At 73.3% G+C, this 108,279-nt stretch carries 98 protein-coding genes and 1 tRNA gene; 49 read left to right on the top strand and 50 right to left on the bottom strand.

The window, feature by feature from the left end; genetic code table 11:
* Both ABLM29_RS04290 and ABLM29_RS04285 read right to left on the bottom strand, forming a co-directional pair.
* Positions 1-719: YdeI/OmpD-associated family protein (locus ABLM29_RS04290; RefSeq protein ID WP_349712611.1), on the bottom strand; the 719-nt coding region annotated here is incomplete at its 3' end.
* Positions 716-1,330 carry a TetR/AcrR family transcriptional regulator gene (locus tag ABLM29_RS04285; protein ID WP_349712610.1) on the bottom strand — a complete coding sequence of 205 codons (615 nt, stop codon included), beginning with the start codon at positions 1,328-1,330 and terminating at the stop codon, positions 716-718. The genes ABLM29_RS04285 and ABLM29_RS04290, both read right to left, overlap by 4 nt.
* A gap of 82 nt (positions 1,331-1,412) precedes the next feature.
* On the opposite strand from ABLM29_RS04285, the gene ABLM29_RS04280 reads away from it, so the two are divergent.
* Positions 1,413-2,330 carry a homocysteine S-methyltransferase family protein gene (locus ABLM29_RS04280; RefSeq protein WP_349712609.1) on the top strand — a complete coding sequence of 306 codons (918 nt, stop codon included), beginning with the start codon at positions 1,413-1,415 and terminating at the stop codon, positions 2,328-2,330.
* An 89-nt stretch (positions 2,331-2,419) separates the two neighbouring features.
* Here ABLM29_RS04280 and ABLM29_RS04275 read toward each other — a convergent pair whose 3' ends face one another.
* Positions 2,420-2,902 (bottom strand): NUDIX domain-containing protein, encoded by a 483-nt coding sequence (locus ABLM29_RS04275; RefSeq protein ID WP_349712607.1) that lies wholly within the window; start codon positions 2,900-2,902, stop codon positions 2,420-2,422.
* 91 nt (positions 2,903-2,993) lie between these two features.
* Between ABLM29_RS04275 and miaA the strand changes: the two genes are divergently transcribed.
* Genes miaA through dapF form a run of 4 tightly spaced genes read left to right on the top strand, consistent with a single transcriptional unit; the run spans position 2,994 to position 6,080 of the window.
* Positions 2,994-3,926: a tRNA (adenosine(37)-N6)-dimethylallyltransferase MiaA gene (miaA, locus tag ABLM29_RS04270; RefSeq protein ID WP_349712606.1), complete on the top strand. Its 933-nt coding sequence runs from the start codon at positions 2,994-2,996 to the stop codon at positions 3,924-3,926.
* 17 nt (positions 3,927-3,943) lie between these two features.
* Positions 3,944-4,504, top strand: a complete 561-nt coding sequence (locus tag ABLM29_RS04265) for a dihydrofolate reductase family protein (protein WP_349712604.1) — start codon at positions 3,944-3,946, stop codon at positions 4,502-4,504.
* A gap of 36 nt (positions 4,505-4,540) precedes the next feature.
* Positions 4,541-5,176 (top strand): pyridoxamine 5'-phosphate oxidase family protein, encoded by a 636-nt coding sequence (locus ABLM29_RS04260; RefSeq protein WP_349712603.1) that lies wholly within the window; start codon positions 4,541-4,543, stop codon positions 5,174-5,176.
* A complete protein-coding gene (gene dapF / locus ABLM29_RS04255; RefSeq protein ID WP_349712602.1) occupies positions 5,163-6,080 on the top strand; it encodes a diaminopimelate epimerase in 918 nt (305 codons plus the stop codon). Before ABLM29_RS04260 ends, dapF begins: the two co-directional genes overlap by 14 nt.
* A gap of 227 nt (positions 6,081-6,307) precedes the next feature.
* Here the strand turns inward: dapF and ABLM29_RS04250 are convergent, their stop codons facing one another.
* On the bottom strand, positions 6,308-7,240 hold the full coding sequence (locus ABLM29_RS04250; protein ID WP_349712600.1) for a DUF4349 domain-containing protein: 933 nt from the start codon (positions 7,238-7,240) through the stop codon (positions 6,308-6,310).
* A gap of 93 nt (positions 7,241-7,333) precedes the next feature.
* On the opposite strand from ABLM29_RS04250, the gene ABLM29_RS04245 reads away from it, so the two are divergent.
* From ABLM29_RS04245 to ABLM29_RS04235, 3 genes are all read left to right on the top strand, one after another.
* Positions 7,334-8,110: an SDR family NAD(P)-dependent oxidoreductase gene (locus tag ABLM29_RS04245; protein ID WP_349712599.1), complete on the top strand. Its 777-nt coding sequence runs from the start codon at positions 7,334-7,336 to the stop codon at positions 8,108-8,110.
* A gap of 87 nt (positions 8,111-8,197) precedes the next feature.
* Entirely contained in the window at positions 8,198-9,811 is a 1,614-nt protein-coding gene (locus ABLM29_RS04240) for a substrate-binding domain-containing protein (RefSeq protein ID WP_349712598.1), read from the top strand.
* A 165-nt stretch (positions 9,812-9,976) separates the two neighbouring features.
* Positions 9,977-11,590 carry an alkaline phosphatase D family protein gene (locus tag ABLM29_RS04235; RefSeq protein ID WP_349712597.1) on the top strand — a complete coding sequence of 538 codons (1,614 nt, stop codon included), beginning with the start codon at positions 9,977-9,979 and terminating at the stop codon, positions 11,588-11,590.
* Positions 11,591-11,732: 142 nt separating this feature from the next.
* On the opposite strand, the gene ABLM29_RS04230 is transcribed toward ABLM29_RS04235, so the two are convergent.
* On the bottom strand, positions 11,733-13,016 hold the full coding sequence (locus ABLM29_RS04230; protein WP_349712596.1) for an MFS transporter: 1,284 nt from the start codon (positions 13,014-13,016) through the stop codon (positions 11,733-11,735).
* 81 nt (positions 13,017-13,097) lie between these two features.
* Here ABLM29_RS04230 and hflX point away from each other — a divergent pair, with 81 nt between their 5' ends.
* A complete protein-coding gene (gene hflX / locus ABLM29_RS04225; RefSeq protein WP_349712595.1) occupies positions 13,098-14,600 on the top strand; it encodes a GTPase HflX in 1,503 nt (500 codons plus the stop codon).
* Positions 14,601-14,685: 85 nt separating this feature from the next.
* Positions 14,686-16,698, top strand: coding sequence for an ATP-dependent DNA helicase (locus ABLM29_RS04220; RefSeq protein ID WP_349712594.1), 2,013 nt, complete (start codon positions 14,686-14,688; stop codon positions 16,696-16,698).
* Between the two features lie 64 nt (positions 16,699-16,762).
* On the opposite strand, the gene ABLM29_RS04215 is transcribed toward ABLM29_RS04220, so the two are convergent.
* Together ABLM29_RS04215 and lexA are read right to left on the bottom strand one after the other, a co-directional pair.
* Positions 16,763-18,460, bottom strand: coding sequence for an MXAN_6640 family putative metalloprotease (locus ABLM29_RS04215; RefSeq protein WP_349712593.1), 1,698 nt, complete (start codon positions 18,458-18,460; stop codon positions 16,763-16,765).
* A gap of 155 nt (positions 18,461-18,615) precedes the next feature.
* The gene (lexA, locus tag ABLM29_RS04210) at positions 18,616-19,347 is read right to left on the bottom strand and encodes a transcriptional repressor LexA (protein ID WP_349712592.1); all 732 of its coding nucleotides are present in this window, start codon (positions 19,345-19,347) and stop codon (positions 18,616-18,618) included.
* A 413-nt stretch (positions 19,348-19,760) separates the two neighbouring features.
* On the opposite strand from lexA, the gene ABLM29_RS04205 reads away from it, so the two are divergent.
* Positions 19,761-20,138: a LysM peptidoglycan-binding domain-containing protein gene (locus ABLM29_RS04205; protein ID WP_349712591.1), complete on the top strand. Its 378-nt coding sequence runs from the start codon at positions 19,761-19,763 to the stop codon at positions 20,136-20,138.
* Positions 20,139-20,288: 150 nt separating this feature from the next.
* Here the strand turns inward: ABLM29_RS04205 and ABLM29_RS04200 are convergent, their stop codons facing one another.
* The 6 genes from ABLM29_RS04200 to ABLM29_RS04175 all read right to left on the bottom strand — a co-directional run bounded on the left by ABLM29_RS04200 (position 20,289) and on the right by ABLM29_RS04175 (position 24,781).
* Positions 20,289-21,104 carry a PKD domain-containing protein gene (locus tag ABLM29_RS04200; protein WP_349712590.1) on the bottom strand — a complete coding sequence of 272 codons (816 nt, stop codon included), beginning with the start codon at positions 21,102-21,104 and terminating at the stop codon, positions 20,289-20,291.
* Positions 21,101-21,667, bottom strand: a complete 567-nt coding sequence (locus ABLM29_RS04195) for a DUF6318 family protein (RefSeq protein ID WP_349712589.1) — start codon at positions 21,665-21,667, stop codon at positions 21,101-21,103. Before ABLM29_RS04195 ends, ABLM29_RS04200 begins: the two co-directional genes overlap by 4 nt.
* 157 nt (positions 21,668-21,824) lie before the next feature.
* Positions 21,825-22,499 (bottom strand): collagen-like triple helix repeat-containing protein, encoded by a 675-nt coding sequence (locus ABLM29_RS04190; protein ID WP_349712588.1) that lies wholly within the window; start codon positions 22,497-22,499, stop codon positions 21,825-21,827.
* Between the two features lie 90 nt (positions 22,500-22,589).
* Positions 22,590-23,387 carry a collagen-like triple helix repeat-containing protein gene (locus tag ABLM29_RS04185; RefSeq protein ID WP_349712587.1) on the bottom strand — a complete coding sequence of 266 codons (798 nt, stop codon included), beginning with the start codon at positions 23,385-23,387 and terminating at the stop codon, positions 22,590-22,592.
* 306 nt (positions 23,388-23,693) lie between these two features.
* Entirely contained in the window at positions 23,694-24,335 is a 642-nt protein-coding gene (locus ABLM29_RS04180; RefSeq protein WP_349712586.1) for a hypothetical protein, read from the bottom strand.
* A 158-nt stretch (positions 24,336-24,493) separates the two neighbouring features.
* Positions 24,494-24,781: a hypothetical protein gene (locus ABLM29_RS04175; protein WP_349712585.1), complete on the bottom strand. Its 288-nt coding sequence runs from the start codon at positions 24,779-24,781 to the stop codon at positions 24,494-24,496.
* A 435-nt stretch (positions 24,782-25,216) separates the two neighbouring features.
* Here ABLM29_RS04175 and nrdR point away from each other — a divergent pair, with 435 nt between their 5' ends.
* Together nrdR and ABLM29_RS04165 are read left to right on the top strand one after the other, a co-directional pair.
* Positions 25,217-25,687: a transcriptional regulator NrdR gene (gene nrdR / locus ABLM29_RS04170; protein WP_349712584.1), complete on the top strand. Its 471-nt coding sequence runs from the start codon at positions 25,217-25,219 to the stop codon at positions 25,685-25,687.
* 162 nt (positions 25,688-25,849) lie between these two features.
* Positions 25,850-28,735 (top strand): vitamin B12-dependent ribonucleotide reductase, encoded by a 2,886-nt coding sequence (locus ABLM29_RS04165; protein WP_349712583.1) that lies wholly within the window; start codon positions 25,850-25,852, stop codon positions 28,733-28,735.
* 264 nt (positions 28,736-28,999) lie between these two features.
* On the opposite strand, the gene ABLM29_RS04160 is transcribed toward ABLM29_RS04165, so the two are convergent.
* The 5 genes from ABLM29_RS04160 to ABLM29_RS04140 form a co-directional block, all read right to left on the bottom strand.
* On the bottom strand, positions 29,000-30,430 hold the full coding sequence (locus ABLM29_RS04160) for a sugar porter family MFS transporter (RefSeq protein WP_349712582.1): 1,431 nt from the start codon (positions 30,428-30,430) through the stop codon (positions 29,000-29,002).
* A gap of 102 nt (positions 30,431-30,532) precedes the next feature.
* Positions 30,533-31,147: a calcium-binding protein gene (locus ABLM29_RS04155; protein WP_349712581.1), complete on the bottom strand. Its 615-nt coding sequence runs from the start codon at positions 31,145-31,147 to the stop codon at positions 30,533-30,535.
* A gap of 15 nt (positions 31,148-31,162) precedes the next feature.
* Complete coding sequence (locus tag ABLM29_RS04150; RefSeq protein ID WP_349712580.1) at positions 31,163-32,221, bottom strand: hypothetical protein; 1,059 nt, start codon at positions 32,219-32,221, stop codon at positions 31,163-31,165.
* A 94-nt stretch (positions 32,222-32,315) separates the two neighbouring features.
* Entirely contained in the window at positions 32,316-33,362 is a 1,047-nt protein-coding gene (locus tag ABLM29_RS04145) for a hypothetical protein (protein ID WP_349712579.1), read from the bottom strand.
* Between the two features lie 290 nt (positions 33,363-33,652).
* Positions 33,653-34,363 (bottom strand): hypothetical protein, encoded by a 711-nt coding sequence (locus tag ABLM29_RS04140; protein ID WP_349712578.1) that lies wholly within the window; start codon positions 34,361-34,363, stop codon positions 33,653-33,655.
* Between the two features lie 471 nt (positions 34,364-34,834).
* Between ABLM29_RS04140 and ABLM29_RS04135 the strand changes: the two genes are divergently transcribed.
* Positions 34,835-35,728: a resuscitation-promoting factor gene (locus ABLM29_RS04135; protein ID WP_349712576.1), complete on the top strand. Its 894-nt coding sequence runs from the start codon at positions 34,835-34,837 to the stop codon at positions 35,726-35,728.
* Positions 35,729-35,741: 13 nt separating this feature from the next.
* On the opposite strand, the gene ABLM29_RS04130 is transcribed toward ABLM29_RS04135, so the two are convergent.
* A complete protein-coding gene (locus ABLM29_RS04130) occupies positions 35,742-37,007 on the bottom strand; it encodes a cation:proton antiporter (protein WP_349712575.1) in 1,266 nt (421 codons plus the stop codon).
* Between the two features lie 227 nt (positions 37,008-37,234).
* Between ABLM29_RS04130 and ABLM29_RS04125 the strand changes: the two genes are divergently transcribed.
* Positions 37,235-38,635, top strand: a complete 1,401-nt coding sequence (locus ABLM29_RS04125; protein WP_349712573.1) for a methyl-accepting chemotaxis protein — start codon at positions 37,235-37,237, stop codon at positions 38,633-38,635.
* Positions 38,636-38,684: 49 nt separating this feature from the next.
* On the opposite strand, the gene ABLM29_RS04120 is transcribed toward ABLM29_RS04125, so the two are convergent.
* From ABLM29_RS04120 to ABLM29_RS04105, 4 genes are read right to left on the bottom strand one after another with little or no spacing between them, the layout of a single operon-like run.
* Positions 38,685-41,777 (bottom strand): DEAD/DEAH box helicase, encoded by a 3,093-nt coding sequence (locus ABLM29_RS04120; protein WP_502889162.1) that lies wholly within the window; start codon positions 41,775-41,777, stop codon positions 38,685-38,687.
* A gap of 42 nt (positions 41,778-41,819) precedes the next feature.
* Positions 41,820-42,215: a DUF2237 family protein gene (locus ABLM29_RS04115; protein ID WP_349712572.1), complete on the bottom strand. Its 396-nt coding sequence runs from the start codon at positions 42,213-42,215 to the stop codon at positions 41,820-41,822.
* Positions 42,212-44,107 carry a hypothetical protein gene (locus ABLM29_RS04110; RefSeq protein ID WP_349712570.1) on the bottom strand — a complete coding sequence of 632 codons (1,896 nt, stop codon included), beginning with the start codon at positions 44,105-44,107 and terminating at the stop codon, positions 42,212-42,214. The genes ABLM29_RS04115 and ABLM29_RS04110 overlap by 4 nt, the downstream gene beginning before the upstream one ends.
* Before the next feature lie 51 nt (positions 44,108-44,158).
* Positions 44,159-44,590 carry a (deoxy)nucleoside triphosphate pyrophosphohydrolase gene (locus ABLM29_RS04105; protein ID WP_349712569.1) on the bottom strand — a complete coding sequence of 144 codons (432 nt, stop codon included), beginning with the start codon at positions 44,588-44,590 and terminating at the stop codon, positions 44,159-44,161.
* A gap of 113 nt (positions 44,591-44,703) precedes the next feature.
* Between ABLM29_RS04105 and ABLM29_RS04100 the strand changes: the two genes are divergently transcribed.
* On the top strand, positions 44,704-45,360 hold the full coding sequence (locus tag ABLM29_RS04100) for a YitT family protein (protein ID WP_349712567.1): 657 nt from the start codon (positions 44,704-44,706) through the stop codon (positions 45,358-45,360).
* 22 nt (positions 45,361-45,382) lie between these two features.
* Here the strand turns inward: ABLM29_RS04100 and ABLM29_RS04095 are convergent, their stop codons facing one another.
* Positions 45,383-46,018, bottom strand: a complete 636-nt coding sequence (locus ABLM29_RS04095) for a hypothetical protein (RefSeq protein ID WP_349712566.1) — start codon at positions 46,016-46,018, stop codon at positions 45,383-45,385.
* A gap of 65 nt (positions 46,019-46,083) precedes the next feature.
* Here ABLM29_RS04095 and ABLM29_RS04090 point away from each other — a divergent pair, with 65 nt between their 5' ends.
* Positions 46,084-46,692 (top strand): DNA-3-methyladenine glycosylase, encoded by a 609-nt coding sequence (locus ABLM29_RS04090; RefSeq protein ID WP_349712564.1) that lies wholly within the window; start codon positions 46,084-46,086, stop codon positions 46,690-46,692.
* Positions 46,693-46,706: 14 nt separating this feature from the next.
* Here ABLM29_RS04090 and ABLM29_RS04085 read toward each other — a convergent pair whose 3' ends face one another.
* Together ABLM29_RS04085 and ABLM29_RS04080 are read right to left on the bottom strand one after the other, a co-directional pair.
* Entirely contained in the window at positions 46,707-47,597 is an 891-nt protein-coding gene (locus ABLM29_RS04085) for an alpha/beta hydrolase fold domain-containing protein (RefSeq protein WP_349712563.1), read from the bottom strand.
* Between the two features lie 60 nt (positions 47,598-47,657).
* A complete protein-coding gene (locus ABLM29_RS04080) occupies positions 47,658-48,953 on the bottom strand; it encodes an MFS transporter (protein ID WP_349712562.1) in 1,296 nt (431 codons plus the stop codon).
* 115 nt (positions 48,954-49,068) lie between these two features.
* Between ABLM29_RS04080 and ABLM29_RS04075 the strand changes: the two genes are divergently transcribed.
* From ABLM29_RS04075 to ABLM29_RS04065, 3 genes are read left to right on the top strand one after another with little or no spacing between them, the layout of a single operon-like run.
* Complete coding sequence (locus ABLM29_RS04075) at positions 49,069-49,503, top strand: hypothetical protein (RefSeq protein WP_349712560.1); 435 nt, start codon at positions 49,069-49,071, stop codon at positions 49,501-49,503.
* Positions 49,504-49,525: 22 nt separating this feature from the next.
* Positions 49,526-50,068: a gluconokinase gene (locus ABLM29_RS04070; RefSeq protein WP_349712559.1), complete on the top strand. Its 543-nt coding sequence runs from the start codon at positions 49,526-49,528 to the stop codon at positions 50,066-50,068.
* Between the two features lie 7 nt (positions 50,069-50,075).
* The gene (locus ABLM29_RS04065; protein ID WP_349712558.1) at positions 50,076-50,717 is read left to right on the top strand and encodes a class I SAM-dependent methyltransferase; all 642 of its coding nucleotides are present in this window, start codon (positions 50,076-50,078) and stop codon (positions 50,715-50,717) included.
* On the opposite strand, the gene ABLM29_RS04060 is transcribed toward ABLM29_RS04065, so the two are convergent.
* A complete protein-coding gene (locus ABLM29_RS04060; RefSeq protein ID WP_349712557.1) occupies positions 50,714-51,301 on the bottom strand; it encodes a mismatch-specific DNA-glycosylase in 588 nt (195 codons plus the stop codon). The two genes, ABLM29_RS04065 and ABLM29_RS04060, sit on opposite strands and share 4 nt — an antisense overlap.
* 68 nt (positions 51,302-51,369) lie before the next feature.
* On the opposite strand from ABLM29_RS04060, the gene ABLM29_RS04055 reads away from it, so the two are divergent.
* Positions 51,370-51,930: a hypothetical protein gene (locus ABLM29_RS04055; protein WP_349712556.1), complete on the top strand. Its 561-nt coding sequence runs from the start codon at positions 51,370-51,372 to the stop codon at positions 51,928-51,930.
* Between the two features lie 30 nt (positions 51,931-51,960).
* Here the strand turns inward: ABLM29_RS04055 and ABLM29_RS04050 are convergent, their stop codons facing one another.
* A complete protein-coding gene (locus ABLM29_RS04050) occupies positions 51,961-53,253 on the bottom strand; it encodes a phosphodiester glycosidase family protein (RefSeq protein WP_349712555.1) in 1,293 nt (430 codons plus the stop codon).
* A 94-nt stretch (positions 53,254-53,347) separates the two neighbouring features.
* Between ABLM29_RS04050 and ABLM29_RS04045 the strand changes: the two genes are divergently transcribed.
* The 3 genes from ABLM29_RS04045 to ABLM29_RS04035 all read left to right on the top strand — a co-directional run bounded on the left by ABLM29_RS04045 (position 53,348) and on the right by ABLM29_RS04035 (position 57,168).
* The gene (locus ABLM29_RS04045; protein WP_349712554.1) at positions 53,348-54,559 is read left to right on the top strand and encodes a site-specific DNA-methyltransferase; all 1,212 of its coding nucleotides are present in this window, start codon (positions 53,348-53,350) and stop codon (positions 54,557-54,559) included.
* A gap of 127 nt (positions 54,560-54,686) precedes the next feature.
* On the top strand, positions 54,687-56,009 hold the full coding sequence (locus tag ABLM29_RS04040) for an FG-GAP-like repeat-containing protein (RefSeq protein ID WP_349712552.1): 1,323 nt from the start codon (positions 54,687-54,689) through the stop codon (positions 56,007-56,009).
* Between the two features lie 52 nt (positions 56,010-56,061).
* A complete protein-coding gene (locus tag ABLM29_RS04035; RefSeq protein WP_349712551.1) occupies positions 56,062-57,168 on the top strand; it encodes a DNA polymerase IV in 1,107 nt (368 codons plus the stop codon).
* Between the two features lie 199 nt (positions 57,169-57,367).
* Here ABLM29_RS04035 and ABLM29_RS04030 read toward each other — a convergent pair whose 3' ends face one another.
* Positions 57,368-58,498 (bottom strand): glutamate--cysteine ligase, encoded by a 1,131-nt coding sequence (locus tag ABLM29_RS04030; RefSeq protein WP_349712549.1) that lies wholly within the window; start codon positions 58,496-58,498, stop codon positions 57,368-57,370.
* Between the two features lie 68 nt (positions 58,499-58,566).
* Between ABLM29_RS04030 and ABLM29_RS04025 the strand changes: the two genes are divergently transcribed.
* The 3 genes from ABLM29_RS04025 (at position 58,567) to ABLM29_RS04015 (ending at position 61,819) form a co-directional block, all read left to right on the top strand.
* The gene (locus ABLM29_RS04025; RefSeq protein WP_349712548.1) at positions 58,567-59,664 is read left to right on the top strand and encodes an FUSC family protein; all 1,098 of its coding nucleotides are present in this window, start codon (positions 58,567-58,569) and stop codon (positions 59,662-59,664) included.
* A gap of 88 nt (positions 59,665-59,752) precedes the next feature.
* A complete protein-coding gene (locus tag ABLM29_RS04020; RefSeq protein WP_349712547.1) occupies positions 59,753-61,381 on the top strand; it encodes a threonine/serine exporter family protein in 1,629 nt (542 codons plus the stop codon).
* 276 nt (positions 61,382-61,657) lie between these two features.
* Positions 61,658-61,819 (top strand): hypothetical protein, encoded by a 162-nt coding sequence (locus ABLM29_RS04015; RefSeq protein ID WP_349712546.1) that lies wholly within the window; start codon positions 61,658-61,660, stop codon positions 61,817-61,819.
* Between the two features lie 234 nt (positions 61,820-62,053).
* On the opposite strand, the gene ABLM29_RS04010 is transcribed toward ABLM29_RS04015, so the two are convergent.
* The gene (locus ABLM29_RS04010; protein ID WP_349712544.1) at positions 62,054-62,896 is read right to left on the bottom strand and encodes an SDR family NAD(P)-dependent oxidoreductase; all 843 of its coding nucleotides are present in this window, start codon (positions 62,894-62,896) and stop codon (positions 62,054-62,056) included.
* Positions 62,893-64,401, bottom strand: a complete 1,509-nt coding sequence (locus tag ABLM29_RS04005) for a flavin-containing monooxygenase (RefSeq protein ID WP_349712543.1) — start codon at positions 64,399-64,401, stop codon at positions 62,893-62,895. Before ABLM29_RS04005 ends, ABLM29_RS04010 begins: the two co-directional genes overlap by 4 nt.
* A 50-nt stretch (positions 64,402-64,451) precedes the next feature.
* On the opposite strand from ABLM29_RS04005, the gene ABLM29_RS04000 reads away from it, so the two are divergent.
* On the top strand, positions 64,452-65,057 hold the full coding sequence (locus ABLM29_RS04000) for a TetR/AcrR family transcriptional regulator (RefSeq protein ID WP_349712542.1): 606 nt from the start codon (positions 64,452-64,454) through the stop codon (positions 65,055-65,057).
* Here the strand turns inward: ABLM29_RS04000 and rocD are convergent.
* Positions 65,041-66,264, bottom strand: coding sequence for an ornithine--oxo-acid transaminase (gene rocD / locus ABLM29_RS03995; RefSeq protein ID WP_349712614.1), 1,224 nt, complete (start codon positions 66,262-66,264; stop codon positions 65,041-65,043). The two genes, ABLM29_RS04000 and rocD, sit on opposite strands and share 17 nt — an antisense overlap.
* A 124-nt stretch (positions 66,265-66,388) precedes the next feature.
* On the opposite strand from rocD, the gene hrpA reads away from it, so the two are divergent.
* The 3 genes from hrpA to ABLM29_RS03980 all read left to right on the top strand — a co-directional run bounded on the left by hrpA (position 66,389) and on the right by ABLM29_RS03980 (position 72,635).
* The gene (hrpA, locus tag ABLM29_RS03990; protein ID WP_349712541.1) at positions 66,389-70,297 is read left to right on the top strand and encodes an ATP-dependent RNA helicase HrpA; all 3,909 of its coding nucleotides are present in this window, start codon (positions 66,389-66,391) and stop codon (positions 70,295-70,297) included.
* Positions 70,298-70,352: 55 nt separating this feature from the next.
* Positions 70,353-70,976: a hypothetical protein gene (locus tag ABLM29_RS03985; protein ID WP_349712540.1), complete on the top strand. Its 624-nt coding sequence runs from the start codon at positions 70,353-70,355 to the stop codon at positions 70,974-70,976.
* A gap of 201 nt (positions 70,977-71,177) precedes the next feature.
* Positions 71,178-72,635, top strand: coding sequence for an ABC transporter substrate-binding protein (locus tag ABLM29_RS03980; RefSeq protein WP_349712539.1), 1,458 nt, complete (start codon positions 71,178-71,180; stop codon positions 72,633-72,635).
* A gap of 16 nt (positions 72,636-72,651) precedes the next feature.
* Here the strand turns inward: ABLM29_RS03980 and ABLM29_RS03975 are convergent, their stop codons facing one another.
* Together ABLM29_RS03975 and ABLM29_RS03970 are read right to left on the bottom strand one after the other, a co-directional pair.
* Entirely contained in the window at positions 72,652-73,923 is a 1,272-nt protein-coding gene (locus ABLM29_RS03975) for an HRDC domain-containing protein (protein ID WP_349712538.1), read from the bottom strand.
* The gene (locus ABLM29_RS03970) at positions 73,923-74,534 is read right to left on the bottom strand and encodes a DUF3000 domain-containing protein (protein ID WP_349712537.1); all 612 of its coding nucleotides are present in this window, start codon (positions 74,532-74,534) and stop codon (positions 73,923-73,925) included. The genes ABLM29_RS03975 and ABLM29_RS03970 overlap by 1 nt, the downstream gene beginning before the upstream one ends.
* A 32-nt stretch (positions 74,535-74,566) precedes the next feature.
* Between ABLM29_RS03970 and hemE the strand changes: the two genes are divergently transcribed.
* Positions 74,567-75,646, top strand: a complete 1,080-nt coding sequence (gene hemE, locus ABLM29_RS03965; RefSeq protein WP_349712536.1) for a uroporphyrinogen decarboxylase — start codon at positions 74,567-74,569, stop codon at positions 75,644-75,646.
* 7 nt (positions 75,647-75,653) lie between these two features.
* Here the strand turns inward: hemE and ABLM29_RS03960 are convergent, their stop codons facing one another.
* Positions 75,654-76,466, bottom strand: a complete 813-nt coding sequence (locus tag ABLM29_RS03960; protein ID WP_349712535.1) for an NYN domain-containing protein — start codon at positions 76,464-76,466, stop codon at positions 75,654-75,656.
* A 50-nt stretch (positions 76,467-76,516) separates the two neighbouring features.
* Between ABLM29_RS03960 and hemG the strand changes: the two genes are divergently transcribed.
* The 4 genes from hemG to msrB are packed head-to-tail and all read left to right on the top strand — an operon-like array spanning position 76,517 to position 80,029.
* Positions 76,517-77,938: a protoporphyrinogen oxidase gene (gene hemG, locus ABLM29_RS03955; protein ID WP_349712534.1), complete on the top strand. Its 1,422-nt coding sequence runs from the start codon at positions 76,517-76,519 to the stop codon at positions 77,936-77,938.
* 56 nt (positions 77,939-77,994) lie between these two features.
* Positions 77,995-78,750: a hydrogen peroxide-dependent heme synthase gene (gene hemQ / locus ABLM29_RS03950; protein WP_349712533.1), complete on the top strand. Its 756-nt coding sequence runs from the start codon at positions 77,995-77,997 to the stop codon at positions 78,748-78,750.
* A 44-nt stretch (positions 78,751-78,794) separates the two neighbouring features.
* The gene (locus ABLM29_RS03945) at positions 78,795-79,586 is read left to right on the top strand and encodes a hypothetical protein (protein ID WP_349712532.1); all 792 of its coding nucleotides are present in this window, start codon (positions 78,795-78,797) and stop codon (positions 79,584-79,586) included.
* Positions 79,587-79,627: 41 nt separating this feature from the next.
* Positions 79,628-80,029, top strand: a complete 402-nt coding sequence (gene msrB, locus ABLM29_RS03940) for a peptide-methionine (R)-S-oxide reductase MsrB (RefSeq protein WP_349712531.1) — start codon at positions 79,628-79,630, stop codon at positions 80,027-80,029.
* A gap of 16 nt (positions 80,030-80,045) precedes the next feature.
* Here msrB and ABLM29_RS03935 read toward each other — a convergent pair whose 3' ends face one another.
* On the bottom strand, positions 80,046-80,597 hold the full coding sequence (locus tag ABLM29_RS03935) for a hypothetical protein (protein ID WP_349712530.1): 552 nt from the start codon (positions 80,595-80,597) through the stop codon (positions 80,046-80,048).
* A gap of 179 nt (positions 80,598-80,776) precedes the next feature.
* Between ABLM29_RS03935 and ABLM29_RS03930 the strand changes: the two genes are divergently transcribed.
* The gene (locus ABLM29_RS03930) at positions 80,777-81,883 is read left to right on the top strand and encodes a DNA polymerase domain-containing protein (RefSeq protein ID WP_349712529.1); all 1,107 of its coding nucleotides are present in this window, start codon (positions 80,777-80,779) and stop codon (positions 81,881-81,883) included.
* A gap of 12 nt (positions 81,884-81,895) precedes the next feature.
* Here the strand turns inward: ABLM29_RS03930 and ABLM29_RS03925 are convergent, their stop codons facing one another.
* Positions 81,896-83,680 carry an AMP-dependent synthetase/ligase gene (locus tag ABLM29_RS03925; RefSeq protein WP_349712528.1) on the bottom strand — a complete coding sequence of 595 codons (1,785 nt, stop codon included), beginning with the start codon at positions 83,678-83,680 and terminating at the stop codon, positions 81,896-81,898.
* A gap of 110 nt (positions 83,681-83,790) precedes the next feature.
* On the opposite strand from ABLM29_RS03925, the gene ABLM29_RS03920 reads away from it, so the two are divergent.
* On the top strand, positions 83,791-84,339 hold the full coding sequence (locus ABLM29_RS03920; protein WP_349712526.1) for a mycothiol transferase: 549 nt from the start codon (positions 83,791-83,793) through the stop codon (positions 84,337-84,339).
* Between the two features lie 166 nt (positions 84,340-84,505).
* Here the strand turns inward: ABLM29_RS03920 and ABLM29_RS03915 are convergent, their stop codons facing one another.
* From ABLM29_RS03915 to pdxY, 5 genes are all read right to left on the bottom strand, one after another.
* Positions 84,506-85,093, bottom strand: coding sequence for a hypothetical protein (locus ABLM29_RS03915; RefSeq protein ID WP_349712525.1), 588 nt, complete (start codon positions 85,091-85,093; stop codon positions 84,506-84,508).
* Positions 85,094-85,154: 61 nt separating this feature from the next.
* Positions 85,155-86,264 carry an ATP-dependent DNA ligase gene (locus tag ABLM29_RS03910; protein ID WP_349712524.1) on the bottom strand — a complete coding sequence of 370 codons (1,110 nt, stop codon included), beginning with the start codon at positions 86,262-86,264 and terminating at the stop codon, positions 85,155-85,157.
* Positions 86,265-86,309: 45 nt separating this feature from the next.
* Positions 86,310-86,714 (bottom strand): HNH endonuclease signature motif containing protein, encoded by a 405-nt coding sequence (locus tag ABLM29_RS03905; RefSeq protein ID WP_349712522.1) that lies wholly within the window; start codon positions 86,712-86,714, stop codon positions 86,310-86,312.
* A 43-nt stretch (positions 86,715-86,757) separates the two neighbouring features.
* A tRNA-Thr gene (locus tag ABLM29_RS03900) sits at positions 86,758-86,833 on the bottom strand.
* A 63-nt stretch (positions 86,834-86,896) separates the two neighbouring features.
* Positions 86,897-87,760, bottom strand: coding sequence for a pyridoxal kinase PdxY (gene pdxY, locus ABLM29_RS03895; RefSeq protein ID WP_349712521.1), 864 nt, complete (start codon positions 87,758-87,760; stop codon positions 86,897-86,899).
* Between the two features lie 123 nt (positions 87,761-87,883).
* On the opposite strand from pdxY, the gene ABLM29_RS03890 reads away from it, so the two are divergent.
* The 5 genes from ABLM29_RS03890 (at position 87,884) to ABLM29_RS03870 (ending at position 94,502) form a co-directional block, all read left to right on the top strand.
* Positions 87,884-88,507, top strand: coding sequence for a TetR/AcrR family transcriptional regulator (locus ABLM29_RS03890; RefSeq protein ID WP_349712519.1), 624 nt, complete (start codon positions 87,884-87,886; stop codon positions 88,505-88,507).
* A gap of 35 nt (positions 88,508-88,542) precedes the next feature.
* The gene (locus ABLM29_RS03885) at positions 88,543-89,481 is read left to right on the top strand and encodes an ABC transporter ATP-binding protein (protein WP_349712518.1); all 939 of its coding nucleotides are present in this window, start codon (positions 88,543-88,545) and stop codon (positions 89,479-89,481) included.
* Complete coding sequence (locus tag ABLM29_RS03880) at positions 89,478-91,121, top strand: ABC transporter permease (protein WP_349712516.1); 1,644 nt, start codon at positions 89,478-89,480, stop codon at positions 91,119-91,121. Before ABLM29_RS03885 ends, ABLM29_RS03880 begins: the two co-directional genes overlap by 4 nt.
* A 172-nt stretch (positions 91,122-91,293) precedes the next feature.
* Complete coding sequence (locus tag ABLM29_RS03875; RefSeq protein ID WP_349712515.1) at positions 91,294-92,943, top strand: GMC family oxidoreductase; 1,650 nt, start codon at positions 91,294-91,296, stop codon at positions 92,941-92,943.
* The gene (locus ABLM29_RS03870) at positions 92,940-94,502 is read left to right on the top strand and encodes a succinic semialdehyde dehydrogenase (protein WP_349712513.1); all 1,563 of its coding nucleotides are present in this window, start codon (positions 92,940-92,942) and stop codon (positions 94,500-94,502) included. Before ABLM29_RS03875 ends, ABLM29_RS03870 begins: the two co-directional genes overlap by 4 nt.
* A gap of 64 nt (positions 94,503-94,566) precedes the next feature.
* Here ABLM29_RS03870 and ABLM29_RS03865 read toward each other — a convergent pair whose 3' ends face one another.
* A complete protein-coding gene (locus ABLM29_RS03865; protein ID WP_349712512.1) occupies positions 94,567-95,010 on the bottom strand; it encodes an Hsp20/alpha crystallin family protein in 444 nt (147 codons plus the stop codon).
* Positions 95,011-95,140: 130 nt separating this feature from the next.
* On the opposite strand from ABLM29_RS03865, the gene ABLM29_RS03860 reads away from it, so the two are divergent.
* Positions 95,141-95,428, top strand: coding sequence for a MerR family transcriptional regulator (locus ABLM29_RS03860; RefSeq protein ID WP_349712511.1), 288 nt, complete (start codon positions 95,141-95,143; stop codon positions 95,426-95,428).
* A gap of 67 nt (positions 95,429-95,495) precedes the next feature.
* Complete coding sequence (locus ABLM29_RS03855; RefSeq protein WP_349712510.1) at positions 95,496-96,824, top strand: serine hydrolase domain-containing protein; 1,329 nt, start codon at positions 95,496-95,498, stop codon at positions 96,822-96,824.
* A 93-nt stretch (positions 96,825-96,917) separates the two neighbouring features.
* Here ABLM29_RS03855 and ABLM29_RS03850 read toward each other — a convergent pair whose 3' ends face one another.
* A complete protein-coding gene (locus ABLM29_RS03850; RefSeq protein ID WP_349712509.1) occupies positions 96,918-97,679 on the bottom strand; it encodes a dioxygenase family protein in 762 nt (253 codons plus the stop codon).
* 104 nt (positions 97,680-97,783) lie between these two features.
* Between ABLM29_RS03850 and ABLM29_RS03845 the strand changes: the two genes are divergently transcribed.
* Positions 97,784-99,046 carry an NHL repeat-containing protein gene (locus tag ABLM29_RS03845; RefSeq protein WP_349712508.1) on the top strand — a complete coding sequence of 421 codons (1,263 nt, stop codon included), beginning with the start codon at positions 97,784-97,786 and terminating at the stop codon, positions 99,044-99,046.
* Positions 99,043-99,549 carry a hypothetical protein gene (locus ABLM29_RS03840; protein WP_349712506.1) on the top strand — a complete coding sequence of 169 codons (507 nt, stop codon included), beginning with the start codon at positions 99,043-99,045 and terminating at the stop codon, positions 99,547-99,549. The genes ABLM29_RS03845 and ABLM29_RS03840 overlap by 4 nt, the downstream gene beginning before the upstream one ends.
* A gap of 13 nt (positions 99,550-99,562) precedes the next feature.
* On the opposite strand, the gene ABLM29_RS03835 is transcribed toward ABLM29_RS03840, so the two are convergent.
* The 6 genes from ABLM29_RS03835 to ABLM29_RS03810 all read right to left on the bottom strand — a co-directional run bounded on the left by ABLM29_RS03835 (position 99,563) and on the right by ABLM29_RS03810 (position 107,056).
* Positions 99,563-100,225 (bottom strand): uracil-DNA glycosylase, encoded by a 663-nt coding sequence (locus ABLM29_RS03835; protein ID WP_349712613.1) that lies wholly within the window; start codon positions 100,223-100,225, stop codon positions 99,563-99,565.
* A 236-nt stretch (positions 100,226-100,461) separates the two neighbouring features.
* Complete coding sequence (locus ABLM29_RS03830) at positions 100,462-101,937, bottom strand: pyridoxal phosphate-dependent decarboxylase family protein (protein WP_349712505.1); 1,476 nt, start codon at positions 101,935-101,937, stop codon at positions 100,462-100,464.
* On the bottom strand, positions 101,934-103,331 hold the full coding sequence (locus ABLM29_RS03825; RefSeq protein ID WP_349712503.1) for an MFS transporter: 1,398 nt from the start codon (positions 103,329-103,331) through the stop codon (positions 101,934-101,936). Before ABLM29_RS03825 ends, ABLM29_RS03830 begins: the two co-directional genes overlap by 4 nt.
* Positions 103,328-104,476 (bottom strand): polyhydroxyalkanoate synthase family protein, encoded by a 1,149-nt coding sequence (locus tag ABLM29_RS03820; protein ID WP_349712501.1) that lies wholly within the window; start codon positions 104,474-104,476, stop codon positions 103,328-103,330. Before ABLM29_RS03820 ends, ABLM29_RS03825 begins: the two co-directional genes overlap by 4 nt.
* A 141-nt stretch (positions 104,477-104,617) precedes the next feature.
* Positions 104,618-106,012, bottom strand: coding sequence for an alpha,alpha-trehalose-phosphate synthase (UDP-forming) (locus ABLM29_RS03815; RefSeq protein WP_349712500.1), 1,395 nt, complete (start codon positions 106,010-106,012; stop codon positions 104,618-104,620).
* A 9-nt stretch (positions 106,013-106,021) separates the two neighbouring features.
* A complete protein-coding gene (locus ABLM29_RS03810; RefSeq protein WP_349712498.1) occupies positions 106,022-107,056 on the bottom strand; it encodes a Gfo/Idh/MocA family protein in 1,035 nt (344 codons plus the stop codon).
* A gap of 135 nt (positions 107,057-107,191) precedes the next feature.
* Between ABLM29_RS03810 and napA the strand changes: the two genes are divergently transcribed.
* Both napA and ABLM29_RS03800 read left to right on the top strand, forming a co-directional pair.
* Positions 107,192-107,506, top strand: coding sequence for a nucleoid-associated protein NapA (gene napA, locus ABLM29_RS03805; protein ID WP_349712497.1), 315 nt, complete (start codon positions 107,192-107,194; stop codon positions 107,504-107,506).
* A gap of 37 nt (positions 107,507-107,543) precedes the next feature.
* Complete coding sequence (locus ABLM29_RS03800) at positions 107,544-108,164, top strand: LytR C-terminal domain-containing protein (protein ID WP_349712496.1); 621 nt, start codon at positions 107,544-107,546, stop codon at positions 108,162-108,164.
* Positions 108,165-108,279: the final 115 nt, after the last annotated feature.

Below are 108,279 nucleotides of genomic sequence, written 5' to 3'. Positions count from 1 at the left end.
GCGGCGCAAGGCGGGCCGTGAGGAGTCGGCGGTCGAGGAGACCGGGACCACCGGCGCCGCGGATCCGGCGACGAGCGAGGACGGCGCGGGCGACGCGACCGGCGACGCCACTCCCGAGGGTGGCCCCTTCGACATCGACGACGTCGACCCCGCCGACCCCCGCGCAGCTTGCGGACCTCCCGCTCGACGGCGCGCACCCGCGCCTCGTCGTCCCGCGCCCGCAGCACGGGCAGCATGACGCCGTACTGGTCGCTGCGGCCGAGCGCGTCGAAGGCGGCGGCCGCCGCGGGGTCGGCGTCGAGGGCGGCGCGCAGGTCGTCGGGGACGGTCGCGGTCGCCTGGCGCTCGTAGGCCGCGTCCCACCGGCCGTCCGCCCGTGCGGCCTCCACCTGGGCGAGCCCGGCCGGACGCATCCGGCCGTCGGCGGTGAGCGCGACGACCTTCTCGACGTTGATCTGCGACCAGGTGCTGCGCCGCCGTCGCGGGCAGTAGCGCTGGATGAACGAGACCTCGTCGAGGCCGCGCCGCATGCCGTCGATCCAGCCGAAGCAGAGCGCGCCCTCGAGCGCCTCCGGGAACGTGACGGTGGTCAGGCCCGAGTTCTTCTTGCCGATCCGCAGCCATGCCTCGTCGGCGGTGGCGTGGTGGCGCTCCAGCCAGTCCTCCCACGCGGCGGCGTCGGGCAGGTCGAGGATCTCGGTGGGGCGCGCGGGACTCATCCCTCGGTCACCCCGAGGTGCGAGGCGAGCAGGCGCCGCAGCACGCCGAGCTGGGCCCGCATGTGGGCCGGGACGCCGGTCGAGCGGCAGAGCAGGAACGCGCCCTCGAAGGTGACGAAGATGTGGTCGGCCAGCGCGTCGACGTCCTCCAGGTCCAGGCCGCCGGCGGTCGAGGCCTCGGCGAGCAGCTCCGCGATCTCCTTGCGCCAGGCGGTGACGGCGTTGTTGATCAGGTCCCCGGTGCCGGCGTCGGTGAGCTGCCGCTCGGTCAGCACCGCGACGTAGAGGCAGCTGCTCTGCGCCGACATGATCTCGTCGCCCAGGTCCTCGAAGTAGCGGACGAACGCCACCACGCGCGCCGCCGGGTCGGCGACGTCGGCGGTCGCGTCGAGGGCGGCGTGCAGGTTCGCGATGTCGGCGGTGACGTACCGCTCGGTGAGCGCGCGGGCCAGGTCCAGCTTGGAGTCGAAGTGGTGGAAGAAGGCGCCCTTGGAGGTGCCGGCGGCGCGCAGCACGTGGTCCAGGGACGTGGCCGCGTAGCCGTTCTCGATCACCAGGCCTTCGGCGGCGTCGAGGATCCGTTCGCGGTTCAGGCTTCCATCTCGTGGCACAAAACATCTTGTACCAGACCGCATGGTCTGATACAAACAGACCAGACAGTCTGTTACCTACCTCACACTCTCGGAGCAATCCATGTCCCAGCACGACCTCTCCTGGCTCGCCGCCCACCGCTACGTCAGCGACGGCGGCCTCGAGACCGACCTGATCTTCAACCACGGCGTCGACCTCCCCGAGTTCGCCTCGTTCCCGCTCGTGGAGGACCCGGACGGGCGCCGACTGCTGCACGACTACTACGACGGCTACGCCGCCGTCGCCCGCAAGGCCGGCGTCGGCATGACCCTGGAGTCGCCGACCTGGCGCGCCAACCCCGACTGGGGCGCCCGGGTCGGGTACGACGCCGCCGGGCTCGCCCGCGCCAACGCCGCCGCCATCGACTTCCTCCGCGGGCTGCGCGAGGAGTACGCCGACCTCGACGACGTCCGCATCATCGGCGCCGTCGGCCCGCGCGGCGACGGCTACGTGGCCGGCGACAAGGCCGACCCCGACGAGGCCGCCGACTACCACCGCGCCCAGGTCGCCGCCATGGCCGAGGCCGGTGCCGACGTGGTCGCCTCCTACACCTTCACCGGCCCCGAGGAGGGCATCGGGCTCACCCGCGCGGCCCGCCAGGTCGGCGTACCGGTGCTGGTCGGGTTCACCGTCGAGACCGACGGCCGCCTCCCCGACGGCACCACGCTGCGTTCGGCGATCGAGCAGGTCGACGCCGCCGACGCCCCCGACGGGTTCATCGTCAACTGCGCCCACCCCACCCACATCGCGCCGGGCCTGGACGGGGAGGGGGACTGGCTCGCGCGGATCGTGCAGGTCAACCCGAACGCCTCGACGATGAGCCACGAGGAGCTGGACGCCGCCGAGGAGCTCGACGCGGGCGACCTCGGCCTGCTCGCCAGCTCGTACGACGCGCTGCGGCCCTCGCTGCCGAACCTGGCGGTCGTGGGCGGTTGCTGCGGCACCGACGCGCGGCACGTCGCGGCGCTGTGGGGCGTCTGACCGCGTCGATCGTCGTCACATCCAGAATGGCCCCGAAAATGCGAGAAAAGGGGCCAATCGGGATGTGACGACGCGGCTCGGCAGCACCCTCAGAAGCCGAAGTGCGAGAGCGGCGCCATGCTGTGGTCGCGGATGCCGCGCAGCACCGCCGCCTCGTGCGGCACCACCGGGTCCGGCAGCGCGGAGAGCGGCCACCACCGCAGGTCGGCGCTCTTGTCGGGCTCGACGATGTGCGGGTCGCCGATCCAGGACCGCGCCACGAAGAAGAAGTCGACGCGCTCGTCGATCGCCAGGTCGCGACCGGTGCGCTGCATCGCGGTGACGAACTCCAGCGCCAGGTCGTGGACGCCGATCTCCTCCGCGGCCTCCCGCGCGGCGGCCGCCTCGGCGGTCTCCCCGGCCTCGATGTGGCCGGCCGCGGCGGCGGCCCAGTGGCCGTCCATGTAGCCGGTGCCCTGCCGCAGCTGCAGCAGCACCTCGGGCCCGTGCACGCAGTCCCGGAGCAGGAAGACGTACGCCGCCGGCACGATCGCGAACCGCACCTTGCCGGTCGCGGGGTCGGTCACGCTCATCGGTCCTCCTGGCTCTGAACGGGGCTGGCGGCGGGGTGGAACAGCCTACGGCGACTGGGCGGGCGGGCCGTCGGCCGGGGAGACTGGGCCCATGCAGTCGAGCCAGCCGCGTCGCCCCCCGATCGTCGCGATCGTCGGGCCGACCGCCAGCGGCAAGACCGCGCTCTCCCTCGACCTCGCCGAGCGCCTCGGCGGGGAGATCGTCAACACCGACGCCATGCAGGTCTACCGCGGCATGGACGTCGGCACGGCGAAGCTGCCCGTCGCGGAGCGTCGCGGCATCCCGCACCACCTGCTCGACACCCTCGAGGTGCGCGACCCCGCGACGGTCGCTGAGTTCCAGCGGTGGGCCCGCGCGGAGATCGCCGCGCTGCGCGACCGCGGCCGCACCCCGGTGCTCGTCGGCGGGTCCGCGCTCTACACCCGCGCGATCCTCGACCGGTTCGAGTTCCCCGGCACCGACCCCGCGGTGCGCGCCCGGCTGGAGGGGGAGCTGGCCGCGGTCGGGAGCCCCGCGCTGCACCGCCGGCTCGCCGAAGCCGACCCCGCCGCCGCCGAGCGGATCGAGGTGGAGAACGGCCGCCGCGTCGTCCGCGCGCTGGAGGTCATCGAGATCACCGGCCGGCCGTTCAGCGCCTCGCTGCCGGTGCTGGAGTACGTCGACCCCGCGACCGTCCAGGTCGGCGTGGCGATCGACCGCGACGTACTGGAGGAGCGGATCCGGCTGCGCGTGGACCTCATGTTCGAGCAGGGGCTCGTCGCCGAGGTCGAGCGGCTCCTCGAGCACGGGCTGGCGGAGAGCCGCACCGCGGCGGCGGCGATCGGCTACCGGCAGGTCATGGACCACCTCGCCGGCGAGATCGACCTCGCCGAGGCCAAGGAGCGGACCGTGATCGCGACCCGGAAGTTCGCGCGCCGGCAGATGGCGTGGTGGAAGAACGACCCGCGCATCCACTGGGTCGGGTACGACGACCCCGACCGCCTCGAGAGCGCGCTCGCGCTGGTCGGCTCGGTGTCGGCGTAGCGGTCTACGTTGGCCCCATGAGTCGCGTCGTCTTCTACACCGCCACCACGCTCGACGGCTTCCTCGCCGACCCGGACGACTCCCTGGACTGGCTGATGCGCCAGGAGCAGGACCACCAGGGCGCGCTGAACTACGAGGAGTTCATCGCCGAGGTGGGGGCGATCGTGATGGGCTCGACGACGTACGAGTGGGTGCGCGAGGAGCTCGCCCGGGTCGGCGAGGCGTGGCCCTACGCGATGCCCGCCTGGGTGATGACCTCGCGTGACCTGCCCGGGATCGACGGCGCCGACGTCCGGTTCGCCCGCGGGTCGGTGCGCGAGGTCCACGACGCGATGCGCGAGGTTGCCGGCGGCAAGGACCTGTGGGTGGTCGGCGGAGGCGACCTGGCCGGCCAGTTCGCCGACGCGGGGCTGCTGGACGAGCTGATCACCTACATCGCGCCGGTGGCGCTCGGTGCCGGCCGGCCCCTGCTGCCCCGACGCCTGGACCTCGAGCTGCTGGAGGCGACGCGGAACAAGGCGTTCATCGCGGCGCGCTACCGGGTGGTCGGCCCGCTGGCTGAGGACCGCCCGGCCTGAGCCGGCCGCCCCGCCCGGGCCCGTACCCTTGTCCGCGTGAGCGACTGGACCGAGATCACCGACGCGGCGGCGCTCGTCGAGGTCCTCGGCGAGCCGAACGAGCGCGCCCGCGCCAAGGAGCGGACGGCCCTGACCGGTATCGACCGGGCCTGGCTGGCCGCCTCGCCGTTCTGCCTGCTCTCGACCGCGGCCGCCGACGGCACCTGCGACGTCTCGCCGAAGGGGGACCCGGCCGGCGGGCTGGTTCACGTCCTGGACGAGACCACGATCGCGATCGCCGAGCGCCCCGGCAACCGGCGGGCCGACGGCTATCGGAACATCCTGACCAACCCGCACGTCGGGCTGATCTTCCTGATCCCGGGACGCGGCGACACGCTCCGCGTCAACGGCCGGGCGCGGCTGGCCAGCGACGCCCCGTTCTTCGACGAGCTCGTGGTCAAGGGTCACCGGCCCCAGCTCGCGGTGGTGGTGGAGATCGAGCAGGTCTTCTTCCACTGCTCCAAGGCGTTCCTGCGGTCGCGGCTGTGGGAGCCGGAGGCGTGGGACCCCGACGGCGGCGTGCCGAGGCGCGCGGTGATCGCCGCCGAGCTGGAGCCGTCGGGCAGGACGGTCGCCGAGCTGGACGAGTACTACGGACCCGGATATGCGGAGGGCCTCTATGCGCAGTGCTGATCCCGCCACCGAGGGCGGCTACCCGTTCCTCAAGGGGCACGGCACCGAGAACGACTTCGTCCTGCTGCCGGACCCCGACGGCACCGTCCACGGCGAGCTCGCCGGGGACCGGGTGCGAGCGCTCTGCGACCGCCGCGCCGGCATCGGCGGCGACGGCGTGCTGCGGGTGATCCGCACGGCCGCGCTGCAGGACCTCTGCGGGGTGGGGCGCGGCCAGGACGCCGAGTGGTTCATGGACTACCGCAACAGCGACGGCTCGGTCTCCGAGATGTGCGGCAACGGGGTGCGGGTCTTCGGCCGGTACCTGGCGCTCGCCGGCCTCGTCGACCCCGCCGGGCCGGTGCCGGTCGGCACCCGCGACGGGGTCAAGGTGCTCACCTTCGCCGGGGGCGCGGCTGACGGCGCGATCACCGTCGACATGGGCACGCCGAAGGTGCTCGGCGAGACCGTGGTCTCGATCGGCGAGCGGTCCTGGCCCGCGGTGCACGTCGACATGGGCAACCCGCACGCCGTCGCCTTCCTCGGCACGGAGGGCGAGGGCGCCGACCTGGCCGAGGTCGGGCCGCTGCTCGACGCCCCGGTGCACGACCCCGAGGTCTACCCGCACGGGGTGAACGTGGAGTTCGTCGTACGCCGCGGGCCGGCCCACGTCGCGATGCGGGTCCACGAGCGCGGCTCCGGCGAGACCCGCTCCTGCGGCACCGGCGCCTGCGCCGTGGCGGCCGCCACCGCCCTGGCCGACGCCGGCGCCGGCGGTGCTGGCGGTGCTGGCGGGGACGGCCGCGAGGTGGACTACCGCGTCGACCTCCCGGGCGGCACGCTGGTCATCCGCTGGACCGCCGACGACCGGATCCTGATGACCGGCCCGGCGCTCCTCGTCGCCACCGGCACCACCACCCTCTAGCGAGCCGAACCGGGGCTCGGGGCGCGCCGAACCGGCAGTCGGGGCGAGCCGAACCGGGGCTCAGGGCACGCCGAACCGGCAGTCGGGCCGCGCCGAACCGGCAGTCGGGCCGCGCGCTGCCCTGAGCCCCGGTTCGGGCTGCCCTGAGCCCCGGTTCGGGCTGCCGGGAGCCCCGGTTCGGGCTGCCGGGAGCCCCGGTTCGGGCTGCCTCAAGCCCCGGTTCGCGGTCAGGGGGTGGCGGGGCGGCGGCGCGAGCGGGAGCGCCAGACGAGCCAGGCCGGCACCCCCACCAGGAGCAGTACGACGGCGAAGGGCAGCGCCCACCCGGTCACCGTCGCCACACCGGTGGCGAACGCGACCAGCGCGTGCCAGCCGTCCTTCAGACCGCCCAGGAAGCCGCCCGCGTCGTCGACCGGCGCCTCGTCGGAGGACCGCTCGACGGTCAGGGTGATGGTCGACATCGAGGTCTGGTCGGCGAGGTAGGCCTGCTGCTGCTCGAGGGAGTCGAGGTGGGCCTGTCGGCGGGTCAGCTCCGACTCGATCCGGACGATGTCGCGGATGCTGGTGGCGCGGTCCAGCAGCTCCTCGATCCGCTGCAGGCTGCGGCGCTGGGCCCGGATCCGGACGCGGACGTCGATCACCTGGGTGGTCACGTCCTCGGTGCTGGTGCTGGAGCGGACCAGGTCCGCGACCTCCTGGAGCTCGGCGAACGCGTCCTCGAAGCTCCCGGCCGGCACCCGGATCACCATCCGCACCGACCGGACCTCGCCCTCCTTGTCGGTGCGGGTGTCCTGGTCGGTCACCTGGCCCCGGTACTCGTCGACGACCTGCTGGGCGTCGAAGCCCGCCTGGTCGACGTCCTCGCTCGTCAGCGCCACGTTCCCGGTCGCGATGATCGCCTTCTCGGTGACCTCGCCGGAGCCGTCGTCGCCCGACTCCTCCTGCGTCGCGAATGCGCCGTCGATGGCGGCCCGGTCCATCGCGTCGGCGTCGCCGAGGTCCTCGGCCATTCCCATCTCGCCGGCCATCTCGTCACCGTCCGGAGCGATCGCCGGCTCGGGGGCCGACGACATGTCCATGGTGTCCTCGCCACCGGCGCAGGCGCCCAGGGCGAGGAGCGGCACGAGCAGCAGCGGGGCGACGTTCCGGAGCGCGATCATGGTGGATGGACGGCCGCTGCTCGGGATCGGTTCCCGGACGAGTTCTCCGGACAGGTGTTCGGATGTGACCTGCGACTCGCTACCCTCACGCGCATGGAACTCACCGGATCCTCCGCTATCGTCACCGGCGGCGCCTCGGGAATCGGCGCCGCAGCCGCCCGCCAGCTCGCCGCGAAGGGCGCCACCGTGGTGGTCGCTGACCTGCAGGCAGACAAGGGCGAGGCCCTCGCCGCCGAGATCAACGGCGTCTTCGCCCAGGTCGACGTGACGAACACCGAGCAGATCGCCGCCGCGGTCAAGGCGGCCGCCGAGATCGCGCCGCTGCGCGCCGTGGTCAACTCCGCCGGAATCGGTTGGGCGCAGCGCACGATCGGCCGCGACGGCACGGTCGAGTCCGCGCACTCGCTGGAGGCCTTCACCAAGGTGATCGCGATCAACCTGATCGGCACCTTCGACGTGGTCCGCCAGGCCGCCACCGCGATGAGTCTCAACGAGCCCGACGAGGACGGCTGCCGCGGCGCCATCGTCAACCTCGCCTCCGTGGCGGCCTTCGACGGCCAGATCGGCCAGGCGTCGTACTCGGCGTCCAAGGGCGGCGTGGTCGGCATGACCCTCCCGGTGGCGCGCGACCTCGCGGCCGCCGGCATCCGCCTCAACACCGTCGCCCCGGGCCTGATCGACACCCCGATCTACGGCGAGGGCGAGCAGGCCGAGGCGTTCAAGGCGAAGCTGGGCGAGAGCGTCCTCTTCCCCAAGCGGCTCGGATCCGGCGCGGAGCTGGCCAGCATGGTCGTGGAGTGCCTGACCAACTCCTACATGAACGGGGAGGTCATCCGGGTCGACGGCGGTATCCGGATGCCCCCGAAGTAGCAGCGGCGAAGAGCCCGCAGGGAAGCGGGCCCCACCCCGCCCTCCCGCGTCCGCGGTGAGGCGGGGAACTGACAGGGAGGAGACAGCGTGGAGCGCGACGACGTGGCGCGGCACCGGAAGGTGCGCGAGCGGAGGTCGGTCGGTCCCGTGGCGCTGACCGCGATGGTGCTGGTCGCCGGGGTCGGCGGCGCGGGTGCGATGTGGCTGATCGGCGGCGACGAGGACGGCGTGGGCGGGGCCAACGCCGCCACCGTGTCCTGCTCGGGGCCGAGCATCACCGTGGCCGCCGCGCCCGAGATCGCGCCCACGCTGCGTGACGTCGTCGTCGCGGAGGGGTGCTCCCAGATCGCCGTCGAGGAGGCCGCCCCGGCGCTGGTCAGCGCTCAGGTCGCCGCGGGCAAGGACGTTCCGGACGTGTGGATCCCGGACTCCTCCAGCTGGGTGGCCCGCGCCGCCGGCTCCGCGCCCACCGCGCCCGAGCCGCTGGTGGAGTCCCTGGCGATCTCTCCGGTCGTGCTGGTCTCCGGCGCGGGGAAGCCGCCCACGACCTGGCTCGCCGCCCTCGCCTCCGACGACCTCGTCCCCGGTGACCCGCTGACCTCCGCGACGGCCTCGGTGCCGCTGGTCGCGGGCGCGGCCGAGGCCACCCGCGACGGCGTCGACCTGGCGCCCACGCTGGTCCCGCTCGCCCAGTCGCAGGTGGACGAGCGGCGCGACGCCCCCGACGACGTCGGCCGGTTGGACGAGCTGGCCAACGACGGGGTCGGCGTCACCGCCGTCAGCGAGCAGGCCTACCTGGCCGCCGCACCGGACCTGAAGGCATCGGTGCCGAAGTCCGGCACGGTGGTGCTCGACTACCCGGTGCTGCTCACCACGGCCGAGGAGCGCCGCGGCGACATCGACGAGACCACGCAGGCGCTGATGCGGATCCTCGGCGATGCCTCGGTGCACGACGCGCTCACCGCCGCCGGCTTCCGGTCGCCGGACGGCTCCGCCGTGGAGGGCGGCGTCGGCGCGTTCTCGGTGCTCAAGACCAACGCCAAGCAGGTCCGCGCCGTCCTCCAGACGTGGGGCACCCTGGTGCTGCCCACGCGGGCGCTCTCCGTGGTCGACGTCTCCGGCTCGATGGACTTCGAGGCCGCCGGCGGGCAGACCCGGATCCAGCTGCTGACCGCGGCGACCACGCAGGGCCTCACCCTGTTCCCCGACGCGGCCGCGATCGGCCTCTGGGCGTTCTCGGAGCGGCTCGACGGCGACACCGACTACCGCGAGCTGGTGCCGATCCGCGCGCTGGGCTCCCGGGTCGGAGGCCAGACGCAGCGCGCCGCGATCCAGGCCGGTACGGCGTCGCTGGCGAGCCTGACGGGCGGCGGCACCGGCCTGTACGACACCACGCTGGCGGCGTACAAGACCGTCCTGGACGCCTACGACCCGAACGCGGCGAACGCGGTGATGCTCTTCACCGACGGCGCGAACGACGACCCCGGCAGCATCAGCCTCTCCCAGCTGCTCCAGCAGCTGCGCGACCTCGCCGACCCGACGCGGCCCGTGCGGATCATCGCGATCGGCATCTCCGGCGACGCCGACGAGAGCGCACTGCGCCAGATCGCACAGTCGACCGGCGGCCAGGCGTACGTCGCCGAGGACCCCGCCGACATCCCGACCGTGTTCCTGGAGGCGATGGGCGCCCGCACGGGCTGAGCGCGGGCTTCCACGTCACATGGATCCTGGTCGGGCTCCGGCGCCGAACCCGACCACGATCCATGTGACGGGCCGTCGGCACCCGCGCACTGCTCGGCCACTGTTCACCGCCGCGTCCCCCACGAATCCCGGTCCGGACTCCCGGAGCCGGTTCCGTGCGGGGACGTGGCGCTTCCGAGCATCGCGGGCGAACCCGCACCGGACCTGCACCTGGGCAGGCGGGCCACCATCGTCGCGGGCCTGTCCACCGGCGCCATCCCCGTCGCCGCGGCGCTGGCCCCCGGGCTGCTGGGCGGCGGCGGTGACCGGGTGGAGGCGGTCCGCACCGGCGAGGTGACCACCGACAGCGCGGTCGTCTGGGCGCGCGCGCCGGGCCCGGGCCGGATGGTCGTCCGGCTCGCCAGCGGCGGTCGGCGCAGCCTGGTGCGCGGGCCGGCCGCGACCGACGCCACCGACCTCACCGCCCGGGTGCACCTGCGCGGCCTGCGGCCGGGGCGCCGCTACGACCTGCTGGTCTGGTTCGAGAGCCCCGACGGCGAGCGCAGCCCCCGGCTGCCGGCGGCGTTCAGCACCGCGCCGATCCACGCCGCGCGGCAGTCGATCGTGTGGTCCGGCGACACCTGCGGCCAGGGCTGGGGGATCGACCGCTCCCGCGGCGGGCTGGCGACGTACTCGGCCATGCGGTCGCTGGAGCCGGACCTGTTCCTGCACCTGGGCGACACCATCTACGCCGACGAGCCGATGGACGAGACGGTCCGCATCGACGACGGGACGCTGTGGCGCAACGACCTCACCGAGGAGGTCACCCGGGTCGCCGAGACGCTCGCCGACTTCCGCGGCCGGCACCGCTACCCGCTGCGCGACGAGAACGTCCGCGCGTTCTACGCCGAGGTGCCGACGGTCGCGCTGTGGGACGACCACGAGACCTGCAACAACTGGTGGCCGGGCGAGATCGTCGACGACTCCCGCTACCGGGAGCGGCGGGCCGACGTGCTGGCGGTGCGGGGGCGGCGGGCGTGGCAGGAGTACCAGCCCGTCCCCGTACGGCGCCTGGTGCCGCCCGACGGCGACGGCTGGGTGGCCACGAGGCTCTACCGGCGGGTGCCGCGCGGGCAGCACCTCGACCTGTTCTGCCTCGACATGCGGTCGTGGCGCGGCCCGAACCCCGACACCGACCCGGCCGTCGTACGGGACCGCGTCGCCGCCGGCATCCTCGGACGCGAGCAGGAGGAGTGGCTGGTCGAGGCGCTGCGCGACTCTCGGGCGACGTGGAAGGTGATCTGCGCCGACATGCCGCTCTCCGCGCCGACCACGCGGGTGACGGACCTGGACACCTACGCCAACCGCGACGACGGCCGCCCGATGGGCCGGGAGCCTGAGCTGGCGCGGATCCTCTCGGCGATCCGGCGGCACCGGGTGCGCAACGTGGTCTGGCTGACCGCCGACGTGCACTACACGGCGGCGCACCGGTACTCCCCGGAGCAGGCCGCCTTCACCGACTTCGACCCGTTCTGGGAGTTCGTCTCGGGGCCGGTCGCCTCCTCGCCGTTCTGGACCAAGGACGACGAGCTGGACGGCACGTTCGGCCCGCGGGTCGTCTTCTCGCAGGGCGAGGTGATCAGGGGCAAGCTCGACACCGCGCCGCGGCCGGAGAACCAGTACTTCGGGCACCTGGACCTCGCGGGCTCCGGGGAGCTGACCGTGACGCTGTACGACGGCGCGGGCACCGCGCTGTGGCGGCGGACCCTGGAGCCGGAGCCCGTGCTGCCGGCGTACTGAGGCCGGTCGGGCCCGCCCGCTCGGGTGGCGGGTCGTGTGCCCGAGGCATCGCCATACCGGGGTGTGAGGCACACGAGCCGGCGCCGATCGTGGTCGTGTGCCCCAGGACCCGGAATGCGGGTGCGTCAGGCACACGACCCGCCTACGCCGCCCGCGCGAGCGCCTCCTCGATCGACCCGCCGCGCGCGATCGCCGCGCCGAACACCCCGATCAGCACGGCGAGCGCCGCCATCACCACCACCGGCGCCGTCCAGGACCCGGTGGCGTCGTGCAGCAGCCCGGCGCCGAAGGTGGCGGCGCTGGCGCCGAGGTACCCGACGCCCTGGGTGAGCGCGGAGAGCTGGGAGGTGCCCTGGGGCGTCCGGCTGTGCCGGGCGACCATCGCCAGGGACCAGGTGAACGCCCCGCCGCCGAAGCCGAGCAGCGCGGCCCACGCGACTCCGCCGAGCGCCAGCGGGGCGGCCAGGATGCCCGCCCAGCCCGCGATCGTGGCGGCGGCGAACAGGACGGGCAGCGCCGCCGAGCCGCGGGTCAGGCGGATCAGCGCCGGCAGCGCCAGCGTGACCGGGATGCCGACCCCGGTGATGATGCCGAGCAGCAGCCCGGCCCGGGAGGCCTCGGCCCCGGCTTCGGCGAGGATCGAGCCCCACCAGCCGAACTGCACGTAGGCCTGCCCCGCCTGGACCGCGAAGCAGGCGGCGAAGGCCCAGCCGAGCGGCGTGCGGGCCACCGCCGTCAGCGTGATCCCGGCAGCCTCCGGCGTGGAGCCGGCCACCGGCGGCACCGCCACCGGTGCGTCGCCGGCCCGGTCGGCCCGGTCGGCCCGCAGCGTCGGCAACCACAGCAGCGCCCCGAGGGCGGGCACGAGCGCCCAGGCGGCCAGCCCGACCCGCCACCCGCCGAGCGCCTCGCCCAGCGGCACGGTGGCCGTCGCGGCCAGGGTGGCGCCGCCGACGATGGTGGCGCCGTACAGGGAGCTCACGGTCGTCGCGCTGATCCGCGAGCCGGGGTGCCCGAAGTGCCGGTTGGCCAGCGGCGGCAGCACCACGTTCCCGACGGCGACCGCCGCCATCGCGACCACGGTCGCGACCAGGAAGACCGTGGGGCTGCCGGTGAGCGCGCGCCCGACGAGGCCGGCGGCGAGGACGGCGAGCAGCGCGACGGTGACCCGGTGCACGCCGTGCCTCAGCACGAGGCGCCCGGCGCCGAGCCCGACGACGGCGAAGCACAGAGGAGCCAGCGTCGTCAGCAGGCTGATCCCGGCCGCCGAGAAGCCCAGCTCGTCGCGGACGGTGGGCAGCAGGACGCTCAGGCTGCCGATGCCGGTGCGCAGCGAGAGCGCCAGCAGCAGCACGGCCAGCAGCACGGCCACCCCCGCGCCGGTACGACGGGTACGGGCCGGACCGGGCGCGGCGGGAGTGGGCACCCGGCGATTCTTCCGAGGCCTCCCCGGCGGCGGATAATCGGGAAGTAATCGGCATCGCCCGTGGTTACCCTTGACAGACTCATGACGAACGCACAGAACTTCTCCCTTCAGGCCGAGCTCGACGCCACCGAGGCGTGGGACGACAACGACGAGCTCGACCTCGCCGACATCGACTCCGACCTCGTGGACGACGGCTCGGGCACCGACCCCGAGGACGACCCCACCCTCGGGGCGATGGACCTCGCCGAGCGCCACCAGCTGCGCCGCGTCGCCGGCCTGCGCACCGAGCTCGAGGACATCACCGAGGTCGAGTACCGCCAGCTCCGCCTGGAGCGCGTGGTGCTCGTGGGCGTCTGGACCGAGGGCACCATCGAGGACGCCGAGAACTCGATGGCCGAGCTTGCCCTGCTCGCCGAGACCGCCGGCTCCGAGGTGCTCGAGGCGATCTACCAGCGCCGTCAGAACCCCGACCCGGCCACCTACGTCGGCCGCGGCAAGGTCGAGGCGATCCGCGAGATCGTGCAGGCCACCGGCGCCGACACCGTCATCTGCGACGGCGAGCTCGCCCCCTCCCAGCTGCGCAACCTGGAGGACCGGGTCAAGGTCAAGGTCGTCGACCGGACCGCGCTGATCCTCGACATCTTCGCCCAGCACGCGAAGTCCAAGGAGGGCAAGGCCCAGGTCGAGCTGGCGCAGCTCAACTACATGAAGCAGCGGCTGCGCGGTTGGGGTGGCAACCTCTCCCGGCAGGCCGGTGGCCGCGCGGCCGGCGGCGAGGGCATCGGTGGCCGCGGCCCCGGTGAGACCAAGATCGAGACCGACCGGCGTCGGATCAACGACCGGATCGCCAAGCTGCGCCGCGAGCTGAAGGCCCTGGAGGGCACCCGCGCCACGATGCGCCAGGAGCGGCGCCGCAACGAGGTGCCGTCGGTGGCGATCGCCGGCTACACCAACGCCGGCAAGTCCTCCCTGCTGAACCGCCTCACCGGCGCCGGCGTGCTGGTCGAGGACGCCCTGTTCGCGACGCTCGACCCGACCACCCGCCGTACGACGACCGCCGACGGCCGCGTCTACACGATGAGCGACACGGTCGGCTTCGTCCGGCACCTGCCGCACCAGCTGGTCGAGGCGTTCCGTTCGACGCTGGAGGAGGTCGCCGAGTCCGACCTGATCGTGCACGTGGTCGACGGCTCCCACCCCGACCCGGAGGGCCAGCTCTCCGCGGTGCGCGAGGTGCTCGCCGAGATCGGCGCCGGCGACCTGCCGGAGCTGGTCATGATCAACAAGATCGACGCCGCCGACCCGCTGACGGTCACCCGGCTGCTGCGCAACGAGCCGCACTCGGTCGCCGTCTCGGCCCACACCGGTGAGGGGATCGACGAGGCGATCAAGGCCGTCGAGGCCGACCTGCCCCGCCCCGGGGTGGCGTTCGACGCGCTGGTGCCCTACGCCCGCGGCGACCTGATCGACCGGATCCACAAGGACGGCGAGATCCGCAGCATGGAGCACACGGCCGACGGCACCCGCGTCGCCGGCCTGGCCACCGAGGCGCTGGCGAGCGACCTGGCGGCGTACGCCGTCTGAGGCCGGACCCGGCGCCGGCCGGGCGGGATCGTCGCCTGTGGAGCGTCGATGCGGCGCGGTCGGCCCCCACGGCTAGGGTTCTCGGGTGTCCGCCGAGCCCTCCGACAGCCGCGCCGCGAGCCCGGTCGCCGAGACCCTCTCCGCCGCCGTGGCCGCGCTCGGCGGTCAGCAGCGCGACGGCCAGGTCGCCATGGCCGAGGCGGTGGGCTCCGCGATGTCGGACCGGCGCCACCTGCTGGTCCAGGCCGGCACCGGCACCGGCAAGTCGCTCGGCTACCTGGTGCCCGCGCTGCTCCACGACGAGCGGGTCGTGGTGGCCACCGCGACCCTGGCGCTGCAGCACCAGCTCGTCGAGCGGGACCTGCCGCGGCTGATCGACGCCGTGGGCACCGCGCCCGGCGTGGACTCCTCGTTCGCCGTGCTGAAGGGCCGGTCCAACTACGCCTGCCTGCACCGGATCCGCGAGGGCGCCCCGGACGACCAGGGCGAGCTGATCCAGCTCCCCGAGGGGTCGATGGGCAAGAAGGTGCTCGAGCTGCGCGCCTGGGCCGAGGAGCAGGCCGAGGACGGCGGCTCGGGCGAGAAGGACACCGCCCCGCGGCACACCGAGAAGGAGTGGCGCCAGGTCAGCGTCACCCACCGCGAGTGCCTCAGCGCCGCCAAGTGCCCGTTCGGCGAGGAGTGCTTCGTCGAGCGCGCCCGGGAGAAGGCGCACCGCTCGCACCTGATCGTCACCAACCACTCGCTGCTGGCCATCGACGCCATCGAGGGCGTGCCGATGATCCCCGAGTACGACACCGTCGTGATCGACGAGGCCCACGAGCTCACCGCGCGGGTCACCCAGGCGGCCACCGACGAGCTCTGGGTCGCCGAGGTCGAGCGCACCGCCAAGCGCGCCATGCGGCACGCCGACGGCGACGCCCCCAACGACCTCGCGGACGCCGGGGACGCGCTGCGCGACGCGATGGCCGAGGCCTCGCCGGGACGCTTCGAGCGGGTGCCCGAGGACCTCGCGGACGCGCTGGTCCTGGTCCGCGACGCCGCGCGCGCCTGCGTCTCGGCCTTCCCGAAGCAGAAGGACGGCGAGGCCGACGCGGCGTTCACCCAGGCCAAGGGCGCCGTCCAGGAGCTGTTCGCGACGGCCGAGCGGATGGCGGCCGGCTCCGAGGCGGACGTGCTGTGGCTGACCGAGGGCACCGACCGGATGCCGCCGCGGCTGTGCGTCGCGCCCCTGCAGGTCTGGGGTCCGATGCGCGACAAGCTGCTCGCCGACAAGACCGTGGTGATGACGTCGGCGACGCTGATGCTCGGCGGCGACTTCTCCTCGGTCGCGACCGGCGTGGGGCTGAAGCCGACCGAGCGGGTCGAGGCCGGCGCGCCGGCGAAGCGCGCGCCCGAGGGCGTCGAGCCGTGGGTGGGCCTGGACGTCGGCAGCCCGTTCGACTACGGCCGCCAGGGCATCCTGTACGTCGCCCGCCACCTCCCGCCGCCGGGCCGTGACGGCCTGGCGAAGGCCCACCTGGACGAGATCGCGGAGCTCATCGACGCCGCGGACGGCCGCACGCTGGGCCTCTTCTCCAGCCGGCGCGCCGCCGAGACCGCGGCGGAGGAGATGCGCCGTCGGCTGCCGCACCTGACCACGCTCGCCCAGGGCGACGCGCAGCTGCCCGAGCTGGCCCGCCAGTTCGTCGACGACCCGCACACCTGCCTGTTCGGCACCCTGGGGCTGTGGCAGGGCCTCGACGTGCCGGGAGACACCTGCCAGCTGGTGATCATCGACCGGATCCCGTTCCCGCGGCCCGACGACCCGCTGATGAGCGCCCGGCAGCGCGCCGCCGACCGGGCGGGCGGCAACGGCTTCATGCAGGTCGCGGCGACGCACGCCGCGCTGCTGCTCGCCCAGGGCGCGGGCCGGCTGATCCGGACCCACGCCGACAAGGGCGTCGTCGCGGTGCTCGACCCGCGGCTGGCCACGGCGCGGTACGGCAGCTTCCTCAAGGCGAGCCTGCCGCCGATGTGGCCGACCACCGACCCGGCTGTGGTGCGCAAGGCGCTGGGGCGGCTCGCCGGCGCTGCGCCGGCCGAGCAGGCCGGCTGACCCCGAGCGCTGCCGGTGGTTGAGGTGCGAGCGGAGCGAGCCTCGAAACCACCCGCCCGGACCCTCAGCGGATCAGCGTGGCGCGCACCTTCTGCGGCGCCTTGTTGTCGCGGGGCTTGCCCTGGCACGTGTAGTTCCAGCCGCGCCCGAGGTCGCACCAGTAGCGGGTGCTGGCGTTCACCATGCTGACCTCGATCCACTTCACCTCGCCCTTGGTGAAGGGGAGCCGCTTCACCCGGCGGCCCTCGGAGTTGAGGGTCAGCCGCACCCGCTGGGGAGACTTGCCCGCGCGCTTGATGACGACCGCCGCGGAGCCGCCGATCGCGGGCGGGTTGCCCTTGACGACGAGCTTGAGCCGGCGCTGTCCCTTCGAGGCGGGCTTGAACCGCAGGGTCCGGGCGGCGAGGTGGTTGAGCTTGAAGGTGGTCGCGCTCTTCGGGTGGGCCGCGGTCGGCTTGATGCGCTTGTACAGCGGTGCCACCGGGTAGTACTTCTGCGCCCCCTCGTCGCTGTAGCTGGCGCGGGCGCGCCGGTTGGCGACCACGAAGTCGGTGAACACCTCGGTCATGTCGGTGCCGCGGGCCTCCAGGGCCTTGCGGATCGCCTGGACCGAGTAGCGCGACTTCGCGCCGGCACCGCTGTGCGCCATGGACTCCCAGAGCTCGCGGAGCAGGACGGGCATGCCTCCGTGCTGGGCGGGGAACCGGTCCGTGAGGTACTGGAAGAAGATCCAGGCCCCGTACGCGTAGGAGCCGTTGAAGGTGTCCAGCGGGGTCTGGGGGTGCCGGATCGGCCCGTACGGCAGGTAGGCGATGTTGTCGTTGACGTCGTCGTAGAGCTGGTCCTCGGCCCAGGTGGCGGTCGCCTCCAGGATCCAGGAGTCCTCGTCGACGTCGTAGCCGTACTGGACCGCGTGGAAGTACTCGTGGGCGGCGGTCACCTGGAGGTTCTCCAGCGGCGTACGACGGTTGAAGATGGCGTCGGTGTAGTTGTTGTCGAGGACGCAGTAGGCCCACGTGCGCAGGTGCAGGTCGCCGTAGGGGTCGCCGTCGATCACGTCGGGGTCGTCGGTGGTGCAGTAGCCGTACAGCGCCAGGGTGGCGGACACCAGCTGAGCGAGGTAGATGTCGGGCAGGTCGGCCTCGGTGGCGGTCATGCCGTCCGCGCCGCGCCCGTCGTCGCTGAGCACCGGCCGGTAGCCGGCGCCGGTGTAGGCGCCCGCCACGTGGTCCATCTCGCGCAGCACCGTGTCGACGTAGTCGGGGATGCCGTTGACCTCGCCCGAGAAGTTGCCGCCCGGGCCGTCGTCCTCGGCCGGCACCCTGTCCGCCGTGGTGGTGACCCAGTGCACGCAGACCTGGTCGCTGCACTCGTAGTACTGCGTGGCGGAGGCGTCGTAGCAGGCGTACTCGTGGTCGCACGTCGCGGGCCCGGTGGTGTCGGTGGGCCGGGCGAGCAGGCGTTGCGCCTGCTCGCGTTCGGCGGCCGGCAGCGCGGCGGCCTGGGCGGCCAGGTCGTGCAGCGCGATCGTGAGCTCGGCCGGCTCGTCCTCGGGCCCCTCGCCGTCGCCGTCCAGGATCTCCTGCACGGTCTCGAGCGCCTCCAGGGCGTGCTCCTGCGCCTGCTCCGCGGCCTGCTCGGGCAGGGTCGGCGCGACCGGTGCGGTGGGATCCGCCGTCGCTGCGGGGCCGACCGGGGCGAAGGCCAGGGTCCCGCTGAGGGCGAGGATCAGTCCGCCGAGGGCGGTTCGTCGGAGGCGCACGCGGGTGCTCGCATTTCGAAGGGGGGAGCGGATGGACGGGCTCGACCCTATGCCTCGACCCCGGGTGACGAGCAACGGCACCGCCATCCCCGCCCCGGTTCTCGGGGTGTCGTGGGGAGGGCGGTGCCGTCCGGGCGTGCTGTGGGGCCGAGGGGTCAGACGCGTCGGAGGACCGCGGTGACCTTGCCGAGGATCGTCGCGTCGGTGCCGTCGATCGGCTCGAACGCGGGGTTGTGCGGCAGCAGCCAGACCTTGCCGTCCTTGCGCTGGAACGTCTTGACCGTGGCCTCGCCGTCGATCATGGCGGCGACGATCTCGCCGTTCTCGGCGGTGCTCTGCTGCCGGATGACGACGTAGTCGCCGTTGCAGATCGCGGCCTCGATCATCGACTCACCGCTGACCTCGAGCAGGAACAGCTGGCCGTCGCCGACGAGCTGACGGGGGAGCGGGAAGACGTCCTCGACCCGCTCCTCGGCGAGGATCGGGCCGCCGGCCGCGATGCGGCCGACCACGGGCACGTTCGTCGCGGTCGGGGCGACGTCGCCGATCCCGGTCTCGTCCACCGGGCTCCCCTCGGTGCTGGAGATGGAGCGGCGCGCGGCCATCACCTCCGGGAGGAAGACCTCGATCGCGCGGGGGCGGTTGGGGTCGCGCTTGAGGTAGCCCTTCTCCTCCAGCACGCGCAGCTGGTGGGCGACGCTGGAGGTGCTGGTCAGGCCCACCGACGAGCCGATCTCGCGCATGCTCGGCGGGTAGCCGCGCTGCTCGATGGAGTCCTTGATGGTGGCGAGGATCCGCTGCTGCCGTGGGGTGAGGCCGGTGGCGTCGGGTGGGCCGTCCGGGAACTCGCGGACCGCGCCCCTGCCGCCCGTTCTCTTGTCGGTCATCGGGTCCTCCTCGGAACCTGCTGGCCTGCGCTGGCAGTGCTGCGCGGTGCCGTACGTCGTGGGCGTCCTGCTCCGTGTCGTGCCATGTCGTGCGAAGTCGTGCCAAGTCGTGCCAAGTCGTGCTGGTTCCCTGACGGTAGCGCGAGCGGCGCCGTCGATCAAACACGTGTTCGAAGTCGCGTGTCGCGTTTCGGGGGTCCCTGGCGTACTCGAACAATCGAACACGCATTCGAACAGGTCCTTGACCTGTTCGAACACCTGCTCTAACCTCGTACACGTGTTCGATCGAACAGATGATCGACGGACCGCCGGCAGAGACGCAACGGATCTGTCGGAGGGTCCGAGCAGAGTCTGATTCGCACCCGACAGCCCCGAGGCTCCGAACGACGGAGCCACTTCCCCCGGAGGTCACGATGAGCACCACCGTCAGCAGCATCAGCACCGCCCGTCCCGCCCGCACGGTCGCCCGCTCCCGCGGCAAGGCTGACCGATCCGGCGTGCGCCTGACCCGGCGCGGCCGCGTCGTGGTGTTCGTGCTCGGACTGCTGGTGGCCTTCGGCCTCGGCATCCTGCTGGCCTCCGGCTCGCTGGCGTCCGAGGAGAAGGGCGCCGCGCCGGTCGAGGTGGTGACGGTGGTTCCGGGCGACACCCTGTGGGACATCGCGAGCGACGCCGCCGCGGAGACCGGTACGTCCGACGTGCGGGCGATGATCCGCCGGATCCAGGAGCTCAACTCGCTGGACACCAGCTCGGTCTACGCCGGCCAGGACCTCCGGGTTCCGACCGCCTGACCCGCGCGCCGCACGGCGCGCCCACCGACACGTCCGTCGCCTCGACCCCGGCGGACGGGGCCCCTCAGGCCCAGGGGAAGACGAGGGGCGGGATCTCTGCAGAGATCCCGCCCCTCGCGCCATTTCCGTATGGCGGCCCCGCCGGCGCTGTCAGTCGCCGTAGCCGACGAGGGTGGGGTGGGCTTCGACGGCGGTGAGTGTGGTGGGGGCACCGGAGATGGTGACGGTGCCGTCGACGGGTTGCCAGGGGCCGCCGTTGACGCGGTAGTCGGCGGTGTAGGTGGCGTCGAGGCGGGGGTGGTACCGGCCGGTGTGCCGGTAGTTGTGGGTCAGGGCGAGCGCGGGGTAGGGGGCGCCGGCGGTGGTGGTGTCGCGGGTGGTGCCGTCACCGAAGTCCCAGTGGTACGTGGCGATGGTGATGTGCAGGTCCACGCGTTGGCCGAGGATGACGACGGTGCGCTCCAGGGGTGCGGCGGGGGAGTAGAAGTTGGTCTCGAAGTTGACCAGGGTCCGGCCGTCGGGTGGTTCGATCGCGAGCTCGGCGGCGTGGAGCGGGATGCGGCGGAAGGCTTCGAGGACCATGCCGAGGGTGATGGTGGCTGGCTCGGCGGCCTCGTCCTCGCCGGGGCAGTAGGTCCCCTCGGACAGGATGTTCCCCGTCTCGGGATCGGTGTACCAGAACGCGACCTCGTTCTGTCCATCCGGGCATACGGCGGGTTCGTAGCAGAGCGCCGCGCTCTCGAGGGCGCACGCGTTGTACTCGTGGTAGATCGGCGCTGTCGCGCCGGTTGTATTGTCGGATTCCGGCGGTGCGGAATCGTCCGGTATCTCTTCACTGGCGCCGATGGTGATTCCACTGTTGTCGGTCCCACCGTCGACGTCGGCGGTCGCGGGCGCGGTGGCAATGACGAGCGAGAGACTTCCCGTGGCGGCGACCAAGCCCAATCGCGCCAGTGTCCTACTCATCGATTGCTCCAGGAATGGACACGCCAGGACGTGCCCGTATGTTCCAGGATCTGGGTGACGGCCATGTCGGCCTTGTCGTACCGACCGTTCCGACCTGGTGCGCCGGCGACCCGTGTCGCGGTGGCGTGGATCTCGCTCGCTACCACCCACCTGCCGCTCCCGCTCGGGCTTGGTGTGGCTGAGGCCGTCAGAACGGTGTGCTTGCCGCCGTTGATGTGTCCGCCGCTTCCGTAGATGCGGTCGATCCACTGGACCGCGCCAGTGCAGAGCGAACACGCCTCCGCGTGCAGATCCTCCAGGCGAGTCGTGTCGCCGCTCGCTTGTGCGTAGCTGACGACCTCCCAGTAGTACTCGACGAACGCCTCGGCCCCGGCCTTCCCGTTCCGCGTCGCGGCGGCGGGCAGCGTGGGCTCGACGGGGCCGGGGTCGGGGGTCGCCGTGCTGGGTGGCGGCGCCGCGCTCGCGGACGGTGGTGTGGGCGCGGGGTCGGCCTCGGCGGCGCAGGCGCCGACCAGGAGTGTCGCGGCGGCGACGAGTGCCGCGGTCGTGGGTCGTCTGGGCACAGGTCCTCCTGGGGACTAGCCAGGTCGGAGGGAGCGTGCGGGAAGTATGGCGTGACCCCGGGCGCCGGCGCGGGCCAATGGAAGGACCTGTGGAAATCGCCGCGGCCCCGGCAGGCACGAGGCCTGCCGGGGCCGCGATGCGGTCCGTGGGAACGGGTCAGGACGACTGGCGGTAGGTCTCGACGACCGGGATCTCCGCGCCGGGGACGCACAGCGCCCAGACCTTGACCTTCTCCGGCGACTTGTCGCTGCTGCCGGAGGTCTGCGCGTTGCCACCGAACTGGACGATCCACCCGTCGAGGCGGTCGGCCTTCGGCGTGTTGGTGCTCCAGTCCATGCGGCCCGGGAAGGACGAGGAGACGGGGGTGTTGCGGCTGTTCGCGCCGGCCTCGATCCCGGTCACCTGGACGCCGCCGGAGATCGCGACGTCGGTCTGCTCCTGGCAGGCGACGGTGGCGATGGCGCCGGCGTTGGTGTTGCCCACGTCGTAGTACGCCACCGAGTAATAGGCGTCGACGAGGTTGTCGTCGCCCTTGGGGCCGCGGGGGCCGGTCTCGCCCTGCGGGCCGGTCTCGCCGGCGTCGCCCTTCTCGCCCTTCTCGCCGGGGGCGCCGGGGGCGGCCTCGGCCTGGAGCGACGTCAGGGTGCTCTTGGCGAGGTCCTGCGGCTTGATGGTGGAGTCCTTGATGTCGATCGAGCGGATCGAGCCGTTGGCGATGTCGCGCGAGCCGATCTGGTTGGCGGCGACGGCGCCGCCGACGCCGCTGAGCGTGGCGAGCAGGACGGCGCTGCCGGTGACGGTCAGGACGGCGGTGCGGTTGAGCTTCTTCATGACTGGTTCCCCCCAGTGGTGATCTGACGTGGCCGCGGGCACGGCTGCCCGCGGTGTGGTGTCGGTGTGCGGTGCCGGTGTGCGGAGCGGTCAGCCGACGCGGAGCGCGGTGACGTAGGAGGCGACGCTGACCTTGCCGGACTCGCTGGCGCCCTGGTCGTCCTGGTAGCCGAAGGCGAGGACCTGGACGGTCGTCGGCTCGGTGACCTCGACGACGCGGGTGGTGGAGCAGGTCGCCTCGCGGTTGGCGAGCGTGGACACGGTCCCCGTGAAGCAGGTGCCGAAGTCCTGGCCCCAGCTGGAGCCGTCGTCGACGCGGAGGGCGAGCTGCATCCGCACCTTGCCGGCGGTGGACTGGTTGGTGATGAAGAACCCGTCGGCGGTCAGCGCGTAGGTGCCGGCGTCGAGGCCGACGGTGTCGACCAGCGTGGCGTTGACCGACTCGGTGAACTTGCCGAACGAGCCGCCGACCTTGGTCACGGTCGTCAGCCCGGAGGCCTCGTATGCCGCCAGGCCGCCCTTGACGTCGCTGGCCGGGTCGCCCTGGGCGCCCTGCGGGCCGGCCGGCCCGGTCGCGCCGTCGTCGCCCTTGGGGCCGCGGGGGCCGGTCTCGCCCTGCGGGCCGATCTCGCCGTCGTCGCCCTTCTCGCCCTTCTCGCCGGGGGCGCCGGGGGCGGCCTCGGCCTGGAGGGACGTCAGGGTGCTCTTGGCGAGGTCCTGCGGCTTGATGGTGGAGTCCTTGATGTCGATCGAGCGGATCGAGCCGTTGGCGATGTCGCGCGAGCCGATCTGGTTGGCGGCGACGGCGCCGCCGACGCCGCTGAGCGTGGCGAGCAGGACGGCGCTGCCGGTGACGGTCAGGACGGCGGTGCGGTTGAGCTTCTTCATGACTGGTTCCCCCCAGTGTCGGTGTGTCTGGTCCCGCGGGCACGGCTGTCCGCGGTCCCGGCCGGCGTCGGAAACCCTCCCCCGGACGCCGGGCGGCCGGTGCCCCCGAGCACCCCGACCTTCCTGTCTAGACCAACGCCCGTCCCCGGGCGGGGTCACGCGATCGCGACCGGGACTTAGTCCCGATTCCTGGGGGTCGGTGGCGCGCTCCGGCCGTCAGAAGGCCGCAGCCCCGCCGGGGAGGTGCCCGGCGGGGCTGCGGTACGACGTACCGGTGGCGCGCCCGGTCGGGCGGCGCCGAGCCGATCAGCTCGTCGGCTCGTCCTCCACGGCGTCGATGCAGACGACGTAGGTGCGGACGTTGTTCACGGGCTTGTCGAGGTGGTTGGTGAACCCGACGATCCAGCCCTTGGCGTACCCGGCCGTGCCCGGGGCGTCCGCGGTGTTCTTGTTCAGCGTGGCGACGACGCCGCCCTTGTACTGACCGGTCGAGTAGCCGCCGCCGACCGCCAGCTTGTCGCCGGGGCAGGTCGCGACGACCTCGACGTAGCCCGGCAGGTAGGTCGGGTCGGTCGGGTCGGCCTGGGTGAACGGCTTGTTGGCGGCGGGGACGGTGGTGGCCGCCGACCAGTGCGCGATGCCGGCCGATGCGGGGTCGCCGGGGTCGCCCTTCTCGCCCTGGGGTCCCTGCGGTCCCGCCGGGCCCGGGGCGCCGTCCTCGCCGTCCTTGATGTCGAGCGCGTCGCGCAGCGACTGGATGGCCTTCTCGCTGAGGTTCGCGAAGGGGTTGGTGATGTCGTAGGTGAGGCCGACGGCCTCGAGGGTGTCGGAGGCCACCGGCGCCTCGACCTGGCCGGCCAGGACGGCGCCGCCGGCGCCTCCGACCATGGTGAGCGCGATCCCGGCGCCGACGAGCGACAGGCCGGTGGCGAGCGTGGTCTTCTTCATGGGAGTCCCCCCTAGAGGTGATGGGTGCTGCGGCGGGCACGGCTACCCGCCGCGACCCTCAACCGCGCCGGACCCGGCCGGGTCACGAACGTCACCTCAGGGAAAAGAACCCGAAAGAAAGGGGCCCGGGCGGGGCCTGAGGCGCTACCGGGTGCCGGTCAGCGCGAGGCGCGGCGCCCGCCCTTGGGGGCGTCGGGATCCCGCTTCGGGCGTGGCTCGGGCGAGTGCGTGATCCCGAGCTCGCGGGAGAGGCGGACGATCAGCATGAAGCCGAGGAAGAGGCAGGCCATCGCGCCGACGGAGGCCAGGACGAGGAAGGCCCAGGCCGCGCCGTCGCCCTCCTGGCGCGCGGTGGCGCCGAAGTCGATCGCGGCGTAGACGAGGTAGCCCCAGGCGACGACGCTGAGGGTGATGCCGGCCGCGAGGGCGAGGTGGACAGGGCGCACGCCTCGCTTCTGCCGCGCCCCCGCCCGCTTTCCTCCCACGTCCGCCATTGTTCCCGATGGCTGTTCGCCGGCCATCGCCGACCCGCGGCCCACGGTCGGCCGACCGGTCCGCGCGACTCGGGACCTTGGCCCCGGGGATCCGGGTCGCGGCGCGGATTGTTTCAGGACGTCGGCGGCTCGGCCGCCTTCCGCGTGTCGCGCCCGGAATGCGTTGTGACCTGCGCAAACGTGGCCCCCGGACGCCGTACCGAATCCTGGCGATGCCGAAACCTTGCACGCCTAGTGCCACCGGCGTACGGTTGCCACTACATCTAGTAGTTACACCGCTGTAGTTCTCCACATCTAGTTCACAGACCGGGCGTGGAGGGTGCACAGGTCGCCACGAGATGTCCACAAGAAGGCCGTCGATATCCACAGGCAAGGGGAGGAGGAACCATGCACTGTCCGTACTGCAAGCACTGCGACACCAAGGTCCTCGACTCCCGCGTGGCCGAGGACGGCGGCTCGATCCGTCGCCGGCGGATGTGCCAGGACTGCGAGAAGCGGTTCACCACGGTCGAGGCGATGCAGCTGACCGTGCTCAAGCGCTCCGGGGCCTCCGAGCCGTTCAACCGCGACAAGGCCGTCTCCGGCGTCCGCAAGGCCTGCAAGGGCCGCCCGGTCTCCGAGGACGCTCTGGCCCGGCTCGGCCAGGAGGTCGAGCACCACCTGCGCCTCGCCGGCAGCCCCGAGATCGCCGCCCACGAGGTGGGCCTCGCGATCCTCGCGCCGCTGCGCGCCCTCGACGAGGTCGCCTACCTGCGCTTCGCCAGCGTCTACCGGGGCTTCGACTCCGCCGACGACTTCGAGTCGGAGATCGCCCTGCTGCGCGCCGAGCGCGCCCTTCAACCAGCCCCTCCGGGCTGACCACAGACTGCCCGGCAGGTAGTGGGGAAGCTGCCTGCCGGGTAACCAATCTCGCGCTCCGACGTCTCTGTCGGAGCCCACCGCAACACTGATTCACGGGGACGCATGCGGCACCGACAGTCCAAGCGCCAGTCGCACACAACCAGGGGAGAGCGAAGGAACATGACCGAGACGGTGAACAGCGCCGCGGAGACCGGCGCGACCAAGGGCCTGAAGATCGAGCGGGTCTTCAGCACCGAGGGCGTGCACCCGTACGACGAGATCACCTGGGAGCGGCGCGACGTCGTCCAGACCAACTGGAAGACCGGCGAGACCGTCTTCGAGCAGCTCGGCGTGGAGTTCCCCGACTTCTGGTCGGTCAACGCCTCGACGATCGTCACCACCAAGTACTTCCGTGGCGCCGTCGGCACCCCCGCCCGCGAGCGCAGCCTGCGCGACCTGGTCGACCGGGTCGTCAAGACCTACACCAAGGCGGGCCTCGAGCACGGTTACTTCGAGACCGAGGCCGACGCTGAGGTCTTCGAGCACGAGCTCACCTGGCTGCTGGTCCACCAGTACTTCTCGTTCAACTCCCCGGTCTGGTTCAACGTCGGCACCCAGTCGCCGCAGCAGGTCAGCGCCTGCTTCATCCTCTCGGTCGACGACTCGATGGACTCGATCCTGAACTGGTACAAGGAGGAGGGCTTCATCTTCAAGGGCGGCTCCGGCGCCGGCCTGAACCTCTCCCGCATCCGCTCCTCCAAGGAGCTGCTGACCTCCGGCGGTACGGCGTCCGGCCCGGTCTCCTTCATGCGCGGTGCCGACGCCTCGGCCGGCACCATCAAGTCCGGCGGCGCCACGCGGCGCGCGGCGAAGATGGTCGTGCTCGACGTCGACCACCCCGACATCGAGGAGTTCGTGGCGACCAAGGCGCGCGAGGAGGACAAGATCCGCGCCCTGCGCGACGCCGGCTTCGACATGGACCTGGGCGGCGCCGACATCACCTCGGTCCAGTACCAGAACGCCAACAACTCCGTCCGCGTCAGCGACGAGTTCATGCGCGCCGTCGAGGAGGGCACCGACTTCGGTCTCCGCTCGCGCACCACCGGCGAGATCATCGAGCGCGTCGACGCCCGCGACCTGTTCAAGAAGATCAGCCAGGCCGCGTGGGAGTGCGCCGACCCGGGCCTGCAGTACGACGACACGATCAACGCCTGGCACACCAACCCCGAGACCGGCCGGATCACCGCATCCAACCCGTGCTCGGAGTACATGTCGCTCGACAACTCCTCGTGCAACCTGGCGTCGCTGAACCTGCTCAAGTTCCTGAAGGACGACGACACCTTCGACGCCCCGCTGTTCGCGAAGGCCGTCGAGCTGATCATCACCGCGATGGACATCTCGATCTGCTTCGCGGACTTCCCGACCGAGCCGATCGGCGAGACCACCCGCAACTACCGCCAGCTCGGCATCGGCTACGCCAACCTCGGCGCCCTGCTGATGGCGATGGGCCTCGGCTACGACTCCGAGGGCGGTCGCACGATGGCGGCCACCATCACCTCGCTGATGACCGGCACGTCGTACCGCCGCTCCTCCGAGCTCGCCTCGATCGTCGGCCCCTACAACGGCTACGCCCGCAACGCCGAGGCCCACCAGCGCGTGATGCGCAAGCACCAGGCGGCCAACGACGCGGTGCGCCCGCTGCACGTCGCCGACGCGCAGGTGCACAAGCTGGCCACCGAGGAGTGGGGCAAGGTCGTCGAGCTCGGCAAGAGCAACGGCTTCCGCAACGCCCAGGCGTCGGTGCTCGCGCCGACCGGCACCATCGGCTTCATGATGGACTGCGACACCACCGGCATCGAGCCCGACTTCTCGCTGGTGAAGTTCAAGAAGCTCGTCGGCGGCGGCTCGCTGCAGATCGTCAACCAGACCATCCCGCGGGCGCTGGCCAAGCTCGGCTACCAGACCGAGCAGGTCGAGGCGATCGTCGACTACATCGCCGAGCACGGCCACGTGGTGGACGCGCCCGGCCTCAAGACCGAGCACTACGAGGTCTTCGACACCGCGATGGGCGAGCGGTCGCTCAAGCCCATGGGCCACGTGAAGATGATGGCCGCCTGCCAGCCGTTCCTCTCCGGTGCCATCTCCAAGACGGTGAACCTGCCGGAGTCGGCGACGGTGGAGGAGATCGAGCACGTCTACCTGGAGTCGTGGAAGCTCGGCCTCAAGGCCACCGCGATCTACCGCGACAACTGCAAGGTCGGCCAGCCGCTGGCCGACGGAGGCGGCAAGGCCAAGAAGGACGCCGCCGACAAGGCCGCGGCCGGCGAGGCCGTCGTCGAGAAGGTCGTGGAGAAGGTCGTCTACGCCCCGACCCGCAAGCGCCTGCCGAAGTCGCGCCAGGCCCGGACCACCTCGTTCACCGTCGCCGGTGCCGAGGGCTACATGATCTCCGGCGCCCACGACGACAGCAGCCTCGGCGAGATCTTCCTCAAGCTCGGCAAGCAGGGCTCGACCCTGGCCGGCGTGATGGACGCCTTCTCGATCGCGGTCAGCATCGGCCTGCAGTACGGCGTCCCGCTGGAGACCTACGTCGCCAAGTTCACCAACCTGCGGTTCGAGCCGGCCGGCCTGACCGACGACCCGGACGTCCGCATGGCGCAGTCGATCATGGACTACGTCTTCCGCCGCCTGGCGCTGGACTACCTGCCCTTCGACGAGCGTGCCGCCCTCGGCATCTACTCGGCCGAGGAGCGCCAGCGCCACCTCGAGACCGGCTCCTACGAGCCTGTCGAGGAGACCGGCTCCGCCGCCGAGCTCGTCGAGGCCACCCCGAAGGCGCCCAAGGCCACGGTCGCCCCGGTGACGGTCGAGATCGTCTCCGACGACGACGACGAGGACCCCCTCGCCGACGCCCCGCAGGTCGCCCGTACCACCGCCGAGCTCCTGGAGAAGATCAGCGGCCACGCCGTCGACTCCCCGCTCTGCATGACCTGCGGCACCAAGATGCGCCCCGCCGGCTCCTGCTACGTCTGCGAGGGCTGCGGCAGCACCAGCGGCTGCAGCTGATCCGAGCACCTGGAAGGCCCGGTCCCGCTTCGGCGGGACCGGGCCTTCCGCTTTCCGGTGCCGGCCCGCTCGACCGCTCGACCGCTGGCCCGCTCGACCGCTCGACCGCTCGACCGCTCGACGGGGCCGGCGTCGATCGTGGCGGCGGTCGGCTGGCGGGAGTTGACGCCGGACCGGGACCGGGTCGTGTGCCTGACCCATCGGAATAGCGGGGTGCTGGGCACACGACCCACCCCTCAGCGGGCTGCCGGGGCCCCGAACGACTCAGTCGCGATTGCGGATCGCCCGCGCCAGCTCCTCGGGGTCCTCCCACATCCGCTGCACCTCTTCCAGGGTCCGCCCCTTCGTCTCCGGGATGAAGCGGGCGTTGAACCACAGCGTGACGCCGCAGAAGCCGGCGAACATGAGGAACGCGGTCGAGGTGCTGGTGAACTCCACGACGCTCAGGAAGAACTGCGTGACCAGCCAGGCCGCCATCCAGTTGAGGGCGGTCGCGGTCGCGACGCCCTTGCCGCGCACCTGGGCCGGGAAGACCTCGTTGATCACCGTCCACACGATCGGGCCGAGCGAGAAGGCGAAGCTGGCGATGAAGACGACCATGCCCACCAGCGCGAGGTGGCCGGCGTTGCCCGGCTGACCGGTGGCGGCGTCGGAGGCGGTGACCTTGTCGAGGCGGAAGAAGGCGCCGGCGACCAGCAGCAGGCTCAGCAGCATGCCCCAGGAGCCGATCGTGAGCAGCGGCTTGCGGCCGAATCGGTCGACCCAGAAGACCGCGACGAGGGTGGCGACCACGTTAACGCCGCCGACCGCCCACAGCGTGGCCAGGCTCTGCTGGGTGGGGGAGTCGAAGCCGGCGGCGGCGAAGATGACGTTGGCGTAGTAGATGATCGCGTTGATGCCGCTGAGCTGCTGGAGCACGGCCAGGCCGGCGGCCACGACGAGCGGCTTGCGCCACCGCGCCGAGAAGACCTCGCCCCAGTCGGCCTGCTCGTCGGCCGCGAGCGCCTCGGAGATCTCGCGGACGCGGGTCCCGGCATCGACCTCGGGCTCCGCCCGGCGCAGGACGTCCTCGGCCTCGGCGATCCGGCCGACCTTCACGTACCAGGTCGCCGAGTCGCGAAGGGGCACGATCGCCAGCACCAGCAGCACCGCGGGCAGGGCGGCGATGGCCAGCATCACCCGCCACGTCGAGCTCTCGATGAGCAGGTAGTTGGCCCAGTAGGCGAGGAAGATGCCGACCGTCACGGCCATCTGGTAGAGCGAGACCATCCGGCCGCGGTCCCGGGCGGCGGCGTTCTCGGACCCGTACAGCGGACCGGCGACCGACGCGATGCCGACGCCGGCGCCGAGCACCAGGCGGCCGATGGTCAGTACGACGGTCCCGGGCGCGAGCGCCTCCAGCAGGGTGCCGATCACGAAGATCGCCGCGGCGAGCATCAGGGCCCACCGGCGGCCGAGCCGATCGGCGATGACGCCGGCGACCAGGGCGCCGATCATCGCGCCGAGGGTGACCCAGCTGGTGATGATCTCGATGACCAGCGTGCTCGGGTCGAAGTCCTCCTTGATCCCGCCCAGCGCCCCGGAGATCACGCCCTGGTCGTAGCCGAACAGCAGGCCGCACAGCAGGAGGACCAGCCCTACGGCGTACACGTAGCGGCTGGTCCGTGCCGGCCGGTCCATCTCCGTTGACGTCACCTGCGCCTCCTGCCCTCAGCCAGGATCGTGGCACAGGCGCCCGGTGCGCGGAACCCGTGAACACGCCCGAGCGCTCCGGGAGTCCCGGGTGGGCGGCCGGCGCTACGGGCCGGCCGAGAACCTCTCGCAGCCGAAGAACCGGTCGCGGGGGTCGCGGGCGGCGCCCCGGTAGACGCGGTCGCGGCCGGGCCCGCACCAGATGACGTCGCGCTTGCCGTCCACGCCCACGAACACGGTGTCGGAGCCGGCGCCCAGCCGCAGGGTGTCGGCGCCGTTCCCGAGGTAGACGACGTCACCGCCGGGCCCGCCGAGGACGACGTCGCGGCCCGCCCGGTCCTCGTAGGTGTTGGTGCCCGGCCCGCCGACCAGCGTGTCGTCGCCGGGACCGCCGACGAGGACGTCGAACCCCGGTCCGCCGGAGACCAGGTCGTCGCCGGCGCCGCCGAACCCGATGTCCCCGCGGGGGCCCTCGAGCAGCGGGTTCGGGCCGAGGAACAGGGTGTCGTCGCCGGGCCCGCCTCGCACCCGGTCGGCGCCCCGGAGGGAGTCGACCACGTCGTCGCCGGCGAGCGCGCGGATCCGGTCGCCGGCACTCGTGCCGCGGATCAGGTCGTCCCCCGGCGTACCGTCGAGGGTGGCCAGGGCGGCGGTCGCGGCGGGCGCGCCGAGCAGCAGCCCGGCCATGCCGGCGACGACCGCGGGACGGATCGAGAACATGGCTCCTCCTTCATCTCATCGGTCGACCAGCACCACGGGTGGTGGCGCGTAGTAGAGCGAGGGCTCGGACGGCAGCGGCACCCGCCAGATCCTGCTCGCCCGCTCGCAGGCCCCCGCGAGGTCGCAGCGCAGGATCGCCGCGCGACCGGCGTCGCTCTGCGCCAGGGTCAGGAAGTGGGCGTCGTCCTCCCAGACCGCGTGCCAGTCGAGGCGGCCGGCGACCCGGGCCTGTCGCTTCGCGGTCCGGCCGTCGGCCACCCACCACCGGTCGGTGCCGGCGGCGTCGAAGTAGGCCCGGGTCGTCAGGACGTGCTCGCCGTCGGCGGACCACCGGTGCGGTGCTACCCGGCAGCTGCGCCACAGGGTCCGCCTCGGGTGGGAGAGGACCGCCACCCGGTTGCAGAACTCGCCGCGCGCGGGGGCCGAGAAGACGACCGTGTCCTGGCGGGTGTCGGCGCCCAGCGCGGCCTGCCCGTGGATCCGGCGGAGCGTGCCCCGCTCGTAGTTCCACCACTGGGTGGCCGGGTCGTGCCAGTGGGCCCGCCGGCCGAGCAGGACCCGGGAGTGGGTCACCGCCGCCAGGGTGGCGAGCCGCAGCTCGGTCCGCGCGACGACCCGACCGGACCGTGGCCGGGTGACGGTGATGACGGAGCGCTGCTCGAGCGGGCGGCGCCAGGTCTGGACCGCCAACCGCCGCCCGCCCGGCGAGACCTGCGCCTCGATCCAGCCCCGCGACCGCGCCACCCGGCGCCGGTTCCCGTCGGGGTCGACGAAGGTGAGGACGGTGCGGCGCTCGGGGCCGACGTTGTAGTCCCGGACCAGGTAGCCGCCGGCGACCACCCACAGGGCGTGGTGGCGGCCGCGCGTGGTGGCCTTGATGCGGAGGTCGCCGTCCCGGATGGTGTCGCGCACGAGGTGGGGCACGTCCGGGTCGGCGCCTCGGCTCAGCGCGGCCGGGTCGATGTGCGCGACGTCGCGCTGCGCCGTCGCCTGGGGGAGCACGGCGGCGAGCGCGGTCGCGATGCCGAGCACCGCGGTCGCCGCACGGATCCCGCTACGACCCGGGTACCTCATACGACGACCACTACGCCGTCTCGGCGCCGCCCGACAGGGGCGTCCGACCGTGCTGTCGGGACCAAGGGCACGGCCCCGGCGACTCGGCCCCGGCTCAGCTCCGTTCCGCGCGGCTGACCCAGCCCCGCTCCGCCGCGACCACCCCGAGCTGGAGGCGCGTCTCCACGCCGGCGACCTCCATCAGGCCCCGCAACCGACGCTGGACGGTCCGGACGGAGACCCTCAGGTCCTTCGCCACCTGCTGGTCGGTGAGCCCGGCGAGCTGGAGCGTCAGGACCTGCAGGTCCTCGGCGGCGGGGAGCGCGTCGACGTCGCGGTCGCCCGCGGCGGTCGGTGCGACGGGGAAGGCGGCGTTCCAGACGAACTGCCACAGCGCGACCAGGGCCTCGAGCAGCCCGCTCTTGCGGACCAGGAGGGCGCCCTCGACGGGCGAGTCGCCGAGCGCGAGCGGGACCAGGGCGACCTCCCGGTCGATGACGAACAACTTCATCGGCACCGACGGCGCGAGCCGGATCTCCTCGCCGAAGGCCTGGACACGGCGGATCTCGTCGTACAGGTGGGGCTCCTCGGCGAGCATCGAGCGCTCCAGCACGGCCCGGTACTGCACGCCGCGGGCCACCGCACGGTCCTCCGCGGTGTTCTCCAGGCTGCCGACGACCGCGACCGGCGCCTTCACCAGTGAGAGGACCTCGTGCCGTGCCGTCGACTGGATCTGCTCCAGGCGCGCGGCGAGCGCCTGGTGCCCGAGTACGACGTCGATGATCTCCACCGGGCTCTGCCCGTGCCGGACAGCGTTGAACCCGTCCTCGAGCCGCGCCACGGCCGCCTCCGCCTCCTTGAGCGCGACCTGCCGCTGCGCGAGGAGGCTCCCCAGCGCCACCGAGGGCCGGGCCGCCACGAACGAGTCGGCGTCGTCCACGCGCCGTGCCGCCAGGCCCTGTCCCTCGAGCTGCGTGAGCACCGTCGTGGCGGCGGCGGTGGTGGTGCCGAGGGCGTGGGCGAGCGTCGCGGGGTCCATCTCCGCGGCCGCCGTCAGCGCCCGGTAGGCGTCGCTCTCGTCGGCCGTCAGGCCGAGGATGTCCAGGTCCACCGTGTTCCTCCCGGTGTCGGGTACGTCGATGAGCTGGCACGAACATGCCATGTCACCTAAGTGCCTCTCCAGCCCCTTGAGTCCCTCATGTTTGTGCGACAACCTTGCTCGCGGTCGGTGTCCTCAGCAATCCCCGATGCAGTCCCAGCATCCCGTAGCTGACCCGGGCGCCGACCGTCCCGAGCCCACATCCGGGACCCGATCCGGACCGTGGGCACCCCGAGCGCGGAGGCTCGGGCCCGCCCCCCAGCGGCCCGGGCCTCCGTGTCGTCATGAGGTCGACGGTACGCCGATCGGGCCGGTCGGCCGCCGGACCTTCGAGGCCGAGCCTCGTCGAGGGCTCAGGGCGACCGCTGTCGGCGTCCTCGGCAGCCGTCGTGGTCCTGGATGCGGTCGCCGCACGCGACGTACTGCCAGGCGGTCACCAGGTAGTACTTCCGCAGGCCGGCCTCGTAGTCGAACCTGACGGACTCCAGCGACGCGCCACCGTCGACCTTCATCGAGACCAGGAGCTCAGTGAACGGCCCGGCGGCCCGTCCCTCCGCCATCTGGTCATGGAGTGCGTCGAGCTCCTCGCAGGTGTCGGTGATCGTCAGGGGGAGCTCGGCCCTGGTGAAGGTGCCGGGGTACGGGCCGTCGGCGTAGGGCTCGTCGAACCGCGGCGGGGAGCCGAGCGGGTTGGTGAGGACGCCGCTGTTGATGGCCCGCTTCGGGTTCTGCGCCGGAACGTCGAACGTGCGCACCCACAGCTCGGTCCTCCTGGCCGGGACCGAGTAGTCGTAGGTGACGTCGGTGATCTCGATCGACCCGCCCTTCTCCACGCAGGGGATGATCGAGCCGAAGGTCGCGCGGTAGCGCGCCCGCTCCGGTCCGTAGATGGAGATGCCGCCGGCGCCGGTGTGCGTGTCCAGCGGGCCGTTCGGGGACCGTCGGAGCAGCGTGTACCCGCTGCCGAGCACGCCGATCGCGACCGCCAGCGCGAGGCCGACCAGCAGCGCCCGGCGGCGTGGCTTGCGACCGGCTCCCTCCGTGCCGTCGATGGACGTCTCCACGTGCCTCACCCCCATGAGGGCCCGGCAGCCGGTCGGCCGGGCTCGTGAGGGTGGAACGGTAGCCGTGACCGCGGGCGTCAGCGCCCCGGTTGCGACCCTTCCTCCGGGACAAAACTGTGGCCTTTCTCACAGGATCCGGCCTCCGTGGCCTGGGATTTCGCAGCCGAACGCCGCGATTTCCCCGATTTTGACCGTACGGCTGATTTCGAAGTGGTAACGGGCTCGCTTATGGTCGAGGCCGCGTACGTGATCCACCGGGCATAGCCGGTGGCTCGTCCCGCCGCCGGCTCGCGGTGGCCCCCACGGTGGTGGCCCCGATGGCGGTGGTCCCACCGACGGGGCCGGTTGGGCGAGGAGCGTGACGCGAGCCGCGAGGCGAGGTGCCGGGTGCGCACCCCACCGGCCTCGGGCGTCCCGAGTCACCCCCGGCGGTGAGTGCTGCCCGGACATCCTTCGAGTGAGGGGAGACGCATGCCCATGCGTACCATCACCCGCGCCGTGCGAGGCGGCGCCAGTGCAATCGTGGCGGGCGCGCTCGTCGTGGGCGTCGGCGTCAGCGCCGCGCAGGCCGACACCGGGACCTCCCCGGCCGCCGCCGAGTCGACCACCGAGCCGACCGCCGACCCGACGACCGACCCGACGACCGACCCGACCGACCCGGCCGCCGAGCCCGTCGTCCCGGCGACCACCCGGGTCCGGCTCAAGGTCGGCAACAGGGACGTACGCCGGGTGCGGACCGAGGCCTCGCGGCCGAAGGGCCTGCTCACCCGGGAGGGCGTCAAGGTCGACCGCGACGACGAGGTCCTCGTCGTCCGCAACGGCAAGAAGGTGACCGACCACGACCGCCGCGTGCTCCGCGACGGCGACAAGGTCCGGGTGGTCCGCGTCGGGCACCGGATCCGGATCCACCGGGTCAAGGTCGACCGCGCCACCCACCAGCGCGCCGTCACGTCCCTCGCGCCCGGCAAGCGCAAGCTCGCCCAGCGCGGCCGCGACGGCGTCCGGAAGGTCCGGGTGCGCATCGACCTGCGCAACGGCAACCGGGTGGACCGCACGGTCCGCAAGAGCTGGATCCGCAAGCCGAAGCCGCGCGTGGTCCTGGTCGGCAAGGCGCAGACCGGCGTCCCGGGCACCGCGGGCCTCAACTGGGCCGCCCTGGCCCGCTGCGAGTCCGGCGGCAACCCGCGCGCGGTGAACCCGGCGGGCTACTACGGCCTCTACCAGTTCAACGTCGCGACCTGGCGCAGCGTCGGCGGCGCCGGCATGCCGCACCTGGCCTCGCCGGCCGAGCAGACCTTCCGCGCCAAGAAGCTGTACGCCTCCCGCGGCCGCTCCCCGTGGCCGTACTGCGGTCGCTTCCTCTGAGCGAGCCGCGCCGCTAGGACGAGTCGTCCAGGGCGCCCCCGGCCAGCAACGGGCCGGGGGTGTCCTGGACGCCGTCGTCTCCGGGGTCCGGGCCGCCGCCCGACCCGTCGCCCGATCCGTTGCCAGGGCCACGCTCGGCGAACCACCGGGCGATCACCACGTCGGTCGAGGAGTGCGCGACGATCGAGACCGCAATCGTCGCCGCCACGAGCTCGAAGATCTCCTCCGCGTGCGGCGAGGTCGAGGTGAGCACCAGCAGGCCGTAGGTGACCGACGCGAACCCCTTCGGGCCGAACCAGGCCGCCGCGATGAACTCGCGGGTGCTGAGCTTGCCCGGGAGCGCCAGTCCGAGCGAGACCGGCCGCACCACGAGCAGCAGCACGACCACCAGCGCCCAGCCGGCCGCGCCGATCCCGGTGAACAACGACACCGACAGCAGCGCACCGAAGACGAGGATCGCGGCCAGCTTGACGAGCTCGGCGACCAGCTCGCCGAACTGCTCGAAGGAGCGCTGCACCCCGGGTGCCACGGCGGCCACGGTGGCGCCGGCGGTGAACGCGGCCAGGAACGCGTTGGCGTGCGTGACCTCGCACGCGGCGTACAGCACCAGCCCGATCGCGAAGACGTTGAGCGGCTCGTAGCGACCGTGCGCGCTGAACCAGCGTGAGGCCTCCAGCTTCAGCAGCAGCCACGGGATCACGAACCCGAACAGCACGCCCAGGGCGATCTCACCGAGGATCACGGCCAGGTGCGGGCTGTCGTGCTCGGCGAGGGCGATCAGCACGATCACGACCGGCAGCGCCAGGCCGTCGTTGAGCCCCGACTCGACGTTGAGCAGCGTCCGCAGCCGGGCGGGGATCTCCTTGCGTCCCACGATCGCCTCGGCGAACACGGGGTCGGTCGGCGCCAGGACCGCGGAGAGCAGCATCGCCTCCACCCAGCCCAGCCCGACCAGCCAGTGCGCGGCGAGGGCGCCGAGTGCGAAGGTCAGCGGCAGGCCGATGGTCAGCGCCCGCCCGGGGAGGTGCCACACGTTCGCCAGCCGCGACCGCGTCGCGTGCATGCCGTCGGTGAACAGCACCGCGAACAGGGCCACCTCGGCCAGGTCGATCACCAGCGGGTCGGTGGGGCTGATGTCCACCCAGCCGAACCCGCCCTCGCCGACCAGGAAGCCGGCGGCCAGGAACACCACGGCCGTCGAGAGGATCGACCGGTGCGCCTTGCCGGAGAAGAGCACGGCGATCATCAGGGTCACCGCGAAGACGACGAACAGCTCCACCGGTCAGCTCCCCTCGGGTGGTCGGCGCCGCGGCGCGGTCGCGGGCGGCGTACTCCATGCCTACGGTGCCCCGGCGGCGCGGCACAACCGCCCGGCGACACGCGCGAGACCCCCGACCGCGCGTCCGGCGGGCTCAGGTCGCGCGGGCACGGACCGATGAGAGGGGTGTCACCCCCACGCTGCACGCTCGGACGCGGCTGGCCGATGCCTCCCGAGGAGCCACCACGATGACCCTGACGATCGATCCCCCGACCGCGGACGCCGATCGCGCGACGGCGGGGTACGCCGCCCCGGCAGCGTCCCGCGAGGCGTGGTCCTGGGTCCCGCGGGGCGTCACCCTGAGCGAGGAGAGCTTCCTCGCCCGGCACCGGATGATCTCCCTGGTGGCGTGGCTGCACATCCCGCTGGTGGCCTTCCTGGCGTTCGTGTGGAACCCGCTGAGCCTGGTCACCGACGAGCACCTGCACCACGCCGGCGGCGGCTGGACGATCGGCGCCGGGCTGGCGCTGATGGCCGCGCTGCTGCGGGTCGGCCAGCGCGCGAGCAGCCAGTCGCTGCGGGCCGCGGCCGTCTCCAGCGCCCTGGTCCTCTCCTCGGTGCTGCTGGTGCACGTCTCCGGCGGCATGACCGACATGCACCTGCACTTCTTCGTCACCGTCGCGCTGGTCGCGCTCTACCAGATGTGGACGCCGTTCGTGCTCGCGATCGCGATCGTCGCGGTCCACCACGTCGGCATGGGGCTGGCGGCCGCCGACATGGTCTTCTCCGACCCGCGCGCCCGGGCACACCCGGTGATGTTCGCGCTGCTGCACGCCGTCCTCCTGCTGGGGGAGTGCGCCGCCCTGGCCGCCTCCTGGCGGGCGACCGAGCAGGCCGACGACGCCCGCCGCGCCGAGCAGCTGCGCGCCGAGGAGACCGCCGCCTCCCAGATGGCGACCCAGCGGGAGCTCGCGGCGGAGCAGGCCCGGGCCTCCGAGGCCGCGCAGGAGGAGCTCGCCGCGCGTCGTGAGCGCGCCGAGGTGCTGGCCCAGCGGATCGTCGTGCTCAACGCCGCGGGCGAGTCGCTGCGCGCCGGCGTCGCGGAGTCGGAGTCGGTGATGGCCGGCCTGGTCTCGGCGGCCGCCGAGATCGAGGGTGCCGCCGGTGGCGTCGCCCAGGCGGTGGGCTCGGCGCACGCCAGCATCGCCAACTCCCGCGAGGTGGTGGCCCGGCTGGAGGAGTCGGTGGCGCAGATCGCGAACATCTCCCAGACCATCGCCGGCATCGCCGCGCAGACCAACCTGCTCGCCCTCAACGCCTCGATCGAGGCCGCCCGCGCCGGCGACGCCGGCCGCGGGTTCGCCGTGGTCGCGGGCGAGGTGAAGGACCTCGCGGCGGAGACCGCACGGGCCACCGAGGCGATCGAGTCGATGCTCGCGCAGGTGCGCGGCGGCACGCAGGACGTGCTCTCCTCCGCGGGCGAGATCGCCGAGGTCTTCGCCTCGGTGGCCGGCGCGCAGGAGGCGATCGCGCAGCTCGCCACCAACCAGCTCTCCGCCGCCGACGTGGCCCGCACCGCGATCGGTGGCGTCGCCGCGACCACGCAGGAGGTCACCGCCGAGGTCGAGGAGCTCGCCGCCGGCGCCTGAGGCTGCGGGCCGCGGGCGCTGCTGACGGCCCCATCCTGCGAGTAGCCGCCTACTGCGCCGCGACCGAGGCGGACGTATAGAAGTCCATCGGCATGGGGTGCTCGAGGCGCCAGGTGATCGCGATCGGCTTCTCGCCCTCGTGGCTGACATAGCTCGCAGGCCCTAGGAACAGGTACGGCGCGGTGCCGAAGTCGTCTTGACGTGTTTCCCGGACGAACAGCAGGACTGAGCTGGTCCCCTCGACATAGCGCCGCCCGGTGGGCGAAGCGGTCGTCGTACCCGACTGCGACTCCCAGTGGAACAGGGTCGGACTGATCGGGTAGTCGCGGTACATCGTGGTTGGAGAGAAGTCGGCTTCGGACTTCTTGAGATTGACGAAGAAGGCGTCGACGTTCAGCTCAGGGACGTACAGGACCCCCTCTCGGAACGAATTCGGTCGGCGCTGCAGCGAGGCGTAGCCCAGCGCTGCGAGGACCTCCTCGCGCTGGTATCGGGCATGCACGCGGAGTGGCACTCCAGCGAGGTCCGCGGTCAGTTCTAGCGCTTGGTGGCGCGCCGCTTCGAAGGAGATCTCGATAACGCTGCTCAACTCAGAACGCAACGCGGCCTCACGCCGAAGTTGGTCGAGCCCCGCCTCGACGCTCTCGTGCTTACCGCCGTCGGGCCAGAGAGAGAAGAACAGCATCTGTGCCGCTCGCTGTTCGCTCGGCTGCAGGTCCGCGTAGCGAGGCGCGTCATCCGAGAGAAGCTTCGCGTAGCTCTCCGCGCGCAGCCGGTCATCGACATGTGCGAAGGCTCGGATGCGCCGCAGCAGGCGCTCCTCGGCATCGCTACTCGGTGGCGTGGGCATGCCGGCCTCGCGCCGTGCTCGTGTCCACGAGTGCGACCCCTTGCGGAGGATGTCGGACAACTCGACTCCTGACTCGTCGAGAAAGGCGCCGAGTTCGACATCGCCCTGAGCTCGAAGCTCGTTGACGATGCTCTTCCACCGGGTGCCGATCTGGCTGCGGAGGTTGTCCAAGATGATCGCCTGCGACTGCCGGTCGAGCTGAATCTGGCAGCCGGAGGGCAGGAAGGGGAAGCCTCGGTGCACCTCCCGCTGCAGGCGGCCCCGCGAATACCCGGTGAGGGCCCGCAGCTTGCGGTCCCACTGGAACTGCTGGTGCTGGAAGCCGACGAAGTCCAGCACCGTCAGCACTGCCTTCTCTGAGGTGCGGCGGAGCCCGCGTCCGAGCTGTTGGAGGAAGATCGTGGCGCTCTCAGTGGGGCGCAGCAGCAGAACGGTGTCGACATCGGGGATGTCGAGCCCCTCGTTGAACACGTCGGCCGAGAAGAGGATGTTGACCTTCTTGGTCCGCAGGTCATCCAGGGCCTGCTTGCGTGCGGCCGATGGCGTCGCGCCGGAGACAGCTGCCGCGGGGATGCCGGCTGCGGTGAAGGCGCGCGCCATGTATTCGGCGTGCGCCACCCCCACGCAGAAGCCGAGCGCGCGCATGCCGCGGAGGTCGATCACCTTGTCCTGGAGCTCGCGCAGCACGATCCGGGTGCGGGCGTCGTTGCCGGTGTACAGGTTCGACAACTCACCGTCGTCGTACCGGCCCCGCGACCACGTGAGTGTGCGTAGGTCCGTGCCATCCGCGACGCCGAAATAGTGGAACGGGCAGAGCAGGTCGGCGCCGAGCGCGTCCCAGAGCCGCAGCTCGACCGCGGTGCGCCCCTCGAAATAGCTGCGGACATCGATGCCGTCGGCTCGTTCCGGGGTGGCGGTCATGCCGAGGAGTTCGGCGGGCGCGAGGTGACCAAGAATCGCGCGATAGGTAGCGGCGGCCGCGTGGTGGAACTCGTCCACGACGACGACATCGAATGCGTCCGGTGGGATGGAACCGATGCCGTAGGAGGACAGCGACTGGACACTCGCGAAGACATGCTGCCATCGCTCGGGGCGGGCCCCGTCTACATAGCGCTCACCGAAGCTGGGGTCTCCCAGGACCTCGCGGTAGGTCCTCAGCGACTGGTCGAGGATCTCCCGTCGGTGGGCGATGAAGAGAAGCCGAGGCCGATCCCCGCGCCGGGGGTCGCACAAGCGGCGATAGTCAAGGGCGGCGACGACCGTCTTTCCCGTACCGGTCGCTGCGACGACCAGGTTTCGGTGGCGGTCGTGGACGGTGCGCTCGGCATCGAGGGCGTCGAGCATCTCCTGCTGGTACGGATACGGGCGTACCTCTAGTCCGGAAAGAGAGATCGTGACGCGGTCGGGTCGCAACCTCCCGGACGCCTCTGCGAGCGCGTCGTCCAATCGGTCGCGATCCTGGTCGGGGTCGTACTGCTCGTAGGTCCGGTCGTTCCAATAGGAGTCGAACGTCGCCTGGAACTTGTCGAAGAGCGGTGGTGTGCCTACCCGCGACAGCCGCACGTTCCACTCCACGCCGTCGAGCAGCGCTGCGCGGGATAGATTCGACGAACCGACGTAGGCCGTGTCGAAGCCGCTGGCGCGGTGGAACATCCACGCCTTGGCGTGGAGACGGGTGCGGTGGGCGTCGTACTGGATCCGCACCTCGGCATCGAACTCGCGCACCAGCCGATCGAGCGCGGCGGCCTCGGTGGCGCCCATGTAGGTGGTGGTAATGACCCGGAAGCGGACGCCGCGCGGTCGCAGCCGGCGGAGTTCGTCTTCGATCAGGCGCAGGCCGTGCCACTTGACGAAGGCGCACAGCAGGTCGACTTGATCGGCAGTGTCGATTTCGGCCCTGAGTTCGGCACCCAGGCTGGGTTCGCCGGGCGAATTCGTGAGGAGGGCGGCTTCGGACAGAGGTGTCGACGGCCGGGTGTCGCCGTAGGTCATCGCGCCCGGTTCGATCGGCCGATCCACGCGCAGCAGGCGGCGGGGAGGCGCCAGTACCGACTGGCTGGGCGCGAGGGCCTCGACCAATCGATTCGCCAGTTCGACTCGATCGGCCTGGTTGCGGGTCGCGGCCAGGGCCTCCAGAGCAACGGAGTAGAGATGCCGGGCAAGGACGTGCGGCTGGTCCGCCTCATCGACGTCCGCGGCGCTGGCGAGGTCACCCAACCGGGTCACATCGTGGCGTAGCCGCTCGGTCAGCAGCGACTCGTGGAGGCCGGGACTGAGGTCATCGGTTGGCACTCCCCAAGCTTCAGGGACGGGGCCGACTGATTCGAGGAAATGTCAGAGAGCGTCGAGGCTGCCCGGGTCGTCGGGTACGTCGACGGAGTGCTCCCGCAGCGCCTCCAGCGGCACCACCTCCAGCGCCCGTTCGCTGGTCGCGGCCAGCACGACGGGGGCGGCGACGCCCGCGTCGTACGCCTGCAGCCAGCGGGCCGCGACGACGCACCACCGGTCACCGGGCACCAGGCCCGGGAACGACCACTCGGGCCGGGGCGTCACCAGGTCGTTGCCGACCGCCCGCTGGTGGGCGAGGAAGTCCTCGGTCATCACCGCGCAGACCGCGTGCAGCCCGATGTCCTGCTCACCGCAGGAGCAGCTGCCGTCGCGGTGGAAGCCGGTCATCGGATCGGTTCCGCACTGCTCCAGGTCGCCACCGAGGACGTTGCGCTCGCTCATGACTCCGATCCTGCCCCGAGCGTCGCGGCTTCGGGGGAGATCGTGTCCCGCGCCACGCCGTCGTAGTAGGCGTAGTTCAGCGCGAGGCCGGTGAACGGGACCAGCAGCCCGGCGACGACGCCGGGGATCAGGTTGACCAGGACGAACGGCGCCTGCGCCAGCACCAGCACGAAGGACCCGAGCAGCCCCCCGAGCAGCGTGGACAGCGCCGCGCCGAGGAGGAGCAGCAGCGCCACCTTCACGAACTGGCCGCGCACGAGGTGCCAGCTCCGGCGCAGCGCGGGCAGACCCGAGCGGCCCTCCAGCTGCACCACCATCACGAACAGGCTCCACGCGGCGAAGAACAGGAACGCCAGCACCGCGAGCCAGAGGGTGGCCAGCGTCAGGAGCAGCGCCGTGGCCCACAGCGCGGCGGTGCCGAGCAGGGCCCCGGCGCGGGCCGAGGCCCGGCCGTAGGAGTGCCGGACGCTGGTCGGACGGCCCGCGTCGAGGTCGGCGAAGGCGCTCGCGGTCGCCGCCTGCGCGAAGAGGATCGCGATCAGCAGGGCGAGACCGGCGGTCGCAGCGACGACCGGCCCCGGGGCGAACTGGCCGATCGCGCCGGTGACCAGGGAGACCGCCGCCACCCCCGCGCCGATCCCGGCGAAGAGGCGCCACCGCGAGCGGTAGACCCACCACGCCGCGGCCAGCGTCTGCCCCAGCGGCCGCTCGGCGGTCGCCGGCCAGGCCCGCGCCTGCTTCCAGGAGGTGCGCCGCACCAGCCACGCGGCCACGGCGAGGAGCACCCCGAGGACCACCAGCGTGGGCCCGGGGGCGGCGGTGAACCGGAGCAGCAGCACCGACCCCTGGCCGACGACCTCGCAGAAGAAGTCGGTGGTCTTGGCGCCGTAGACCTCCCCGCCCGGCACGGGGTAGCTCCGGTCGCCCCCCTCGGCCGACCACGTGAACGGCTCGGTCCACTGGTCCTTCGCGGCCGGCCCGGTGGCCCCGCTGTAGAACGACGGCGACTCCCGCTGGCCCCAGCGACCGAGGTACCCGATCCAGGGGTACTCCGCCACCGCCTCGTCGGGGTCGGACGGGATCGTCCGCACCACCGGCGTCGTGGCGGTGGTGTCGAGGGTGTTGTCGCAGCCGAAGCCCTGGGTCGCGGAGCGCAGTAGGAAGAGGTCGGAGGTGAAGTGGCTCGCGTGGGAGCCGGCGGCGACGTACACCTCGGGGTGGGTGCCGTCGACGAGGCCGAGCTTCGGGTCGTCCCACTCGGACCGCTCGGAGCCCTCGTGGGCGCTGTAGACCGCGAGCACCGGCTCGGTCTCGAGCGCCTCCGCGACCGTGCCGACGTCGAACTCGAGCTGGATCCGCTCCCAGTCGCCCTCGTGCTTGTTGTTGAAGTCGTTGAACGGGTAGAAGAACCAGTACTGCAGCGCCAGCCGCCCCGGCTCGTCCTCCTGGGTGGCGACGTGGGCGTAGACGGTGGGCGGGGTCCCCGCGAAGGTGCGGTCCGCCCACTCCTCGTAGCCGCAGCCGGGGCTGAGCGGGTCGCCCGGGAAGTCGAGCGACCACTCCCACAGGCCCGCGGAGAGCTCCTCGGCCGAGGGCCCGACGGTCACCAGGTCGTCCGTGGTCCACGGACCCCGCAGCGCGATCGAGTCGTTCTCCATCAGCGCGTCGACGTCCGAGGGCCGGTACGGCTCGCCCGGGCCGCACTCCTCGGGCTGGTCGACCAGCCGCACGACCGGCGCGTACCGCTCGGCCAGCGTGACCTCGTCGGCGTCGGCGGCCGCCGCGGGCGGCGCGGTGGCCGCCAGCCCCGCCGTGGCGGCCACGAGGAGCGCGGCCAGGGTGCCGGCGAGCGCGACCGCGCGCCGTCCGGCGTTCCTGCCGCGGGTGACCACGGCGGTCAGTCTGGCGCGCGCTCGCACCGCCCGCAATGGGCCCTCAGGCCGTCAGGTCCCCGGCGCGGCCAGCAGCGCGCGGATCGGCCCGATCGCCTGCAGGTCCGACGGCAGCCAGGGGACCGACCCGAGGTCGGTCGGGCCCAGCCAGCGCACCTCGTCGTGGTCGGGGCCCGCCGCCGGCGTACCGCCGGTGATCGCGGCGAGGAAGAGGGCCAGCTCGTAGCGCTCGTCGATCGGCCACCGGCCGGACGGCCCCGGCAGCTCGTCGCCGACCGTGACCTCGAGGGCGAGCTCCTCGCGCAGCTCGCGGGCCAGCGCGAGCTCGGGCGTCTCGCCGTCCTCGACCTTCCCGCCCGGGAACTCCCACAGCCCGGCCAGCGCCTCCGGCCCGGTACGTCGGCAGCCGAGCACGCGGCTGGGCGCACCCAGGTCGTCCACGATGACGGCGCCGACGACGAGGCGCGGGAGGGGTGTCGTCACGGGCACCGTCCTACCAGGCCCGTCCGGTCGGACCCGGACGCGGCCCCCGACGTGGGCCAGATCACGTCGGCGTCGGGTCGGCGCGGACGCCGCGCGGGCGGCAGGGTTTTCGGGTGAGCACTCCCGACAGCCGGCCCGCGCAGGCCGCCCGCCCCGCGCCGGCCGACCAGCCCGAGGCACCGCCGCACTCCCTGGCCGACGACGTCTTCGCGATCGCCACCGGCACCGTGGTGATCGCGTTCGGCCTGCTCCTGCTGCGCGAGGCCGAGCTGGTCACCGGCGGCACGGCCGGCCTGGCGCTGCTGCTCTCCTACGGCCTCTCGCTGCCGTTCGGTGTGCTCTTCGTGCTCATCAACCTGCCGTTCTTCGCCCTCGCGCTCAGCCGCAAGGGGTGGCGATTCACGCTGCTCAGCCTGCTCTGCGTCGGGCTCGTCTCCGGCCTGGCCGAGCTCCACCCGCGCTTCATCGACGTGCAGGGGATCGACCCGGCGTACGCGGCCGTCCTGGGCAACCTGATGGTCGGTCTGGGCCTGCTCGTGCTGTTCCGCCACGGCGCCAGCGTCGGCGGGTTCAACATCGTCGCGATCCTGGCCCAGGAGCGGCTCGGGATGCGGGCCGGCTACGTGCAGATGGCGCTGGACGCGTTCGTCGTGCTCGGCGCGCTGTTCGTCAGCGACCCGGCCACGGTCGCGTTCTCCGCGATCGGCGCCGTCGCGCTCAACCTGGTGCTCGCGCTCAACCACCGCCCGGGGCGGTACCTGGGCGTCTGAGCCCGGCGGCGACCCGGCCCGCTCAGCCGCAGTTGTCGCAGACCCCGGTCGCGGGCAGCGCCATGAAGCAGCTCGGGCAGACGGCGACCACCGGCTCGGGCTTGGCCGGCGCCTTGGGCTCGCGCGGGGCGCGGGTGGCGGTGGCCCGCCTGGCCTTCTCTGCCGCGACCGGCACGGTGGTCTGCACGACCGGCGGCGCCTCGACGACCGGCGGCACCCAGCCCGGCGGGGCCGGGTCGGTGATGTCGAACTCGGCCAGCACCGCGCGGGCCGCGTCGGTCGGCCGGTGCTTGGGCCGGGTCACGATGTCGAACCGCGACGCGGCGCCCTCCAGGAAGGTCGGCGCGTTCGGCTGCAGCTGCGGCGGCAGCTGGCGGTGACGCCACCGCTGCGGGGCCGGGCCGCGCTGCGTGATGGTGACCAGCTCGGGGCGGCTCCAGGCCGCCAGCGTCCAGTCGTCGTGGTGGCTGATCGCCCAGACGGCGACCGCATGGTCGCCGGCGTCGGCGGCCGCCTGCAGGGCGATCCGCTCGGTGTTGGAGAACCGCCCCTCGACCCGGATCACTCCGGGGAGCGGCTGCTCGACCTTGTACTCGGCATCCTCGAGGTTCTCGATGACCTGGTGGAGCGGATCTGGCTGTGCGGCGCTGGTGTCCATGACGAAGTACGACGGTAGCCGGATCGTGTGAACGACACACCATCGGAGTCCGTGAGAATCGCGTCATGGATACGTCCGACGGCGGCGGCGCCGAGACCGGCGACGTGGTCGCCGCTGCGCGCTCCCTCCTCGGCCGGCTGCTCACCGGCCACGGCGTGGCGGTGCGGATCACCGAGGTGGAGGCCTACGGCGGCAGCCGCGACCCGGCCTCGCACGCGTTCACCCGCACGCCGCGCTCGGAGATCATGTACGGCCCGCCGTGGCGCCTCTACGTCTACCGCTCCTACGGGATCCACCACTGCGCCAACGTGGTCACGGGCCCGACCGAGCAGGGCGCCGCGGTCCTGGTCCGCTCCGGGGAGGTGGTCGCCGGCCACGACCTGGCCCGGGCCCGCCGCGGCGAGGTGGCCGACCACCGGCTGGCCCGCGGCCCCGGCAACCTCGCCCAGGCGCTCGCGATCACCCTGGCCGACAAGGGGACCGACCTGCTCGCCGGCGCGCCCGCGGCCGCAGGGGCGGTGCGGCTCGGGCCCGCGGTCCCGGACCCGGGCGCGGTCGCCAGCGGCCCGCGCGTGGGGGTGTCGAGGGCGGCCGACGTGCCGTGGCGGTTCTGGCTCGCGGGCGACCCGACCGTGTCGGCGTACCGCCGCAGCCCGCGCGCGCCCCGTCCCTAGGTGCGTGGCCCTGGCTAGGTGAGCGCGGCGCGGATGTGCGCCACCAGCTCCTCGCGGGCGCGGCGGCCCTCGGGCGTCGGCAGCAGCGGGTAGACGTGCAGCGCACCCGGCTGCTCGTGGTAGGTCAGGTCGTTCCCCGCCGCCGCCAGCGCGTCACGCAGCAGGCGGGCGTCGGGTGCGCAGATGTCCCGGTCACCGATCCAGAGGTCGATCGGCGGCAGCCCCTCGAACGACCCGAACAGCGGGCTGACCCGAGGGTCGTCCAGCGGGGTGCCGTCGGCCCAGACCCGCGCCACCTCGTGCAGGGCGGCCCGCGCCAGCCACGGGTCGTGCGGCTCCAACGCGTCGACCTCCGGGTTCGACATGGTCAGGTCGAGCCACGGCGCCATGGCCGTGACGCCGCGCACGGCGGTGACGCCCCGGGCGGCGGCCTGCTGGGCGGCGACCAGGGCCAGGTTGCCGCCGGCGGAGTCCCCGACCAGGTACATCGTCCGTCCCTCGGCCGCGCCGCGGTCGACGATGGTGGCCATCGTCTCGTGCGCCTCGCGCGCGGTGTGCTGCGGCGCGAGGCCGTAGATCGGCACCAGCACCGCCGCGTCGACCTCGCGGGCCAGCTGGCCGATCAGCTGCCAGTGGGGACCCGAGATCTCGCTGACGAAGGCGCCGCCGTGGGCGTAGACGATGGTCGGCACGTCGTAGTGGGCCATGTCCTCGCGGGTGACCGCGTAGGCCGTGAACCCGGCGATGTCGTGCATGCTCACCAGGAGGCCGTCGACCGCCCGCGCCGGCGGCTCGGGCGAGCCCTTCGGCTCGGCGAGCAGCCGTTCCGCGCCCAGCGGGTCGGCGAACCGGCGCTTGCGGGTGGCGCGCATGTAGAGGCCGATCGCCTGCATCTGCCAGGACATCGATCGCCCTCTTCCTCGCCGCTTCCGTCGTGCCGCCTCGGTCGTGCCGCGTCCGTGCGGTCAGGTCACCATGGTGGAGCCGCGCTCGACCGTCTCCCGGGGGACCAGCTGCCGGACCCGCCGGCGGTGACGCCAGATCTGGGCGGCGCCGAGGCCCCAGAGCAGGTACTGCACCGACATCGCGGCCGTGAACGCCCTGGCAGAGTAGTCGGTCGAGGAGCCCGGGGTCATCAGATCCAGCACGGCGCCGACCCCGAAGACCGCCAGCAGGGCGGCCACGAACCCGCCCTGGTTGATGATCCCGCTCGCGCTCGCCAGCCGGTGCGGCGGATTGCTGGTCCGGGCGACGTCGAAGCCGATCATCGAGACCGGCCCGGCGCAGCCGCAGACGATCATCAGGACGACGAGCAGCCACATCGGCGCCTGGCCCGGCCAGGCCAGGACCGCCGTCCAGGTGGCGGCCGTGGCGGCGACGGTGACCAGCGCGGCGGTCGAGCGGCGGTAGGGGTGGCGTCCCACCAGCCAGCCGAGCGCCGGCCCCGAGGCGACGGTGGCCACCACGATGAGGCTGAGCAGCGTGCCGGCGGCCGTCTCCGACACACCCTCGCTGACCACCAGGAACGGGAAGCCCCACAGCAGCGCCAGCAGGTGCGCGCTGAACGGGGTCGAGAAGTGCACCCAGAACCCGAGCCGGGTGCCGGGTTGGTCCCAGGAGTCCCGCAGGCTGCTCAGCAGCGCCATTCGCGACATCGGGTGGCCGCGCTCGTGGCGCCGCTCCGGCGAGTCCTGGACGACGAGCAGCAGCAGGACCAGCAGCACCGGCCCGATCGCCGCCGCGGTCAGGTAGGCGCCGCTCCAGCCGAGCTCGCGCAGCGCCCAGGTCATCGGTACGGCGGCGGCGATCGCGCCGATCTGGCCGGTGCTGCCGGTCATCTGGACCACCAGCGGGATCCGGCGGGGCGAGAACCAGCTGCTCACCAGCCGCAGCACGCAGATGAACGTCATCGCGTCGCCCATCCCGACCAGCGTCCTCGCCAGCAGCGCCTCGGGGTAGGAGCCGGCGAGCGCGAAGCCGGCCTGGGCGAGGCTGACCAGGGTCACGCCCGCGGTGAGCACGGTGCGCGGGCCGAAGCGGTCCACCAGCAGGCCCACCGGGATCTGCATGCCGGCGTACACCATCAGCTGGAGCATGGTGAAGGACGCCAGCTGGCTCGCCGACAGGTCGAAGCGGTCGGTGGCGGCCAGGCCGGCCACCGCGAGGCTGGTGCGGTGGAAGACCGCGAGCACGTAGATCGCGAGCGCCACGCCCCAGACCAGCCACGCGCGCCGCGGCGTGGTGGCGGGCGGCTGGTTCACGACCTGATCGTAGTCGTCGGCACGGGCCGCGCCGTGCGGCCGGCTGGCTGGTGGACGCGGGTGGGGCTGTGGAGAGCGGACGACGCCTCGCCGCGATCTGCTCCAGGGTGGGCGCATGAGCGATCACGAGATCCCGCCGCTGCTCCCGCCGGACCGGATGCCGCCCATCGTCGACCAGGTCAGCCTCGAGCGGACCTGGCGGGCGCTGATGGGCGAGCTCGGCTTCGCCGAGCCGCAGCTCTGGGTGCTGATCATGGCCGGCGGCCGCCCGCTCGGGCTGACCAAGGTCGAGGGCGTCCCGCTGCGGCCCGAGCCGGGGGACGCCGCCGGCCTGCTGGACCTGCTGCGCGACGCCGTCACCGACGACGAGGAGCTGGCGTTCCTGTTCGCGCGCCCCGGCCGCGCCCGCGCCGCGGGCGACGTCGCGTGGGCGCGCGCGCTGGCGCCGGGGTCGGGTCGCTGGCCGGTGCACGTCGCCAACGACCGCGAGCTCTGGGTGGTGGCTCCCGACGACCTGGCCGGCCTGGCGGGACTCGCCGACGCCGGCTGACCGCCCCGGGCAGACTGGCCGCATGACGACGGACGGAGCGGCGCCCCTCGGCGGGCCCCCGCTCCTGGTCGTGATGGGCGTCTCCGGCTCCGGCAAGTCGACCGTCGGCGCCGCGCTCGCCGGCCGGCTCGGGGTCCCGTTCGCGGACGGCGACGACCTGCACCCGCCCGCCAACATCGCCAAGATGGCGGCGGGGGTGCCGCTGGACGACGCCGACCGCGGGCCGTGGCTGGACGCGGTCGGCGCGTGGCTCGCCGCGCACGACGGCACCGGCGCGGTCATCGCCTGCTCGGCGCTCAAGCGGGTCTACCGCGACCGGCTGCGCGGGCACGCGCCGCGGCTGCGGCTCGTCCACCTGGCGGGCCCGCGCGGCACCATCGCCCGCCGGCAGGCCGACCGCCCGGGCCACTTCATGCCGGCCGCCCTGCTCGACTCCCAGTACGACGCCCTCGAGCCGCTCGGCGCGGACGAGCCCGGCATCGTCCTCGACGTCGGCGGCACCGTGGCGGCGGTCGTGGCGGACTACCTCGCGAGGACCGGTGGCGCACCCGGCCGGGTGCCATGATCGGGGCATGAGCTCGGAGCGGGGGACAGTCGGTCAGCGCTACTTCGCCGGGATCTACCCGCGGATCATGAACCGGGTCGAGGCCGGTGGCCACGGCCGGCTTCGAGCGCGGCACCTGTCCCGGGCGCGAGGCCGCACGCTCGACCTCGGCACCGGGAACGGCTACTCGGTCCCGCACTACCCGGTCGAGGTGACCGACCTGACGATGGTCGAGCCGAACCCGGGGCTCCGTGACCAGCTCCAGGCGGTGGTCGGGAAGATCCGGGCCGAGCGCTGGGAGATCCTGGACGGCGACGCCTACCGGCTCCCGTTCGAGGACGGCTCCTTCGACACGGTCGCCGCGTCGCTGCTGTTCTGCTCCCTCGACGACCCCGACCTGGCCCTGGCCGAGGTGCACCGCGTGCTGCGTCCCGGCGGCACCTTCCTCTTCCACGAGCACGTCCGCGGCCAGGGGGTGCCGGGCTTCGTGCACGACCTGATCACCCCGGTGCAGCGCAGGCTCGGCGACGGGTGCCGCCCCAACCGCGACTTCCTCGCCACCCTTGAGCGGTCCCCGCTGGCCGCGGTCGAGATCGAGGAGCACTCCGGGGCCGGCGGCCTGCTTCCCCTGGTGGTCGGCCGCGCCAGCGGCCGCCACGACGGTCGCTAGGAGACCAGCCCGGCCGCGGCGCCGACCTCCGCGTAGGCGCGGGCCAGCGAGTCCACCGTCTCGTGCGCGTTCAGCCCGCTCGGGTTGGGCACCACCCAGAGCTCGGCCGGCCCGAGCCGCTCCGGCTGCCGGCCGGGCTTCGCCGTACGACGCCGGAAGGCCGTCCGGTAGGCGGTGATCCCGGCGACCGCGACGACGCGGGGTCGCTCCCGCTCGACCAGGGCGGTCAGCTGCTCGCCGCCGGCGCGCAGCTCGTCGTCGGAGAGCTCGGAGGCCTTCGCCGTGGCCCGGTGCACGATGTTGGTGATGCCGATCCCGCGCTCGCGCAGCAGGTCCCGCTCGGCGTCGCCCATCCCCGCCGCCGGGTCGATCGGGGTGGTGATCACCCCGCCCTTGAGGAGCGCCGGGTAGAACCGGTTGCCGGGGTGGGCGAAGTGGGTGCTGGTCGCGGCCGTCCACAGGCCGGGGTTGATCCCGACGAAGAGGAGCCGCAGCTCCTGGCCGGGGCCGGTCGGCAGCAGGTCGGGGACCTCCGCGTCGCGGAACGACTCCAGCTCCTCGCGGGTGAAGGTACGGCGCGCCACCGGTCCAGCCTGCCGCACCCGCCCCGGCCGCGGTGGAACCGGGGTGCGGCGGGTACCGTCACAGCACCATGGCGATGCCCCGTCGCACCCGCCCGCCGCTGCTGGTCCTCGCGCTGATCGCGGTCCTGCCGCTCGCGGCCGCCTGCGGGGGAGAGGGCGGCGACGGCGGATCCTCGTCGGACGCCGAGGAGGGGAGCGCCGGGGCCACCGGGCAGCCGGTGGCCCACGAGCTCCTCGGCATCGTCACCCAGCCCGCCGCCGGCGGCACGGTCGACACCACCCCGACGGCGATCGACGACCGGCTCTCGCTGCTCCGCTACGCGGCGACGTTCCGGGAGAACGGTCGGGCCGGAGGGCTGCTCGCGGACGACCTCGTCGCGCTCGCGGAGGCGAACCCCGCGGGCCCCGGGCGGGCACTGGCTGCCGCGGTCGTGCGCGTCGGCTGCCTCGCGCCCGAGGAGGTCGACGTGGCCCTGGTGGCGGGGGAGGTCCGCGTCAGCGCCCCGCCGCCGCCGGACAACGTCACGTGCGTGGTGGCCGAGACCTCGGTCGCGGTGATCGACCTGCCCGCGGACCTGCTGCCGATCGATCCGGGTCCCACCCGCACGGCCGACGGCTCCGGGTCCTGACCGGGCGGGTGGCTCGGCCCGGCTGCGGGCTCAGGGCTCCTGGTAGGTGACCACGAGCGCGTTGGCCACCGAGCGCTGGTGCCCGTCCGAGGGCGAGTTGAGGACCCGGTTCCTCCCGTCGCGCAGCGACACCATCGTCGACGAGCCGCCGCCGTCCAGGTTCAGCCCCGCCCGGGCACCCATCTTCTTCAGCCGTCGCGCGATCTCCACCATCGTGTAACCGTCGCTGAACTCCTGGCGGCCCTCGACCACCAGGAGGATGATGCGGTGCCGCTTGCGGTCGATCCCGACGGCGGTGCGCGGGTGGAGCTCGCGGTTGTCGGTGGCCACCACCTTGCCGTTCTTCAGCACGATCGCGTTTCCGGTGATCCCGGTGCCGAGGCCGCCGGTGGCGCCCCACTTCATCCGGACGCGGTCACCGACCGCGAGCGCGTCGAACTGCGCCGTCTGGCGCGCGCCGCGGGCCACCAGGATCCGGCCCGTGAACTTCTGGCCGGCCGGGAAGACGTGGCGCTTCTCGACGATCTCGCCGCCCTCGACGCGGATCATCCGGACGTTCTCGGTCTGCCCGTCGGTCCAGCGGTAGCCCGAGGTGGTGCCCCATCGGGGCGTGTAGATGCCGATGCCGTTCGGCATCACCTGGGCGGAGTTGAAGTTGGTCAGCGGGATGCCCGTCCGGTTCGGCAGCTTGATCGTCACCGGCACGAGGCCGATCCGCGGCGTGCCGTCCGCGTCGAAGTAGAACCCCGAGTTCCAGCCGCTGCGGCGGCCGTTGACGAGCCGCCCCCGGTCGATGCCGACGCCGAGCGCGGCGCCGGTGTCGCCGATGTCGAAGAAGTCGCCGTTCACGCCGGCGACCGAGTGCGGGATCTTGCGGACCATGCGCTTGGTCGGCGCGGTGCGGGCCACCACCTCCGGGCTGCCCAGCCGGAAGCCGACGCCGGGCTTGTCGTACCGAGCGGTGACGACGTAGTACCGGACCTCCCGGCCGGGCCAGGTCTCGGTGAAGGAGCCCGCCCACACGCCGGGGGCGACCTGGTAGCGGAACCGCTTCGTGACCTTGGTCCGTGCCGCGGCGCGCGCCGAGCGCTCCGGGGCGCTGGGCCCGATCACGCGGTCCGAGGTCTGCCAGGTGGTCGGGTCGGAGCCGGCCGGGCGGCGGCGCACCTTGCCGTCACCGTCACCGTCGCCGTCCTGGCGTGCGGCGCTCGCCAGCGCGGCCGTCGAGGCGGCGGCGGGCTCGTCGTCGGTGTCGAGGAGGAACAGGGGTGCGGCCGTCGCGAGCACGGCGACGAGCAGCAGCGCGGGGAAGTGGCGACGCATGGACTCGATGCTAAGCACGCGGCGGCGGCCGATCGGGGAGCCGCTCCGGCGTGGCCGTCGGCGCGATCCGGGCAGGTCAGGCGAGGATGGGGCCGTGCCGGAGCCGTGGAACACCTTCATCGAGGGCGACAACCTCGAGGTGCTGCCCACCCTGCCCGCCGGCGGCGTGGACCTGATCTACGTCGACCCGCCGTACAACACCGGCAACGACTTCGCCTACCGCGACGACTTCCGCGGGGAGCGCGGCACCGGGGCGCTCGGCCGGCACGCGGCGTGGACCGCGATGATGCGGCCGAGGCTCGTCGAGGCGCGGCGCGTGCTGTCGCCCGGCGGCGCCATCTTCGTCAGCATCGACGACCACGAGGTGGCCCACCTGCGGCTGCTGATGGACGAGGTCTTCGGGGAGGCGAACCTGCTCGGCCAGATCGTGGTCAACCTCAACCCCAAGGGCCGTCAGCTGGGGCGGGGCTTCGCCACGTCGCACGAGTACCTGCTGGCGTACGCCCGCGAGCTGCCCCGGTGCGCGCTCGACGCCTCCAGCCCGTCGACCGTGGTGGAGTCCGACTTCCCGCTGGTCGCCGAGGACGGTCGTCGCTACCGGCGCCTGCCCCTGCGCAACACGAACAAGAAGTTCAACCCCGCCACCGCCCCGACGCTGCACTTCCCGCTGTGGGGCGACCCCGGCTCCGGCCGCGTGGCCGCCGAGCCGTTCGCCGGGGGCACCCGGATCGAGCCCGTCTTCGGCGACGGCAGCCCTGCCGTGTGGCGCTGGTCGGTGCCGCGGATCGAGGAGCGCGCCGGGGACCTGGAGTGCCGGCCGGTCCGCGGGGCGCGCGGCGAGCGCGTGGACGTGTTCCAGCGCGACTGGCTGCACCCGCTCGGTGGCGCGAGGCGGCGCAAGAAGCTGCGCACCATCTGGCTCGCCGAGGAGATCGGCTCCACCGACACCGCCGTCGCCGAGCTGAAGGCCGTGCTCGGGCACGTCTTCGAGTCGCCCAAGCCGACCGGCCTGGTGCGCCGCATCCTGGAGACGATGCCCGAGGACGCCCGGGTGCTCGACTTCTTCGCCGGCAGCGGCACCACGGGCCACGCGGTCGCGCTGGCCAACGCCGCCGACGGCGGGAGCCGGACCTGCCTGTCGGTGAACTCCGCCGAGCCGACCCGCCCCGGCAGCAACGCCGAGCGCGCCGGCTACCCGACCGTCGCCGCCATCACCCGGGCACGGCTGCGGGCGGTCGCCGAGAGGGTGGGCGGCGGCTTCGCCGAGGTGGGACCGGCGACGGCCGCCGAGCGGCGCGCCCGCTGAGCCCGGACCGGGGCGAGCCTCGCCGGAACGGGGGAAATCCCGGCGGTACGGCGACGCGCGGGCCCCGGCGCGGGTCATCCTGCGAGCCCGGCGGCCCCGCGCCGCCGGGCAGTGGAGAGGACGCGCGATGAACCGGTACTCGGCGCAGCCCGGCTGGTACCCGGACGGCGACGGCTGGGAGCGGTGGTGGGACGGCTCGGGCTGGACCGCGCACCGCCGCCAGGCCGAGACCGGCCCGGTCCAGCCGCCGGCGCCACCGCCCGGGCCGGGTCCCGGCGGGGCCGGCCGGCGCCCGTGGTGGCCGTGGGCGGTGCTGGTGCTGGCGCTCGTGGTCGTCGTCGGCGTCGGCGTGGCGCTCGCCGTCGTACGGCCCTGGGAGGGCGAGGAGGCGGGCGGGACCGCGGTCGCGGAACCGGCGCCGGTCGTCACCGGGGACCAGGACGGCGACGGGCTGGGCGACGTCGTGCTGACGCTGTTCGCGCCCGGGGACGGCACCACGGAGCTGCTGGGCACGAGCAACGGCCGGGGCTTCGACCTCCGCGCCGAGGAGATCGACTCCGCGGTCGCGTTCGCCAACCGGTGGGCCGACTGGGACGGCGACGGCCTCGAGGAGCAGCTCTCCTGGTCCTACGACGACGGCAGCGGCACGCTGGCGTTCCGGACGACGGACACCGACGGCCCCGCGCCGGACCCGGTCACCCTCTCCTTCGCCGCCGACGGCCGGGACGCCGATGCCGCGCTCATCCCCGGCGACTTCGACGGGGACGGCGCCACCGACCTGCTCGTCGAGGGGCCGCAGGGTCGCCTCGACGAGCTGTGGGTGATGGTCGGCGGTGGAGACGGCACGTTCGCCGACCCGGTGCTGTGGGGCGCCCTCCCCAACGCCGCCGTGAACTACACGCTGCTCACGCCCGGCGACTTCGACGGTGACGGGGACGACGACATCTTCGCCGAGGTGCCCGCCGAGACCCTGACCGACGCCAACCACAGCTACGAGGACTACTACAGCGGCGCGGACGGCTACCGGCAGATCACCTCGACCGGGACCTCGTTCGAGGTCGGCGACGTGGTCGAGCCGACCGACTTCGCCTGGGCCTACGTCGCCTTCGACCCCGGCACGGGGCCCGACCTGGTGGCCGGCCTCGGGCACAACGCGGGGAGCGGGGAGATCATCGTGACCACCTACGAGCTCGCCGACGGACGGCTCGCGGCCCGGCCGGGGCCGGTCCTGCGCGACCCGGCGGGCGAGCTGCGGGTCACCGCCGCGACGGCCTCCGACGTCGACGGCGACGGTGACGACGACCTCGTGTACGTCGCCAAGGACCTCGACACCCAGGAGCTGGGCGAGATCGTGGTGCTCCTCGGCGAGGACGGAGCGCTCCAGGCCGGCACCGGCTGGGGCCGCCTGCCGCAGTGCCGGACCGACTCCTGCTACGTCTGGTTCGAGTGAGCGCCTCGGCTCCGGCGGGCCGCCGCGGGCGCGCTGGGGTCTACTGGGGGCGATGACCACGCCGGTGCTGCACCTGGACCTCGACCAGTTCCTGGCCGCGGTGGAGGTGCTGCGCCGCCCCGAGCTGGCCGGGCGGCCGGTCGTGGTCGGCGGTCGTGGCGACCCGACCGAGCGTGGGGTGGTCTCCACCGCGTCGTACGAGGCCCGGGCCTACGGCGTCGGCTCCGGCACGCCGCTGCGGATCGCCGCGCGCCGGTGCCCCGACGCGGTCTTCCTGCCGGTCGACCGGGAGCACTACGAGGAGGTCTCGGCGCGGGTATTCGACGCCGTCCGCGCCCAGGAGTGGGGCGGTGCCCCGCTCGTGGTCCAGGTCCTCGGCTGGGACGAGGCGTTCCTCGGGGCGGCCCCCGGGGCCGCCGCCGACCCGGAGCCCGCCGAGGGGGTCGCCGAACGCCTGCGCGCCGCGGTGCTGGAGCGGTGCGGCCTGACCTGCTGCGTCGGGATCGGCGACAACAAGCTGCAGGCCAAGCTGGCCACGGGGTTCGCCAAGCCCCGGGCGGGGCCGCCCGGCGCGGGGCCCGAGCCGGGCAGCGGCGTGCACCGGATCAGCGACGAGACCTGGTTCCCGGTGCTCGGGCCGCGGCCCACGCGCGCGCTGTGGGGGATCGGCTCCAGGACCGCCGCCCGGCTGGCCGACCTGGGCATCGACACCGTCGAGGACCTGGCGCGCGCCGACCCCTCCGCGCTGGCCGACGCGTTCGGCCCGACCACCGGTCCCTGGCTGCGCCGCCTCGGCCGCGGCGTCGACCCCAGCCCGGTCGACCCGACCCCGTGGGTGGCGCGCGGCCACGGCCGCGAGGAGACGTTCCAGACCGACCTCACCGACTGGGCCGACGTCGCCGAGCAGGTACGACGCCTGGCCCGCCTCGTCGCCGAGGACATCCGTGCCGAGGGCCGGCCGGCGGTGCGGGTCGAGCTGAAGCTGCGCTACGTGCCGTTCTTCACCGTCACCCGCAGCCACAAGCTGCCCGCCCCGACCGGCGACGCCGACGTGCTGGCCGAGGAGGCCGTGGCCCTGCTGGAGCGCGTCGAGCGCGACCGGCCCGTCCGGCTGCTCGGCGTGCGGCTGGAGATGACGCCACCAGAGCGCGGGCACTGAGCCGCCGCGGAAGTGACGTCCGCTAGCGCGGGGAACGCGCGCGAAGCGCGCCGGAGGAAGCGACGAAGGAGCGACCGGAGGGCGCGAGCGGGCTTCTCCGCGTGCGGACGCAGTGAGTCGCCAGGCGACCTGGCACTGCGAAATGCTCGACCGCGTGGCCGGCAGCGTGGCGGAGCGAAGCGGAGCCACGCTCGGCCAATCAGGCGAGGTCGGTGCGGAGCTCCTGCACGACGGAGTCGACCACGGCGACCAGGTCGTTGCCGGTGCGCTCGGCGACCCGGCGCTGCCGCACGTAGGACGGGCCGCGCTCGATGATGTCGAGGACGCCGGCCAGCTCGGCCGCGCAGCCCAGCCGCTCGGCGACCGGCATCAGGCGCGGCACCAGCTCGGCCAGGTCGTCGGTGACCAGGCGCTCGTGGGAGGCGGCGTCCAGGATCACGATCGCGTCGATCCCGTAGCGGGCGGCGCGCCACTTGTTCTCCTGCACGTGCCACGGCGGCATGGTCGGCAGCTCCTCGCCGGCCGCGGCCCGCTCGTCGAGCCAGACCACCAGGCAGTGGGTGAGCGCCACCAGCGGCGCGAGGTCGGCGAACGTGGAGACGCCGTCGCAGATCCGGTTCTCCAGCGTCCCGAGGTTGACCGCCGGGCGCACGTCCCAGCGGATCTCGTTGAGCTCGTCGATCACGCCGGTGACCAGCTGGTCCTCGGCGAACGCCTCGAACTCCTCCCAGCGCTCGAACTGGAACGGCAGCCCGGCGGTCGGCAGCTGCTGGAACATCAGCGCGCGGTTGGAGGCGTAGCCGGTGTCGACGCCGGCCCAGATCGGGGAGGAGGCCGAGAGGGCCTGGAGGTGCGGGTAGTAGGTGAGCAGCGCCGAGAGGACCGGCATCACGCGCTCGACCGCGGGCATCCCGACGTGCACGTGCACGCCCCAGATCAGCATCTGCCGGCCCCACCACTGGGTGCGGTTGATCAGCTCCGCGTAGCGGACCCCCTCGGTGAGCTGCTGGCCGGTCCAGGAGGCGAACGGGTGGGTGCCGGCGCCGTACAGGTCCAGGTCGAGGGCGTCGCAGGCCGGCAGCACGTAGCCGAGGGTGTCGCGCAGCTCGGCCATCGCCGCCGGGACGGTGCGGTGCACGCCGGTGACCACCTCGACGGTGTTCTTGAGCAGCTCCTTGTGCAGGCGGCTCGGGTCCGGCATGCGCGCCTTGGCGCGGGCGAACAGGTGCGCGGCGTCGTTGCGCAGATCGCGGGTGCGGCGGTCGACCAGCGCGAACTCCCACTCGACGCCCAGCGTCGGCTCGGGGGAGGCGTGGAAGTCGATCCGCACGGGGAAAGCGTTCCACACCGCGTGCCTCGTGCGGACCTCGGCGCGGCGTGACGTGGAAGGATCGCCGCATGGACGCGCCCCTGGACCGGCTCTGGGCGCGGGGCAGGATGTCGGCCCGGCAGCGGATCGGCCGCTGGCGGAGCAAGGTGTTCGCGGTCGTGCAGTGCTCGGTCGCGGCCGGCGTCGCCTGGCTCGTGGCCACCGAGGTCTTCGGCCACACCACGCCGTTCTTCGCGCCGGTGGCGGCCGTGGTCTCGCTCGGCACCTCCTACGGCCAGCGGCTGCGCCGGGTCGCCGAGGTGACCGTCGGGGTCGCGATCGGCGTCTTCATCGCGGACGTGCTCGTGCTCTGGATCGGCTCGGGCGCCTGGCAGCTCACGGTGATCGTGGCGCTGGCGATGTCGACGGCGCTGCTGCTCGACGCCGGCAACGTCTTCGTCAACCAGGCGGCGGTGCAGTCGATCGTGGTGGCGACGCTGATCAGCGACCCGGCCGACGCGCTGACGCGATGGACGGACGCGCTGATCGGCGGCGGGGTCGCACTGGTCGCCGCCGCGGTGGTGCCCGCGGCGCCGCTGCGGCGACCGCGCGAGCAGGCGGCGGCGGTCGCGCGCAAGATCGCCGCGCTGCTGCGCGCCGCCAGCCAGGTGATGATCGACGGGGAGAGCGAGCCCGCGCTGGCCCTGCTCGCCGACGCCCGCGCCACGGACCGGATGATCCGCGAGCTGCAGGCGGCGGCCAGCGAGGGGATGTCGGTGGTCAGCTCGTCCCCGTTCCGCCGGCGGCACCGGGAGCCGGTCCGGCAGATGGCCGAGCTGGTCGACCCGTTGGACCGGTCGCTGCGCAGCACCCGGGTGCTGGTGCGGCAGGTCGCGGTGGCGGCGTACCGGCGGCGCCAGGTCCCGGGCTCGTACGCCGACCTGACCGCCGACCTCGCGATCGCGGTCGACCGGGTCGCGGACGAGCTCGCCGCCAACCGGATGCCGGCCGCCGCCCGCGACGGGCTGCTCGCCGTAGGCCAGGCCACCGGGCTGGTGGAGCGGACCAGCGAGCTGACCGGGGCGGCGATCCTGGCGCAGGTCCGCTCCATCACGGTCGACCTGCTGCTGGTCACGGGGATGGACCAGCTGGAGGCCACCGACGCGCTGCCGCCGCCCGGCCGCTGAGCCCGGCCGCTCCGTCCCCCGCGGGTCCCGCGCAGCCGGATACCCCCGGTGGGTGGGCTGGCCCGGAGAGTCCTGTCACGATGACGGGATGAGTGACGACCGGCGTCTGGCGCAGACGCTCGACCTCTGCCTCCGGGTGGGGGAGGTGCTGCTCTCCTCCGGCGCGGGCGCCGCGGACGTGACCGCGACGATGCGCGCCCTCGCGCAGGCGCTGGGGATCCGGCACCCGCAGATCGACGTCACCTTCACCTCGCTCTCGATGAGCGTCCAGATGGGGCCCGACGAGTCGCCGCTGTTCCAGATCCGGCAGGTCACCCACCGCGACATCGACTACGAGGACCTGACTCGGGTCGACCACCTGGTCCGCGAGGTGCTCGCGGAGCGGATCGACCTGGTCGAGGCCCGCGCCCGGGTGGCGCGGATCGTCTCCTCCGGGCATGCGCGCCCACGCTGGGCGGCCACGCTCGGCTGGGGCGGCATGTGCGCCGGCGTCGGCGTGCAGCTGGGCGGCTCGGGGACCGTGGTGATCGCCGCGTTCCTGGCCGCGGTCGCGATCGACCGGCTGCAGTACCTGATGACGCGGCGACTGATCCCCGTCTTCTACCAGCAGATCGCCGGGGCGGCGCTGGCGACCGTCCTCGCCGCGGCCACCACGCGGGTCGCCGAGGCTTGGGTCCACCTCGACGCCTCGCTCGTGGTCAGCGCGAACATCATCATGCTGCTGGCCGGCATCGGCTTCATGGGTGCGGTCCAGGACGCGCTCTCCGGGTTCTACGTCACCGGCAGCGCGCGGATGCTCGAGGCGATGCTGGCCACGATCGGCGTCATCGCCGGCGTCGGCGGCGGCCTGAGCCTGGCCGCGGCGATCGGGCTCGACATGCCGCGCCTCGAACCTGCGCGCACCGACCTGGTCGGCATCGGCGTCGCGGCGCTCGGCGCCGCCTTCGCCGCGGCGTCGTTCGGCTACGCGTCGTACGCGCCGATGCGGACCCTGGCGCCGATCGGTGGGCTCGCCGGGGTGGCCGTGGTCGTCACCTTCGCGGTGGAGACGCAGGACTTCGGCCGGGCCTGGGCGGTCGGCCTCGCGGCGTTCGCGATCGGCCTGGTCTCCTACCGGGTCTCGGGGCGGCTGCAGGTGCCGCCGCTGATCGTGGTGGTCTCCGCGATGGTGCCGTTGCTGCCCGGACTCTCCATCTATCGCGGACTGGCGCTGATCGGCGAGGGCAACGACGCCGCGACCGCCGACGGCATCCTCGCCATGGTCACCGCGTTCTCGATCGCGATCGCCCTCGCCGCCGGCGTCATCCTGGGCGAGTACGTCGCCCAGCCGGTCGCCCGCGAGGCGCGCAAGGTCCCGGTCCGGCTCTCCGGCCCGCGCCTGGTCGGCGTCACCCGGACCAAGACCCGGGCGCTGCTCAAGCGGGAGCGGGCCGCCGAGCGGGCGGCGCAGGAGGCGGAGACCGTCGTCATCCCGACCCAGGACGTCGCGGCGCTCGCCGCCGAGGAGGACGCCGAGGAGACGCGCGTCGTCGACCCCGGCTCGAAGCCCGCGGCGGCGCCGGAGGCGAGCGGCGTTGAGGTGCCGGAGCCGAGCGGCGCTGAGGCGCCTGAGCCGAGCGGCGTTGAGGTGCCGGAGCCGGTCCGCGGTGATGACCCCGCGCGCGTCGAGATCTCCCTCGACGAGATCCGGCGACGCGAGGAGAGGCCGGGCGAGTAGCCGGGCGCGGGCTTCGGCGCGTTCTGCCGGCGGCGGTGGTGTGGGTTGTGTGCCTCACGCATCGGCATAGAGGGTTCCTGGGCACACGACCCCGTCCGCGCCCGAGTTCGGCTCGAGTCGTGTGCCCCACAAAGCGGCAGAGCGGGTTCTCAGGCACACGACTCGCCCGCCCCACGCTGCCGCCATCCGGGCGTCCCGGGCTCCGGTTCGGGCAGACTGGGCGTGTCGCTGGCGGTGGGCGTGTAGCGATCGACGCCCGTTCGGAATGGGGGATGGATGATCAAGTTGATCCTGCTGGTGCTCGCCATCGGCGCGCTGCTCGCCCTGATCTGGTTGAGCGCTGGTCTCCCTGACCGCGGCCCGGGCGACAAGCTCGGGCGCAAGTACCGGGAGAAGGGCGGCGGTTGGGGCGGCGGCGGTTGGGGCGCCGGCCAGTAGGCCGATGCTCAGGCGCTGAGGCGGGTCGTGTGTCTGATGCATCGGCATACCGGGTTCTCAGGCACACGACGCCGGCCACGCGCGGGTCTGGTGTGGGTCGTGTGCCTCACGCATCGCCATACCGGGTTCTCAGGCACACGACCCCGCCCCGACGGCTCACTCGCCCCGACGGCGCACCCGCCCCGACGGCGCACCCGCCCCGACGGCGCACCCGCGCCGACGGCGACCAGCCCCTCAGACGACCGACGTCTTCGCCGGCATCACCTTGCGGGCCACCAGGGCCACCACGTCCTCGTACCGGCTCCCGGCGAGCTTCTGGAAGTGGTGCAGGGCGTGGGCGTCCAGGCCGACCAGCACGCGGGCCCGGTTCCTCAGGATGCCGCCGACGATGATCTCCGCGGCCTTCTCCGGCGTCATCGACGCGAGCTTCTCGTCGAAGAGCTTCGCGGTGGCGGCCTTGTCCTCCTGGTCGGAGACGCGGGCGTTGCGGGCGATGGCGGTCTTGATGCCACCGGGGTGGACGGCGGTGACGCCGACCGGGTGGCCGGCGATCAGCATCTCCTCGCGCACCGCCTCGGTGAAGCCGCGCACGGCGAACTTGGTGGCGTTGTAGGCGCTCTGGCCGGGCATCGCGAGCAGCCCGAACAGGGAGGAGAGGTTGACCAGGTGGCCGTCGCCGGAGGCGATCAGGTGCGGCAGGAACTCCTTGGTGCCGTGCACGACGCCCCAGAAGTTGATGCCGACGATCCAGTCCATGTCCTCGTAGGAGAGGTCGATCGCGTCGCCGGCCAGCGCCACGCCGGCGTTGTTGACGACCACGTTGACCCGGCCGAAGTGCTCGGCGACCGCGGCCGCGTACGCCGTGAAGGCGGCCCGGTCCGCGACGTCGAGCCGGTCCGAGCGGACCTCGGGCGCCTCGGCGTCCTCGGCCAGCGCGACGGTCTCGGCCAGCCCGGCCTCGTCGACGTCGGAGAGCGCGAGCAGCGAGCCGCGGCGGGCGCAGTTGACCGCGATGGCGCGGCCGATGCCGGAGCCGGCGCCGGTGATCACGACGACCTGGTTCTTGAGGGTCTTCATGCGGGGAGGGTCTCCTTGGGTGAGGGGCTGCTGGCAGGGCTGGGGTCGGTCACCTGGTAGGCGCCCCGGTCGAAGCGGGACAGGTGCCGCCGGAACGTGAAGGTGTGGCCGGGCCAGAGGGTGGTGTTGCGGCCGAAGGCGTCCAGGTACCACGACGCGCAGCCGCCGGCGGTCCACACGGTGCCCGCCATCCGCTCCTGCACCGTCTCGTTCCAGGCGTCCTGGGCGGCGGCGGTGGGCTCGAGCGGTGCCCAGCCCGATCGGCGCAGCGTGTCGACCGCGTCGACGACGTACCGCACCTGGGACTCGATGATGTGGACCATGCTCGAGTGGCCCAGTGCGGTGTTCGGGCCGACCAGCTGGAACAGGTTCGGGAAGCCGTGGAACGTCGTGCCCTTGTAGGCCTGCATCCCGGTCGCGGCCCAGACCTCGGCGAGCGTGCGGCCGTCGCGGCCGGTGATGCGCTCGGCGATCGGCGGGTCGGTGACGTGGAACCCGGTCGCGATCACCAGCACGTCGACCTCGCGCTCGGCCGCCTCGGCGTCGACGACCCCGCCCGGGGTGATCCGGTCGATGCCCGCGGTGACCAGGTCGACGTTGTCGGCGGCCAGCGCCGGGTACCAGGCGTTCGAGATCAGGATCCGCTTGCACCCGGCCCGGTACGTCGGCGTGACCGCCTCCCGCAGCTCCGGGTCGGCGATCCCGCGCCGGATGTTGGCCTTCGCGGCGGCCTCGGTCAGCGCCTGCAGCTGCGGGAACCGGACGAACGCCGGCACCCGCGCCTCGAGCGTCGCGTAGACGCCGGCGCGCACCGCGCGCTGGACGCCGGGGAACCGCCGGTACACCGCGCGCCGCCTCTCGGAGGTGCGGCGCTCGTTGCGGGGGATCACCCAGTTCGGCGTGCGCTGGTAGACGTCGACCCGGGCCGCGACCTTGCGCAGCTCGGGGACCACCTGGATCGCCGAGGCACCGGTGCCGATCACCGCCACGCGCTTGCCGGCCAGGTCGACGTCGTGGTCCCAGCGGGCGGTGTGGAAGACCGGCCCGGCGAACGTGTCGATCCCCGCGATGTCGGGGAGCCGGGGCTCGGACAGCCCGCCGGCGCCGGCGATCAGCGTGCGGGCGGCGTACGCGCCGACGGAGGTGTCGACCAGCCACCGCCGCGTGGGTGCGTCCCAGCGGGCGCCGAGCACCTCGGTCCCGAACCGGAAGCGGTCCAGCGTGCCGGAGCCGGCGGCGACGTCGCGGAGGTAGGCGAGGATCTCCGGCTGCGGCGAGTAGGCCGCGGACCAGTCGGGGTTGAGCGCGAACGAGAACGAGTAGAGCTGGCTCGGCACGTCGCAGGCGGCGCCCGGGTAGGTGTTGGCGTGCCAGGTGCCGCCGACGTCGGTGTCCTTCTCGATGACGACGAAGTCGCGCTCGCCCGCCTCCTGCAGCCGGATCGCCGCGCAGAGGCCGCCGAAGCCGGCGCCGATGATCAGGTGGTCGACCTCGGTTGTCCCCATGCCGGGGACCGTATTGGCGCTATTGAACGCGTGTCAATAGAATCCGGGGCGTGACCCCGCCCACCCCGAGCGGCCGCGTGCGCCTCTCGCCCGCCGAACGCCGCGAGCAGCTGCTGACCCTCGGCGTGCAGCTGTTCAGCCAGGGCTCGATCGAGGAGATCTCCATCGACCGGCTGGCCGAGGTCGCCGGCGTCTCGCGCGGGCTGCTCTACCACTACTTCGGCAGCAAGCAGGGCTTCTACGAGGCCGTCGTCCAGCACGCCGCCGACGACCTGGTGGCACAGACCGCGCCGATCGACGACCCGGACCCGCTGGTCCGGCTGCACCACTCGATGGCGGCCTACGTCGACTACGTGGTCGACAACCTCGAGGGCTACCGGTCGCTGGTGCGGGCCGCGGCCGGCGGCAACGAGGCGCTGCGCCGGATCTACGAGGAGGCGCGGGCGGCGCTGACGGACCGGATCTTCCGCGCCGAGGGCGCCGGTGAGCTGATCCCCGACAGCGCCGCCACCCGGCTCGTGGTGCGCGGGTGGGCGGCGTACGCCGAGGAGACGGTGCTCGCCTGGTGCGAGCGCCCCGACGGGGTGGAGCGCGGGGACCTGGTCCGGCTGCTGGCCGACTCGCTCCCCGCGCTCGTGGTCACCCTCGGTCGCTGAGGACCGCCTCGAGCTGGTCCAGGCCCCACGAGAGGTCCTCGGCGGAGATGGTCAGCGGCGGCGCGAGCCGGATCGTCGAACCGTGGGTGTCCTTGGCGAGGACGCCGCGCGCCATCAGCCGCTCGCAGATCTCGCGGCCGGTGCCGATCGCCGGGTCGATGTCCACGCCCGCCCACAGGCCGCGGACGCGGACGCCGACCACGCCGTGGCCCTGCAGCGCGTGCAGGCGCTCCGAGAGCAGGGCGCCCAGCTCCGCGGCGCGGGCCTGCGGCTCGCCGTCGGCGAGCATCGCGACCACCTCGGCGCCGACGGCGCAGGCGAGCGGGTTGCCGCCGAAGGTCGAGCCGTGCTGGCCGGGCTTGAGCACGCCGAGCACGTCGCGGTCGCCGACCACCGCGGAGACCGGCACGATGCCGCCGCCGAGTGCCTTGCCCAGCACGTATAGGTCCGGTACGACGCCCTCGTAGTCGCACGCGAAGGTGCGACCGGTGCGGCCGAGGCCGGCCTGGATCTCGTCGGCGACGAAGAGCACGCCGTGGCGGGTGCACGCCTCGCGGACGCCGCGCAGGTAGCCCTCGGGCGGGATGATCACGCCGCCCTCGCCCTGGATCGGCTCGATGAGCACGGCCACCGTGTCGGGCGTGATCGCGGCCTCGAGGGCGGCCAGGTCGCCGTACTCGACCATGTCGAAGCCGGGGGTGAACGGGCCGAAGCCGTCGCGGGCGTCGGGGTCGTCGGAGAAGCCGACGATGGTCGTGGTGCGGCCGTGGAAGTTGCCGGCCGCGACGATGATCCGGGCCCGGTCCGCGGCGACGCCCTTGACCTCGTAGCCCCACTTGCGGCTCACCTTGATCGCGGTCTCGACGGCCTCGGCGCCGGTGTTCATCGGCAGCACCAGGTCCTTGCCGCACAGGTCGCCCAGGCCGGCGCAGAACTCGGCGAACTTGTCGTGGATGAAGGCGCGGCTGGTGAGCGTCAGCCGGCCCAGCTGCTCGCGGGCGACCTCGACCAGGCGGGGGTTGCTGTGGCCGAAGTTGAGCGCGGAGTAGCCGGCCAGCAGGTCCAGGTAGCGGCGGCCCTCGACGTCGGTCATCCAGGCGCCCTCGGCGTGCTCGATGACGACCGGCAGCGGGTGGTAGTTGTGCGCGGTGCGTGCCTCGGCCCGCTCCACGGCCTCCGGCGTGCTGATGTGCGCGGTCGGGATCATGGTGGTCATCGGGCCTCCCTCGTTCGGCGTGAGCGCAGTGGATCGCAAGATTGTCTGACAATCCGTGAGGACACGGTAGCCCACGCCGCCCGCGAAACCCACACGTCGGGCACCATCGGGAACAATGGGCGGCGCTGTGAAGATCACCTACCCCGCCGAGCTGCCCGTCAGCGGCCGCCGCGACGACATCGCCGAGGCCATCCGCGACCACCAGGTCGTCATCGTCGCCGGAGAGACCGGCTCCGGGAAGACGACCCAGCTGCCCAAGATCTGCCTGGAGCTCGGGCGCGGCGGCGAGGGGCCCGACGGTCGCAAGCGGATGATCGGCCACACCCAGCCGCGCCGGATCGCCGCGCGCTCGGTGGCCGAGCGGATCGCCGAGGAGCTCGGCGTCGACCTCGGCGACCTCGTCGGCTACCAGGTCCGCTTCACCGATCGGACGTCGAAGGCCAGCCGGCTGAAGCTGATGACCGACGGCATCCTGCTCGCCGAGCTGCAGCGCGACCGCGAGCTGCGCCGCTACGACACGATCATCATCGACGAGGCCCACGAGCGCAGCCTCAACATCGACTTCCTGCTCGGCTACCTCAAGCAGCTGCTGCCGCGCCGGCCCGACCTCAAGCTGATCATCACCTCCGCGACGATCGACCCCGAGCGGTTCGCCGAGCACTTCGCCGACGCCGACGGGAAGCCCGCGCCGATCATCGAGGTCTCCGGCCGCACCTACCCCGTCGAGGTCCGCTACCGGCCGTTGATGGACCTCGCCCTCGGAGCCGACGCCGACGACGAGGGCGAGGTGATCGTCCGCGACCAGACCGAGGCGATCGTCGACGCGGTCAAGGAGCTCTCCGCCGAGGGGCCCGGCGACATCCTGGTCTTCCTCCCCGGCGAGCGGGAGATCCGCGACACCGCCGAGGTGCTCGCCCCGCTGTCGGAGGGGCCTCGCGGCATCGACGTGCTGCCGCTGTTCAGCCGGCTCTCCGCGGCCGAGCAGCACCGGGTCTTCGCCCCCGCGGCGAACTCGCGGCGCCGCGTCGTGCTGGCCACCAACGTCGCCGAGACCTCGCTGACGGTGCCCGGCATCCGGTACGTCGTCGACACCGGCGTCGCGCGGATCTCCCGGTACTCGGCGCGCACCAAGGTCCAGCGCCTGCCGATCGAGCCGATCAGCCAGGCCTCGGCCAACCAGCGCTCCGGGCGCTGCGGCCGCGTCGCGGCCGGCGTCGCGATCCGCCTCTACGCCGAGGAGGACTTCGACGGCCGCCCGGAGTTCACCGACCCCGAGATCCTGCGCACCAACCTGGCCTCGGTGATCCTGCAGATGACCTCGCTCGGGCTGGGCGACATCGGCCGGTTCCCGTTCGTCGAGCCGCCGGACCGCCGCAACGTGCAGGCCGGCACCCAGCTGCTCGAGGAGCTCGGCGCGATGAGCGGTCAGGGGCGGCTGACCAAGACCGGCCGCCGCCTGGCCCGGCTGCCCATCGACCCCCGCCTGGCGCGGATGCTGATCGAGGCCGAGCGGCTGGGCTGCGTGCGCGACGTGCTGGTGATCACCGCCGCGCTGTCGCTGCAGGACCCCCGCGAGCGCCCCGCCGAGCAGCAGGCCCAGGCCGACCAGGCGCACGCCCGGTTCAAGGCCGACCGCTCCGACTTCCTGACCTGGCTCAACCTCTGGCGCTACCTGCGCCAGCAGCAGCGCGACCTCTCCTCCAGCGCGTTCCGGCGGATGTGCAAGCGCGAGTTCCTCAACTACCTGCGGGTGCGGGAGTGGCAGGAGTTCGAGTCCCAGCTGCGCCGGGTGGCCAAGGAGATGGGGCTGACCATCGAACCGGTGGTTGAGGTGCGAAGCGAAGCGAGCCTCGAAACCACCACCGCCGCCTACGACGCCGACGGCATCCACCAGGCGCTGCTGTCGGGCCTGCTCAGCCACATCGGCGCCCTGGAGGAGCGGGAGAAGCCGGCTCCCGGCCGCGGCAACCAGCGCGGCCGCGACCAGCGCCGCCCGGGCCCGCGGGAGTACCTCGGCGCCCGCGGCGCCAAGTTCGCGATCTTCCCCGGCTCCGGCCTGGCCCGGAAGAACCCCCAGTTCCTGATGGCCGGCGAGCTGGTCGAGACCGGACGCCTGTGGGCGCGCCAGAACGCCGAGATCAAGCCCGAGTGGGCCGAGAAGATCGGCGCCCACCTGGTGAAGCGCACCTACTCCGAGCCCGTCTGGTCCCGCAAGCGCGCCTCCGTCGTCGCCCGCGAGCGGGTCACCCTGTACGGCGTCCCGCTGGTCGCCGACCGCTCCGTCTCCTACGGCAGGGTCGACCCCGAGCTCTCCCGGGAGATCTTCATCCGGCACGCGCTCGTCTACGGCGAGTGGGCCACGCGCCACCACTTCTTCGGCCACAACCGTCGGCTCCTGGCCGAGGCGGAGGAGCTGGAGCACCGCGCCCGGCGCCGTGACCTGGTCGTCGACGAGCACGCGCTCTTCGACTTCTACGACGCCCGCGTCGGCAAGCAGGTCGTCTCCGGGGCGCACTTCGACCAGTGGTGGAAGCAGGCCCGGCGCAGCGACCCCGACCTGCTCACCTTCGACCCGGCGATGCTCACCCACGACGCGGCCGAGGAGGTCAGCGCCGAGGACTACCCGGAGCAGTGGGCGTCGGCGGAGGGGCTGACGTTCCCGATCAGCTACCACTTCGAGCCGGGCGCCCGCGACGACGGCCTGACCATCGACATCCCGGTGGCCACGCTCAACCGGGTCGCCGACGAGGACTTCTCCTGGCACGTGCCCGGCCTGCGCGCCGAGCTGGTCACCGAGCTGCTCCGCGGCCTGCCCAAGGCGCTGCGGGTGCAGTGCGTGCCGGCCCCGAACACCGCCCGCGAGTTCCTGGAGGCGGTCCCGCCCGGCGACGAGCCGCTGCTCGACGCCCTGGAGCGCTACCTGCGCTCCACCCGGGGCGTGCACATCCCGCGCGAGTCGTGGGACCTGGCCGGGCTGCCGGCGCACCTGCGGCCCACCTACCGGGTCGTCGACGAGCGCGGCAGGACGCAGTCCCGCGGCAAGGACCTCGCCGCGCTCAAGGCGCCGCTGGCCGGCGAGTTCACCAAGGCCCTGGCGGCGGTGGCCACCGACACCGGCCTGGCCCGCAGCGGCGAGACGACGTGGGCCTTCGGGGACCTGCCGGGCGAGGTCACCGAGACCCGCGCGGGCCACCAGGTGACCGCCCACCCCGCGCTCGTCGACGAGGGCCGCACCGTCGGCGTGGAGATCTTCGGCTCGGCGGAGGAGGCCGCGGACCGGCACCGGCACGGCGTGGCCCGGCTGCTGCTGCTCGCGCTCGGGACCGCCCCGCTCAAGGGGCAGCTCGACGCGCTGCCCATGGCCGACCGGCTCGCGCTCGCCGGCTCGCCCTACCGCAGCATCGACGCGCTGCTCGCCGACTGCCTGCGCGCCGTCGTCCTCGACCGGCTGGCGGGCGAGGTGCCCCGCACGAAGGACCGGTACGACGCCCTGCTGGCGCCGCTGCGCACCGGCGCCGCCGACGCGGTCCGGGACCACCTGCAGCTCGTGCTGCGCACGCTGGAGTCCTGGCGGGAGACCGACAAGGCGCTCAGCGGTCGGGTCGAGATGCCGCTGCTGCCGGCGCTCACCGACCTCCAGGCCCAGGCCGGCCGGCTGGTCTTCGACGGCTTCATCGGCGGCGCGGCGGGCGGAACGGGGGGTCCGAGCGCGGGCGCCGGCCCGGCGCGGCTGCGGCGCTACCCGACGTACCTGGCCGCGATGCGCCAGCGGCGCGCCCGCCTCGGTGAGGGCATGGGTGCCGTGGTGAAGGACCGGGAGTCGATGGACCGGGTCGGCCCGCTCCAGGAGGCCTACCTGCACCGGATGGCGGCGCTGCCCGCCGGCCGGCCCGCGGGCGCCGGGCTGGAGGAGGTCCGCTGGATGCTCGAGGAGTACCGGGTCTCGCTGTGGGCGTCCGCGATGGGCACCGACGGCAAGGTGAGCGACGTGCGGATCCGCAAGGCGCTGGACCGGCTGGCCTGACCCGGGCTTCCGGGTTGCGTGCACGGGGTCAGGCCCGGCGACCTACGCTGGATCGGTGCCCGAAGCAACGCCCGGCCCCCGGCCGCACCACCGACCCGCCCGCCGCGACGGCGGCTTCTTCGAGGGTTTCGTCGGCGGGACGGACCCGGCCACGCTGAGCGAGGCGGCCGACCGGGCGGCGGTGCTGCTGGTCCGCGGGGCGCGCGGCGACGACGAGGCGGCGGTGGCCGAGCGGATCGTGCACCTGGCCGACACCGAGGGCATCGAGGCGATCGCCGAGGTCTGGTCCGGCGCCCCCGCCGACACCCTCGCCGGCTGCCTGTGGCGGCTCTTCGTGCTCCGCTCCTGGGTGCACGCCGACGCCGCCGGCGTGGCGGCCGAGTTCGAGGCCGGACGCCGGAGCGCCGAGGTCGCCCACGTGGTCGCCGGCGTCGCCGACCCGCCCGGCCCCGACGAGCTGCGGACCATGGTGGACGCGGTGCTCCGGGGGATCGGCACCGGCGACTTCGCGGACGTGCTGTTCCGCGCCTCGGCCTTCGCGCGGGTGGTCGCGGTCGGCCGCGCGCACCTGCCCGGCGCCGAGGGCGCGGCCGACGCCGACGGCGTCCGCCGGATGCTCGCGCTGGCCGAGCAGCTCGAGGCCGCGGGGCACCTGGAGATGCGGCGCCCGTTGGGCTGACCGCCTACAATCGTCAACGCGAGCACGCCGGGCCGCGGCAGCCCCGGGTCCCAAAATTAGCCGCTACGAGCGGCCCTGCGCCGTGAGGCGCTCCCGGTCCGGCGTGCTCGCTCCGACTCGCCGGCCCGCCGCCTTCCGGCCCCTCGGTAGGGTGTGCCCGGCGCGGGTGCCGGCCCGCAGGAACAGGGGCGTGGACTGCGGATGAGTGCGGGTCGATTGGGCTGGCGCACGGCGCTGGTCGTCGTGGTCGTCGTGATCGCGGTGGTGGCGGCGATGGTGGTCATCGCGGGGACCCGGCCGGAGTCGCCGGCACCGCGGCCCGCGGGCAGCGAGCCGACCGTCGGGACCACCGAGACCGGTCCCACCGACCTGGAGCTCGCGGTGTTCGGGTCGCCGGAGGAGATCGCGGCCTACCAGGACGTGGTCGACGCCTACAACGAGGAGTCGACCGCCTCCCGCGTGTCCCTGCTGACCTACCCGACCGCGGAGGAGCTCGCGTCCGCGCTGCGCGAGGGCGAGATCTCCCCGAGCCTGTACCTGCTCTCGCGGGAGGACCTCGCGGACACCCTCGACAACGAGCGCAACGTCCCGCTGCTCGACCTGCTCGACGCCCGCGGCCTCAACATCGGCGACGACTACTCGCGCGACTCGGTCTCGGCGTTCTCGGCCGACGACGACCTGCAGTGCATGCCCTACGCCTCCTCGCCGATGGTGATGTACCTCAACACCGACCTGGTGGACTTCGACGCCATGGCGCAGCGCGGGCTGCCGGTGCCGGAGCGGGAGCACGCCGGGTGGAGCCTCGACCAGTTCCGGGCGGCCGCCGAGTTCGCGAGCAGTCCCCGCCGCGGCGTCCGCGGCGTCTACATCGAGCCGACCCTGGAGGGCCTGGCGCCGTTCGTGCTCTCGGGCGGCGGCGACGTCTTCAACGACACGGCGAGCCCGACCTCGCTGGCGCTGGGCGAGGACGACTCGACCGACGCGATCCGCCGCACGCTGGAGGTGCTCCGCGACCCCCAGCTGACGCTGAGCAGCGAGCAGCTCGAGCGACGGTCCGGCCTGGACTGGTTCGAGGCGGGCAAGGTCGGGATGGTCGCCGGCTACCGCGACCTGACCCCCGAGCTGCGCGAGGTGACGGGGCTGACCTTCGACGTGATGCCGATGCCCTCGCTCGGCTCCACCGACACCGTCGGCCAGCTGCTCGGCGTGTGCCTGGGGGCGACCGGCGACCAGACCTCGATCGGCCGGGCCGCCGACTTCCTGGTCTACCTGGTCAGCGACGAGGCCGTCTCCCGCGTCGCCGAGACCGGCTACCTGCAGCCGACCAACCTGCAGGTGGCGTTCTCCGAGGCGTTCCTGCAGCTCGGCCTGCCGCCCGCGCACGCGGGCGTCTTCACCGACACCCTGCGCGACATCAACCTGATGCCGCTGATCGACGACTACGACGAGGTCGAGGCGCTGGTCGGTCCCCAGGTGCGCCAGCTCTTCACCCGGCCGGTGCTGGACGACCTCGACGCCCGCCTGGACGCCATCGACGAGCGCTCCCGCCAGCTGCTCGACCCGACCCTGGTGACCGAGTCGCCGAGCGAGTCCGACGCGTCGGGCGCGTCCGACGCGTCGGGCGGGTCCGACGCGTCGGGCGGGTCGACCGGGGGCTGAGCGGGCGAGCGGGCGGCTACGCCTGCGCCGCGTCGGCGTCCAGCACCGCCTGCGCGAGCGCGGGGGCGGTCAGCCCGACCTGCCAGCTGCGCGAGCCGAGGGCGGTGAGCTGGTCGATCAGCCCCTCCAGCAGGGCGACCGGGTCCCGCGGCTTCGGCGGCGTCCACATCGCCCGGCGCAGGTGGTCGGGGGTGAGCAGGTTCTCGGGCGGCAGGTCCTGCTCCTCGGCGATCGCCGCGATCGCGGCGCGGGCCAGCTCCAGCCGGCGTGCGGCGACCGGGTCCTTCTCCGCCCAGGCGCGCGGCACCGGCGGTCCGTCGCTCCGGGCGTTGCGCGAGGGGAGGTCGGCCTCGTCCATCTCGGCCGCGGCCTCGATCGCGTCCAGCCAGGTGGTGGCGAACCGCGACGCGCCGCGGCCGTGGAACCCCTGGGTGCCCATCAGGGCGCCGCGGCTGGTCGGCATCGCCGACGCGGCGGCCACGATCGCCGAGTCCGGGATCAGGCGTCCCGGCGTCACGTCGCGCTTGGCCGCCAGCTCGTCGCGGGCCTCCCACAGCGTCTTGACCGCGGCGAGCGACCGCCGCCCGCGCACCTTGTGCATGCCGGAGGTACGACGCCAGGCGTCGACCCGCGGGGTCGGCTCGAAGCCGCGCAGGTTCTCGAACTCCTGGCGCGCCCAGTCGTCCTTGCCCGCCTCGACGAGCTGGTCGGCGATCAGGTCCCGCAGCTCGACGAGGACCTCGACGTCGAGGGCGGCGTACTCCAGCCACGGCTCGGGCAGCGGTCGGGTCGACCAGTCGACGGCGGAGTGCTCCTTGAGCATCTGGCGGTCCAGCAGGGTCTCCACCAGGGTGGCCAGCCCGACCCGCGGGTAGTTGAGCAGCCGTCCGGCGAGCTCGGTGTCGAAGAGCGCCGCGGGGCGCAGCCCGACCTCGGCCAGGCACGGCAGGTCCTGGGTCGCGGCGTGCAGGATCCACTCGGCGTCGCCGAAGGCCTCCTGGAGCCGGTCCAGGGAGTCGAAGGCGATCGGGTCGATGAGCCCGATCCCGGCGCCGGTGCGCTTGACCTGGATCAGGTAGGCGCGGTTGGAGTAGCGGTAGCCGGAGGCCCGCTCGGCGTCGATGGCGATCGGGCCGGTGCCGGCCGCGACGGCGGCGCAGTACTCCGCGAGCGCACCCTCGGTCTCGATCACCGGCGGCAGCCCGTCAGCGAGTCGGAGCAGCGGCTTCGGCTCCTCGGCGTCGGCCGTCTCAGCCTGGTCCCGCTGGTCCTTCTCGGGTGCTGCCATCAGGGGGTGAAGCCTCGCTGTCCTCGCCGGGACGGCATCACCGCGACGCCGTCGGGGACCGGCTCCAGGCCACCCGCGGTGCACAGCAGCTCGGCCCATGCCTCCACGTGTGGCGCCATCCGGTCCGGGTCCGCGGGCGTCCAGGACGCCCGGATCTCGAGCTGGGCGGTGCCCGGCTCGTCGGCCATCGTGCCGTAGCTGTCGGTGGCGACCCTGGTCACGGTACCGGACGCGGCGACGTGCTCGGCACGGTGCGCGTGCAGGGCCTCCATCAGCCAGGTCCAGCCGACCTCGGTGAGCATCGGGTCGGTGGCCAGGGAAGCGTCGATCTCCGCGCGGCAGTAGGCCACGCAGCGGAACGTGCCCTCCCAGGCGTCGTTGCCGGCCGGGTCGTGCAGCAGCACGAGTCGCCCCGTGGCGACCTCCACGTCGTCCAGCGTCACGTCGGCGGAGAGGGCCGAGGCGTGCGGGGCGATCCGCTGCGGAGCGGGCATCTCCTCGCAGAAGACCTCCGGCCGGAACCGGGCCGAGCGCAGCTGGGCCACCGCTCTCACGAACTCCGGGGGCACGGCGCTGCCTGACCCCCGGTGCGTCTCCTGCCGGGCCACCATGGTGCTCAGGGTAGGCGTTCGAGGGCCTCTGGATGTGCACCCCACGCCGTCGACCTGAGACCCTGGGCACTGTGACGGATCTGGTGGACAGCGCATTCCTCAAGGCGGCCCGCGGCGAGGCGGTGCCGCACACCCCGGTCTGGTTCATGCGGCAGGCCGGTCGCTCGCTGCCCGAGTACCTCAAGGTGCGCGAGGGCGTCGCGATGCTCGACGCCTGCGCCGACCCGGAGATGATCGTCGAGATCACCCTGCAGCCGGTCCGCCGCTACGGCGTCGACGCGGCCATCTTCTTCTCCGACATCGTGCTGCCCCTCAAGGCCGTCGGCGTCGACCTCGACATCGTCCCGGGTGTCGGCCCGGTGGTGGCCAAGCCCGTCGAGACCCTGGCCGACGTGGAGGCGATCCCGGACCTGACCCCGGAGCACATCGGCTTCATCACCGAGGCCGTCCGCGGTCTGGTCGGCGAGCTGGCGACGGTCAACGGCGGCACGCCGCTGATCGGGTTCGCCGGAGCGCCGTTCACCGTGGCGTCGTACCTCGTCGAGGGCGGGCCGTCGAAGGAGCACGCCAAGACCAAGGCGCTGATGTTCTCCCAGCCGGACGTCTGGGACGCCCTGATGCGCAAGATCGCCGGGATCGCCTCGGCGTTCCTGGCCACCCAGGTCGCCGCCGGCGCCTCCGCCGTGCAGCTCTTCGACTCCTGGGCCGGCGCGCTCACCCCGGCCGACTACGTCCGCTACGTGAAGCCGCACTCCGCCCGCGTGCTGGCCGAGGTCGGCGAGCTGGGCGTGCCGCGGATCCACTTCGGTGTCGGCACGTCGAACCTGCTGGCCGAGATGGGCGACGCCGGTGCCGACATCGTCGGCGTCGACTGGCGCACCCCGCTGGACCGCGCGATCGAGGTCGTCGGTGATCGGGGCGTCCAGGGCAACCTGGACCCGACGCTGGTCTTCGCCCCGACCGACGTGATGACCGCCCGCGCCGCCGAGGTGATCGAGGCCGGCCGGGCCGCGAGGAGCCACATCTTCAACCTCGGCCACGGCGTCATCCCGAGCACCGACCCCGACCAGCTGGCGCGGCTGACGGAGTTCGTGCAGTCCTACCCGGTCTGACCCGGACTCAGCCGCCGGTCTTCTTGGTGGCGGCCTTCCGTGCGGGGGCCCTCTTCGCGGGGGCCTTCTTCGCGGCCGTCCTCGGGACGCCCTTGACGCGGACCCGCACCTCGTTGCCGGACTTCTCGGCGACCAGGTAGGGCTGGTCCTCGACCAGGTCGACCAGCTTGGCGAAGCCGTAGAGCCGGGGATCGAACGAGGAGTTCGCGGAGCGGAGGTATTGGCCGATCGCGCCGAGGCTCGCCCACCCGTCGTCCTGCGACTGCTTGTTCACCGCCCGGGTCAGCAGGCTCTGCAGGTTGGGCGGCGGCGGGTCCTCGCCGTCGGCCGCCGTGTCCGCCGACGCGTCCTGCTTGTCGTCGTCCTCGTCGTCGCCGAGCAGCTCCAGGTAGACGAACGTGTCGCAGGCCGCGACCAGCGAGGCCGGCGTCTTGCGCAGCCCGAGCCCGTAGACGGTCTTGCCGCCCTCGCGCAGCCGGGTCGCCAGCCGGGTGAAGTCGCTGTCGCTGGAGACCAGTGCGAACGCGTCCAGGTTGCCGGAGTAGAGCAGGTCCATCGCGTCGATGATCAGCGCCGAGTCGGTGGCGTTCTTGCCGGTGGTGTAGGCGAACTGCTGGACCGGCGCGATCGCGTGCTGGTTGAGCTGTGACTTCCAGCCCGTGAGCTGCGACGTGGTCCAGTCGCCGTACGCGCGCTTGACCGTGGCCACGCCGTACTGGGCCAGCTCGGCGAGGAGCGCGCTCGCGTGGCGTGGGGAGGTGTTGTCGGCGTCGATCAGGACGGCGACGCGCACGTTCGGGGTCGCGTTCTCGGTCGGCATGAGGCTCACCTTCCCACGGGAGCGGCGAAGCCGGATGGGAGAGTGGGCGCGTGCAACAACGGGTCGTGGTCGTCGGCGGTGGCATCGCGGGCCTGGTCGCCGCGCGCGAGCTCGCGGCCGCCGGGCGGCAGGTGCTGCTGCTCGAGGGGAGCGCCGTCGTCGGCGGCAAGCTCCGCCGCGGCGAGGTCGCCGGCATCACCCTCGACGTCGGCGCCGAGGCCGTGGTCAACCGGCGCCCGGAGGGCGTCGGGCTGGTCAAGGAGCTCGGCCTGGGGATGGTGCGCCCGACCGGCGCGACCTCCCGGGTCTGGACCCGGGGCGCGCTGCGGCCGCTGCCGCGCACCCTGATGGGGGCGCCGCTCGACCTCGCCCAGCTGGCCTCCTCCGGCGTGCTCAGCGACGCCGGCCTCGAGCTCGCCCGCCGCGAGCCCGACCTGCCCGCCACGGCGCTCGCCGACGACGCCGACGTCTCGGTCGGCGACCTGGTGGACGCCCGGTACGGCGCGGAGGTGACCGACCGGCTCGTCGAGCCGCTGCTCGGCGGCGTCTACGCCGGGCGCGCGCGGGAGATCTCGGTGCGCGCCGCGATCCCGCCGCTCCTCGACCTCGCCCTGCGCGGCTCGATCACCGCCCAGGCCGGCGCCGCGCCGCCGGCCAGCGCGGCCGGCCCGATCTTCGCCGGCATCCCCGGCGGCATGTGGCGACTGCCCGCCGAGCTGCGCCACGCGCTCGAGGAGACCGGCCTGGTCGAGGTCCTGACCGGCGCCATGGTCACCGGCCTGCGGCGTACCCGCGCCGGGTTCTCGGTCACCGTGAGCACCGCCGACGGCGACCGCTCCGAGCAGGCCGCCGCGGTGGTGCTGGCCACGCCGGCCGCGCCGACCGGGCGGCTGCTGGCCGACCTCGCCCCGGTCGCCGCCGAGGAGCTGGCCGCCATCGACTACGCCTCGACCGCGCTGGTCACCTTCGCCTTCCGTGCCGACGACCCCGGGGTCCGCGCCGCGCTCGACGTCGGCGCCGCGGGCTTCCTGGTGCCGCCGGTGGACGGTCGCCGGGTCAAGGCGGCCACCTTCTCCTTCGCGAAGTGGGACTGGGTCCGCGCCGGCGGCGCCACCCCCGAGGGCGACCTGCTGGTGCTGCGCACCTCGCTCGGCCGCGTCGGGGAGGAGTCCTCGCTCCAGGTCGACGACGGCGAGCTCGTCGACGTCGCGCTGGCCGACCTCGCGGAGGCCACCGGCCTGCGCGCCGGGCCGGTCGACGCCCTCGTCACCCGCTGGGGCGGCGGCCTGCCCCAGTACGCCGTCGGCCACCTCGACCGCGTCGCCCGGATCCGCGACGCCGTGGCCGCGGTGCCCGGCGTGGCGGTCTGCGGCGCGGCGTACGACGGGGTCGGCATCCCCGCCGTCATCGCCTCGGCGAGGCGCGCGGCCGCGGAGCTGATCGCCGCCGAGGACGACGCCGCGGACGGGTGACCTAGGTCGCGTCACGCCGACGTGGACCTGGCGGCGGGGCCGGGCAGAATGGGGGCATGAGCGACGCCCCCGGCACCCCGGACAGCACGGACCCGCAGGCCCACATCAAGAGCAACGCGGCCAAGATCAACGAGCTCAACGACACCATCCGCTTCACGATGTGGTCGGTCTTCAGGCTCGAGCGGCCCTTCGGCCCCGACGCCGAGGTCGAGCGGAAGGCCGAGCTCGCCGAGCTCGAGCAGCTGCTCGCCGACCTCGCCGAGTCCGACGTCGTCGTCCGTGGCCTGTACGACGTCGCCGGCCTGCGCGCCGACGCCGACCTGATGGTCTGGTGGCACGCCGCCGACAGCACCCTGCTGCAGGACGCCTACCACCGGCTGCGGCGTACCGCCTTCGGCTCGCGGCTCGCGCCGGTCTGGTCGCAGATGGCGCTGCACCGGCCGGCCGAGTTCAACCGCAGCCACCTGCCGGCGTTCCTCGCCGACGAGCGGGTGCACGACTACGTCGCCGTCTACCCGTTCGTCCGCTCCTACGAGTGGTACCTGCTGGAGGACGGCGAGCGCCGCCGCCTGCTCGCCGAGCACGGCCAGATGGCGCGCGGCTACCCCGACGTGCGGGCCAACACCGTGCCCAGCTTCGCGCTCGGCGACTACGAGTGGATCCTCGCCTTCGAGGCCGACGACCTGACCCGGATCGTCGACCTGATGCGCCACCTGCGCGGCTCGGAGACCCGCCGCCACGTGCGCGAGGAGGTGCCGTTCTACACCGGTCGGCGCGTGGACGCCGCCGAGGTGCTCGCCTACCTGCCCTGACCCCACCTCCTGCACGGCGGTCGGTCGGCCGATAGCCTGCGCCGATGCTGAGACGGATCATGGGGATCGTCGCGGCCGCGGGACTCGTCGTGCCCGTCGCCGGCTGCGGGTTCGAGGACGGCGGGTGGCGCGCCGCGCCCGGCGAGGCGACGGCGACCGCCGCCGGGGCGCCGGCCGAGGTCGCGTCATCCGAGGCGGCCGGCGGCTACGAGCCGCTGGTGTTCGGGAACTTCGTCCCCACGCTCACCGACGCCTTCGGCGCCGAGTCGAGCGTGCGGGTCGCCGGGAAGCTCCTGGACGGGTCGGCCGTGGGCGTCGAGATGCGGCTGGCCACCGATGACGACGAGGGCGCGGTCCGGGTGACCACCGCTGGCGAGTACGCCAACGAGGTCACCTACGTCGACGGCTCCGGCTACCTGCAGTTCCCCGGCGAGGACGTCTACTACCTGGTCCCGCAGGAGATGCTCGAGGAGGACCTCGGGGACGCGCTGGAGCTCACGCCGGAGGCCCAGCTGGCCGACCTCGGGCTCGCCATCAACGCCGTCCTCTACGAGGGTCCCGAGACCAGGCGGGGCGAGCGGCTCCACCGCTACGCCGTCTCGGTCGGCGCCTGGTACTACGCCCAGGAGTTCGGCATCGAGGAGTGGGAGGTGCCGCCCGTGGCCTACCGGGTCTGGGTCGACGACGCGAACCTGCTGCAGCGCATCCGCCTGAAGTTCCGCGGGGTGCCCGGCGCCGTCGACTTCACCTACTCCGACTGGAGCGCCCCGGTCCGGATCGAGTCGCCCCCGGCGGAGCTGGTCGCGCCCCTCCCCGAGTGGGAGGACGTCGCCTGAGGATGGGCGTCGCCCGTGCGTGCGCGGGTAGCCTCTCCCGCATGGGTTACAACGTCGACAAGACGGACGCGGAGTGGCGCGAGGAGCTGTCCGCGCAGGAGTACCAGGTGCTCCGCCAGGCCGGCACCGAGCGGGCCTTCACCGGTGAGTACACCGACACCGAGACCACGGGCGTCTACCGCTGCAAGGCCTGCCAGGCCGAGCTGTTCCAGTCGGACACCAAGTTCCACTCCGGGTGCGGGTGGCCGAGCTTCTACCAGCCGATCACCGACACCATCGAGTACCTCGAGGACACCAGCCACGGCATGAAGCGGGTCGAGGTGCGCTGCGCGAACTGCGGCTCGCACCTGGGCCACGTCTTCCCCGACGGCTACGGCACCCCGACGGGCGACCGGTACTGCATCAACTCGATCAGCCTGACGCTGGAGCCCAAGGACGCCTGATCCGCTCCGGAGCGGCTCAGCCGGCGGACACGACGTAGGAGACCGCGACCAGTCGGGGTCCCTTGCCGTTGTCGACCAGCTCGAGGGACGCGCCGTAGTCGAAGCCGTCCGCGCTGGCGGTCCTGGCGCCGAGGACGCGGTCGGCATCGTTCCGCTCCTCGCCGCGGTCCCACCGCGAGCGGCAGCGGCGTGCGACGGCGTCGGCGTCGACGGGTGCGGTGGCCACCTCCGGAGCCAGGTGCTCCTGCGCCCGGCTGAGCCACGCGGCGCCCTCGTCGCACCGCACGTCGACCGTCTCCGCGGTGAGCGGAGCCCGCCACAGGACGGCCGTCATGTCCGCGTCCGGGGTGTCCGCGTCGGCTCTCCAGACGTCGCCCGCGAGGGCGAGGGTGCCGGAGCCGTACGGCGGGGCGAAGGATCCGGCGAACGGTTCGGCCACGCGCCACTCCGCACCCGGCGCGTCCGTCCAACCGGGGTCCGGCGGCTGCGGTTCGTCGCCGCGGACGGCGGCGACCGCCGCCGAGACGGCCACGAAGCCGACCAACAGGAACGCGGCGCCGGTCGTCACCGGATGTGTGCGCCGGCTCTGGCCCCACATCGCGTCGAACGAGTGAGGTCGGTCCGGCCCCATCCGGCTCCTGTCCACCATGTGCAGCACCCCCATGCCCTCGGTGGCTCGGCAGCCTAGCCCCGGCCGCGGCCCCGTCGTGCCCACTTTCGGTTCGCCGGTGCGGCTAGCCTCGCCCCATGGCCAAGACCCCTGCGGCGACCGTCCAGGCAGGCGACCGCGAGGTGCGGGTCTCCAGCCCGGACCGGGTGATCTACGAGGCCACCGACGCCACCGGCGAGGTGACCAAGCTGATGGTCGCCGAGTACTTCGCCTCCGTCGAGGACGGTCTGATGCGCGCGCTGCGCGACCGGCCGACCGCGCTGGAGCGCTGGCCCTCGGGCGTCCGCGAGGGGTTCCAGCTCGCCACCGGGCCGCAGGACCGCGACGCCGAGGCGTTCTACCAGAAGCGGGTGCCGAAGGGCGCGCCCGACTACCTGGAGTCGGTCGAGATCACCTTCCCCTCGGGGCGGCACGCCGCGGAGATCTGCCCGACCGAGATCGCCGTCCCGGTGTGGTGCGCGCACATGGGCACGCTGACCTTCCACCCCTGGCCGGTACGCCGGACCGACGACCCCGGCACGCTGGACCGGCCCGACGAGCTGCGGATCGACCTCGACCCGCAGCCCGGGACCGGGTTCGGGGACGCGGTTCGGGTCGCGGGCGTCGTACGGGAGCTGCTGGCCGAGCTCGGCATCACCGGCTTCGTGAAGACCTCCGGCAACCGCGGGGTGCACGTCTACGTGCGGATCGAGCCGCGCTGGGAGTTCGTCGACGTCCGGCACGCCGCGATCGGGCTGGGCCGCGAGCTGGCGAAGCGCGACGACCAGGTGACGACGGCGTGGTGGAAGGAGGAGCGCGGGGAGCGGATCTTCGTGGACTTCAACCAGAACAACCGCGACCGCACGATCGCCTCGGCGTACTCGCTGCGGCCGAAGCCGGGTGCGCCGGTCTCCACCCCGGTCACGTGGGAGGAGCTGGCCGACCTGCGCGACCCGCGCACGCTCAACCTGTTCACCGTCCCCGACCGGGTGGCCGACGGGGACCCGTGGGCCGGTATCGACGACGAGTCGTTCTCGCTGCAACCGCTGCTGGACCTCTGGGAGGCCCAGGTCGCCGACGGCGAGGGCGAGCTGAACTTCCCGCCCGACTACCCGAAGATGCCCGGCGAGCCGCCGCGGGTGCAGCCCTCCAAGAAGGTCGCCGAGCACTGGGACGAGGACGGCAACCGGATCGAGGGGACCTGAGCGTCCGCCCGGTCAGGCGTAGAGCTCGTCGATCTCCGCGGCGTACTTCTCGGCGATGGGGCGCCGCTTGAGCTTCATCGTCGGCGTCAGCTCCTCGCCGCCGGGCTCCCACACGGTCGGCAGGATCCTGAACCGCTTGATCTGCTCGACCCGCGAGAGCCGGTCGTTGGCCTCGTCGATGCCGGTCTGGACGTAGGCGATCACGTCGGGGTGCTCCGCGAGCGCGGCGGGGGAGGCGTCGGCCAGGCCGGCCTTCTCGGCGAAGAGCGCCGCCGCGTCGGGGTCGAGGGTCAGCAGCGCGGTGACGTAGGGCCGGTCGTCGCCGACCGCGACCACGCTCAGCACCAGCGGGCAGGCGACCTTGACCGCGCCCTCGATGTTCTGCGGCGACATGTTCTTGCCGGCGGAGCTGATGATCAGCTCCTTCTTCCGGTCGACGATCCGGACGTAGCCGTCCTCGTCGATGGTGGCGATGTCGCCGGTGTGCATCCAGCCGTCACCGTCGATGGCCAGCTCGGTGCGCTTGCGGTCGTTGCGGTAGCCGCGCATCACCAGCGGCCCGCGGACGAGCAGCTCGCCGTCCTCCGCGATCATGATCTCGGTGCCGCCCGGCACGACCTTGCCGACGGTGCCGATGCGGATCGCGCCGGGCGGGTTCATCGTCACCACGGCGGAGGTCTCGGACATGCCCCACACCTCCAGGACCGGGATGCCGAGCCCGAGCATGAAGGCGAGGGCGTCGGGTGCGATCGCCGAGGCGCCGGTCGCCGCGACCCGGACCCGGTCCAGGCCCATCCGCTCGCGCAGCTTGCTGAGCACGACACGGTCGGCGACGGCGTACTGCGCCCGGAGGGTGAGCGGGACCCGCTTGCCGTCCGACCGGAGCCAGGCGACCCTCGTGCCGGTCGAGAGCGCCCAGGCGGCGATCTTGCGCTTGCGCTCGTCCGGCTCGGCGGCCAGGGCGGCCTCGATGCCGGCCTTGATCTTGTACCAGACCGCGGGCACCGCCCCGAAGGACGTCGGGCGGACGGCTGGCAGCGCGGCGATCAGCTGCTTGGGGTCGTCGACCGTGGTGATCTGGATGCCGTAGCGCAGGTTGCTGTAGTGGGCGCCCCAGCGGTTCGCGATGTGTGCGTCGGGCAGGTAGGAGACCAGCGAGTCGTCGAGGGTGAGCGGGAAGTAGCCCTCCAGCGCGTCCATCTCCGCCATCAGGTTCGCGTGGGTGAGCTCCACGCCCTTGGGCGGGCCGGTGGTGCCGGAGGTGTAGATGAGGGTCAGCACGTCGGAGGGCCGGACGCCCCGCCAGGACGCCTCGAAGTCGAAGTCCGGGCTGCCGGCGGCCTCCAGGTCGGCGAGGCTCATCGCGCCCTCGATCTCGCCGGCGTCCTCGGCGTCGACGACCACGAAGTGCTCGACCTGGCCGCCCGCGTTGGCCTGCCGCAGCCGGTCGAGGAACTGCCGCTCGGTGACGACGACCCTGTTGCCGGCGTTCTCGAAGAGGTAGGCGATCTGCTCGGTGGCCAGCGTGTTGTAGATCGAGAACGGCGTGGCGCCGGCGTGCAGGGCGCCGGTGTCGACGACGTGGAACTCCGGCCGGTTGGTCAGCATGATCCCGACGGCGTCGCCGTGGGCGACGCCGAGCGCGGCGAGGCCGGCGGCGACGTCGCGGACCCGGGCCGCGTACTGCGCCCAGGTGATCTCGACGCCGCCGTCGGGCGTGCGCAGGGCGACGCCGGACGGGCGCTGGGCCGCGGTGTGCTGGAAGGCCGTGCAGAGGGTGCGCTGGTCGGTCGGCATGGGCGTCTCCTGGCGGTGGGGCCTCGCGGTCGACCCGGACATGTGACGCGGGTCACGTTGGCGGCATCCTTGCACTGCGGAACCCGGTTGGGCAGGCCTATCGTTCGATCGTGGTCGAGGAACGTCGGAGGCGTACGCCGGGCAGCCGGGAGCCGGAGCCGTCCGCGGCGGGCGGCGGCGAGCGCTGGGCCGGCTACCTGGACTGGCTGCGCGAGGACCTGGTCTCCGGCGTGCTCGCGCTGTCGGAGGAGCAGCGCCGGACCACGACCGTGGCGTCGGGCTGGACGCCGATCGAGCTGCTCAACCACGTCCTGCACATGGAGCAGCGGTGGTTCGTCTGGGGCTTCCTCGGCCAGGCCGTCGATGAGCCGTGGGGCGACTGGAACGTCGCCGACCCGTCGGCGGCCGAGGAGGGCGGCGCCCGGTGGGCGGTGGCTGCGTCGGTGGGCGCGGAGGAGCTGGCCCGGCGGCTGCGGGAGCTCGGCGAGTGGACCGGCGCCCTGCTGTGCTCGGTCCCGCTCGACACCCCCGCCGCGCTCGGCGGCCGGTTCCGCGAGGACCCGCCGACGCTGGAGTGGATCTGCTTCCACGTGGTGGCGGAGTACGCGCGGCACGCGGGGCACCTGGACATCGTGGTGGAGACGCTGCGCGAGGGCTGAGGCGCGCCCTCGGGAGGCCGGCGCCGGCGACCAGGAGCTCTGGTCGGTCGTTGACGGTGCTTCCAGCCCGTTGCGGCGGGCTGAAGGCGACGCGGACGGCCGGGTAGTGCGGTGGACGGCGTGCGCCACCGGCGGGGCTCACATCCCACCGAGACCACCAGCGGGGCTAGAGGATCTCGATCCCCTCGCCGCCGCCGGCCTGCTCGTCGAACGTCTCGTGCTCGAGGAGGTGCAGCACGGGCACGCCGAGCTTGCGGCGGGCCCGGTGGGTCCAGTCGAGGTGGAAGAACTCGGCCACCAGGTGGGGCCGGGTGAGGATGATCGCCTCCCGGCCGTCGACCCGCTTGACCGCGTCGATCAGCGCGTCGATCGGGGAGCCCTCGACGACGGTCTGGCTGCCGATGGTGGCGCCGGCCTTGGTCAGCGCGGCGATGCTGCCGGTCAGCTCCTCCTCGGCCTGCTCGTGGTACTCCTCGCGCAGCTCCGCGATCTCGCCGGGGTCCACCATCTCGGTGGGCGCCATCATCGGCGTCCCGCCCATCGCGCCGAGCGAGGCCTCGACGGCCGCCGCGGCGTCCGTCATCGGCAGCAGCACGTGGTAGGTCACGCCGACGTCCAGGCCCTCGTGGAGCGACCGGACCTGTCGGGCGTCGGTGTCGGTGAGCTCCTGCTCGACCAACAGCACGACGTCGTAGTCCTCGCCCTCGCCGTTGCCCCCGGCGGCGCCGCCGGTCTTCTCCGATCCCGTGTCCATGTCTCAGTCCTACACCCTCGGCGGGCGGCGCAAACCCCCAACGGTGAGGGTGCGCGAAGCGTCACCCGCCGAGCACGTCCGCGAGGTCGTAGCGCACGGGCTGCTCCAGCTGGTCGTAGCCGCAGGACTCGGGGTCGCGGTCGGGCCGCCAGCGCTTGAAGTGGGCGGTGTGGCGGAACCGACGCCCCTCCATCGCGTCGTACTTGACCTCGAGCACGCGCTCGGGGCGCAGCGGCGTGAACGACAGGTCCTTGCCCTGGCTCCACCGGCTCTGGGTGCCCGGCTGACGGCCCGGATTGGCGATGAGGAACTCCTGCCAGCGGCCCCACGGGTGCTCCTCGATCGGCACCACCAGCTCCTGCAGCTCCGTCCAGAGCTCGGCGCGGCGGGCGGCGGTGAACGAGGCGCTGACCCCGACGTGCTGCAGCTCGCCGCCGTCGTACAGGCCCAGCAGGAGGCTGCCGATCAGCGGCGCCTCCGGGGTGCTGGTCTTGTGCTCGCGATACCCGGCGAGCACCACGTCCGCGGTGCGCTCGTGCTTGATCTTCAGCATCGTGCGGGCGCCGGGGGAGTACGGCGCGCTCATCGGCTTCGCGATCACCCCGTCGAGGCCGGCGCCCTCGAAGACGTGGAACCACTCCTCGGCCACGGCCGGGTCGGTGCTGGTCCGGGTCAGGTGGCACGGCCCGCTCGCGTCGAGGTGGCCCAGCGCCGACTCCAGCGCCGCGCGCCGCTCGTGGAACGGCCGGTCGACGTACGACTCGTCGCCGAGCGCCAGCAGGTCGAAGGCGACGAAGCTGGCCGGCGTCTGCTCGGCGAGCAGGCTGATCCGCGACGCGGCCGGGTGGATCCGCTCCTGCAGCACCTCGAACTCCAGGCGCCCCTTGCCGTCGCGACGATCCATCGCCACGAAGATCTCGCCGTCCAGCACGCACCGCTCGGGCAGCTGCTCGCGGGCCGCGGCGACGAGCTCGGGGAAGTACCGCGTCAGCGGCTTCGTGTTCCGGCTGGCCAGCTCCACCTCGTCGCCGTCCTTGAACACCAGGCACCGGAAGCCGTCCCACTTCGGCTCGAACGACAGCCCGCGCTCGTCGAGCCCCGCCGGGTCGGGCACGCCCTTGACGGCCTTGGCGAGCATCGGCTGGACGGGCGGCATCACGGGCAGGTCCACGGGGCCGAGGCTAGCCGTGCCCGCCGACGTGGCGGACTCACGGCGTCAGTACGAGTCGCCGGCGGCGTACCGGGCGCGCCGCATGTGCCGGCCGTTGCCGCGGTTGCGCGCCTTGAAGGTGGGCAGCTGGGAGTCGCAGTTCGGGCAGACGAGGCGCAGGTTGTCGCGCGCGTTGTTGGTGGAGTCGCCATCGACGTGGTCGAGGATGAAGACGAGCGGCCTGGCCTGCCACTCGGCCGTGATCCCGCAGAGCGCGCAGCGCCCGTCCTGCTCGCCCGCGATGTGCTCGCGAATGTAGTGGCCGGGCAGGCTTGAGGTGCTGGCCGCCCCGGTCCGGAGCCACGCCGCGACTCGCTCTGCCCGTGCGAACGCCTGGTGGCACTCCGTGCCGCAGAACACCTTCTGCGAAGGCTTCGTCAGGTCGGCGCCGCATCGCCGGCAGGTGCGCATGCCGGGACGGTAGGAGGGGGCCCCGACGGATCCTGGCCGTTGGTGGAGCCGCGTGCGAGAGTCGAACTCGCGACATTTCGTTTACAAGACGAACGCTCTGCCAACTGAGCTAACGCGGCCTGCGCGTCCTTCGGAGGCGCACGGCCATGGTAGAGCCGTCGCGGGGGTACCCGAGCGTCGGGTCAGCGGACCTGCGCGACCTCGAACCGCGCCGGCGGGTTCGCGATGACCTCCTGGGCCGCGATGATCTGCAGCTCGCGGTGGCCCGAGGCCAGCGTCTCCTCCAGCACGCCGAAGATCGACGCGGCGGTCCTGCCCAGCGCGTCGGCGGGCGAGCCGGTGGTGTGCAGGTGGGCGGTGAAGAGGGCGGCGGTGACGTCGCCGGAGCCGTTGGCCTTGAGCGGCAGCCGCGGGGTGCGCACCGACCAGGCGCCGTCGCCGGTGACGGCGATCATCTCGATCTCGTCCTCCGGGGTGTCGTCCCGGTCGACGGAGGTGATCAGCACCGTGGAGGGGCCCAGGGCGCGGACCTCGTCGGCGGCCTCCAGGATGGCGGCCAGCGGGGAGGGTTCCCCCAGCGAGTCGTGGCCGGTGATGAAGCCGAGCTCGAACTGGTTCGGCGTGACGATGTCGGCGGCGGGCACGACCTTCTCGCAGATGATCGGCGGGATCGCGGGGTTCACGAAGCAGCCGGACTTGGCGTTGCCCATCACCGGGTCGCAGGTGTAGGTCGCCGCGGGGTTGGCGGCCTTGACCCGGGCGACGGCGTCCAGGATCACGTCGGCGATCTCGGGGGAGCCCTGGTAGCCGGAGAGCACGGCGTCGACGCTCGCGAACGCGCCGCGCTCCTCGATGCCGATGACGACCTCGCGCACGTCGGCCGGGTCCAGCAGCGGGCCGCGCCAGGCGCCGTACCCGGTGTGGTTGGAGAAGTGCACGGTGAAGACCGGCCAGACCTCGTGGCCGAGGCGCTGCAGCGGGAAGACCGCCGCGGAGTTGCCGACGTGGCCGAAGGCGACCGAGGACTGCACCGACAGGATCTGCATGCGCGCATCATCCCACCCCGCCCCCGGCCCCCGGCACCGCGACCTGGGCAGGGGCTTGCCGCCGCGTCCGGTCCGGGCCTACGCTGTAATTCAACGTCCGTTGAATTGAGGGAAGGCGCTCCGATGGCCGAGGACAGCACCGCGAGCCGGGCCGGCCGGCGGCCGGGGCGCGCCGAGACCAGCGCGCGGATCCTCGCCGCCGCGCGGGGGCTGTTCGCCGAGCGCGGCTTCGCGGGGACCACGATCCGCGCGGTGGCGGCCGAGGCGGCCGTCGACCCCGCGCTGGTGCACCACTACTTCGGCACCAAGGAGCAGCTCTTCCGTGCGGCCGTCGACTTCCCGTTCGACCCCGAGCAGGTGCTCGGCGCGCTGACGTCCGACGCCGACGGCGAGCCGGCCGCCCTGCTGGCGCGGACCGTGCTCCGGCTCTGGGACTCCCCGGAGACCGGGGCCGCCCTCGCCGGGTTCCTCCGGCAGGTCGTCGCGGACCCGGCGGCCACCGACCTGGTCCGCGAGTACGCCGGCACGAACCTGTTCCGGGTCGTGGCCCGCGCGCTCCTGGAGGACCCCGACGCGCCCGACGCCGACCTCCGGGTCGCGCTCGTCGCCAGCCAGATCCTCGGCCTGGCGCTGCTGCGCCGGGTGATCGGCGTCGAGCCGCTGGCCAGCGCCTCGGCGGACCGGCTGGCCCGGCTCGTCACCCCGACCCTGACCCGCTACCTGCGCGACGATCTCGCCAGCGACTGACCAGTGGACCCACTCCCCGGAAGGATCACGACGCCATGAGCACCACCCCCGAACCCGCCCTGCGCACGCAGGGGCTGGTCAAGAAGTTCGGCTCGTTCAAGGCCCTGGACGGCCTGGACCTCGAGGTCGCCCGCGGCGAGGTGCACGGCTTCCTCGGCCCCAACGGCGCCGGCAAGTCCACCACCATCCGGGTGCTGCTCGGCCTGCTGCGCGCCAACGGCGGCTCGGTCGAGCTGCTCGGCGGCGACCCGTGGCGCGAGGTGGTCGAGCTCCACCGGCGCCTGGCCTACGTCCCCGGCGACGTGGTGCTGTGGCCGGGGTTGTCCGGCGGCGAGGCGATCGACCTGCTCGGCAACCTGCGCGGGGGCCTGGACAAGCGTCGCCGCGACGAGCTGATCGAGCGCTTCGAGCTGGACCCCAAGAAGCGCGGCCGGCAGTACTCCAAGGGCAACCGGCAGAAGGTCGCGATCATCGCCGCCCTGGCCGCCGACGTGGAGCTCCTGATCCTCGACGAGCCCACCTCGGGCCTGGATCCGCTGATGGAGGCGGTCTTCCAGGACGAGGTCGGCAAGGAGAAGGAGGCCGGCAAGACGATCCTGCTCTCCAGTCACATCATGAGCGAGGTCGAGGCCCTGGCCGACCGGGTCAGCATCATCCGGCAGGGCCGGATCGTGCAGACCGGCACCCTGGAGGAGCTGCGCGGGCAGTCCCGGGTCACCATCACCGCCACGCTGGCCGACCCGCCGGCGGACCTGGACGCGCTCAGCGTGCTGCACGACGCCGTCCTCGACGAGCACCACCGGCTCACCGCGACCGTCGAGCCCGACCGGGTCAACGCCGCGATGGCCGAGCTGGTGCCGCACCGGATGTCGCACCTGACCGTGTCGCCGGCCTCGCTGGAGGACCTGTTCCTGCGGCACTACGACACCGACGGCCGGGCCCCCGCCGGCGAGGTCGAGGGGGTGGCGAGGTGAGCGCCGCCACGGCCGCTCCCGGCGCCGCGGGCGCCCGCCGCACCCGCCGGGGCGGCGGGCTGGTCGGCTTCCGTCCGCTGCTCAAGGTCTCGATGCACCAGGACGTCCGCAACATCGCCCCCTGGGTCGTGCTGATCTCGGCGCTCTCGGCGTCCTCGATCCTGGCCTACGCCTGGATCTTCCCCGACCAGTCCGACCGCGTCGCGCTGTCGACCTCGCTGGGCGCCAACCCCGCGCTGTCCCTGATCTTCGGGCCGGCCCGGGACCTGATGACCGCGGACGGCTTCAACGCCTGGCGCGCCGGCCAGCTCGGGGCGTTCTTCGCCGGGCTGATGGCGGTCCTGACGGTGGTCCGCAACAGCCGGGCCAACGAGGACTCCGGGCAGGCGGAGCTGATCGCCTCGGGCGTCATCGCCCGCGGCTCCCGGCTCGCGGTCGCGGTGGCGATGGCCACGATCGGGTCGATCGCGATCGGCGTCGTCTGCTTCCTGGTCACCATCGCCTGCGGCGGCGGGATCACCGCCACCGCGATCCTGTCCGCCTCCTTCACCGCGTCGGGGCTGGTCTTCACCGGCGTCGCCGCGATCGCCGCCCAGCTCGGGTCGGACGCCCGCACCGCGTCCAGCATCGGGATCGGCACGCTCGGCGTCTTCTACGTGCTGCGCGGCTACATCGACACCTCCAGCGCCGCCGACTGGGTCACCTGGCTCACCCCGTTCGGGTGGCTCGAGAAGGCCGGGCCGGCCATCGACGACGACCCGTGGCCGCTGCTGCTGGCCGTGGCCCTCGCGGTGCTGCTGGTGGCGACCGCGTTCGCCCTGCAGGAGCGCCGGGACTTCGGCCAGGGCATGGTCGCCCAGCGGCCCGGCCCCGCGGAGGCGGGCCTCGCGGGCAACGTGTGGGGCCTGGCGCTGAAGCTCAACGCCGGCTCCACGATCGCCTGGCTGATCGCGTTCGCCGGCCTCGGGCTGCTCTTCGGCACCCTGGCCACCTCGATCGGCGACATCATCACCGACAACCCCGGCGTGGCCCGGATCCTCGCCTCCGGCGCGGCCAGCGCCTCCGACCTGACGTTCGCGTTCCTGGCCACGATCCTGCAGATCATCGCCATCATCGCCGCGGTCATGGGCGTCCAGGTGGCGCTGGCGGTCTACGCCGAGGAGATCGACTTCCGCGTCGAGCCGCTGCTGGCCGCCTCGCTGCGGCGGCACACGTACCTGGCCTCGAACGCGATCATCGCGCTGGTCGGCCCGGCGCTCGCGATGGTCATCGCCGGCACCACGCTCGGCCTGGTCGCCCACGGCCGCGACGACACCATCGCCACCGGCGACGTCATCCGCCAGGCGGTCGTCACGATCCCGGCCGTGTGGGTCCTGGTCGGGATCGCGCTCGCGGTGGTCGGCGCCCGCCCAGTGGTCCGGCTCGCGGCCTGGGTCGGCGTGATCGCGACCTTCGGGCTCACGCTGCTCGGGCCGACCTTCAACCTGCCCGACTGGGCCCTCGACATCAGCCCGCTCCGCCACGTCCCCAACGTCACCGCGCCCGACCCGAGCTGGGCCAGCCTGGGCTGGCTGTGCCTCATCGCGGCCGCGCTGGTCGCCGTCGCCTTCGCCGGCTTCCGTCGCCGCGACGTCATCTGACGGCGGCGGCGCGCGCCCGCCGACCGGTCCCGCCGCCCGCGATTCCCACCGTCCGCGAAGCGAAAGACTTTCGTGCGGATCTGAGACATGTACGTCTAAAGTAGAACGCGTTACAGTGACGGGGCTCATAGTGGGCCCGCGGGGGACCCGGTCGACGAGGATGGGACAGCACATGGCCAAGCGCGCGCCGTACAGCAACGAGGCCGACTACGTCGTCGTCGGCTCGGGCAGCTCCGGATCGATCATCGCCGGCCGGCTGGCCGAGTCCGGCGCCAGCGTGATCCTGCTCGAGGCCGGCAAGTCCGACGACAAGGGCATGCACGGCTACTTCACCAAGAAGCCCGGCATGATCGGCCCGATGCACTCCGAGCCCAGCCTCGAGGCGAAGTTCGACTGGGGCTACCGCTCGGTCCCGCAGCCCGGCCTCGACGGCCGCCGGATGCCGGTCCCGCGCGGCAAGGTCGTCGGCGGCTCCTCCTCGGTCAACGGCATGGTCTATGTCCGCGGCAACCGCGCCAACTACGACTCCTGGGCCGCCGAGGGCAACGCCGGCTGGTCGGCCGACGACGTGAACCCGGCGTTCAAGCGGTACGAGGACTTCGAGGACGGCGAGAACGAGTACCGAGGCGCCGGCGGCCCGATCAAGATCGGCCGCAAGAGGAAGCCGCAGGAGGCGACGCTCCAGTTCATCCAGGCGACCGCCGACACGCTCGGCGTCAAGATCCTCGACGACTACAACGCCGCCGAGCAGGAGGGCATCGCCCGGATGCAGCAGAACGTCGCCGACGGACTGCGCTACTCCTCCTCCCGCGGCTACGTGCACCACCTCAACCCGCCGACCCTCGAGCTGCAGACCGAGGTGCTGGCCACCCGTGTCGTCATTGAGAACGGCCGCGCCACCGGCGTCGAGGTCCTCGACCAGGGCAAGAAGGGCGGCACCCGCCGGATGATCCGGGCCGCCAAGGAGGTCATCCTCAGCGCCGGTTTCATCAACTCCCCGCAGCTGCTCATGGTCTCCGGTGTCGGCCCCGCCGAGCACCTGGCCAGCCTCGGCATCGACGTGGTCGCGGACCTGCCGGTCGGCGACAACCTGCACGACCACATGTTCCACCCGATGTCGTTCCACGTCCCGTCGGTGGAGTTCCAGGGCAACCCGTGGACCTTCGCCAAGGGCGTGCTCCGCGACTGGACCATCGGCGGCTCGTTCCTCGACGACTCCGTCTTCGAGTCGGTCGGCTTCGTGCGCAGCTCGCTGGCCGAGGGCATCCCGGACATCCAGCTCCACGCGCTGCCGTGGATCTACCCGAGCCCCCCGACCGACGAGCCGGTCCGGCACATGCCCGACCCGCGCCCCGGGCTGACCGTCTTCTCCACGCTGATCTACCCGAAGAGCCGCGGAACCATCCGGCTCGCCTCCGCCGACGCCACGGTCGCCCCGTTGATCGACTACGGCTACCAGACCCACCCCGACGATGCCGAGGTGCTCGCCCAGGGCAGCGAGATGATCCGCGAGATCATGGCCGGCGCCGCGTTCGGCGGCGGTGTGAAGGCCGAGATCCACCCCGGCCCCGAGCTCGCCAACGGCAAGGACCTGCGGGTCGCGATGAAGCAGCGCTCCATCTCGGTCTACCACGGCGTCGGCACCTGCCGGATGGGCGTGGACGAGCGGGCCGTGGTCGGCCCCGACCTCAAGGTCCGCGGCGTCGAGGGCCTGCGGGTCGCGGACGCCTCGATCATGCCGTCGATCACCGGCGGCAACACCAACGCGCCCTGCTACATGATCGGCGAGCGCGCCGTCGACTTCATCCTGGGGCGGGTGTGAGCGGCCCCGCGCGCCCCGCGAGCCTGACCGACGAGCTCCTCGAGCGCCTCGTCGCCCGCGTCCCCGGCTCCGGCGGCGCCACCTGGAAGCTCACCGAGGTCTACTCCGGCGAGGTGCTCGTCGAGCTGCCGCAGTCCACGCCCGAGGACATCGAGGTGGCCTTCGCGAAGGCCCGTGCCGCCCAGCGGCTGTGGGCGCAGTGGCCGCTCGAGCGGCGCCTGGAGGTCTTCGACCGCGCCCACGCCCTGCTGGTCGACAACGCGCACACCACCGCCGACCTGATCCAGGCCGAGAGCGGCAAGAACCGGCGGATGGCGATCGAGGAGACCTGCGACCCGCCGATGGTGATCAGCCACTACCTGCGGCGCGCGCCGAAGGTGCTGGCCCCGGTCAAGCGCGGTGGCCCGGTGCCGTTCGTCTCCACCTCCACGGAGGTGCACGTCCCCAAGGGCGTCGTCGGGATCATCGCGCCGTGGAACTTCCCGTTCGCGACGGGCCTCTCCGACGCCATCCCGGCGTTGATGGCCGGCAACGCGGTGGTGGTCAAGCCCGACAACAAGACGGCGCTCTCCCCGCTCTACGGCATCGCGCTGCTCGAGGAGGCCGGCCTGCCCGAGGGCCTCTTCCAGGTGGTCTGCGGCGAGGGGCCGGACGTCGGGCCGACGCTCATCGACAACGCGGACTACATCATGTTCACCGGCTCCACCGCGACCGGCCGGGTGATCGGTGAGCGCGCCGGGCGCAACCTCATCGGCTGCTGCCTCGAGCTCGGCGGCAAGAACCCGATGATCGTCCTGGACGACGTCAACGTCGAGGAGTGGGTCGAGGGCACCACCTTCGGCGTCTTCGGCAACACCGGCCAGATCTGCATGCACATCGAGCGGATCTACCTGCCCGACAGCCGGTACGACGAGCTCAGGGACGCCTTCGTCGAGCGGGCCGCGCACCTGCGGATCGGGGCGGCGTACGACTTCGGCCCGGAGATCGGCTCGCTGGTCTCGGCCGACCACCGCGACCGCGTCGCCTCCCACGTGGAGGACGCGGTCGCCAAGGGCGCGACGGTGCTGACCGGCGGCCGCGCGCGCCCCGACATCGGGCCCGCGTTCTTCGAGCCGACGGTGCTGGAGGGGGTCACCACCGACATGAAGGCCGGCTGCACCGAGACCTTCGGGCCGGTGGTCGCGCTGCACCGCTACCGGACCGTGGACGAGGCGATCAAGCTCGCCAACGACACCGACTACGGGCTCAACGCCTCCGTCTGGGGCACCGACCTGGCCCGCGCCGAGGCGGTGGCGGCGCGGATCGAGTCCGGCAACGTCAACATCAACGACGCGCTGGCCACGGCGTACGCCTCCAAGGGCACGCCGTCGGGCGGGGTGAAGAACTCCGGCGTCGGCGCGCGCCACGGCGACCAGGGCCTGTTGAAGTACACCGACGTCAAGAACGTCGCGGTGCTGAAGAAGCAGGTGATGGGGCCGCGGCCGGGCCAGGGCTACGACGCCTACGTGAAGCAGATGCTGTCCAGCCTGAAGCTGATGAAGCGGCTCCGCGTGCGCTGACCGCGCCGGTGAGCGCGACGAAGGGGGCGGCCCGGAGGCCGCCCCCTTCGCGTTGCTCGCCCGGTCAGGACTCGATCGGCACCGGCTGCTCGGCGGGCGTGACGCCGGCGATCTCGATCTTGCGGGACTTCGCCCGCTCGGCGATCGGCACGACGAGCCGCAGCACGCCGTTCTCGTAGCCGGCCTCGATGCCCTCGAGGTCGAGGTTGTCGCCGAGGACGAGCTGGCGCGTGAACTGGCCGTGCGTGCGCTCGGCGGCTAGGTGCTGCCAGTCGCCGTTGCGGTTGGCGCGCTCGGCGCGGACGGTGAGCACGTTGCGCTCGACGTCGATGTCGATGCTCTCGGGGCTGACGCCCGGCAGGTCGAACTCGAGCACGAACCGCTCGCCCTCGCGCCACGCGTCGAGCGGCATGACGGCCGGGCGGTTGGTGGTGCCGGAGGAGCCACCCAGGAGCTGGGCGGTCAGGCGGTCGAAGTCGCGGAACGGGTCGGTGGTGCGCAGCAGCATGGCGGTCCTCCTTGGTGGTGGTCAGCGGTACTGAATGTGTAACCACTGATATAGATCTTCTATTCCGTTCGTGTCAAGTAGCATGGTCGGGATCGACGGGCCGGTGCCGGACGGAAGGGGGTGGCGGGTCATGGAGCGCACGCGCGCGGTCTTCGCGATCTCCGTCGCCGCGGAGATGTCCTCGCTGCAGATCCAGAACCTGCGCGTCTACGAGCGCCGCGGCCTGGTCACCCCCGCCCGCACCGCCGGTGGGACCCGCCTCTACAGCGACGAGGACGTCGCCGTGCTCCGGCGCATCCGGGAGCTGCTGGCCGAGGGGCTCAACCTGGCCGGCGTGGCCCGCGTCCTCGAGCTCGAGGCCGAGGTGGCGGGGCTGCGCGAGGAGGTCCGCGCGCTGAACGCGCGCCGCGGGCGCTGAGGGTCTCGACGGGCTCGACCCCCCCGGGCGGGGCGGTCGTTGTGACGGCCGCCACTACGATCCGCGGGTGAGCAGGTCCCGCAAGATCGTCCTGGGCATCGTCGCCCTCCTCGTCGTCGCCCTCGTCGCCGCCTACTGGTGGCAGCGCCCGCTGCTGCTGACCGGCACCGGGTACGCCGCGCACAACGCCTGCGCGCTCGACCGCGTGGCCGGACGCGGCGATCCCGAGGGCGACCTGCCCCCGAACCCGCTGGTGCCCGTGGTGCGCACCTCGGCCGACGGCGACGAGACCACCGGCAGCATCCTCGGCGCCCTCGCCCGCCAGCACGCGTGGTACGCCCCCGGCTACGGCTGCACCCTCGCCGACGAGCGCCCCGACCTGCCCGAGCCGGTCGAGGTCCCCGGCGCCAACCCGTACGCCGCGGCGGCCGCGCCGGGCGACGTGCCGCCCGGGGTGGCGGAGGCGCTCGCCGCGGCGTTCGGCGACGACCTCCCCGCGAGCGACCGGGAGGACCTCGGCACCCGCGCCGTGGTCGTGCTGAAGGACGGCGAGCTGGTGGCGGAGCGCTACGCCGACGGCTTCGACGCGACCACGCCGCAGCTGGGCTGGTCGATGACCAAGAGCGTGACCGACCTGATCGTCGGACGGCTCGTCCACGACGGCGAGCTCGCGCTGGACGAGGACGGGCTGCGCCCGGAGTGGACCGACGAGCGGGCCGGCATCACGGTCCGCGACCTGCTCCAGATGACCAGCGGGCTGGAGTGGGACGAGACCTACGCTCTCAACACCCCGATCACGCGGATGCTCTACCTGGAGCCGGACATGGGTGCCTACGTGGCCGGCCAGGGGCTGGCGCACCGGCCGGGCACCTACCTGCAGTACTCCTCGGGGAGCACCACGCTGCTCTGCGACATCCTGGCCGAGCGCACCGGGCTGGGCCCGAACCTGCCGAGGGAGACGGTCTTCGCCCCGCTGGGCCTGGGCAGCGCCGTGCTCGAGCCCGACCCGACCGGCACCCCGGTCTGCAGCTCGTACCTGTGGGCCTCGCCGCGCGACTGGGCGGCGATCGGCCAGTTCGCCCTCCAGGACGGCGTGTGGGAGGGCGAGCGGCTGCTGCCGGAGGGGTGGATGGAGGAGTCGGCGACCGCGGTGGACGTCGAGAGCTTCGAGGACGAGCCCTACGGCCGCAGCTGGTGGACCAACGCCGCCCCGGACGGCGCCCTGGTCGAGCCGGGGCTGCCGGCCGACGCGTACTTCGCCGAGGGCCACGACGGCCAGTGGATCGTCGTCGTCCCGTCCGAGGGGCTGGTCATGGTCCGGCTCGGCTTCACGCCCGAGCGCGAGGACAACCGGGTGCTGAGCAGCGCGGTGAGCCTGGTCGACGCGCTGCGCTGAGGCCGAGTGCGCGAGTCGGCAGAAACTTTCTGCCGACTCGCCGATCCCAGTGCCGAGTCGGCAGAAAGTTTCTGCCGACTCGCGGTGGTGGGGTCAGGCGACCTGGAGCGACCGCTTCGACAGGCCCATCCAGAAGCCGTCGATCACCTGGATCCCCGGGGTCGCGGCGTCGGTGGCGGCGCCGAGGGTGACGAAGAGCGGGCTGTAGTGCTCCACGGTCGGGTGCGCGTAGGGCATCCCGGGTGCCTTCGACCGGTAGGCGGCGAGCGTGTCCACGTCGCCGCGGGCCAGCGCCTCGCCGGCCCAGGCGTCGAAGTCGGTCGACCAGCCGGGGGCGGCGGCGTCGATCCGGAACTCCGTGAGGAACGGCAGGCCGTGGGTGAGGAACCCGGAGCCGATGATCAGCACGCCCTCCTCGCGCAGCGGCCGCAGGCGCTCGCCGAGCCGGAGCAGCCGCTCGGGGTCGTGGGTGGGCAGCGACATCTGCAGCACCGGGATGTCGGCGTCGGGGTACATGATCCGCAGCGGCACCCAGGCGCCGTGGTCGAGGCCGCGCGAGGTGTGCTGGTGCACCGGCTCGGTGTCCGGCATCATCGCCGCGATCCGGCTGGCCAGGGCGGTGGCGTCGGGGGTGCGGTAGGTCATCGCGTAGTACTTGGGGTGGAAGCCGCCGAAGTCGTAGACCAGGTCGGCGCCGGACGCGGTGAGCGAGACGGGGGCGGACTCCCAGTGGGCGCTGACGATCAGGATCGCCTTCGGCCGCGGCAGGTCGGAGGCCCACGCAGCCAGCTGCCCCGACCAGATCGGGTCGTCGAGCAGCGGGGGAGCGCCGTGGCCGATGTAGAGGGCGGGCATCGCATTCATGTTCACTCCAATGGTTGAACATTGAACTATATTCCCGTGGGCGGCTTTGGGCAATGCGCTGACCGGCGCGCGGGGCCTGCCCCACACTGGCGACCGTGCTGCGTGGCCGTGGGGATCTCGTACGCCGGCGGCCGCTCCGCGCGCTGCTCGTCGGCGTCGCCGTCGTGCTGGTCGGCTCGGGCCTGTCGGCGCCCGCGGCCGTTGCCGACGCCGAGGTCGAGCCGCGGCTGCCGAGCGCGGTGAACGCGCCCGGCGCCTGGTCGGAGCCCAGGGTGCCCCGCGAGCCGGTCGCCGCCCTCGGCGTCGCCACACGGACCATGCCGGTCGGGCTCCGCGACTCGAGAGATCGCCTCGCCTTCTTCTGGACCTCTGCCCTCGACGGCCGTTCGTCCTGGCTGGACGCCGGGTTCTGGCCGAACGACTGGAGCCTGGAAGGGGGCGTCGCGGTGTCTCCGGACGGCCGGTGGCTCGCGTGGGTCCGGCCCGCCAAGGCGCGCGGGCGGGAGGGCTTGGGCGGCCTCGGGGCGCCGCTGGCAGGCTGGTCGGTGCTGGACACGACCACCGGGAGGGTGCGCGACCTCGCGGTCCCGGGCTTCGACCGGGTCCGTCCGACCTTCTCGGACCTCGCTTTCTCCCGCGACTCCCGCTACCTGCTGACCAGCTACGAGACGCCCGACCGGCCCCGGAACGGGAACCGCGGGCACCGTTTCGTCGCCTGGGACGCGGCCGACGGCTCCCCTCACGTGCTGGAGGAGCCGGGCCACTACTGGCTGCCCACCCTCGGGTACGCCGACAGTGGCGTCGTCTGGTCCAGGGGCCACCGGGTGTTCCGCGCCGACCCGGCGACCGGCGACCGGGCCACGGTGACCCTGCCGCGGAAGGTCTCGCTGGCCTCCTTCGCCCCGGGTGATGCCGGGTTCGCCTACCTCGGTCCCGACGACCGGCTCTACGTCGGAGCGACCTCCGCCGCCGCGACGCGCGCGATCGGCCTCCCCGACTCCAGCCCGGTCGGCGAGTTCCTCGCCTGGCGGGACGCGACGCACGTGGTGCTGGGCAACTACCGGCGCGAGGTGTACGTCGTCGACACCACCGACGGCGGCGTCGAGACGATCGACCTGGCCGGCAGCGGCGACCAGGTCAACACGCCGGTCCTCGCGCTCGACCTGTGGGCCGAGCCGCTGCGGGACCCCGTGGCCCCGGTCGGGACGAGCGACCCGCGCCGGCCGTGGCGGTGGGTCGGCCTCGGGGTCTTCGTCGGGCTGCTGGCCGGCGGCGCGGTGCTGCTGCGCAGGGCCGACCGGACAGCGGGACGCCGCCGGCCGCAGCCGGCCGCCGAGCGCCGGCGGGTGAGGGCATGACGGCCCTCGACACGCGGCCCGCGATCGACCGGCTCCCGACCGCCGCTTGGGCGATGGCCTGGCTGTTCCTCGCCGGCCAGGTGTGCGCGCTGGTGGTGCGGGGCCCGAGCTCATCCGGCGCGCCGTGGATCCTCGCCTCGATCGCGCTCACGGTGGTGGTGGTCCGATGGGTCGCCGACGGCGTGCTCCGCGGGCGCACCGTGCGGCTGGTCGCGGTGTGGGTACTGATCAGCGCAGCCGCGTCGGTGCAACTCGTCGATCTTCTGATCGGACCCGCCGACGTCGAGCGCGTGCTGTCCCTCGGCTTCTCGGCCGCCCAGCTCGCCGCGCTGGCGGCGTACTGCTCGACCGGCTACTTCCAGGCCTGCCGGGCGGGCCGGGCCGCGCCGCGCTCCGTGCTCGCGCCCCTGCTCCTGATCGCCGTCGCCTCCGGTTTCCTCGGCGGCCTGACCGAGCCGGCCGCGCCGGTGTCGTCGTCCACGGTCCTCCGCGTCGGGCTGTAGCGGCCTCCGGCGCTCAGGCGGGCAGCGACCAGTCCACCGGCTCCGCGCCCTGCGCGACGAGCAGCTCGTTGACCCTGCTGAACGGGCGCGACCCGAAGAACCCCCGGTACGCCGACAGCGGGGACGGGTGCGCCGACTCGACGTACGGCACCGGCCCGAGGTGCTTGGCCAGGCCGCGGGCGTCGGCGCCCCACAGGATCGCCGCCATCGGCGCGCCCGCCTCGGCCCGGCGTACCAGCGCCTCGATCGCGCACGCGGTGACGTGCTCCCAGCCCTGCCCGCGGTGCGACCCGGAGTCGCCGGGGCGAACGGTGAGCACGCGGTTGAGGAGCATCACGCCCTGGTCGGTCCAGGCCGACAGGTCGCCGTGCTCGGGCGGCGTCACGCCGAGGTCGGAGGAGAGCTCCTTGTAGATGTTGACCAGGCTCGGCGGCAGCGGGCGGATGCCGGCCTCCACCGCGAAGCAGAGCCCGATCGGGTGCGCCGGGTTGGGGTAGGGATCCTGACCCACGATCAGGACCTTCACCTCCGACAGCGGCCGCGCGAAGGCGCGGAACACCCGGTCCCCGGCGGGCTGGTAGCGCCGCCCGGCGGCCAGCTCGGCGCGCAGGAACGTCCCCAGCGCGGCGACCCGGTCGTCGACGGGGGCCAGCGCCTCGGCCCAGTCCTCGGCCATCAGGCCCTGCTGCACGAGCTGCTCGAGTCCGCCCACGGCGCCGACCCTAGGGGGTGGCCCGCGCCGTGGGCGACTCGGTCTTGTGGGTCGGGCCGTGTCCCGGCGCCTGCGGCGTCGTCCCCCTCCCTCCGGGGGACGTGGCCGCGGCCTCCGGGCCGTCCCACGGGTGGGAATCTACGGTCCGGCGCGTGCCCGGCGGATCGGGCACGCGTACGGAGTCGCCTAGTACCGGAGGACTACTCGCCGGCCCCGGTCGGGGCAGCGGCGCCGCGCACCGGCCGCGCCAGGCGGTCCAGGAACGCGACCAGCACGGCCTCGCGCAGCGCCGGCGGCGCCGCGTCGAGCAGCGCGTTCACCGGGGCCATCCGCTTCGGCAGCGCCGGGCCGCCGGAGCCGTCGCCCTCGCCGCCGAGCCCGCCGGCCGCGAGCAGCCCGTCGAACTCCTCCTCCGACAGCGTCGCCGGGTCGAGGACCTGGAGCAGGTCGACCACCCCGGCGTCCACCGCGACCGGACCGGCGGCCCGCGCGGCGACGACCGAGTCGGCCAGCGCGGCGAGGAACTCGTCGACGGAGCCCAGGGTCGCCGCGCACAGCGACAGGTGCAGCGACGGCGGCTGGCCGCGGTAGGCCATCTGCGGCTGGGTGAACCAGCCGCGCTCGGTCATCTCGTCGGCCACCGTGTAGACGTCGAGGTCGTCGTCGGCGACCATCGCCACCAGTGTCGACTCCGGCTCGCCGATGACGGTCAGGCCGTCGATCCCGCCGACGCCCGCGATGATCCGGTCGGTCGCCTCCAGCGCCGCGCGGGTCAGCTCCAGGTAGCCGTCCACGCCCAGCGCCTTGACCGTCGTCCAGGCGCCGGCCACGGGGCCGCCCGAGCGCGTCGACTGCAGCGTCGCGTTGAGCATCGTGTAGCCCGGCCAGTCGGCGTGGGCGAAGTACTGCGGGCGGCGCAGCGCGGGCGTGCGGTGCAGCAGTACCGAGGCGCCCTTGGGGGCGTAGCCGTACTTGTGCAGGTCCATCGAGATCGAGGTGACGCCCTCGACCGCGAACGTCCACGGCGCCACCTCGCGCCCCAGGCGCGCCTTGAACGGCAGCACCCAGCCGCCGATGCAGGCGTCCACGTGGCAGCGGATGCCGCGCGCGGCGGCGTCGGCGGCGATCTCGGTGACGGGGTCGATCACGCCGTGCGCGTACGACGGCGCGCTGACCACGACGAGCACCGTGGTGTCGTCGCAGGCCGCGGCCATCGCGGCGGGGTCCGCGCGGTGGTCGGCGCGGGTGGCGACCACCCGCACCTCCATGTCGAAGTAGTGCGCGGCCTTGTGGAACGCCGCGTGCACGGTGTCCGGGACGACGATCGAGGCGCGCGTGCCGGCGGCGGCCAGGTCCGGGCGACCGTCGCGGGCCGCCTGGACGGAGAGCATGCAGGACTCGGTGCCGCCGGAGGTGAGGGTGCCGGCGGCCGTCTCCGGGGCGTCGACCAGGTCGGCGGCGAAGCCGACGAGCTCGTTCTCCATCGCCAGCAGGCTCGGGAACGCCGTCGGGTCCAGGCCGTTGCTGCCGGCGAACGCGGCCACGGCCTCGCGGGCCAGTGCGTCCACGTCGGCCAGCCCGGCGTCGTACACGTAGGCGAGGGTGCGGCCGCCGTGGACTGGCAGGTCCCCGGCCTGCCAGTCGTGCAGTCGGGCGCGGATCTCCTCGGGGGTCATGCGGTTCCTTCCGGGGTGGGGGTGGTGTCGGTCGCGTCGACCGTCTGCTCGTCGAGCGTGTAGCCCCGCAGCCACCACAGGCTGGCCAGGACCAGCAGCATGGGCAGCAGCGAGAAGCCGAGGGTGATGGCGGTCAGCGCGCTGTCGGGCTGGACCACGTCGGCGCCGGCGCTGGACCGGTAGCCGCCGATCGCGAGGACCACCGCGAACAGGCCCGGCCCGAGCGCGAAGCCGAGCGTCTCGCCCGCGGTCCACACGCCGGTGTAGACGCCGACCCGCGAGGAGCCGGTACGCCGGGCGTCGACCGCCGCCGCGTCGGGCAGCATCGCCAGCGGGAAGACCTGGATGCCGGCGTAGCCGAGACCGACCACCCCGACAGCGGCGTAGACCGCGGCCGCCGGCATCCCGTCGACCAGCCCGGCGACCGCCGCCAGCGCTGCGCCCAGCGCCAGTACCAGTGAGGCGGCCACGTAGCCGCGCCGCTTGCCGACCCGGTGGCCCAGCGCGGCCCAGGCAGGGGTGAGCAGCAGGGCGGGGCCGACGAAGCAGACGAAGAGGATCGTCGCCGCGCCGGTCCTGCCCAGCACGTCGCCGGCCAGGTAGTCGACGCCGGCGAGCATGCAGCCGGTGGCGAGGGCCTGCAGCACGAAGGTGGTCAGCAGCGCGCGGAACTCACGGGCGCCCGCGACGATCCGCAGCTGGTCGCGGAGCGTGCCGGACCCGGCCTCGACCGCGCCGATCGGGGCGTGCCGCGTGCCTCGGTAGGAGAGCACCACGCCGGTGAGGATGAGCAGTGCCATCGCCACGCCCATCACCCGGTAGCCGTCGCGGCCGCCGATCGCGTCGCGCAGCGCGGGGGCGCTGGCGCCGGCGAGCATGATCGTGAACGCCAGGATCGCCACCCGCCAGGTCATCAGCCGGGTCCGCTCCTCGGCGGTGCCGGCGATCTCGGCGGGCATCGACACGTAGGGCACCTGGAAGAACGCGTAGGCGCTGGCGCAGGCCACGAACATGACCAGCACCCAGGCCGCGTCCGCGGTGACCGAGCCCAGGTCGGGGCCGGCGAAGAGCAGCGCGAAGCAGACCGCGAGCACCACGCCGGCGCGCAGCAGCCACGGGCGGCGCGGGCCGCGCGGGTCCGTGCTGCGGTCGCTGATCCGGCCGGCGATCGGGTTGAGGATGACGTCCCAGGCCTTCGGCAGCAGCACGATCGCGCCGGCGACCAGCGCCGGGACGGCCAGCTCGTCGGTCAGGAACGGCAGCAGCATCAGCCCGGGCACGGTGCCGAACGCGCCGGTCGCGACTGACCCGGCGCCGTAGCCGATCCGGACGCGGCGGGGCAGGGCACCGGCGGACGTGCCGGGGGCGTTCCCCGGCTGCACGGTGGCGCTCACCGGCCGAACGTCCGGGAGGAGGCCGACGAGTGGCGGCGGTGGGGGTCGGTGCCGAGCGTCGGGTGGTCGCCGGGCGGCGACCAGCGGTAGAGCCACTCGTCCAGCGCCGGCCACGTCGAGTCCCGGGCGCCGCGGCCGGTGAGCAGGCCGAGGTGGCCGCCGGGGACCACCTCCAGCTGCGCCTCCGGCGACCCGCTCAGCATCGGTACGACGGCGCGGACCGCCTCGAGCGGCGCGATGGTGTCGTGGGCGCCGGCGACCACCAGGACCGGCACGTCGATGTCGGCCAGCGCCACGGTGCGGCCGCCGAGCTCGAGGGTGCCGCCGGCGAGCTGGTTGCCGGTGGCGAAGCGGTGGTAGAGCTGCCCGTAGGCGCGACCGGGGTAGGCGGTCATGGCGGCGGTGAACCGCTGGACGGCCTCGACCTGGGCGAGCCACTCGCGGTCGTCGGCGTGCGCCGCGAGCGCGAGCGGACGGGTCACGAGGCGGTCGACCGGGGGGAGCCCGGCGGCCCAGCCGACCAGCGGGTCGGGGGCGCCGCCGAGGAGCCGGTAGGTCCGGGTGACGGGGGCGGGCAGGTCCTCGGCGGTGAGCAGCGGCCGGAACGGTGCGGTCAGCGGGACCCGGGCGACGTCGACCGGCGTGCCGAGCATGCTCAGCGAGGCCACCGGCAGCGCGCCGCCGGGGCGCGCGGCGAGGGTGAGCAGCGAGAAGAGGCCGCCCAGGCTCCAGCCGACCAGGTGCACCGGGCGGCCGCCGGCGTGCTGGAACGCGGCGTGGATCGCGGCCGGGAGGACCTCCTCGACCCACCGCTCGAGGCCGAGCCCGCGGTCGCGCAGCGAGACCTCGCCGTACTCCACGAGGTAGGTGGGGCGGCCGTCGGCCAGCAGGTGCTCGACCAGCGAGCAGCCGCGGCGCAGGTCGTAGCAGAGCGACGGCGCGGCCAGCGGTGCGACGAGCAGCACCGGGTCGCCCGACTCGGGCCCGTCCGCGTGCGGCCGGTAGTGGTAGACCTCGCGCAGCGGGCCGTCGTCGATCAGCGTGCGCGGCATCGGTCGCAGGTCGGCCAGGCCGCCGCGGAGCACCCGGTGCGCCACGTTGCCGGCTGCCGCAGCGACCTGGGAGGGCTTGGGCACCAGGTCCATGAGCGAAAAGTATCCCGGCTCACACCCGTCGTGGGTCGCCGGGGCCGGGTCCGGGCGGTTGTCCCGGGCCGGCGGGCCCCGCGTCACATGGATTCCGGTCGCTTCTCGGGCCTGGACCCGACCAGGATCCATGTGACGCGGTCAGTCGTGGTGCTCGATCGCGAGCTCGGTCATGAAGCTGTCGGCCCACGCCTTCACGTCGTGCTGCGCGATCTGCTTGCGCATCGCCCGCATCCGGCGGGTCAGCTCCTTGGGCTGCGCCCGGTAGGAGTCCAGCAGCGCGGCCTTCATGCCGTTGATGTCGTAGGGGTTGACCAGCCACGCCTGGCGCAGCTCGTCGGCGGCGCCGGCGAACTCCGAGAGGACCAGCGCGCCGTCCTCCTCGATCCGGCAGGCGACGTACTCCTTGGCGACCAGGTTCATCCCGTCGCGGTAGGGCGTGACCACCATGATGTCGGCGGCGCGGTAGAGCGCGGCCATCTCCTCGCGCGGGTAGGAGGAGTGCAGGTAGGAGATCGCCGGCCGCCCGATCCGGCCCAGGTCGCCGTTGAGGCGGCCGACCAGGCGGTCGATGTCGTCGCGCAGGATCCGGTACTGCTCGACCTGCTCCCGCGAGGGCACCGCGACCTGCACGAAGACCGCGTCCTCGACGCTGAGGTGCTCGTCGCGGATCAGCTCGCCGAACGCGCGCAGCCGGGCGTAGATGCCCTTGGTGTAGTCGAGCCGGTCGATGCCGAGGAAGATCTTGCGCGGGTTGCCGAGCGCCTCGCGGATCGCCTTGGCGCGCTCGGCGACCTCGGGGGAGCGGGCCAGCTCCTCGAAGCCGGCGGCGTCGATCGAGATCGGGAAGGCGGCGGCCCGGACCTCGCGCCCGTCGGGCAGGTAGACCAGGTCGCGGTGCGTGCGGTGGCCGACCCGCTGGCGGACCAGCCGCACGAAGTTCTGGGACGCGCCGGGCAGCTGGAAGCCGACCAGGTCGGCGCCGAGCAGGCCCTCGAGGATCTGGCGGCGCCAGGGCAGCTGGGCGAAGAGCTCGGCGGGCGGGAACGGGATGTGCAGGTAGAAGCCGATCCGCAGGTCGGGGCGGAGCTCGCGGAGCATCTGCGGCACCAGCTGCAGCTGGTAGTCGTGCACCCAGACCGTGGCGCCCTCGGCGGCCAGCTCGGCCGCCTTCTCGGCGAACCGGCGGTTGACCTTGACGTAGCGGTCCCACCACTCGCGGTGGAACTCCGGCTTGGCGACGACGTCGTGGTAGAGCGGCCACAGGGTGGCGTTCGAGAAGCCCTCGTAGTGCTCCTCGATCTCCTCCTGCGTCATCGACAGCGGGACCAGGTGCAGCCCGTCGATCTCGAACGGCTCCAGGTGCTGCTCGGTGCCGCCGGGCCAGCCGAGCCACACGCCGTTGCCGGCGCGCATCACCGGCTCGATCGCGCTGACCAGCCCGCCGGGGGAGCGGCGCCAGGTCACCTCACCGTCCTTGCCGGTCACGCGGTCGACGGGGAGGCGGTTGGCAACGATCACCAGGTCGTGGGCCACGCCCCCACCCTAACCGGGCGTGGGTCGCTCCCCGGGGAAGGCGACCCCGACCTGCCGCCGCAGGTCGTCCATCTGGCCCAGCACGGCCAGCGTCTGGGCGTGCGGGATCAGCGGGCTCTCGCGCAGGCCCTCCCGCAGGCAGCGGTTCACCTCGGCGATCTCGTTGCCGTACCCCTGGCCGATCACGGGCTCGGCGCCGGTCAGCGTCACCGCCCGGTCGGGCTGGGGCCCGCGCATGGGCTCGTACGGCGTGAAGACCGCCCGCTCCGGGTGGTGGAACGCCGGGCCCACGTCGATCCGTCCCAGGTCGGTCGCGATCGCGGCGTCCTGGGACGACCACGAGGTCATCGACGCGTTGAGCGCGGCGAGCGCGCCGCCGGCGTACCGGCCGGCGATGGCGACGTCGAGGTCGATCCCCCGGTCGCTCAGCGTCGCGGCGGCGGTGAGCCGCTCCGCGGGGCCGAGCATGAGGTGGGCGAAGGTCAGCGGGTAGACGCCCATGTCCAGCAGCGCGCTGGCGCCGAGCGCGGGGTCGAGCATCCGGCTCCCGGGGCCGTCGTCGACCCGGAAGCCGAGCTGGGCCTGCAGCTGCCGCGGCGCTCCGAAGCGACCCGAGGCCAGCTCCGCGCGCAGCTCGCGGACGACCGGGTGGCAGGCCATCCACATGGCCTCCATGAGGAACCGGTCGTGCTCGCCCGCCAGCCGGACCATCTCGGCGGCGTCGGCGGTGTCCAGCGTCAGCGGCTTCTCGCAGAGCACGTGCTTGCCGGCCGCGAAGGCGGCGCGCGCGTTGTCCAGGTGGAAGGCGTGCGGGGTGGCGATGTAGACCACGTCCACGGCGTCGTCGGCGAGCAGGTCCTCGTAGGAGCCGTGCGCCCGGGTGGCCTCGTCGCCGTGCTCGGCGGCGAACGCCCGCGCGGAGTCGAGGCGCCGGGAGCCGACCGCGGCGAGCCGGGCGTCGGCCACCAGGGCCAGGTCCCGCGCGAAGGTGTGGGCGATCTTGCCGGTGGCCAGGATGCCCCAGCCGACGTCGGGCGCGCTCATGGGGCCGAACGTACCGGCTCGGCGTGGCGTGTCGCGGTGAATGACATTGCTGTGATTCGACGTCTACAGTGTGGGAACACAACCGGGTTGATGCGTCGGGACTCCCGGAACCCCGACGCGAGGTGGAGGACGCAGATGAACGCCGAACGGAGCAGTGCCGCGGCCGAGGCCGAGGCTGCCGCGACCGCCGGAACGGCCGAGGGCCTGAGCGAGCGCGACAGCGAGATCCTCGCCTTCGAGCGCCAGTGGTGGAAGTACGCCGGCGCCAAGGAGTCGGCGGTCCGCGAGAAGTTCGACATGAGCTCGACCCGCTACTACCAGGTCCTCAACGCGCTGATCGACCGACCGGAGGCGCTCGCCGCCGACCCGCTGCTGGTGCGGCGGCTGCGCCGGCTGCGCTCCCAGCGCCAGCGCCAGCGCTCCGCGCGGCGTCTCGGCTTCGAGATCTGATCGCGAGCACACCCGCTTTCCAGGAAGGAGTGCGGCCATGACCTTCCCCACGTGGCCCACCCGGTCCGCGGAGGACCGCGGACCCCGCCGGCGCGACCAGCGCGGCGCCGTACTGCCCTCGCCGGTGGTGCTGCTGAGCATCGTCGCGGTCGCAGTGGCGGCCGTGGCGTTCGTCGCCACCCGTGACGTCGAGCCCACCGAGCGCGAGATCACCACCGTCTCCGACGAGGCGTCGACCACCCCCGGCGCCGAGTCCTCCGCCGAGCCGAGCGCCGCACCGGGCGACGACGCGACCGACGACGCGACCGACGCCGCGACCGACGCCGCGGCGGAGAAGCCGAGCGAGAAGCCCACCAAGAAGCCGAAGCCGCAGGTCAAGCGCGGCGAGGTGGGCGTCGTCGTCTTCAACAACTCCGGGATCACCGGCCTGGCCGGCGAGGTCGGGGCCCGTGCCTCCGCGGCGGGCTGGAGCTTCGTCGCCGCCGACAACTGGTACGGCACCGTCGTCGCCACCACCGTCTACTACCCGCCCGGGATGAAGGAGGCGGCGAAGCTGCTCGCCCTCGACCTGGGCATCCAGCGCGTCGTGCCGGCCGACCCCGGCAGCGACATGAGCATCAGCAACCTCACCATCATCCTCACCGGCAGTCTCGACTGACCGACCTGCGGGCGGGCGAGCGAGCGCAGCGAGCCAGACCGCGAGGCCGAGTCGGCAGAAACTGACCGGAGGAGCGCAGCGGGGGAGGTCAGCTTCTGCCGACTCGGCGGGCGCG

This window comes from Nocardioides sp. YIM 152588 (assembly GCF_040191335.1).
GTDB lineage: Bacteria > Actinomycetota > Actinomycetes > Propionibacteriales > Nocardioidaceae > Nocardioides.
This window is presented reverse-complemented; position numbering and strand designations above follow the sequence as displayed.

Excerpts from the sequence above, each read along its gene's own strand:
- ABLM29_RS03960 (WP_349712535.1), bottom strand. The coding sequence starts at position 76,466 with ATGCCGACCGAGAACGCGACCCCGAACGTGCGCGTCGCCGTCCTGATC.
- ABLM29_RS04200 (WP_349712590.1), bottom strand. The coding sequence starts at position 21,104 with ATGAGTAGGACACTGGCGCGATTGGGCTTGGTCGCCGCCACGGGAAGT.
- ABLM29_RS03865 (WP_349712512.1), bottom strand. The coding sequence starts at position 95,010 with ATGCTGCTGCGCACCACCGACCCGTTCCGCGACTTCGACCGCCTGACC.
- ABLM29_RS04085 (WP_349712563.1), bottom strand. The coding sequence starts at position 47,597 with ATGTCCTGGCAGATGCAGGCGATCGGCCTCTACATGCGCGCCACCCGC.
- ABLM29_RS03875 (WP_349712515.1), top strand. The coding sequence starts at position 91,294 with ATGGCCAAGCGCGCGCCGTACAGCAACGAGGCCGACTACGTCGTCGTC.
- ABLM29_RS03810 (WP_349712498.1), bottom strand. The coding sequence starts at position 107,056 with ATGAGCGCGCCCGACGTCGGCTGGGGCATCCTGGCCACCGGCAAGATC.
- ABLM29_RS04070 (WP_349712559.1), top strand. The coding sequence starts at position 49,526 with ATGACGACGGACGGAGCGGCGCCCCTCGGCGGGCCCCCGCTCCTGGTC.
- ABLM29_RS04190 (WP_349712588.1), bottom strand. The coding sequence starts at position 22,499 with ATGAAGAAGCTCAACCGCACCGCCGTCCTGACCGTCACCGGCAGCGCC.
- ABLM29_RS04040 (WP_349712552.1), top strand. The coding sequence starts at position 54,687 with ATGAACCGGTACTCGGCGCAGCCCGGCTGGTACCCGGACGGCGACGGC.
- ABLM29_RS04250 (WP_349712600.1), bottom strand. The coding sequence starts at position 7,240 with ATGATCGCGCTCCGGAACGTCGCCCCGCTGCTGCTCGTGCCGCTCCTC.
- ABLM29_RS04145 (WP_349712579.1), bottom strand. The coding sequence starts at position 33,362 with ATGGCATGTTCGTGCCAGCTCATCGACGTACCCGACACCGGGAGGAAC.
- ABLM29_RS03945 (WP_349712532.1), top strand. The coding sequence starts at position 78,795 with ATGCTGAGACGGATCATGGGGATCGTCGCGGCCGCGGGACTCGTCGTG.
- ABLM29_RS04150 (WP_349712580.1), bottom strand. The coding sequence starts at position 32,221 with ATGAGGTACCCGGGTCGTAGCGGGATCCGTGCGGCGACCGCGGTGCTC.
- ABLM29_RS03830 (WP_349712505.1), bottom strand. The coding sequence starts at position 101,937 with ATGACCCCCGAGGAGATCCGCGCCCGACTGCACGACTGGCAGGCCGGG.
- ABLM29_RS03970 (WP_349712537.1), bottom strand. The coding sequence starts at position 74,534 with ATGGTGGCCCGGCAGGAGACGCACCGGGGGTCAGGCAGCGCCGTGCCC.
- ABLM29_RS03840 (WP_349712506.1), top strand. The coding sequence starts at position 99,043 with ATGACGGCCCTCGACACGCGGCCCGCGATCGACCGGCTCCCGACCGCC.
- ABLM29_RS04005 (WP_349712543.1), bottom strand. The coding sequence starts at position 64,401 with ATGGGGACAACCGAGGTCGACCACCTGATCATCGGCGCCGGCTTCGGC.
- ABLM29_RS03930 (WP_349712529.1), top strand. The coding sequence starts at position 80,777 with ATGGCCAAGACCCCTGCGGCGACCGTCCAGGCAGGCGACCGCGAGGTG.
- nrdR (WP_349712584.1), top strand. The coding sequence starts at position 25,217 with ATGCACTGTCCGTACTGCAAGCACTGCGACACCAAGGTCCTCGACTCC.
- ABLM29_RS03850 (WP_349712509.1), bottom strand. The coding sequence starts at position 97,679 with ATGCCCGCCCTCTACATCGGCCACGGCGCTCCCCCGCTGCTCGACGAC.
- ABLM29_RS04180 (WP_349712586.1), bottom strand. The coding sequence starts at position 24,335 with ATGAAGAAGACCACGCTCGCCACCGGCCTGTCGCTCGTCGGCGCCGGG.
- ABLM29_RS04135 (WP_349712576.1), top strand. The coding sequence starts at position 34,835 with ATGCCCATGCGTACCATCACCCGCGCCGTGCGAGGCGGCGCCAGTGCA.
- ABLM29_RS04125 (WP_349712573.1), top strand. The coding sequence starts at position 37,235 with ATGACCCTGACGATCGATCCCCCGACCGCGGACGCCGATCGCGCGACG.
- ABLM29_RS03890 (WP_349712519.1), top strand. The coding sequence starts at position 87,884 with ATGGCCGAGGACAGCACCGCGAGCCGGGCCGGCCGGCGGCCGGGGCGC.
- ABLM29_RS04010 (WP_349712544.1), bottom strand. The coding sequence starts at position 62,896 with ATGAAGACCCTCAAGAACCAGGTCGTCGTGATCACCGGCGCCGGCTCC.
- hrpA (WP_349712541.1), top strand. The coding sequence starts at position 66,389 with ATGGGCGGCGCTGTGAAGATCACCTACCCCGCCGAGCTGCCCGTCAGC.
- ABLM29_RS03905 (WP_349712522.1), bottom strand. The coding sequence starts at position 86,714 with ATGCGCACCTGCCGGCGATGCGGCGCCGACCTGACGAAGCCTTCGCAG.
- hflX (WP_349712595.1), top strand. The coding sequence starts at position 13,098 with ATGACGAACGCACAGAACTTCTCCCTTCAGGCCGAGCTCGACGCCACC.
- ABLM29_RS03915 (WP_349712525.1), bottom strand. The coding sequence starts at position 85,093 with ATGGACACGGGATCGGAGAAGACCGGCGGCGCCGCCGGGGGCAACGGC.
- lexA (WP_349712592.1), bottom strand. The coding sequence starts at position 19,347 with ATGACCGACAAGAGAACGGGCGGCAGGGGCGCGGTCCGCGAGTTCCCG.
- ABLM29_RS03800 (WP_349712496.1), top strand. The coding sequence starts at position 107,544 with ATGACCTTCCCCACGTGGCCCACCCGGTCCGCGGAGGACCGCGGACCC.
- ABLM29_RS03860 (WP_349712511.1), top strand. The coding sequence starts at position 95,141 with ATGGAGCGCACGCGCGCGGTCTTCGCGATCTCCGTCGCCGCGGAGATG.
- ABLM29_RS04205 (WP_349712591.1), top strand. The coding sequence starts at position 19,761 with ATGAGCACCACCGTCAGCAGCATCAGCACCGCCCGTCCCGCCCGCACG.
- ABLM29_RS03835 (WP_349712613.1), bottom strand. The coding sequence starts at position 100,225 with ATGGCCGAGGACTGGGCCGAGGCGCTGGCCCCCGTCGACGACCGGGTC.
- napA (WP_349712497.1), top strand. The coding sequence starts at position 107,192 with ATGAACGCCGAACGGAGCAGTGCCGCGGCCGAGGCCGAGGCTGCCGCG.
- ABLM29_RS04015 (WP_349712546.1), top strand. The coding sequence starts at position 61,658 with ATGATCAAGTTGATCCTGCTGGTGCTCGCCATCGGCGCGCTGCTCGCC.
- ABLM29_RS04280 (WP_349712609.1), top strand. The coding sequence starts at position 1,413 with ATGTCCCAGCACGACCTCTCCTGGCTCGCCGCCCACCGCTACGTCAGC.
- ABLM29_RS04035 (WP_349712551.1), top strand. The coding sequence starts at position 56,062 with ATGACCACGCCGGTGCTGCACCTGGACCTCGACCAGTTCCTGGCCGCG.
- ABLM29_RS03925 (WP_349712528.1), bottom strand. The coding sequence starts at position 83,680 with ATGCCGACCGACCAGCGCACCCTCTGCACGGCCTTCCAGCACACCGCG.
- dapF (WP_349712602.1), top strand. The coding sequence starts at position 5,163 with ATGCGCAGTGCTGATCCCGCCACCGAGGGCGGCTACCCGTTCCTCAAG.
- ABLM29_RS03885 (WP_349712518.1), top strand. The coding sequence starts at position 88,543 with ATGAGCACCACCCCCGAACCCGCCCTGCGCACGCAGGGGCTGGTCAAG.
- ABLM29_RS04165 (WP_349712583.1), top strand. The coding sequence starts at position 25,850 with ATGACCGAGACGGTGAACAGCGCCGCGGAGACCGGCGCGACCAAGGGC.
- rocD (WP_349712614.1), bottom strand. The coding sequence starts at position 66,264 with ATGATCCCGACCGCGCACATCAGCACGCCGGAGGCCGTGGAGCGGGCC.
- ABLM29_RS04065 (WP_349712558.1), top strand. The coding sequence starts at position 50,076 with ATGAGCTCGGAGCGGGGGACAGTCGGTCAGCGCTACTTCGCCGGGATC.
- ABLM29_RS04275 (WP_349712607.1), bottom strand. The coding sequence starts at position 2,902 with ATGAGCGTGACCGACCCCGCGACCGGCAAGGTGCGGTTCGCGATCGTG.
- ABLM29_RS04055 (WP_349712556.1), top strand. The coding sequence starts at position 51,370 with ATGGCGATGCCCCGTCGCACCCGCCCGCCGCTGCTGGTCCTCGCGCTG.
- ABLM29_RS04025 (WP_349712548.1), top strand. The coding sequence starts at position 58,567 with ATGGACGCGCCCCTGGACCGGCTCTGGGCGCGGGGCAGGATGTCGGCC.
- ABLM29_RS04155 (WP_349712581.1), bottom strand. The coding sequence starts at position 31,147 with ATGTTCTCGATCCGTCCCGCGGTCGTCGCCGGCATGGCCGGGCTGCTG.
- ABLM29_RS04265 (WP_349712604.1), top strand. The coding sequence starts at position 3,944 with ATGAGTCGCGTCGTCTTCTACACCGCCACCACGCTCGACGGCTTCCTC.
- ABLM29_RS03820 (WP_349712501.1), bottom strand. The coding sequence starts at position 104,476 with ATGGACCTGGTGCCCAAGCCCTCCCAGGTCGCTGCGGCAGCCGGCAAC.
- msrB (WP_349712531.1), top strand. The coding sequence starts at position 79,628 with ATGGGTTACAACGTCGACAAGACGGACGCGGAGTGGCGCGAGGAGCTG.
- ABLM29_RS04115 (WP_349712572.1), bottom strand. The coding sequence starts at position 42,215 with ATGAGCGAGCGCAACGTCCTCGGTGGCGACCTGGAGCAGTGCGGAACC.
- miaA (WP_349712606.1), top strand. The coding sequence starts at position 2,994 with ATGCAGTCGAGCCAGCCGCGTCGCCCCCCGATCGTCGCGATCGTCGGG.
- ABLM29_RS04090 (WP_349712564.1), top strand. The coding sequence starts at position 46,084 with ATGGATACGTCCGACGGCGGCGGCGCCGAGACCGGCGACGTGGTCGCC.
- ABLM29_RS04075 (WP_349712560.1), top strand. The coding sequence starts at position 49,069 with ATGAGCGATCACGAGATCCCGCCGCTGCTCCCGCCGGACCGGATGCCG.
- hemE (WP_349712536.1), top strand. The coding sequence starts at position 74,567 with ATGTGCACCCCACGCCGTCGACCTGAGACCCTGGGCACTGTGACGGAT.
- pdxY (WP_349712521.1), bottom strand. The coding sequence starts at position 87,760 with ATGCAGATCCTGTCGGTGCAGTCCTCGGTCGCCTTCGGCCACGTCGGC.
- ABLM29_RS04020 (WP_349712547.1), top strand. The coding sequence starts at position 59,753 with ATGAGTGACGACCGGCGTCTGGCGCAGACGCTCGACCTCTGCCTCCGG.
- ABLM29_RS03975 (WP_349712538.1), bottom strand. The coding sequence starts at position 73,923 with ATGGCAGCACCCGAGAAGGACCAGCGGGACCAGGCTGAGACGGCCGAC.
- ABLM29_RS04245 (WP_349712599.1), top strand. The coding sequence starts at position 7,334 with ATGGAACTCACCGGATCCTCCGCTATCGTCACCGGCGGCGCCTCGGGA.
- ABLM29_RS04185 (WP_349712587.1), bottom strand. The coding sequence starts at position 23,387 with ATGAAGAAGCTCAACCGCACCGCCGTCCTGACCGTCACCGGCAGCGCC.
- ABLM29_RS04050 (WP_349712555.1), bottom strand. The coding sequence starts at position 53,253 with ATGCGTCGCCACTTCCCCGCGCTGCTGCTCGTCGCCGTGCTCGCGACG.
- hemQ (WP_349712533.1), top strand. The coding sequence starts at position 77,995 with ATGAGCGACGCCCCCGGCACCCCGGACAGCACGGACCCGCAGGCCCAC.
- ABLM29_RS03980 (WP_349712539.1), top strand. The coding sequence starts at position 71,178 with ATGAGTGCGGGTCGATTGGGCTGGCGCACGGCGCTGGTCGTCGTGGTC.
- ABLM29_RS04095 (WP_349712566.1), bottom strand. The coding sequence starts at position 46,018 with ATGGACACCAGCGCCGCACAGCCAGATCCGCTCCACCAGGTCATCGAG.